Origin of the sequence: Pseudomonas sp. BMW13 (genome assembly GCF_013357275.1) — a bacterium.
GTDB classification, from domain to species: Bacteria; Pseudomonadota; Gammaproteobacteria; order Pseudomonadales; family Pseudomonadaceae; genus Aquipseudomonas; species Aquipseudomonas khazarica.
In genome coordinates, this window is sequence record NZ_SUKD01000018.1 from 1 (window position 1) to 114,177 (window position 114,177).

Here is a 114,177-nt window from a genome sequence, read left to right on the forward strand (position 1 = left end):
TGCTGATCAGCTTCCTGCTGGTGATCACCTACATCCCGGCCGTGTCCATGGCCCTGCCGAACTGGCTGGGCATGAGCTGAGCCCGATAGAACGCTGCTACTTCGGTACCTCGTGTACCCACTCCGCCCGGCCCTAGTGCCGGGCTTTTTTTGGCCTGCCATCGCCCGACACAGTCACCGCGATTACCACACGGCCTGCCTCCATCTCGCGTAAAGTCGCGACACTCCGACCAAGGAATCCCGAGCATGATCCGACGCAGCCTGAAATCCGTGGTGACCACCTGGCTCACCGGCCTGCTGGCGCTGCTGCCACTGGTCCTGACCATGGCCCTGCTGGCCTGGATCTTCAGCCTGCTCAACCGCCTGGTCGGCCCGTCGACCATGATCGGCCAGCTGTTCGCTGCCCTTGGCCAGCCCTTCTCCAGCAATGGCTACATGGCCTGGCTGCTCGGCAGCCTGGTCCTGCTGGCCAGCCTCTACCCGCTGGGACTGGCCGTACAACTGGGCCTGCGCCGCCCCCTGGCGTGGCTGTTCGACCACACGCTGCGCCGCACCCCGCTGATCGGCAACTTCTACAACCTGGCCGACCGCTTCGTCGGCCTGCTGGACAAGAGCAAGAACCCGGACATCACCACCATGGCGCCGGTCTGGTGCTTCTTCGGGGGTGACGGCGTGGCGGTACTCGCCCTGCGCCCCAGCTCGGAAACGGTGGAACTGGAAGGGCGTGCCTACTGCGCGATCCTCGTGCCGACCGCACCGATTCCGGTGGGCGGCGGCCTGCTCTACGTGCCTCAGGAGTGGGTTCGCCCGGCGGACATGGGCGTCGAGCAGCTGACCAGCATCTACGTCTCCATGGGCCTCACGCCACCCGGCAAGCGCACGACCGAGCCCGCCACGCCAGGCAGCCGCTAGACCAATGGCAGGCTGGTGGTGGACTTGATCTCCGACAGGGCGACGATGGAGTTCACCTCCTGGATGCCCGGCACCAGCGACAGCTTCTCGAAGAAGAAGCGCTCGTAAGCCTCGATGTCGCGCGTGACGATACGCAGCATGAAGTCCACCGCCCCCATCAGCACGTGGCACTCCAGCACCTCGGGAAACTCGCGCATGGCTTCGGCGAACTCGGTGAGGTTGGAGCGGCCATGGGCATTCAGCTTGACCTGGGCGAACACCTGGGTGTGCAGGCCGATCAGCTTGCGATCCAGCAGGGTCACCTGCTTGCGAATCACCCCCTCTTCCTTGAGGCGCTGAATACGACGCCAGCACGGCGACTGCGACAGGCCGATACGCTCGGCGATCTCGGCCGTGGACAGGCCGGCATCCTCTTGCAGCAGCGCGAGAATGCGCTGGTCGTAGGCATCCAGCTCGACGGACATAAAAATTCCCCAATCACTCAATACTGAGGAAACTCTATCCACATAACCGGCAAAATAACAGAAAACAAGGCAGAACTTTTGCCGCCGCAAGGGGGAAACTTAGGCAAAACCTGCCCCGAGTCGCCACCATGCCTGATACCACGCCGTTCCCCGCTGTCCACCATCGTCGCGATCCCTGGCAGGATCGCCCGGATGCCTGCGCCGAATACCAGCTGCGCACCGATGCGGAAGCCGATGTACTGTGCCGCCTGCTCGGCCTGTTCGCCCAGCTGCAGCTGCTGCCCGAGGCGCTGCAGGTCCAGCGCCAGCAGGACGATCTGCATATCAGCCTGCGCCTGCAAGGCCTCTCGGTGCATCGCGCGGGTGTCCTGGCGCAGAAGCTGCGGGGCCTGGTCTGCGTCTGGCAGGTGACCTGGCAGCATCTGGATCACAACCTGGTGACGGAGGTCGCCTGAAGCGGGCGCTCGATCACGCCAGGCCCTTCGCCCTTCTGCAGCTTTTCGGGCATCCTAGTTCGGCTAACCTTGTTCAGGTCGACCCCTAGGAGCCCTCATGTCCGCCTTCACTGCCACCGCCCCTGATCGCGTACTGGACCTTGGCGACCTGTTGCGCGAACTGGTCGCCCATGGCCGGGTCGACCAGGACGTGGCCGAGCAGTGCCTGGCGATCCGCCGCAGCTCGCTGAACAACAACCAGCACCCGCTGGAGTTCCTCGCCGCCCAGCAGGTCGACGACCTGACACGGCCGGGCAAGAAGCTCGACCTGGAAACCCTGACCGTGTGGCTGGCCAACTTCTCCGGGCAGCCCTATCTGCGCATCGACCCACTGAAGATCGACGTGCCGGCGATCACCCCGCTGATGTCCTACGCCTTCGCCCAACGCCACAAGATTCTTGCCGTGGCGGTGGACAGCGAAAGCGTCACCATCGCCAGCAGCCAGCCGCTGGTACACAGCTGGGAAGCCAACCTGGTGCACGTGCTCAAGCGCCCGATCAAGCGCGTGGTGGCCAACCCCGCCGACATCCAGCGCTTCACCACCGAGTTCTATCGCCTCGCCCGCTCGGTCAGTGGCGCCAATGCCACCGACCAGAAGGTCAGCGGCGTCGGCAACTTCGAACAGTTGCTCAGCCTCGGCGCCCAGGACCAGGAGCCGGACGCCAACGATGCGCACATCGTCAACATCGTCGACTGGCTGTTCCAGTACGCCTTCCAGCAGCGCGCCAGCGATATCCATATCGAGCCGCGCCGTGAACAGGGCACCGTGCGCTTTCGCATCGACGGCGTGCTGCACACCGTCTACCAGTTCCCCGCCCAGGTCACCATGGCGGTGGTCAGCCGCCTGAAGAACCTGGGGCGAATGAACATCGCCGAGAAACGCAAGCCGCAGGACGGCCGGGTGAAGACCAAGACCCCGGACGGCAACGAGGTGGAACTGCGCCTGTCGACCCTGCCCACCGCCTTCGGCGAGAAGATGGTGATGCGTATCTTCGACCCCGACGTGCTGCTGAAGAGCCCCGACCAGCTGGGCTTCTCGCCGGACGACCTGCGCCGCTGGGAGAGCATGACCTGCCAGCCCAACGGCATCATCCTGGTCACCGGCCCCACCGGTTCGGGCAAGACCACCACGCTGTACACCACGCTCAAGCAGCTGGCCACCGAAGAGGTGAACGTCTGCACCATCGAGGACCCGATCGAGATGATCGAGGGGGCCTTCAACCAGATGCAGGTGCAGCACAACATCGACCTGAGCTTCGCCAGCGGCGTGCGTGCCCTGATGCGTCAGGACCCGGACATCATCATGATCGGCGAGATCCGCGACCTGGAAACCGCCGAGATGGCCATCCAGGCCGCGCTCACCGGCCACCTGGTGCTCAGCACCCTGCACACCAACGACGCCCCCAGCGCCATTACCCGTCTGCTCGAACTGGGCGTGCCGCACTACCTGCTCAAGGCCACCGTGCTCGGCGTCATGGCCCAGCGCCTGGTGCGGACCCTGTGCCCGCACTGCAAGGCACCGGTGCAACTCGACGAAGACAGCTGGAGTGGCCTGACCAAGCCCTGGAGCTCGCCGCTGCCGAACCATGCGCAACGCGCCGTGGGCTGCCTGGAATGCCGCGAGACCGGCTACCGCGGGCGCGCCGGGGTGTACGAAATCATGCTGATCAACGATGCCATCCGCCCGCTGATCAATGCCGACACCGACCTCACCGCCCTGCGTCGCGCGGCGTTCAAGGACGGTATGCGCAGCCTGCGCCTGTCCGGCGCGCAGAAGGTCGCCGCCGGGCAGACCACGATCGAGGAAGTGCTGCGCGTGACGCCGCAGAGCGAGCAACGCTGAAGCCTCGAGCGCGCTCGCTGCACGCCCCGCGTCGTCACGTCGCACTGTGCGGCCGTTCACCTGGCAGCGCTTGCATGTCAGGTGCTGCCAGGCACTGAGAAGGGGTCGGCGGCAATCCCGCAGCGGCTATGCTTAGATGCGAAATAGGCGCAGCACACCTTGCCTGCGCCCGCACAAGGTATGCATGAGGGAGATCGCATCATGGAAATCGGTGGCGTCCTGCTACTGTTCGTCGGCCTGGCTGTGGCCATCGTCTACATGGGCTTCAAGGTGGTGCCGCAGGGCTCGGAATGGACGGTGGAACGCTTCGGTCGCTACACCACGACGCTGAAGCCCGGGCTCAACATCATCGTGCCGGTGATGGACCGCATCGGTCGCAAGCTGAACGTCATGGAGAGCGTGCTGGATATTCCGCCGCAGGAAGTGATCAGCTCCGACAACGCCATCGTGCAGATCGACGCCGTGTGCTTCTTCCAGGTGATCAACGCCGCCCAGGCGGCCTACGAGGTCAACCACCTGGAGCACGCCATCCGCAACCTGGTGATGACCAACATCCGCACCGTGCTGGGCTCGCTGGAGCTCGATGCCATGCTCAGCCAGCGTGACGCCATCAACGAGCGCCTGCTCAAGACCGTGGACGAGGCCACCGCTCCCTGGGGCATCAAGATCACCCGCATCGAGATCAAGGACATCAGCCCGCCCGCCGACCTGGTGGAGGCCATGGCCAGCCAGATGAAGGCCGAGCGCCTCAAGCGTGCGCAAATTCTCGAGGCCGAGGGCGCCCGCTCGGCCGCCATCCTCACTGCCGAAGGGCACAAGCAGGCGGAGATTCTTCGCGCCGAGGGCGAGCGCCAGGCCGCGTTCCTCGAAGCCGAAGCCCGTGAGCGGGCCGCGCAGGCCGAAGCCGAGGCGACCCGCGTGGTGTCCCAGGCCATCGCCGCCGGCAACGTCCAGGCGGTGAACTACTTCGTGGCCCAGAAGTATGTCGAGGCCCTGGGCCAGCTCGCCTCCGCCAACAACAGCAAGGTGGTGCTGATGCCGCTGGAGGCCAGCCAGGTGATCGGTGCCGTCGGCGGCATCGGCGAAATCGTCAAGGCCACCTTTGCCAGCGACGGCTCTGCAGAGAAGCGGAGCTGAGGCATGATCCAGTACCTGCAAAACCTGTCGTTCTGGGACTGGCTGGCCCTGGCTACCATCCTGCTGATCCTCGAAGTCTTCGGTGCCGGCGGCTACCTGCTGTGGATCGGCCTCGCGGCCGCCTGTGTCGGTGTGCTGACCTACCTGTTCCCGGCGCTACCGTGGGTCTGGCAGTTCTTTCTGTTCGGCCTGCTGGCCATTCTCACCGCAGTGGTCTGGTGGCGCCGCCAACGCAGCCCCCTGCCCCCCAGCGACCAGCCCGGCCTGAACCGGCGCGGCAGCGAGCTGCTCGGGCGGCGCTTCGCCCTGCACGAGGCGATCATCGACGGACGCGGCAAGATCAAGGCCGGCGACAGCCTGTGGCTGGTCAGCGGCCCCGACCTGCCAGCCGGCAGCCCGGTCAAGGTCGTGGCCCAGGAGGGTGTGGTCCTGAAAGTGGAACAGGACGCAGCCCGCGAGACCGTCCGCTAGCCAAGGCGGCCGGCCATCGCCACGACGGAACCTGTGGCTCCTGACACCACTCTGAACGAGTGTGCCTAATTCACAGGAGCTTCATCATGCGAGCAATAAGCCGGGCCGCCATGGCATTGAGCGCCTTCCTGATTGCCCAGAGCGCAGCCGCGGATGGCCTGCTGCGTGACATTCTGTCCTCGGGCGCGACCACCGCGTCGACCTACCTGACGTTCAAGGACCGCAAGCTGGTCGCTGCCGCGGAGGAGGATGCCAGCAGCTTCGTCGCCAGTGCCGGCGAGATTCGCGGCCCGCACCTGGAAGCCGCGCTGCAGCAGTTGCGCGCAGGCAACCCCGAGCTGCAGGACGCCGACGACATGGCGCTGGCCAGTGCCATCCTGGCGTCCTCGGCGGCTCCGCGCGACACCCGCACGGCCATTCCCGCCGAGTAACTCGCGCCCATAAAAAATGCCCGTATCCGGAAGATACGGGCATTTTCTTGAGCACAGCTCGGGACTACACAGCTGCAAGGCTTCCCGAGCGACTCAGACCTTACATCAGCGGCAGGGTGTAGCTGACGATCAGGCGGTTTTCATCGATGTCGTTCGCGAAGTTGGAGCGAACGGTGGCGTTACGCCAGCGAACACCCAGGTTCTTCAGCGCGCCTTCCTGGAAGACGTACATCAGCTCGGTGTTGCGCTCCCACTCACGACCTTCGGAAACGCCACGGCCGCGATCGACGTTGTCGCCGGTCAGGTAACGGGTCATGAAGGTCAGGCCCGGGATACCGATCGAGGCGAAGTTGAAGTCATAGCGCGCCTGGTAGGACTTCTCGTCCTTGTTGGCGAAATCGCTGATCTGCACGTAGTTGACCAGGAACGGGTCGGTACCGTTGATGTAGGCGAAACCGGTGTCGCCGCTCATCTTCTGGTAGCCCAGACCGAAGGCATGGCCGTCCAGCGAGTAGGTGACCATGGCGCCGAAGGCCTTGTTGTCCACGTTGCTGCGATTGCCGTCATCGGTCGAGCGGGCGAAGCGCACGTCGGTCTTCAGGCTCTGCTTGTCGCCCAGCGGCAGGACGTGCACGGCGCTGAAGGAGTGCTGCTTGTACAGCTCGTCCAGGTTGGAGTAGTAGTAGCCGGCCGTCAGGTCCTTGGTCAGCTTGTAGGTGCCGCCGACGAAGTCGAACGAATCGGTGGTGGCGCCACCAGAGGTGGTGATACCACGGCGACCGCCGCTGGTGATGGCGATGTCTTCGTAGTCACCGGAGTTACGGTGGTTGACCTCACGCACGTGAGCGGCTTCCAGCATCAGGCCGTCGATTTCCTGGGAGACCAGGTGACCGGCTTCGAATACCTGGGGCAGCAGACGGCCGTCGCTGGAGGCGATGGCGGCGTTCTTGAACTGCATCTGGCCAACGCGCAGGGTGCTGTTGGAGACCTTGACCTTGGCGGCTACAGCCAGGTCCGAGTAGTTGTCCTGCGAACCACCCGAGCGATCCGGAACCAGCAGACCGCTACCAGCGGTACCGTCACCGGAATCCAGCTTGAAGCCGAACATGCCGATCGCATCGGCACCGAAGCCTACGGTACCTTCGGTGAAACCGGAGTTCATGCGCAGAATGAAACCTTGGGCCCACTCGTCCTGCTTGGACTGGCTCGGGGCCGGAGTGTCGCTGTTGCCCTGACGGAAATCGCGGTTGAAGTAGAAGTTGCGCGCTTCCAGGCTGACCTTGGTATCGCCGACCAGATCGGCGAAGGCCACTTGGCTCAGGCCCAGGGTGCTGGCGGCTACGGCCAGTGCCAGGGAGGTCTTTCTCATTATGTTTCTCTCCAGTGTGTTTTGAGTTGACGCATCGTCCGACGCAGGCTTCGGCACGAAGAGGCAGGTCGGAACGAATAGGGCAGACGCAACCGCGAGCCAGGGTGCGACAACGACCTGGCTCGAGCGGGTACGTGAAAAATTCAGGTAGTACAGAACAACGGCGAACGCAGGACAGCGGCCGAACTGAGGCAGGCAGAATGGTGCATGGTTGGCTTCTCTCGTCGTTGTTATTTTGCGCCGACATCCCGCCGGCATCTCGCGGGGCCTACGCAGATAGCGTGCCAGATCGTGAAAACACCTCAGCAAGCTATCTAGAACAGTAGGTTACATTTTTTCTGCAGGTCAGTGACCATTTAGTCACAGGGCTCTACAGGCAAGTTTCCGCTCACCACGACTGCCTTTCAGGCGGAAAACCGCCAAGTCATCAACCGACCACGATCTGATTCTTGCCCTGGCGCTTGGCCAGGTACATGGCCGCGTCGGCACGCGCATAGAGCGCGTCAAGGCTGGCATCGGCCGCCAGCAGGCTGGTCAGCCCCTGGCTGACCGTGATGCGGAAGCTCGTCCCTTCGTGCTGGAAGCCGAGGCGTTGCACCTCGCGTTGCAAGCGTTCGGCCACCTGCAGTGCGACATCCGGCTCACAGCCCGGGAACAGCGCGGCGAACTCCTCACCGCCGATGCGCCCGAACAGGTCGCCACGCCGCAGCGCGTTGCTGCCACAGTGCGCCAGGCGCCGCAGGACATCGTCGCCGGTCTGATGGCCATAGTGGTCGTTGATCTTCTTGAAGTCGTCGAGATCGAGCAACAGAAAGGCCAGCGGGCTGCCGAACTTGCGGGCATGCTCGAACTCGCGGCGGGCACATTCGAAGAAATGCCGGCGGTTGCTGCTCTGGGTCAGTACGTCGGTGGTCGCCAGACGGTGCAGCTCGCCTTCCAGGCGCTTTTTCTCGGTGATGTCCTCGGCAATGCCGACGATCACCGGCCCCTGCTGCCTTCCCCAGGGACTGACGAAGCACTTGTCGCTGAGCCAGCGCAGCTGGCCATCGGCACGGATGATGCGGTACTCGCGGCTCTCCACGGCCCCGGTTTCCAGCACCTTGGCCAGGCTCTCGGCCGCATAGTCGACATCGTCCGGGTAGATGCTGTTGCGCCACTCGCCGTAATCCGCCAGCAGCAGGGCGGCCGAGCGGCCGAAGATGCGTTCATAGGCCGGGCTGACGTAGATCATCCGCTGCTCGTTCCAGTCGAACGCCCAGAGCACGGCATTGACGCTGCCGAGCAGGCTGCTGAACAGCTGCTCGCGCTCGCCCAGGCGCTCGACCTCGGCGCGGCTATGCAGCAGGGCCAAGGTCAATTCTTCCAATTCGGAAACAGCGTTGCCTTCAGCATCCATTACAGCAGCCATCCCTTCCCTCGCGTCGCATTGAAATGATCATAGTGCGAGTTCTTGGACAAAAACGAAGGCCCGCCGTTCGGCGGGCCTTCGTGTGTAACGAACGGCGCTCAGGCAGCCACGCCGGCCGGGCGCAGCGAGTAGGTCTTGAGCTGCTCGGCGAAGTCACGCAGCGACTGGATGCCACTGGCCTCGGCCTCGTGCACCCACTGCTTCATCGCCTCCAGCATGTCGTGGCCATTGCTGCTGGTCTTCACCCAGATCTGCTGCAGGGCCAGGCGCTTCTCGTAGATCACCTTGAGCGCCTGACTCTGCGCCAGCATGTCGGCAATGCGCGCGTGGTGCTGCTCTTCCAGCAGGCTCGGCTCACGCGAGAGCAGGCGCTTGGCGCGACGGAACAGGTGACGAACGGACTCGTCGGCCTTGGCCACCTCCTGCTTGACCAGCGGTGCGATGACCAGCTTGCGGTACTGCGCCATGATCTGGAAGCGGTTGTTGAGGATGGCCATGGCGGTGTCCATGTCCAGACTCCCCTTGCCCTCGACCCGGTGGGCGATGGGCGCAACGCGCTGCACCTTGGCCAGCCCGAACAGACTGAACAGCCGGATCCAGGCCCAGCCCATGTCGAACTCCCAGGCCTTGACCGACAGCTTGGCGCTGTTCGGGTAGGTGTGGTGGTTGTTGTGCAGCTCCTCGCCGCCGATCAGGATGCCCCAGGGCAGCAAATTGGTGGCGGCATCGCGGCATTCGAAGTTGCGGTAGCCGACCGCGTGGCCCAGACCATTGATCACGCCAGCAGCCCAGACCGGAATCCACATCATCTGCACCGCCCACACGGTCATGCCGAGCACGCCGAACAGGGCCAGGTCGATGATCGCCATCAGGGTCACGCCACCGATCGGGTAGCGGCTGTAGACATTGCGTTCGATCCAGTCGTCCGGGCAGTTCTTGCCGTAGATACGCAGGGTTTCCTGGTTCTTCGCCTCTTCCTGGTAAAGCTCGGCGCCCTTGCGCAGCACGGTGCCCAGCCCTTTGATGACCGGGCTGTGCGGGTCATCGTCGGTCTCGCACTTGGCGTGATGCTTGCGGTGAATCGCGGTCCACTCGCGAGTGTTCTGGCCCGTGGTCAGCCACAGCCAGAAACGGAAGAAATGCTTGAGCGCGGGGTGCAGCTCCAGTGCACGATGCGCCGAATAGCGGTGCAGATAGACCGTGACGCTGACGATGGTCACGTGCGTCATCAGCAGGGTCACAGCCACCAACTGCCAGACCGAAAGGTCGAGTAAACCGTTGTACCACATGGATGCTGTTGCCTCTTGATAGGGAAACACGGTTTGTCCTACAAGAACGAACCTGATCGCATTATCCCTGACCCAGGCCAGAAAACCAGTTGGTCTTTTAGATAAGAATGTTTCAGCCCTACCCCATCTATACTGCCCACCATTTGAAGGGAGCTTGGCCTGCACCCCATGCGTATCGACTTTGCCGCCCTGCGTCTGACCCTGGTCTACCTGCTGCTCGCGGGCGCCTGGGTTCTCCTGAGTGACCAGTTGCTGGCGGCACTGGGCCTGTCCGTGGCGCAGCAGGAGCGCCTGCAATCACTCAAGGGACTGTTCTTCGTCCTGCTGACCAGCGCCCTGCTCTACCTGGTGCTGTACCGCCACGCCCAGCGGCATCGCCGCGCACGGCTGGAGCTGGCGAGCAACGAGGAACGCCTGCGCCTGGCCCTCAATGCTACCCACGACGGCCTGTGGGACTGGGACGTGTCCAAGCGCCGGGTATTCTTCTCCGATGGCTACGCCGCGCTGCTCGGCCTGACGCCACAGGCCCTCGGCGATACCCGTGACGACTGGGCCGCGCGCCTGCACCCGGATGACCGTGAAGGTGCGATGCAGGCACTCAGTACCGAGTGGACCGATCAGCAGTACGAAAACATCTACCGCCTGCGGCATGCCGACGGCAGCTACCGCTGGATCCACTCGCGCGGCCGCTTGCTGCACGACGAGGATGGCCAGCCACAGCGCTTCATCGGCATTGCCAGTGATGTCACCCAGCAACGTGCCAACGATGACAGCCTGCGCCAGGCGGCTGCCGTGTTCGATGCCACTCAGGAGGGTGTGCTGGTCACCGACCCCGACCAGCGTATCGTCCATGTCAATCCGGCCTTCAGTCGCATCACCGGCTACAGCAGCGAGGAGATACTCGGGCAACGCCCCAATCTGCTCAATTCGGGGCACCACGACGCCAGCTTCTACCAGAGCATGTGGAACGCGCTGGAAAATCGCGGTGCCTGGAGCGGCGAAGTGTGGAACCGGCGCAAGAGCGGCGAGATCTATCCGCAGTGGCAGTGCATCCGCGTCATCCATGACGAACAGGGGCGCCTCAGTCACTACGTGGCGGTGTTCTCCGACATCAGCGCACTGAAGCGCTCGCAGCATGAGCTGGACTACCTGGCCCACCACGACCCGCTGAGCAACCTGCCCAACCGCCTGCTGTTCACCGAACGGGTCGCCCATGCACTGGAGCGCAGCAAGAGCGAAGGGTTGCGCGGCGCCGTGCTGCTGATCGACCTGGATCATTTCAAGCACATCAACGAGAGCCTCGGGCACAACGTCGGCGATGCCCTGCTGAAGGGAGTCGGCGAACGCCTGCTGCAGGATATTCCCAACGGCTGCACCCTGGCCCGCCTGGGGGGCGACGAGTTCGGCCTGCTCTCCGAGAACTGCTCCGCCGCGCCACAGGCTGCGGAGCTGGCACAACGCCTGCTGCGCTGCCTGGAAGCGCCCTTTCGTTTCGACGGGCATGAGCTGTATATCGGCGCCAGCATCGGTATCGGCCTGTTCCCGGGGGAAGCCGACAGCGTCGAGCAGATCATGCGCAATGCCGACTCGGCGTTGTTCAAGGCCAAGAGCAGCGGCCGCGAGGGCTATGCGTTCTATGTGCAGGAACTGACCGACTACGCGCGCCAGCGTGTCGAGCTGGCCAGCAGCCTGCGCCATGCCCTGGACAACCAGGAGCTGCGCGTTTACTACCAGCCCCTGCATGACCTGCGTGATGGTCACATGGTGGGCATGGAGGCACTGGTGCGCTGGCAGCACCCGCAGCGTGGCCTGGTGCCCCCGGCCGAGTTCATCCCGATGGCCGAAGAGAACGGCATGATCGCGGCCATCGACGCCTGGGTGCTGGAGCAGGCCTGCCGCCAGATGGTGAGCTGGAATGCCGAGGGCGGCTCGCTGCGTTTCGTCGCGGTGAACATCTCCAGCCGCCTGTTCAGCCGTGGCGAACTCGACCAGAAGGTGGCGCGGGTCCTGGCCGAAACCGGCCTTCCGGCTGGTCAGCTGGAACTGGAGGTGACCGAGAGCGCGATCATGGAAGACCCTGATGCGGCTCTGCGCTTCCTGACCCGCTTGCGTGCCCTGGGCGTACGCCTGGCCATCGACGACTTCGGCACCGGCTATAGTTCGCTTGCACGCCTGAAACGCCTGCCGGTGGACAAGCTGAAGATCGATCAGAGTTTCGTCCGCGGCCTGCCCGAAGATACCGACGATGCGGCCATCGCCCGCGCCGTCATCGCGCTTGGACACAGCCTGGGTCTGAAGGTACTGGCCGAAGGCATCGAAGCACCACGTCAGGTCGAGTTCCTCCGCGAGCTAGGCTGTGACTATGGTCAGGGTTACCACTACGGCAGACCGCTACCGGCACAGCGCCGGACAGGCGACCTTCCCGAAGGGCCCTCACCACACGACAGCCCATTCACGCCGAGGGATTGAGCATGCGGGTGCTGATACTGGAAGACGATCCATGGATCGCCGATCTGCTCAAGCAGATCGTCCAAAACCTGCACCCCAGCACACAGATCGAAAGCGTCACGCGGCTGGCCGATGCGCTCGACGCCTGGAAGCGTCAACCGGCCCAATTGGTCATCGCCGACTGGAATCTGCCCGACGGCCCCGGCACCAGCCTGCTCGAGGTCGCGCACCGCAGTGACGCCAGCGTCCCGCTGGTGATGATCACCGCGCGCTCCGACCGGGACAGCGTGCTGCTGGCACGCCGGCTGGGAATAAACGCCTTCATCAGCAAGCCCTTTCAGGTGCCCAAGGTACTCGAGACCCTGCGCCCGCTGCTGTCACCGCAGCACGACGAACCCGCTGACGCCGCAGTGCCTGCCACAGGTGGCTTCCTGCCGTTTCTCGCGGGCCTGCCCAACAGCGCTCTGGACCTGCCCCTGCACGATGCCCTGCTCCAGCAGTTGCACAAGCCCGACCAGGCAGCGCAGGCACTGCAGGAGTACTGGCAGAACGATCCGGCAGTGCATGCCCGGCTGATCGCTGCCGCCAACAGCGCCAGCTATAACGCCAGCGGGCAACCCTGCATCAGCCTCCCGGAAGCGCTGCGCCGGCTCGGGCCAGGTACGGTGCTCAGCCTGGTTCAGGGGCTCGCCCTACGCCCCGTGGCGGCCCTGCAGGACGAAGACCTCAAACGCCTGGGCGACGAGCAGTTCACCCAGGCCCGGTATCTGCGCCAGCGCATCGAGGAACTGTGCAAGAGCGCCAGGATCGACGCAGCGCCCATGAGCAGCGCTGCGTTGCTGCAACGCATGGGGGAGCTGGCGGTTCTGTACCAGGCACAGTGCTGGCGTCATGCCGGTCAGGCGCTGGATGACGAAACCCTGGGCAGCGCCCTGCAGCGCTGCAGCGGCGACCTGGCCAACCGGCTCAAGAGCCACTGGCGCCTGCCGACGCCGCTGCGCGAACTGATCGGCGCCTGCTACGCCCTGCCGCCCGGCAACAGCAAGCGCGACCCGGTGATCATGCGCCTGGCCTGCGCGGAGCTGCAGGGTGGCAGCGAACAGGAACTGGACCGCCTGTACCGGCTCGCCGGCATCGACAGGGGCGCGGCCAGGTGAGGACGAACCCGCGGCCGATCCGCTGGATCGTCATCGGTGGCAGCCTGTGCCTGGCGATCCTCTTCGCCCTGCTCGGCCGCCAGGCGATGGTCGAACGCGAGGCGCTGTGGCAACTGCAGATGAACAAGCAGGCGGAGGCGCTGCGACTGGCCCTGCACAGCTCGCAGAAAGGCCTGCACGAACGCGCCCAGCTGCTGGCCGAGGCGATGGCCGCCGATGCCTGGGTGGTGGAACTGGTCCGCCAGGCATACAGCCTCGGCGACGGCAGCCCGCAGCAACTGACCGACATCCGCAACCAGCTCTACACCCGCCTCGCACCGCGCTGGCGCAACCTGCAGCGCCAGCACAGTTTCCGCCTCTTCGTGCACCTGCCCCCGGGGGACAGGATTCTGCTGCGCGTGCATGACCCGCGGCACTTTGGCGACACCATCAGGCTCGTCCAGCCCCTGGTGGAAGACAGCCTGCGCGACGGCGACAGCGTGACCGGCGTCAGCTCCAACAACCTGGGCGACGTCAGCGTGCATGCCATGACCCCGCTGACCGTGGAGACCCAGGACGGGCCGAAGCAGATCGGCGTGATCGAAGTGGCCATGAGCGTGCTCGCCACGCCCAGGGAGTTCGACCAGGAACTGGGCGGCGGGGTCGCCCTGCTGCTGCGCTCGAGCCAGCTGACCCACCGCAGCGGTGAAGCCTTGCGTGGCCTGACCAACGACCCGCAGCAGTGGCAGGTAATCAGCGCCTCGCGCCCCCAGGCCATGCACTGGCAACGCAATGGCCTGCTGCCGACACCGAGCCAGGCCAACGGCCATGACCTGCAGGAAGACGAAGGCCGCCATTTCCTGCTGAGTGACTATCCGCTGGTCGACCTCACGGCCCGTTCCGGCGGGCCGCTGAATGCCTCCCTGCTGGCCTGGCGGGACGTGAGCCCGCTGTACGCGGTGCACGTTCGCGACAAGCACTGGCTGATCGGCAAATGGGTCCTGGCCTGGTTGAGCGCGGAGGTTCTGCTGCTGGTGCTGTTGCGCGCCACCCGCCACAGCACCCAGCGCCTGCTGCAACGCCAGCAACGCGCCCTGCATGCGCTCAACGAAATCTCCGCACTTTCCAGCCTGAGCAGCAAGGAGCAGCTGCGCGAGGCGCTGCGCACGGGAGCGGACTACTTCGGCATGCCGATCGGGGTCATCGGCCTCATCGAGGACGAACGCTATCGGGTGCTGGTGCAGGTCGCTCCTGGCGACGAACTGCAGGATGAACAGACCTTCGCCCTCGACGAGACCTACAGCAGCCTGGCCTATGCCCAGGACGAAGTGCTGAGCATCGAACACATGGCCTCCTCCCCCTACCGCGCACATGCCTGCTACGGCAAGTTCGCCCTGGAGAGCTACATCGGTATCGCCATTTGGGTCGATGGACGCCGCGCCGGCACCCTGGCCTTCTGCGACCACACGGTACTGGAGCGCGCCTTCAACGACAGCGAGCGCGAGTTCATGCGCCTGTTCGCCCGCTGGGTCGGCGCCACCCTGGAGCGCGACCAGCAGGAACAGGCGCGCCAGGCCCTGCTGGAGCGCCTGGCCAGCATCATCGAAGGCACCGACGTGGGCACCTGGGAATGGAACGTCCAGACCGGCGAGACCGTGTTCAACGAGCGCTGGGCGCAGATGTTCGGCTATCGCCTGGACGAGTTGCAGCCCACGCGGGTGGAAACCTGGCTGCGCCTCTGCCACCCGGATGACCGCGAGCCCAGCGAACGCCTGCTGCAACGTCATTTCGCCGGCGAGGTGGCGTACTACGACCGCCAGGTCCGCATGCAGCACCGGGACGGCCACTGGCTGTGGATACAGGTACGCGGGCGCCTCTCCAGACGCGATGCACAGGGCCGCCCCCTGCTGATGTACGGCACCCACACCGACGTCAGCGAGGCGCGCCAGCGCGAAGAGGCGGTCACCGAGGCCCGCGTCTTCCTGCAGACGCTGCTGGACTCGGCCACCGGGGTTTCGATCATCGCCACCGACCTCGACGGCCTGATCACCCTGTTCAACTCCGGCGCCGAGCGCTTGCTGGGCTACAGCAGCGCCGAGGCCGTCGGGCAGATGACCCCCGAACGCTTCCACCTCGCCGAAGAGCTCGAGGCACGGGCCGAGGAGCTGAGCCGCAGCAGCGGCGAACGCATCGAAGGCTTCGAGGTGTTCGTCCACAACGCGCGCGGCGGCGAGCCGGAAACCCGCCAGTGGACCTACGTGCACCAGGATGGCAGCCAGTACCGGGTCAACCTCACCACCAGCGTCATCCTCGATGCCAGCGGCCAGGCCATCGGTTTCCTCGGCGTGGCCAGCGACATCAGCGCGCTGCAGCAGGCCACACGCGCCCTGCAGCAGAGCGAGAGCCGCTTCCGTGGCCTGGTCGCCAACCTGCCTGGCGTGGTCTACCGCTGCGCCAACGACAGCAGCTGGAGCATGCGCTACATCAGCGACGAAGTGCTCAGCCTCACCGGCTACCCGTCCAGCGACTTCATCGACAACCGCGTGCGCAGCTTCTCCAGCGTCATCCACCCGGACGACCTGCCGATCACCTACCAGGCCGACCAAGCCATCGTCCTCAAGGAAACCTTCGAGCTGACCTACCGCCTGCGCCATGCCGACGGCCACAGTGTCTGGGTGCGCGAGAAGGGCCGCGGCGAGTACGACACGCACGGCCGGCTGCTCTGGGTCGATGGCTTCATCTGGGACATCAGCGAGCGCAAGGTCATCGAGGACCAGTTGCGCCTGAGCCAGCAGCGTTTTCGCAACGCCTTCAATACGGCGCCCCTGGGCATGGCCCTGGTCGCCCCGGATGGCCGCTGGCTGGAGGTCAACGACGAACTGTGCCGCATGTTCGGCTACAGCCGCGAAGAGCTGCTGAACAGCGATTTCATGGACCTCTCCCACCCCGACGACCTGGATGCCGACCTGCACAACCTCGAGGACCTGGTCGCCGGGCGGATCAGCGCCTACCAGATGGAAAAGCGCTACGTGGACAAGCAGGGCCGCGTGCTCTGGGGCCTGCTCAGCGTCTCCCTGGTCCGCGATGCGGAGGGCCAACCGGTGCACTTCGTCTCGCAGATCCAGGACTTCAGCGCGCGGGTCAGCGCCGAACGGGCCATTCGCGAGCGCGAGCACTACCTGAGCACCCTGCTCGACAACGTCATCGATGCCATCGTCACCATCGACGGCTCGGGCACGATCGAGACCTTCAACCACGCGGCCGAGCAGATGTTCGGCCACACCCAGGCCGACGTCGCCGGGCACAACGTCAGCATCCTGATGCCCGAACCCCACCGCAGCGCGCACGATGGCTATCTCCTGCACTACCTGAACACCGGCGAAGCGCGGGTGATCAATCAGACCCGCGAGCTCGAGGGCTTGCGCCAGAGTGGCGAGCGCTTCCCCCTGGAGCTGGCGGTCTCGCAGATCAGCCACCAGGGCCAGGTGCGCTTCATCGCGGTGATCCGCGATATCGCCGAACGCAAGCGCATCGAGCAGATGAAGAACGAGTTCGTCTCCACCGTGAGCCACGAACTGCGTACGCCATTGACGGCCATCGCCGGCTCGCTGGGCCTGATCAACGGCGGTGCGCTCGGCCCGGTGCCTGAGGCCATGGCAGCGATGCTGAGCATCGCGCAGGCCAACAGCCAACGCCTCAGCGAACTGATCAACGACCTGCTGGACATGGAGAAACTGGTCGCCGGCAAGATGCATTTCGACCTCAAGCCCTGGCCGCTGCGAGCGCTGCTGGAGCAGGCGCGGCTGCACAACCAGCCCTATGCCGACCAGTATCAGGTGCGCCTGCTCCTGCACGCGCAAGGCGATGCCACAGTGCGGGTCGATGCGCAGCGTCTGGGGCAGGTCATGGCCAACCTGCTGTCCAACGCCGCCAAGTTCTCGCCGCCCGGTGGCGAGGTGGACATCCGCCTGGAGGAGGTCGGCGACAGGCTGCGTGTCAGCGTCAGCGACCGGGGCCCCGGCATTCCCGCGGCCTTCCACTCGCGCATTTTCGCCAAGTTCTCCCAGGCCGACTCCGGCGACACCCGGCAGAAGGGCGGCACCGGTTTGGGCCTGGCGATCTGCAAGGAACTGATCGAGCGCATGCAGGGACGTATCGGCTTCGACTCGATACCCGGCCAGGGCGCCACCTTCTGGTTCGAACTGCCCCGTGCGGACCGCGCCGAAACATGAATCCATTCGCAGTGCTGGCCGAGATGGACCAAGCTGTACCACACTGCTGACAACAGCCAACCACCGGGTACCGCCGATGACCGAGCTCAAGCGCATCCTGCACGTCGAGGACGACCCCTCGATCCAGGCCGTGGCCAAGGTAGCCCTGGAAGCCGTAGGCGGCTTTCAGGTGCTGACCTGCGCCAGCGGCCAGGACGCCCTCGACCAGGTACAGGGCTTTGCGCCCGACTTCATCCTGCTGGACGTGATGATGCCCGGCATGGACGGTCCGAAGACGCTGGAGCTGCTCGGTCAACTGGTCAACACCGAGCAGATCCCGGTCGCCTTCATGACCGCCAAGGTGCAGCCCGATGAAGTTGCCCACTACCGCAGCCTGGGCGCCCATGGGGTGATCATCAAACCCTTCGACCCCATGCAGCTCGCGGCCCAGGTCCGGGACATCTGGAACCAGCGCCATGGATAAACACGAGGGCAGCGCCGTACCCCAGGCCTTGCAGCAGCACCTGCAACAGCTCAGCCAGCAGTTCAGCGAGCGCCTGCGCCAGGAGCTGCCGCACCTGGCGCAACTGGGCGGCCTGCTGCTGGAGGCCGACGACGTCGAGCGCAAGCGGGTGCTGCTGGAGCTGCGCCACCAGTTGCACCGCCTGGCCGGCAGCGCCGGCACCTTCGGTTTCACCCAGCTCGGCCAGCAGGCGCGTGAGCTGGAACAACATGCCGAACGCTGGATGGAACGCCAGTCGCGCCAGCAACAGGGGCTCAACGACTTCATCAGCGCCCTGCAGGCGCTCGGCGAACAGCCCATCAACGCCAGCGCCAGCAGCGAGACGAGCGAGAGCGGACGCAAGCCCCCCCGCCACGAGGATGGCAGCCGCACCATCTACATCCTCGAGGGTGAAGCGGCCATTGGCGAGAGCATGCGCCAGACGCTGAACAACTTCGGTTACCAGGCCGAGCACTTCAATTCCATCGCCGGCCTCGACGCGGCCCTGCAGCAGCAGACACCCGACGCCCTGATCATCGACGCCAAGCTGCCCGGCGAGGCCAGCTGCGGGCTGCACTACGCCAGCCAGTTGCGCGAGCGCCTGGAAGAGCCGCTGCCGCTGCTGGTGCTCACCGACCAGCAGGACGACTTCGCCACCCAGCTGCAGGCCGTTCGCGCCGGGGCCATGGGGCTGTTCAGCAAGCCCGTGGACATACCCCAGCTGGAAAGCCGCCTGGAGCGCTGTTTCTCCCAGCAGAGCGGCGAGCCGTACCGCGTGCTGATCGCCGACGACGACCAGGACCTGGCCAGCCGCTACAGCCTGGTGCTGCGCGATGCGGGCATGCTGGTGGAGATCCTCAGCGAACCAGCGCAGATCTTCGCCCACCTGCGCGACTTCAACCCGGAAGTGGTGCTGCTCGACGTCAACATGCCGGACTGCAGCGGCCCCGAGCTGGCGCAGATCATCCGCTGCAACGACGACTGGCTGCGCATTCCGATCATCTACCTGTCGGCGGAGACCGACATCAGCAAGCAGATGAACGCCCTGATCAAGGCCGGTGACGACTTCATCACCAAGCCCATTTCCGACAACGCGCTGGTCGCCACGGTGTTTTCCCGTGCCCAGCGTGCGCGCCTGCTGTCCATCGCCCTGGCCCGCGACAGCCTGACCGGCCTGCTCAAGCACGCGGATATCAAGGAGCAGGTGGCCATCGAACTGGAACGCTCGCTGCGCAGCGGCGACCGCACCAGCGTGGTGATGCTCGACATCGACCACTTCAAGCGGGTCAACGACGACCACGGCCACGCCGCCGGCGACAACGTCATCCGCGCATTGGCCAACCTGCTGCGCCAGCGGCTGCGGCGCATCGACAGCCTGGGACGCTACGGTGGCGAGGAGTTTCTCGCAGTGCTGCCCGACTGCTCGCCGGAGCAGGCGCGGCTGATCGTCGACGAGATTCGCCAGCGCTTCGCCGAACTGCGCTTCATCGCCGACGGCGGCGAGTTCTCCGTGACCCTGAGCGCCGGCATTGCCGGGACCGACGTCAACAGCGACGCCGAGCAACTGCGCGAGCGCGCGGACAAGGCGCTGTACGCCGCCAAGCATGGCGGGCGCAACCAGGTGCAGGTCGCCACGCCGGAAGAGCATCGCGGCTGAAGCCGCTCCTACAGGCGACGGCGCCTGGCGCAAGGCCTCGATCCGTAGGGTGGATGTCGCCCTTCACATCCACCAAAGGGATCAGCGCAACCGCAAATGGCGGACGTAATCGGCGCTGAACGCAGCGCAAATGCATCGCGGCTGAAGCCGCTCCTACGGGAGGCGGCGTCTGGCGCAAGGCCTCGATCCGTAGGGTGGATGTCGCTCTTCACATCCACCAAAGGGGTCAGCGCAACCACAAGTGGCGGGCGTAATCGGCTCCTGAGCGCAGCGCAAGTGCATCGCGGCTGAAGCCGCTCCTACAGGCGACGGCGCCTGGCGCAAGACCTCGATCCGTAGGGTGGATGTCGCTCTTCACATCCACCAAAGAGGTCAGCGCAACCGCAAACGGCGAACGTAATCGGCGCTGAACGCAGAGCAAGAGCATCGCGGACAACCCCTGCTGACGCTGCTCTACCGCAACACCACAGCATCGTGGGAGCGGCTTCAGCCGCGATTGAAGGCCAGGTGGACGCCGCGTTGCACATCCACCACAACGCCCCCGCGATCAGGCCTCGGCGCGCTGCATCAGCTTGCGCTGCCGCCACTCCATGAAGGTCTTCAGCAACAGGGTGAGCAGCGCCATGCACGCCAGCAGGCCCGCAGCGGTGAAGGCGGCGGCCGGCTTGTAGTCGTTGTTGAGCTGATCGACCAGCAACGGCAGGGTCAGGGTCTGGTTGATGATGGTGCCGGACACCACCGATACCGCGCCGAACTCGCCCACCGCACGGGCGTTGGTCACCACCACGCCGTACAGCAGCGCCCACTTGATCTTGGGCAGGCTGATGCGCCGGAAGATCTGCCAGCCGCTGGCGCCGAGGCACATGGCGGCGGTTTCCTCGTCCTGGCCCTGCGCCTGCATCACCGGAATCAGGATGCGCGCCACGTATGGCGCGGTGACGAACACCGTGACCATGACGATGCCCGGCCAGGCGAACATCAGCTGCATGCCGTTATCGTAGAACCAGCGCCCGATGAAGCTCTCCAGGCCGTACACCACCAGGTAGCAGAGGCCGGCGACCACCGGCGACACCGCATAGGGAATGTCGATCAGCGTGGTCAGCAGCTTGCGCCCACGAAAGTCGTAATGCGTCACGCACCAGGCCAGGCAGATGCCGAAGCACAGGTTCAGCGGCACGGTGATGGCGGCGACGAACAGGGTCAGGCCGATGGCATGCAGCATGTAGTCTTCGCCCAGGTTGCTCCACAGCAACTCCAGGCCACCCGCCAGCGCCTTGGTGAAGATCAGCGCCAGCGGCACCAGCAGGATCAACGCCACCACGGCCAGGCCGGACAGCACCAGCGCCCACTGGCGCCAATCTTGAGGTTTTTTCATCGACCTTGCCGTTGCCATGCGAACAGACGTCCCTGCACGACCTGCAGGATGAACAGAAGCGTCAGCGACGCCAGCAGGATCACCGAGGCGATGGCTGCGGCCGCCGGGTAGTTGAACTCCTGCAGACGGACGAAAATCATCAGCGAACTGACCTCCGTCTTGTAGGGGATATTACCGGCGATCATGATCACCGCACCGAACTCGCCGAGGCTGCGAATGAAGGCCTGCGAGCCGCCGGTGACCAGCGCCGGCGTCAGCGTCGGCAGCACCACATGGCGGAAGGTCTGCAGGCGGTTGGCACCCAGGGTGCGCGCGGCCTCTTCGTACTCCGCGCCCAGGTCCTGCAGCACCGGCTGCACGGTGCGCACGACGAAGGGAATGCTGGTGAAGACCATCGCCACGATGATCCCCGCATAGGCATAGGCCACCTTGAAACCGAGCCACTGGCCGATCCAGCCGTTGGGCACCAGCAGCGTGGCCAGGGTCAGGCCGGCCACCGACGTGGGCAGGGCGAACGGCAGGTCGATCAGCGCGTCGACGATGCGACGACCGGGAAAGTCGTAGCGGGTGATGATCCAGGCCAGCAGCAGCCCGATCACCAGCACCGCCAGGGTCGAGAAGAAGGCCGCGGAAATGGTCACCTTGTAGGTCTGCACCACGCGCGGGTCGCTGATCGCGAACCAGTACTGCGCCCAGGTCATGTCGCTGACATACAGGAGCAACGCCGACAGCGGCAGCAGGATGACCAGGGAGAGGTACAGCACGCTGACGCCAAAGCTCAGGCCGAAGCCCGGCAACAGCGGAGTCTGCAGGAAGAACAGCGTCGATCTACTCACGAAGAAGCTCGGCTCTACAAATGCAGTTGGCCGCCAAGAAGGCGGCCAACGAACCTGAAAATCGGCTGTCGAGGGCGAGTATCAACGGCCCTCAGCCAAGAGTTGGTCAAGAATACCACCGTTGTCGAAGTGCTTGGCGGTGATGTCATCCCAGCTGCCCAGCACATCGTTGGGGTTGATCAGGCGTACCGGGGCGAACTGGGCCTTGGTCGCCTCGACCACTTCCGGGTTGTGCACACGGTAGTTGTAGGTGGTCAGCAGTTGCTGGATGTCCTTGCTGTACTGGAAGTCGAGGAAGGCCTTGGCCTGCTCGCGGGTGCCGCGCTCGTCAGCCACCTTGTCGACGATGGCCACCGGGAACTCGGCCAGCACGCTGACTTCCGGCACCACGATCTGCAGGTTGGCGGACTTGAACTCGTCGCCCTTGGCGATGTTGATCACTTCCGACTCGAAGGTCAGCAGCACGTCGCCCTGGCCGTTCTGGGCGAAGGCCACGGTGGCACCACGACCGCCGGTGGGGAAGTTCTCGACGTTGTGCAGCAGCTTGCCGACGAAAGCCTTGATCTTCGCCTCGTCACCCTTGAATTTCTCGTTGGCGAACAGCCAGGCCGCCAGGTAGCTGTAGCGGGCGTTGCCGGAGGTCTTCGGGTTGGGGAACACCAGCTTGACGTCATCGCGGATCAGGTCGTCCCAGCCCTTGATGTTCTTCGGGTTGCCCTCGCGGACCAGGAATGCGGTGGTGCTGTAGTAGGGCGAGCTGTTGTTGGGGAACTGCTTGGCCCAGTCCTTGCGCAGCAGACCACGCTTGGCCAGGATGTCCACGTCGGTCACCTGGTTGAAGGTCACCACGTCGACCTTCTTGCCCTGGATGATGTCCTGCGCCTGACGCGAGGTCCCGGCGAAGGACTGGATGATCTTCACGTCCTTGCCGGACTGTTCCTTCCAGTACTCGACGAACCTGGGGTTGATCTCGCCGAACAGCTCGCGGGCAATGTCGTAGGAAGCGTTGTGGAATGGCGTATCGGCCGCGGCATGGCTCAGCGAGCCGGTCAGCAGGGTGGCGCTGGCCACGGTGGCCAGAACGATCTTCTTCAGCATCTAAGGCGTCCTTATCGAAAGAGGAACCTGCGGGCAGGCTATTTGATGGCGCGATTCTGCAGAAAAATCTTATAGCTGAAAAATATCTTTTAATTCTCGATTTATAACCAAAAGCATCAGCCAATAGCCGGCCTCCAGACCCGAGGCCGGCTGGGGCACCTCACAGTTTGGCGATGGACACCTCGGTGGATTTGACGAAGGCGATCACTTCGCTGCCGACCTGCAGCTCCAGTTCGCGCACGGAACGGGTGGTGATCACCGACGTGACGAGACCGGCAGCGGTCTGCACATCGATTTCCGAGAGCACGTCACCCAGGACGATCTCCTTGATGGTGCCCTTGAACTGGTTGCGCACATTGATGGCTTTGATGGTCATGTTTTTTTCTCCTGGGGTCGAAAATGAGCGGCAAGCGGCAAGCTCCGAGCCGCAAGTAAACGCGTGCTGTTCCTGCTTGAAGCTTGTGACTTGCCGCTGCTTCACTGCGCCCAGCGCAGTTGCGTGGGCAGGGGTGAAAGGGGCGGCGCCGGCACCGGCAACTCCGGTAGCGCCAGCACACGCTCGAGCACCTGTGCCTCCAGCGCCGCCAGCTGCGGCGAACCATGCGGACGCGGGCGGGCCAGTTGCACGTCGAGATCGAGGCCGATCCGGCCGTCCTCGATCAGGATCACCCGATCCGCCATCGCCACGGCCTCGGCGACGTCATGGGTCACCAGCAGCACGGTGAAGCCGTGCTGCTGCCACAGGCGCTCGATCAGGCGCTGCATCTCGATGCGGGTCAGTGCATCCAGCGCACCGAGCGGCTCGTCGAGCAGCAGCAGACGGGGACGATGGATCAGCGCCCGCGCCAGGGCTACGCGCTGCTTCTGCCCACCGGACAGCGCCGCCGGCCATTCATTGCCACGATCGGCCAGGCCGACCGCCGCCAGCGCCACCTCGGCCTGCTCGCGCCAGAGACCGGAGAGGCCCAGGCCGACGTTGTCGATCACCCGCTTCCAGGGCAGCAGACGCGCGTCCTGAAACATCAGGCGAACATCCTGGCGCAGCGCGTCGAGCGCGCCTCCGTCGGCCCGCAGCTGGCCACCGCCGGGCCGCTCCAGCCCCGCCAGCAGGCGCAGCAGCGTGCTCTTGCCACAGCCACTGCGGCCGACCACCGCAACGAACTGGCCAGCGGGAATCTGCAGGTCGATGTCCTTGAGTACCTGACGCCCGCTGAAGGATTTCTCGATCCGCTCGATGGCGAGGGCAATACCCTGGCGAATGGCATGCAGCACCGTCATTGGCCACCTGCCTTGGCCTGATAGGCCGGATGCCAGCTCAGCCACACGCGCTCGAGACCACGCGCCGCGACGTCGGCCAGCTTGCCGAGCACCGCATAGAGCAGGATCGCCAGCACCACCACATCGGTCTGCAGGAACTCGCGGGCATTCATCGCCAGGTAGCCGATGCCGCTATTGGCCGAGATGGTTTCCGCGACGATCAGCGTCAGCCACATGAAGCCGAGGGCGAAGCGCACACCGACCAGGATCGCCGGCAGCGCGCCAGGCAGGATCACCTGGCGGAACAGGGCGAAACCGGACAGGCCATAGCTGCGCGCCATTTCCACCAGCGCCGGGTCGACGTTGCGGATCCCGTGGTAGGTATTCAAATAGATGGGAAACAGCGTGCCCAGCGCGACCAGAAAGATCTTGGCCGCCTCGTCGATGCCGAACCAGAGGATCACCAGCGGAATCAGCGCCAGGTGCGGCACGTTGCGGATCATCTGCACCGAACTGTCGAGAAAGCGCTCGCCCCATTGCGACAGGCCGGTGACGAAGCCCAGCAGCAGGCCGATCGCACCGCCGATGAGGAAGCCGCTGGCCGCGCGCTGGCCGCTCACGGCCAGGTGGCGCCAGATCTCGCCGCTGACCAGCAGTTGCCAGCCGGCCTCCAGCACGGCACCAGGGGCCGGCAGGATGCGGCTGGATAACAGGCCGTTGCCGGCCGCCAGCTGCCAGGCCGCCAGCAGCGCCAGCGGCAGGGCCCAGGGCGCGGCGCGCAGGGCCAGTTTGTGAAGGGTCGTGTTGCTCATTTTCTGCCTCGATAACTTGTGTAGCCTCTGTATTCCCCGGATTGCATCCGGGCTACGGGATCAAAAAGCGCCCTCTCCCCAACCCTCTCCCATGAATGGGAGAGGGGGCTGATCGGCGCCGCTGGTTCGGCTGGAGCACGGCTCGGCTCCCCTCTCCCGCTTCGCCCGCTGAAGCGCCCTGAACGCTGCGAAGGGCTGGGACGCAAAGCGGGGGTTGGGAGAGAGGGTCGATGTACTCCGGATGCAATCCGGGAAAACCTGTGCCTGCGCCACCCTCAGCTCGCCGAAGCGGCCTTCGGCAGGATGTCGCTGGAGATCATTTCGCCGAACGGGCTGACGTAATCGCGGCTTTCCGGACGCTCTGGCCGGGCCACGTCCAGATGCGGAAAGAGCAGCTCGGCCACCCGGTACGACTCCTCCAGATGCGGGTAGCCGGAGAAGATGAAGGTGTCGATGCCCAGCGCGGCGTACTCCTTGACTCTTGCCGCGACGGTCGGACCATCGCCGACCAGGGCAGTGCCGGCGCCACCGCGCACCAGGCCGACCCCGGCCCAGAGATTGGGCGAGACCTCCAGGTTGTCGCGACTGCCACCATGCAGCGCGGCCATGCGCTGCTGGCCCACCGAGTCGAAGCGCGCCAGCGAGGCCTGGGCACGATCGATGGTGTCCTGCTCCAGATGGCTGATCAGGCGCTCCGCCGCCGCCCAGGCTTCTGCGCTGGTCTCGCGCACGATCACGTGCAGACGAATGCCGAAACGCACCTCGCGTCCGTGGGCAGCCGCCTTCGCACGCACCTGGGCGATCTTCTCGGCTACGGCCGCCGGCGGCTCGCCCCAGGTCAGGTACAGCTCGACCTGCTCGGCAGCCAGCTCCTGCGCGGCATCGGAAGAGCCGCCGAAGTACAGTGGCGGGCGCGGCTGCTGCAGCGGCGGGTAGAGCAACCTGGCGCCCGAGACCTGGATATGAGCGCCGTCGTAGTCGACGTTTTCGCCCTCCAGCACACGGCGCCAGATGCGGGTGAACTCGACAGCCGCCTGGTAGCGCTCGGCGTGCGACAGGTGCAGGCCGTCTCCAGCCAGCTCCTCCGGGTCGCCGCCGGTCACCAGGTTGAACAGCGCACGACCGTTCGACAGACGATCCAGGGTCGCCGCCTGCCGTGCCGCCACGGTGGGCGAGATGATCCCGGGGCGCAGCGCAACGAGAAATTTCAGCCGCTGCGTGAGCGGTATCAGGGATGCCGCCACCAGCCAGGAGTCCTCGCAGGAACGCCCGGTGGGAATCAGCACGCCGCCATAGCCGAGGCGATCGGCCGCCTGGGCAATCTGGCTGAGGTAGCCGTGATCGACGGCACGGGCACCTTCGGCGGTGCCCAGGTACTTGCCGTCACCATGGGTAGGCAGGAACCAGAAGATATCGAGGCTCATGCAATGGTCTCCTTCTTGGGAAGTCGTCGTAGCCCGGATGCAGTCCGGGGAAATCTGCGCTACCGCCCGGCTTGTATCCGGGCGGCGGGCCTAGCGGGCCTGGGCCACCTTGGCGGGTGGACTCCAGATCACCGACCCGATGTTCAGTGGCCTGGGAATCAGCTTCAGCTCGGTGAAGGTGTCGGCGATCTTCTGCTGCGCCTCGACCACCTGCGGCGTGATGAACCGCGCCCCATAGCCCTGGCGCTCGACGGCCTGGCGGGTAACTTCCGACGGCAGGCCGATCAGCGGCGCGACCTGCCGGGTCGCCTCCTCGGGGTTGTCCTGGACCCAGCCACCCACGCCGCGAATCTCCTCGACCAGGGCACTGAGTACCTGCGGGTGCTTTGTGGCGAAACCACGGGTCGCCAGGTAGAACTGGTGGTTGTCCACCAGGCCACTGCCATCGCGCAGCGCACGCGCCTGCAGTTGCTGTTCGGCGGCGGCCTGGAAGGGATCCCAGATCACCCAGGCGTCGACGCTGCCGCGCTCGAAGGCGGCCCGGGCATCGGCAGGGGGCAGGTACACCGGGGTGATGTCGTGGATGCTCAGGCCGGCCTCCTGCAGCGCACGCACCAGCAGGTAGTGCACGTTGGAGCCCTTGTTCAGGGCGACTTTCCTGCCCTTGAGGTCGGCCACCGTCACGATCGGCGAATCCTGCCGTACGAGAATCGCCTCGCTGTGCGGAGCCGGCGGCTCGAACGCGACGTAGAGCAGGTCGGCACCAGCGGCCTGGGCGAATACCGGCGGGGTTTCGCCCGTGGTGCCGAAGTCGATGGAGCCTACGTTCAGCCCTTCGAGCAGTTGCGGCCCGGCGGGAAACTCCGTCCATTGCACGCTGACGCCCTGCTCGGCCAGGCGTTTCTCCAGCGCACCACTGGACTTGAGCAGCACCAGGGTGCCGTACTTCTGGTAACCGATACGCAGCGTCTCGGCCTGTACATGGATGGCGCCGAAGGTCAGGGTCGCGGCAAACAGGGCGACCAGACTCCGACGCAAAGTGTTGGCGCCCATGGCGACCTCCTTTGCAGATTGAGTGTGGGCCTGCTTGCCCGTTGGCGGGCGAGTGAGGCGGGGTGTTGCGGGTGGTTCAGATGCTCCAGCGGGCGTTCACCAGCCGGTCGTTCAACAGGTTCGGGTCAAGCGGTTGCGGCCGTCGCGCCAGGGCTGCCTGCAGCTGATCCAGGGCCTCATCGAGGCGCTCGCGCAGTTCATCGGCGATCTGCGCCGGCCGGCCCGCTTCCGGGTAGGCGATCTGTCGGTCCACGGCGTACACGCCGCTGAGCATCTCCTGAGCCTTCAACGCCGCCAGCACCGGCTTGAGCGCGTAATCCACCGCCAGCAGATGCGCCGGGCTGCCGCCACTGGCCAGAGGCAGCACCACCTTGTTCGCCAGGGCACGCTCGGGCAGCAGGTCCAGCACCACCTTCAACGCCCCGCTGAACGACGCCTTGTACACCGGCGTGCCGACCACCAGGCCGTCGGCACTGGCCACCAGCGCCTGCAGATGCCGGGCAGACGGGCCGTCGAAGTGCGCATGCAACAGCTCCTCGGCGGGAAAGTCGCGCACCCGCAGCAACGTGACCTCGACCCGCTGCGCGTGCAGACGCTGGCGCACATGATCCAGCAGCACCTCGGTGCGCGAACGCGCCGCAGGGCTGCCGGAGAGCAACACGACGTGCATGCTCGGCCCTCAGCGATTCGGTTGCGGGGTCAGACGCAGATAGGGCTTCAGCGCAAGGTAACCTTTCGGGAAGCGCTGCCTGAGTTCGGCTTCGTCCTTCAGCGACGGCACGATCACCACCTCGTCACCGTCCTGCCAGTTGGCCGGAGTGGCCACCTTATAGGTGTCGGTCAGCTGCAGCGAATCGACCACCCGCAGGATCTCGTTGAAGTTGCGCCCGGTGCTGGCCGGGTAGGTGATGGTCAGGCGCACCTTCTTGTCCGGGTCGATCACGAACAGCGAGCGCACCGTCAGGGTGTCGCTGGCGTTCGGGTGAATCAGGTCATAGAGGTCGGAGACCCTGCGGTCGGCATCGGCGATGATCGGGAAGTTGACGGCGGTGTGCTGCGTCTCGTTGATGTCGTCGATCCACTTCAGGTGCGAGTCAACCGGGTCGACCGACAGGGCGATGGCCTTGACGCCGCGCTTGGCGAATTCGTCCTCGAGCCTGGCCGTGAAGCCCAGCTCGGTGGTGCACACCGGGGTGAAGTCGGCCGGGTGGGAAAAGAGGATGCCCCAGCTGTCACCCAGCCACTGATGGAAGCGGATACGGCCTGCGCTGGAATCCTGCTCGAAGTCGGGGGCGATATCGCCCAGGCGAATGCTCATGCTGATGCTCCTTGGTAGCGGCGTGCTGTGGCGCTCACTATTGCCCAGGAACAAACCAAAACAAAAAGAATAAATAATGATTTATTTATTCTTTTATGGAATTTAAAAAGGCCCTCGCCGATCACCGGTCGATCCGTGTGACAGCGCAACGCAGCGCGGCTTTGTATCATCGCCGATACATTACCGACACGTTCCGGATACGCCGATCACCGAGACTCTCACGGGGCGTTGGCGCCCCGGTATCTTCCGTTGCCGATGGAGCCGTCCCTGGTGCATGACACGACCCAGACCGAAGCCACACCCCGTACCACGCGCGTGCTGCTCGTCGACGACAACGAAGAGCTGCGCGAGCTGCTTGGCGGCTACCTGACGCGCTTCAACATCACCAGCGAGGCGGTTGGCAATGGCGCGGCCATGCGCCTGGCCCTGGCCGGGGGGCACTTCGACGCGGTGATTCTCGACCTGATGCTGCCCGGCGAAGATGGCCTGAGCCTGTGCCGCGAGCTGCGCGCCACGTCCGATATCCCGATCCTCATGCTCACCGCCCGCTGCGAACCGGCCGACCGCATCATCGGCCTGGAGCTGGGTGCCGACGACTACATGGCCAAGCCGTTCGAACCGCGCGAACTGGTGGCGCGCATCCAGAGCATCCTGCGCCGGGTGCGCGATGGGCGTGACACACCACGGGACGAACCACCGTCGCAACTGCGCTTCGCCGACTGGACGCTGCACAGCGTGCTACGCCAGCTGCAGGCGCCGAACGGGCTGGTGGTGCCCCTGTCGAACGCCGAATTCCGCCTGCTCTGGGCCTTCCTCGAGCGCCCGAGGCGGGTGCTCAGCCGTGAGCAATTGCTCGACGCCGCCCGTGGCCGTGCCATCGAGGCCTTCGACCGCAGCATCGACCTGCTGGTCTCACGGCTGCGCCAGAAGCTCGGCGACGACTCGCGCAACCCCAACCTGATCAAGACCGTGCGCGGCGAAGGCTACCTGCTCGACGTTGCCGAGATCCGCTGATGGCGCGCCCCGACAGCCTGTTCGCACGCCTGCTCGGCGTGTTCCTGATCGCCATCGTGCTGGCCCATGCACTGGCCTTCGCCTGGTTCGGCCGTTACGGCGCGCCCCCGCCACCGCCGCCTCCGCCGCACATGGCGCTGGACGGCCTGCCGCCGCCCGAGGCCGGCCCTCCCCCGCCACGACTCGATGGCCCGCTGATCGTCTTCGGCTTTCAGCTGATCACCCTGCTGCTCGCGGCCTGGTACTGCGCGCGCCTGCTCAGCCGGCCGATCCGCCACCTGGCCGAGGCAGCCGAACAGCTGGCCGACGACCTCGACAGCCCTCCGCTGCCACTGGCCGGGCCTCGCGAGACACGCCAGGCCGCCCAAGCCTTCAACCAGATGCAGCAGCGCATTCGCGGTCAGGTGCAGCAGCGCACGCGCATGCTGGCAGCGGTGTCGCACGATCTGCGCACGCCGCTGGCCCGCCTGAAACTGCGCCTGGAACAGATCCCCGATGCGCAGGTGCGCGAGCGCATGGCCCTGGACCTGGCCGAGATGACCGAGATGCTCGATGCCACGCTCGGCTACCTGCGCCAGCTGCACAACGCCGAGCAAGCGCAGAACCTGGATATCCAGGCGCTGGTCGAAGCGCTGGCCGAAGACGCCTGCGAACGCGGCGAGGATGTCGGCGTCCGGGGCCAGTGCGCGCCCCTGCAGGCGCGCCCGGTGGCACTGCGCTCGTGCATCAACAACCTGGTGGAGAATGCCCTGCGCTACGCCGAGCATGCCGAGATCGAACTGCGCGACGGCGCCGAGTGGGTCGAGGTACGCGTCATCGACTACGGCCCGGGCATCGCGCCGGCCTTGCGGGAAAGCGTGTTCGAGGCGTTCTACCGCGTGGAAGGCTCGCGCAATCGCAACTCCGGCGGCGTGGGCCTGGGGCTGACCATCGCCCGCGAGGCGGCACAACGCCAGGGCGGCGACATCCACCTGGAAGAAACCCCCGGCGGCGGCCTGACGGCCATACTGCGCCTGCCACGCGCGCTCACGTGTCCTGCCTGATACAAAGTCCACACACCCCGTACATAAGCGCCCCTGAACCTGCCATGGCTGAAGAAGCCTCTTCAGCCAGCCAACCATGGGAGCAACGCTCATGATCAGTGGTGTCAGCAGTTACTCGGGCTACGCCTACAGCTCGACTTACGCCAGCACCCAGCGCAGCACCGCCAGCAGCGGAAGCTGCGCCGGAGGCCCGGCCAACATGCAGGAGAAGCTGTTCAGCCTGCTCGACAGCGACGGTGACGGCAGCGTCGCCAAGGAAGAACTGAGCAGCATGCTCAGCGCCGCACAGGAAAACGACAGCAGCCTGAGCATCGACATCGACGAGCTGTTCAGCCAACTCGATGGCAATGGCGATGGCAGCCTCGACAGCGACGAGATCGCCGCACTCGCACCGCCGCCTCCGCCGCCACCGGGCGGGCCCAACCCCGAGGACATGTTCGCCCAGCTCGACGCCAACGGTGACGGCCTCATCGATGCCGACGAACTCGCGGCACTGGCCAACGACGGCGCAGTGGACACCAGTGCCCTGCTCGCCGAGCTGGACAGCGACGGTGACGGCGGCCTCGACCTGGACGAGCTGAGCGCACTCGCGCCACCCCCTCCGCCGTCTGGCGGCCCGTCATTCGAACTGGCGCAGGGTAGCGAAGGCGACGACGCGACGCTGGACGGCCTGCTCGAGGCCGTCGCCCAGCGCCCACCCAGGCCCGAGCTCGAACCACAGGTCTCGGAGATGATCGGCAAGCTGCTGCAGCACTACCAGAGCAGCCAGAACGACGCCGGCAGCCTGGGTAGCCAGCTCAGCCTCAGCGCCTGAGCGCGAGCCGCCGCTGGCCTCACTGGCGGCGGCGTCCAGCGCCGCTCAATCGCCCCTCAGGCGGTAGCCCACGCCCGCCTCGGTGATCAGGTAGCGGGGCGCGGCCGGATCGTCACCCAGCTTCTGTCGCAGATGACCGACCACCACGCGCAGGTAGTGGCTGTCACCGACGTGGCTCGGCCCCCAGATGTCGCGCAGCAGCTGCTGCTGCGTCACCACGCGCCCGAGGTGCTGGCCAAGCAGGGCGAGCACCGCATACTCCTTGGGCGTCAGGGCGACTTCGCCGCCCTCCACGCTGACCCGTCGATAGGCCAGGTCGATGTTCAGCCCGCCACAGACGATGTTCGCCGGCAGCGCTTCGCGTACCTGCCCCTGGCGCAGCAGCACGCGCACACGGGCCAGGAACTCCTGAATACCGAAGGGCTTGCTCACGTAGTCGTTGGCGCCGCCGTCCAGCGCCAGCACCTTCTCGCCCTCGCTGGCGCGCACCGACAGCACCAGCACCGGCACCTGGCTCCATTCACGCAGCCGGCGCAGGACCTGCTGGCCGTCGAGATCGGGCAAACCAAGGTCGAGCACCACCACATCCGGGCTCTGCAAGGCCGCCTGGGCCAGACCGTCTTCGCCGTTCGCGGCCTCCAGCACCCGATAGCCCTGAGCACTGAGGGCGATGCGCAGAAACTTGCGAATCTGCGCCTCATCGTCGATCAGCAGAATGCTCGGTCCCTGGCTCATCACTCTTCCTCGGTGGCTTGTGGTTGCGCGGTCAATGGCAGGTGCAGGGTGAGGCTGGCACCACGGCCATCCAGCCCGTCGCCGACGCTGACGCGGCCACCGTGGGCACCGACCATGCCCTGGCAGATGGCCAGGCCCAGCCCCGTGCCCTGGCCACCACGGTCCCCGCGCGCGGCGGTGTAGAACATGTCGAAGATCTTCACCCGCTCCGCCTCGGGAATGCCAGGCCCCTGATCGGCGACGACGAAACGCAACGCCTGTTCATCGAACTCCAGCGACACACGCAGACGCCCATCCGGCGGCGAGAAACGCGCAGCGTTCTCCAGCACGTTGACCAGCGCCTGCTCGATCAGCGCCGCATGCACGTACAGCAGCGGCGGCTCTGCCGGCAGCACACACTGCACCCGCAGCGGGGCAAGCACCGTGCGCAGGCGCTGCAGGGCGCTGGCGACGATGTCGCTGGGCGCCACCCAGTCACGCGCCAGCTTGAGCCCGCCATGGCCCAGGCGGGTCATGTCGAGCAGGTTCTGGATATAGCGGTCGAGCCGTTCGGCCTCATCACGGGTGCCTTCCAGCAGCTCGTGGCGATCCGCTGCGGGGATCGCGTCGCCCAGTGCCAGCAGGGCGTCGATGGAACCGCGCATGGCCGTCAGCGGCGTACGCAGGTCGTGCGACACCGAGGCCAGCAAGGCACTGCGCAACTCTTCGGTCTGTCCATGCAGGCGCGCGGCTTCCAGCTCCTCGGCCAACTGCGCGCGCGCCAGGGCCTGTGCCAGCGGCTGAGCGAGCGCGGCGACCAGCCGGCGGCGCGTGTCCGTCAGCGGCGTGCCAGCGGCTGTCCGCAGGCCGAGCAGCAGCAAGGCGCCCTCCTCCCCGCACAGCGGCCACCACCACCAGCGGCTGCCCGGCAAGGTGTCGGTGCCGAGACCAGCGGGCTGCTCATGCTGCCAGGCCCAGTCCGCGGCGGCGCGCTCGGCGTCGGACAGCTCGATGCGCAGGCCACCCTCGTGCTGCCACGGCCCCTGCGCCATGCGCGACAGCAGCGTCAGTTGCACCTCCGCCCAGCCGCCCAGTTGCTGCTCGGCCACCGCCAGCACGGCCTGGCGGTCAGCGGCGACGGTCAGCTTGCGCGACAGCTCCAGCAGTGCCGTGGTTTCACCCTGCATGTGGCGCAGTGCCTGCACCTGGCGCCGCTGACGGCTGGCCAGGTTACCGGTCAGGCCGGCCATGAGCAGGAAGAACAGCAGCGTCAGCACGTCCTCCTGACGCTGGATGTGCAGGGTCAGGGTCGGCGGGATGAAGAGGAAGTTGTAGACCAGAAACGACAGCCCCGAACACAGCAGCGCCGGCCCCAGGCTGCTGCGTACGGCCACCAGCAGCACGGCGGCGAGAAACACCAGCGAGATGTTCGGCAACTCCAGTATCCGCGCCAGCCCGAGGGCGATCAGCGTGGCACCGGCGGTCGCCAGCAGCGCCAGCAGATAGTCGCGCCAGCGCGGCGCCGGTTGCCGGCCACGCCCGGCGTGCGGCTGCCCCGCCTCGGCATCCAGCACGCTCACTTCCAGTCCGGCCCCCGCCGCCAGCAGGCGCTCGCCGACACCACGGCCGAACCAGCGCCGTCGCAGGCGCCGTGCACTGCTGCCAACCAGAATCAGGCTGGCACGCCGCTCGCGGGCATGCTCGAGCAGCGTGCGCGCCACCGACTCGCCGTGCAGGATCACCACCTCGCCCCCCAGGCGCTCGGCCAGGCTCAAGGCCGCCTGCACCCGCCCACGCTGCACGTCGTCCATGGCCTGGCGGCTGTTGACGTGCACCACCGACCAGGGCAGATGACGCCGCTCGGCCACCCGGCAGGCGTGACGCACCAGGCGCTCGGCCTCGCCATCGCCGTCCACCCCCACCAGCAAGCGCCCAAGCACGCTGGGCGCGGCCTGGCCAAGCTGGCGGTAGCGCCGGTCGAGATCGGCATCGACCCGTGCGGCAGCGGTCTGCATGGCCAGCTCACGCAGCGCGGTCAGGTTGGTCGGAGAGAAGAACGCGTCGATGGCTGCCCGCGCCTGTTCGGGCATGTACACCTTGCCGTCGCGCAGGCGCTCCAGCAGCTCGCGCGGCGGCAGGTCGATCAACTGGATCTCGTCGGCTTCCTGCAGCACCCAGTCCGGTACGGTTTCACGCACCTGCACCCCGGTGATGTCGCGGATGCGGTCGTTGAGGCTCTCCAGGTGCTGGACGTTGACCGTGGTGTAGACGTCGATGCCGGCCGTGAGCAGCTCCTGCACGTCCTGCCAGCGCTTGGCGTGACGACTGCCAGGGGCGTTGCTGTGCGCCAGCTCGTCGACCAGTGCCAGCCTCGGCGGATCGAGCAGCAGACCGTCGAGGTCCATCTCGCAGATTTCCAGGCCACGGTAGGGCAGGCGCCGTGGCGGCTGTTGCGGCAAGCCCAGCAGCAGGGCCTCGGTGTCGCTGCGACCATGGCTTTCGACCACCCCCGCACGCAGCGGCACGCCCATGCGCAGCTGCGCATGGGCGGCCTGCAGCATGGCGTAGGTCTTGCCCACGCCGGGCGCAGCACCGAGAAATACCTTGAGCCGCCCACGGCCTTCGCGGGGCAGGTCGGCAAGCAGCGCTTCGGCGCGCAGGCTGTCAGTCATGGCGGGATCATCAGCGGGCGTTGAGGGGCGGATTGTCGATCAGCGCCAGGTTCAGGGCCAGCACATTGACCACCGCAGGGCCAAACAGCGGGCGTTCGGTGTGCGCCTCGATCAGCTGCGACAGCACCTCTGGCGCCAGGTTGCGCGCCTGCGCGATGCGTGGCAACTGCCAGGCAGCGGCCGCGGGTGACAGATGCGGGTCGAGGCCGCTGGCCGAGGTGGTCACCAGTTGCATCGGCACCGGCGCCTGAGCGTCGTGGCCGGCGCTGAGCCGTGCGACGCGCTCGTACAGGCGCGGATTGCTCGCCGCCAGGTTGCTGGCGGCGCTGGCCACGGTGGCGTAATCACCCGCCGAGGGGCGTGGCTGGAACCACTGATCGCCGTCGAAGGCCTGGGCGATCAGGCGGCTGCCACGCACCTGCCCCGTTTCGTCTCGCACCAGGCTGCCGGCAGCCTGGTCGGGGAATGCCAGGTGCGCCATGGCCGTGACCGCAAGCGGGTAGGCGACGCCGGTCAGCAGGGTCATCAGCGCCAGGGTGGCGACGGCAGGGCGAATATGTTCGAGCATGATGGTTCTCCAGAAGGTCGCCCCGGATCAGCTCCGGGGCAGGTCGAGCGCGGACTACACCCAGCCCAGCGCCACCAGCAGCAGGTCAAGCAGCTTGATGCCGGCGAAGGGGGCGAGCAGGCCGCCGAGGCCGTAGATCAGCAGGTTGCGCCGCAGCAGCTGGCCGGCATCCAGGGCCCGGATGCGCACACCGCGCAGCGCCAGCGGGATCAATCCGACGATGATCAGGGCGTTGAACACGATGGCCGAGAGAATCGCGCTTTGCGGGCTGTGCAGCTGCATCAGGTCGAGTGCGCCGAGCTGTGGATAGATACCGGCGAACAGCGCCGGCAGGATGGCGAAGTACTTCGCCACATCGTTGGCCAGCGAGAAGGTGGTCAACGCACCGCGCGTCACCAGCAGCTCCTTGCCGACCTGCACCACGTCGATCAACTTGGTCGGGTCGCTGTCCAGATCCACCAGGTTGGCGGCCTCGCGGGCGGCCTGAGTCCCATCGTTCATGGCCAGTCCGACATCGGCCTGGGCCAGAGCCGGTGCATCGTTGGCACCATCGCCGCACATCGCCACCAGCTTGCCCTCGGCCTGCTCGGCGCGGATGCGCGCCAGCTTCTTCTGCGGCGTCGCCTCGGCGATCACGTCGTCTACCCCCGCCTCGGCGGCGATGGCCGCAGCGGTCAGCGGGTTGTCACCCGTCACCATGACGGTGCGGATACCCATGGCGCGCAGCTCGGCGAAGCGCTCACGGATACCCGGCTTGACCACGTCCTTGAGGTGAATGGCGCCGAGCAGTCGCCCGCCAGCGGCCACCAGCAGCGGTGTACCGCCGCTCTTGGCAATCTTCTCCACCTCGCTCGCCAGTGCCGCCGGCATGCCGTCACGCCCCAGCCCGAGGTAGGCCAGCACGGCGTCCACCGCGCCCTTGCGATAGGCCAGGCCATCCACGTCGACACCCGACAGGCGTGTCTCGGCGCTGAAGGCGATCAGCCTCATGCCATCAGGAGCGGGCAACGCCAGCGGCTGCAGCGACGCCAGGTACTCGACGATCGACTTGCCCTCCGGGGTGTCATCGCCCTGCGACGCCAGCAGCGCCGCCCTGGCCAGCTCCGCCGCAGCGACCCCGGGCGCCTGGAGCAGCGCGCTGCAGCGGCGGTTGCCGAAGGTGATGGTGCCGGTCTTGTCCAGCAACAGGGTATGCACGTCACCGGCCGCCTCGACCGCGCGCCCCGACTTGGCGATGACGTTCAGGCGTACCAGGCGATCCATGCCGGCGATACCGATGGCCGAGAGCAGGCCACCGATGGTGGTGGGGATCAGCGTCACCAGCAGGGCGGCGAGATAGATCAGCGGCAGGTTGCCGTCGGCGAAGCGGGCGAAGGGCTGCAGGGTGGCTACCACCAGCAGGAAGATCAGAGTCAGGCCGATCAGCAGGATATCCAGCGCGACTTCGTTGGGCGTCTTCTGCCGGCGCGCGCCCTCGACCAGCGCGATCATGCGGTCGAGCGTGGACTCGCCAGGATTGGCGGTGATCCTCACCAGCAGCCAGTCCGACACCAGGCGGGTATTGCCGGTGACTGCCGAGCGGTCCCCGCCGGACTCCCGGATCACCGGCGCTGACTCACCGGTGATGGCCGCCTCGTTGACCGCCGCAATCCCTTCGATCACCTCGCCATCGCCCGGTATCAGCTCGCCGGCCTCGACCCGCACCACATCGCCCGTACGCAGGCTGGCGGCGGCGACCGAGTGGAACTGCGCACCGACCCGCTTGCGCGCCATCAGTCCCTGGCCGGCGGATTTGAGGCTGTCGGCACGCGCCTTGCCACGGCCCTCGGCCAGCGCTTCGGCGAAGTTGGCGAACAGCACGGTGAACCACAGCCACAGGGCGATCTGCACGCCCAGGGCAGTGCTTACCTGGCCATCCCCGGGCTGAGCGGCTGGCACGAAACACAGCACGCTGGTGACCAGCGCCGTCAGCTCGACCACCAGCATCACCGGTGAACGCACCAGCTGGCGCGGGTCGAGCTTGACGAAGGCCTGCCTGAGGGCCGGGCGCCACAGCGCACCGAGGTGGGTCTGCACCTGGCCGCTGGACGGGTTGGCGCTGCATTGCGCCGATACATGGACATTCATCACGGGCGCTCCTTCACAGTGCCAGGTATTCGGCCAGCGGGCCCAGGGCCAACGCCGGCATGAAAGTCAGGCCACCCACCAGGAGGATGGTCAGAGTCAGCAACACGACGAACAGCGGGCCGTGGGTGGGGAAGCTGTTCCGCCCCAGCGGGGCCGTGCGCTTGGCCGCCAGGCTGCCAGCGATCGCCAGCACCGGCAGGATGTAGCCGAAGCGCCCGAGCAGCATGGCCAGGCCGAGCATGAGGTCGTGGTAGGGGGTGTCGGCGCTGAAGCCGGCGAAGGCCGATCCGTTGTTGCCGGTGGCCGAGCCATAGGCATACAGCGCCTGGGTGAAACCGTGCGGGCCGGGGTTGCCGATGGAGGCCGCAGGTCCGGCGAAGCTCACCGCCAGGGCAACGCAGACCAGCACGCCGAGCGGCATCACCATCAGCGTGGCGACCAGCAGGCGCACCTCGCGCGCCTCCAGCCGCTTGCCCAGGTAGGCCGGTGTGCGACCGATCATCAGGCCGGCGAGGAACACCGCGATCAGCACGAACAGCAGCATGCCGTAGAGACCGGCGCCGATGCCGCCGAAGATGATCTCGCCGAGCACCATGTTGAACAGCGGCACCAGCCCGCCAAGCGCGCTGAAACTGTCGTGCATGGCGTTCACCGAGCCATTGGAGGCCGCCGTGGTGGTGGTGGCCCAGAGCGCCGAAGCGAAGCTGCCGAAGCGGGCTTCCTTGCCCTCCAGTGAGCCCACCTGCTCGACGGGCAGCCCCGCCAGCAGCGGATTCGGCTGCAGCTCCGCCCAGGCACAGAGGCCCAGCCCCATGGCGAACAGCAACAGCATGCTGGCCAGGATCGCCCGGCTCTGACGCAGGTCCCGCACGTAGTGACCGAAGGCGAACACCAGCGCTGCCGGGACCAGCAGGATCGACGCCAGCTCCAGCAGATTGCTCAGCGCCGTGGGGTTCTCGAAGGGGTGCGCCGAGTTGACCCCGAAGAATCCGCCGCCGTTGGTGCCCAGCTGCTTGATGGCAATCTGGCTGGCCGCCGGCCCCATCGGCAGGGTCTGCTCGCTGCCCTGCAGGGTGGTCGCCGCCACGTAGTCGCTGAAGGTCTGCGGTACGCCCTGCCACACCAGCAACAGCGCCAGCAGCAGACACAGCGGCAGCAGGCCGTAGAGCACGGCGCGGGTCAGGTCGACCCAGAAGTTGCCCAGGCGGTCGCTGGACTGCCGCATCAGCCCCCGGCACAGCACCACCAGCACCGCCAGCCCCACCGCCGGGCTGACGAAGTTCTGCACCCCCAGGCCAAGCATCTGACTGAAATAGCTGAGCTGTGCCTCACCGCTGTAGGCCTGCCAGTTGGTGTTGGTGACGAAGCTCACCGCCGTGTTGAAGGCCAGCGGCAGGCTCATCCCGGCCACCTGCTGCGGATTGAGCGGCAAGGCGCCCTGCAACAGCAGGATGCCGGTCAGCACCAGCAGGCAGACCAGCGTGAAGGCCAGCAGTGCCAGGCTGTAGCCGCGCCAGCCCTGCTCCTGCTGCGGGTCGATGCCGGCGACACGGTAACAGGCGCGCTCCAGGGGTTGCAGCAGAGGGCTCAGCCAGGTGCGCTGGCCTTCCATCACACGATAGAAGTAGCGCCCCAGAAACGGCGCCGGTGCCAGCACCAGCAGGGAAAAAGCTGCCAGCAGCAGCCAGTCGTTGTCGTGCATGGCCACCTCCTCAGCCGCGCCCGGCGGTGAGCAGAGCCACCAGCAGGTAGGCGAAGAGGCCGATCACCAGGATCAGCGACACACCATCGATTGCGTTCATGTTCAAAGCTCCACGATGCGGGACGTCCGCTCGCGAGCATTGTCGGAAGGCCGGCCGTAAAGATTCGATTGGCGGGCGGCTGGCGGGGCGTAAAGAAAGCGTATCGATGCAGCGGCGCCGGGCCTGTGGCGGCGCGCCGGCTCAAGCGCCGCGCAATCCGTCAGGCATTGGCAAGCCCGCCACTCAGGCCAGCAACTGCACCGCCAGCCCCAGCAGCGCACAGGCCAGCAGCGTCTCGATCACGCCGCGCCGCAAGCCCAGCAGCGCCACGCCCGCGCCCAGCGTGATCGCTGCCGACAGCCAGTCGAAGGTCCCACCGAAGCCCTCTGGCCAGAGCACGTGATAGGCGAAGAACAGCGCCAGATTGACGATGACCCCGACCACCGCAGCGGTGATGCCGGTCAGCGGCGCGGTGAACTGCAAGCGGCCGTGGGTCGACTCCACCAGCGGCCCGCCGGCGAGGATGAACAGGAACGACGGCAGAAAGGTGAACCAGGTGACCAATGCAGCCGCCAGAGCACCACTGGCGAAGGCCGAGTCGCCCGCGAACAGCGGCTGGCCATAGGCACCGACGAAGGCCACGAAGGCCACGACCATGATCAGCGGCCCCGGCGTGGTCTCGCCGAGCGCCAGGCCGTCGATCATCTGCCTGGGCGTCAGCCAGCCATACTGCTCGATGGCGCCCTGATACACATAGGGCAGCACCGCGTAGGCGCCGCCAAAGGTCAGCAGCGCCGCCTTGGTGAAGAACCAGCCCATCTGCGTCAGCGTGCCCTGCCAACCGAACGCCAGGGTCAGCAGGCCCATCGGCAGCAACCACAACAACGCGCCCAGCAGCAGGATCAGCCCCAGGCGAGTGGGCCGGAAACGCGTATGCGCCAGGCGTGTGTCGTCATCGATCAGCGCCGCCACGCGGGCGGGGCCAACCTCGCCATGCGCAGCCGCGCCGGTGAAATGCTGCGGCGCCAGGCGCCCGCCGAGGTAGCCGATCAGCGCGGCAGCCAACACGATCAGGGGAAAGGGCAGCTGCAACGCGAAGATCGCGACGAAGGCCGCCAGCGCGATGCCCCACAGCCAGGCGTTTCTCAGCATCCGCCCGCCGATGCGCCAGGCCGCCTGCGCCACGATGGCTGTCACCGCCGGCTTGAGGCCATAGAAGAGCCCCGCCACCAGGGGCACGTCGCCATAGGCCAGATAGACCCAGGACAGGCCGATCAGGATCAGCAGCGATGGCAGCACGAACAGCACACCGGCGATCACCCCGCCCCAGCTGCGGTGCATCAGCCAGCCGATATAGGTGGCCAGCTGCTGCGCCTCCGGCCCGGGCAACAGCATGCAGTAGTTCAGCGCATGCAGAAATCGTCGCTCGGACAGCCAGCGGCGCTTCTCCACCAGCTCCTGATGCATGATCGAGATCTGCCCGGCCGGCCCGCCGAAGCTGATCAGCCCCAGTTTCAGCCAGAAACGCAACGCCTGCAGCAGGCTGACCGGGGCAGGACGCTCTGGCGAATCGGACATTGGGCAGGCTCCAGCACGACGAAAACCGACCGCCCACTATAGCCGCGAAACATGACAGCGAAGCGACAGCGCACGAAAAACGACCAGCCTCCCGCAGCCCTTGTACCACCTGGCCTGGAACGCTTTTCCCGCATCTTATCCACAGCGCTTTCCCCAGATTCTGTGCATGAGCCGGGCGCCTGCGGCCCGCCCCTGCCCCGCTGTGGGAAACTCAACGCAAGTCATTGATTGATCGAACGATGCGACCTGTCGATGACGCCAACAAGACGTCACTGGGCAAAAACTGAACGGCTCCGGGCAGGCCGCGGGAATGCTAGGCAGGAAGGGCTTTTGCAAAGGTTATCCACAGGACTGCCAACAGAATCTGTGAAGCAATCGGGAGGCGTCAGCCGTTGTACAGATAGACCACCAGGCGCTTCTCGGGGCTGACGACGATCAGGCCGATCCGACCATAGGCGTAATAGCTGCCCGGGCTGTTGATAAGGCTGTCGACATCGCGTATCAGCGCGGCGGCCACCTCGATGCAGAAGCCGTAACGACAGAGGTAATCGAGGCTGCTCAGCGACTGCTGGCGACTGTCCACAGGCCAGTGCCGCTCGTCCGCGGCGATCGGCGTTTCTTTCCAGTCGCTGTAGGAGCCGCGCCAGCGCCGCCCTGCAGTGGCGCTGTTGCCCGGCATGTTCTCGAAGAACCCCAGCCCCGTGCCGGCGAGCGCCGCGGTGGCTGCGGGCAGGCGATAGACGAGAATCCCGGTCTCGTTGCCGCCTGGGCCGAATCCCCAGGACTCCTCCATGGCATAGACAATGGAGGTGACCTGCAGCGCGTCGGGCACCAGGCTCAGGCGGTGCTCGTTGAGCGTGTGCAGATAGGCCAGGCGGATCGCCAAGGCACAGGCGAAGGTGCCGAGGACCAGCGTTGCGTAGATGAGCAGCTTGCGAGCGGTGGACATGCGCCGTTTCGTCCCTGAAGGTCAGTCGTCCTGCCAGCCCGGGGAGCAGGCTGGCCCGCCCTACTCTACACAGGCCGGGACCACAGACAATGGGGACAACGGTCAACCGGCCCGCACACAGGGAAACGCCCGACAGACAGCTCGGTAATGCTGTTCATCTGAGGTGCACACGTTTGGCTCCCCTCTCCCATTCATGGGAGAGGGGCTGGGGGAGAGGGGACTATGTGCGTCCGACTACCTCTCCTGAGAACAGCATTACGACAGGTCGGGCGTTTTCCTCAGCGTGCCGGCCCCGGTTCAGTTGCCGGCGGCCTTCAGCAGCGGGTTGCCATTGGCGCCGGCACCGCCGTTGGTCTTGTAGGCGTCGAGCAGTTTGCCGGCCTTGCTCCACTCGAACACGGTCGACTCGTTCTTGTTGTACGCCCCCGGTATCGCGGTGATCAGGCTGTAGTCGTACTTCCACACTTCCTTGCCGCTCAGCTCGGACTTGGAGTTAGGGTGACCGACCTGCTTGACGACCTCATCCTGGGTGGCACCGGAACTTTTCAGCTGCTGCAGCGTTTCCGGGGCGATGTACACGCCGGTCTCGTAGTCCAGCGGCGTACGAACGTTGCAGCCTGCCAGCAGGGTCAGAGAGAGGGCCGCCGCGGCGATGAGGGTTGTCTTGTTCATGCTGAATGTCCTTGTTTTGATCCGTCCATACCGCCCACGGGGCCTCGGCGCTGCGCGCGAGCAGCCACGCAAGGGCGGTAAGCAAGGAGCATAAGGACGGGCAGGTGGCCCAGCCATAACACAGATGACCTAATGGCCTTGTGCTGGCTGTACCGCCCCGGACCAGGATCGCGTCAGCGACCGAACGCTGTCAGGCCACCTTGCTCGGCGACGCATCCTCGAAACGGTCGACCTTGCGCAGGCTCTTGAAGCCGAGCATCCAGCCGCCGGTCACCAGCAGGGTGCAGGCGCAACCGAGCAACGCCGCCGGCACCACGCCGAACCAGGCGGCACTGGTACCGGCGCGGAATTCGCCCAGCTCGTTGGACGAACCGATGAACAGCATGTTCACCGCGTTGACCCGGCCACGCATGGCGTCCGGTGTGGAGAACTGCACCAGCGAGGAACGAATGTACATGCTCACCATGTCCGCACCGCCGGCCACCATCAGCGCGGCGAAGGACAGCCAGAACAGGCTGGACAGGGCGAACACCAGGTTGGCCAGGCCGAACAGCGCCACCGCGCCGAACATCACCAGGCCGACATGACGGTTGAAGGGTCTCATGCTCAGGTACAGGCCCACGGTCACCTCGCCGATGGCCATGGCGCTGCGCAGCAGGCCCAGGCCCGTGGGGCCGACCTCCAGCACCTCCTGGGCGTAGATCGGCAGCAACGCCACCACGCCACCGAGCAGCACGGCGAACAGGTCCAGCGAGATGGTGCCGAGAATGATCGGCCGCGTGCGGATGAAGTGGATGCCCGCAGTGAAGCGCGCCCAGGCGGTCGACTCCAGCGCCTGCATCTTCTCCGCATAGCGCACCGGCACCAGCGGCAGCAGCGCCGTACCAACGAGGAAACACAGCAGGCACACCGAGTAGGTCAGGCCACCGCCGCCGATGGCGTACAGGCCACCGCCGAGCACCGGGCCGGAGATGGTCGCGCCGCGCATGATCATGCTGTTGGCCGCGATGGCCGCCGCCAGGCGCTCGCGCGGCACGATCTGCGGCAACAGGCTCGACAGCGCCGGCCCGGTGAAGGCACGGCCACAGCCGTAGAGCACCAGCACGGCGTAGTACCAGCTGACCGGCGCCTCGCTCAGTGACAGCCAGAGCAGCGCCCCCGCGCACAGCGCCTCCACCAGCCAGCTGAGCATGAGGATCAGCTTGCGGTCGTAACGGTCGATCAGGTCGCCCGCCGGCATCAGCAGCACCAGCATGGGGATGAACTGGGCCAGGCCGACATAGGCCAGCGACAGGGGATCGCGCGTCAGGTCATAGACCTGCCAGGCCACCACGATGGCCTGGATCTGCACGGCGAAGACCACCACGATGCGCGCGACGAGAAAGGGCAGGAAACCGGGAAGCCGGTAAACGGAAACTGGGGCAGCGGACACGGAGGAAACCTCGAGGCATGACCGGCCGGTGCCGGTCGAGGTGAGCCGGCCAATCTACGGCAAAGCCCTGCCATGGGGCAAACCGGTGAACAGGTTGTTGCGCTGGTTGCTCCACAGGCAGATGGCAACCGAAATATTTTGGGCCGGATCGACGAATCTTGTGCAGTCGCGGCTGAAGCCCCTCCCACGCTCCGTGCGGTTGCGGGCGGTATGGTTCAGACCACAAACCCGTAGGAGGCGCTTTAGCGGCGAGCTGTTTCATCGCGGCTGAAGCCGCTCCTTGGGAATAGCGTGCAAGCGCAGAGGCAGACGACTTTGGTAGCCTTGTCCGAACGTTTTTACGGAAGCCTCGCCATGCCGCTCACCCTCGACGAACTCGCCCAGATCAGCGCCCTGACCCTGAGCCACTATCAGGACAGCGCCGAGGATTTCCGCGCGGGCACCCGCGACCACGACGTCAGCCAGAACATCGCCGCCCTGCTGCGCCATATCGAGGCGCCGAGGCCCTGGCGCATCCTCGATCTCGGCTGCGGCCCCGGCCGCGACCTGCGCACCTTCAGCGCGCTCGGGCATCAGGCCGTCGGCCTGGATGGCTGCGCCGAATTCGTCGAGATGGCGCGCACCGACAGCGGCTGCGAGGTGTGGCAGCAGAACTTCCTCGCCCTGGACCTGCCCGAGGCGCAATTCGACGGTATCTTCGCCAACGCCAGCCTGTTCCATGTGCCGGACCAGGAGCTGCCGCGCGTGCTCGGCCAACTGCATGCGGCGCTGAAAACCGGCGGCGTGCTGTTCAGCTCCAACCCGCGCGGCGACAACCAGGAAGGCTGGAACGGCCCGCGCTACGGCAGCTACCACGACCTGGAGCGCTGGCGTGCGCGGCTCGTCGCTGCCGGCTTCGCCGAGCTGGAGCACTACTACCGTCCAGACGGCCTGCCGCGTGAGCAACAACCCTGGCTGGCCAGCGTCTGGCGTGCCCGCTGAACACAGGCCGGCCGCGACTCACAATGGGGCAGGGATTCGCGCCGTGCATTCTTTTGGGCTGCGCGCGCCACCCGCAACGCGCCTGAGCGCAGCGCCCGAGGCCCGGAACAGAGCGGCCTGGCGCATCTCGACAGGGATTGGCACAGCCACTGCATGACTCCGTACAAGCCCGGCCACCCGGGCAACCCACTCGGTCAACGGCGATCGAACAGCCAACGCAGGCAATTGGGTAGCGACGTGCCATAGAGCGGCACGCGACAGAACAGGCAAAGGCGCCTGGAACCGCAAGGTTTCAGGCGCTTTTTTTTGCCGCACGAAAACCTGATGAGCTTTCGCCGGGAACCACCATGAACAGCACAGAACGCCCCAGCAACAAGCAACGCCTGGTCATCATCGGCAACGGCATGGTCGGCCACCACTGCGTCGAGCAACTGCTCGCGGCCGGCGCGCTGGAACACTACCGGATCGACGTGTTCGGCGAGGAGGCGCAGCGCGCCTACGACCGCGTGCACCTCTCCGAATACTTCAGCGGGCGCGATGCCGAATCCCTGGCGATGAGCGCCGCCGAACTGTACGCACGCCCCGGCCTGTACCTGCACCTGGCTGCGCCGGTACTGGAGATCGACCGCGCCGCCTGCGAGGTGATCACCGCCAAGGGGCGCTTCACCTACGACAAGCTGGTGCTGGCCACCGGCTCCTACCCCTTCGTGCCGCCCATCGAAGGCGCCGAGGGCGATGCGCGCCTGGTCTACCGCACCCTCGACGATCTCGACGCCATCCGCGCCGCCGCCCAGGGCAAACGCCGCGGCGTGGTGGTCGGCGGCGGCCTGCTCGGTCTGGAGGCAGCCAACGCGCTGAAATCGCTGGGCCTGGAAGCGCACGTGGTGGAATTCGCCCCGCGCCTGATGCCGGTGCAACTCGACGACTTCGGCGGCGCCGCGCTCAGGCAGCGCATCGAGGACCTCGGCGTCGGCGTGCACCTGGGCAAGGCCACGCAGTCGATCAGCGCCGGCAGCGACTACCGCTACCGGATGAACTTCGCCGGCGATGAGGCCCTGGAGACCGACCTGATCGTCTTCTCCGCCGGTATCCGCCCGCAGGACGCCCTGGCCCGCGCCTGCGCGCTGGAACTCGGCCCGCGCGGCGGCGTGGCGATCGATGACCAGTGCCTGAGCAGCGACCCGAACATCTACGCCATCGGCGAGTGCGCGGCCTGGAATGGCGGCATCTTCGGCCTGGTCGCGCCCGGCTACCAGATGGCCCGCGCCGTCGCTGCCCGGCTCTGCGGCGCCGAGGCGCAGCCGTTCCTCGGCGCCGACATGTCGACCAAGCTCAAGCTGCTCGGCGTCGATGTCGGCTCCATCGGCGACGCCCACGGCGCAACGGCCGGCGCGCGCAGCTACCGCTACATCGACGAGGCCAGCGCCAGCTACCGTCGCCTGGTGGTCTCCGCCGACGGCTGCCAGGTGCTCGGCGCCGTGCTGGTCGGCGACAACAGCTACTACGACACCCTGCTGCAGTACGCGCAGAACGGCATCAGGCTGCCGGACGACCCGGCCAGCCTGATCATGCCCGCCGGTGGCGGCGCCCCGGCGCTCGGCGCCGACGCCCTGCCGGACAGCGCCACCATCTGCTCCTGCCACAACGTCAGCAAGGGCTCGGTGTGCGCCGCCATCGACGCCGGCTGCTGCGATGTCGCCGGGGTCAAGGCCAGCACAAAAGCAGCCACCGGCTGTGGCGGCTGCGCGGCGCTGCTCAAGCAGGTGGTCGAGCACGAGCTGAGCGCCCGTGGCGTGGCCGTCGACACGAGCCTCTGCGAGCACTTCGCCCACACCCGCCAGGAGCTCTATCACTTCGTCCGCGTCGAGGGCATCGAGACGTTCGAGGACTTGCTGGCCAGGCATGGCAAGGGCCACCTCGGCTGCGACATCTGCAAGCCGGCGGTGGGCTCGATCCTCGCCTCCTGCTGGAACCGGCCGATCACCGAGCCGGCGCTGATTCCGCTGCAGGACACCAACGACACCTTCATGGCCAACATGCAGAAGAACGGCACCTACTCGGTGGTGCCGCGCATCCCCGGCGGCGAGATCACCCCCGAGGGGCTGATCGCCATCGGCGCGGTGGCGAAGAAATACGACCTCTACACCAAGATCACCGGCGGCCAGCGCATCGACCTGTTCGGCGCCCAGCTGCACGAGCTGCCGGACATCTGGGGCGAACTGATCGCTGCCGGTTTCGAGACCGGCCACGCCTACGGCAAGTCGCTGCGCACGGTGAAGAGTTGCGTCGGCAGCACCTGGTGCCGCTACGGCGTGCAGGACAGCGTGGCCATGGCCCTGCATCTGGAGAATCGCTACAAGGGCCTGCGCTCGCCGCACAAGATCAAGTTCGCGGTCAGCGGCTGCACCCGCGAGTGCGCCGAGGCGCAGAGCAAGGACATCGGCGTGATCGCCACCGAGAACGGCTGGAACCTGTACGTCTGCGGCAACGGCGGCATGCGCCCACGGCATGCCGAACTGTTCGCCACCGACCTGGACGACGACAGCCTGGTACGCCTCATCGACCGCGTGCTGATGTTCTACATCCGCACCGCCGACAAGCTGCAGCGCACCTCGGTGTGGCGCGAATCGCTGGAAGGCGGTCTGGACTACCTCAAGCAAGTGATTCTGGAAGACAGCCTGGGCCTCGCCGCCGAACTGGAAGCGCAGATGCAGCTGGTGGTCGAGCGCTACGAGTGCGAATGGGCGGGCGCGCTGAAGGACGAGGAGAAGCTCAAGCGCTTCCGCACCTTCGTCAACGAAAAGGGCGGCGACCCCGACATCCGCTTCGTCCGCGAACGCGGCCAGCGCCGTCCGGCGCGCGCCCATGAACTGGAACTGATCCCCGTCACCGAGGAGGCCGTCTGATGAGCCCGTCCAACACCGCACGCGATCCGCACGCCGACTGGCGCCCCCTGTGCCGCACCGCCGACCTGGTGGCCGGCTCCGGCATCGTCGCCCTGGCCGGTGGCCAGCAGGTGGCGCTGTTCTACCTGCCGGACAGCGAGCCGCAGGTATTCGCCATCGGCAACCGCGACCCGAAATCCGGCGCCAACGTCATCGGCCGCGGCCTGGTCGGTCACCTGGGAGGCGATCTGGTGATCGCCTCGCCGCTGTACAAGCAGCACTTTCGCCTGCGCGACGGTGCCTGCCTGGAGTACCCCGAGCAGCACCTGCCGGTCTGGCCCGTGCGCCTGTGTGGCGAGCGGGTGGAAATCAGCCTGGGCTGAGCCCCTGTCCCCTTCTTCAACAGCTAACGAGAGAGCGCAAACATGTCCTATCTGGTTCCGACAGAATTCGTCACCAAGATGGTGGATGCCGGTGAGTCGAAGATCTTCATGTCGACCCGCGACACCCTGATCCGCGCCTTCATGGCGGGCGCCATCCTGGCCCTGGCGGCGGTGTTCGCCATCACCGTGGGCGTGCAGACCGGCTCGCCGCTGGTGGGCGCCATGCTCTTCCCGGTCGGCTTCGTGATGCTCTACCTGATGGGCTTCGACCTGCTCACCGGCGTGTTCATGCTCACCCCGCTGGCCCTGCTCGACCGCCGCCCCGGCGTCACCCCGAGCGGCGTGCTGCGCAACTGGGGCCTGGTGTTCGTCGGCAACTTCGCCGGCGCGCTGACCGTGGCCTTCATGATGGCGTTCGTCTTCACCTACGGCTTCTCCACCGGCCCGGGCGCCATCGGCGAGAAGATCTCGCACATCGGCGAGGCGCGCACCCTGGGCTACGCCGAATACGGCCTGGCCGGCTGGGCGACCATCTTCCTGCGCGGCATGCTGTGCAACTGGATGGTGTCGATGGGCGTGGTCGGGGCGATGATCTCCACCACCGTGAGCGGCAAGACCATCGCCATGTGGATGCCGATCATGCTGTTCTTCTTCATGGGCTTCGAGCACTCGGTGGTGAACATGTTCCTGTTCCCCTCGGCGATGATCATGGGCGGCGACTTCTCGGTGATGGATTACATGATCTGGAACGAGATCCCCACCGCACTGGGCAACCTGGTCGGCGGCCTGGCCTTCACCGGCCTGACCCTCTACACCACCCACGTCAGAACCGCGCCCAAGCGCACCACCTACAACTGAGCCGTGCCGATGAGCCTGGCCGACGCCTCGCCGCGCAGCCGCCAGCCAGGGCGGCTGCGCGTCAGCGTCGGCCAGCATTCGGACAGGGGCAAGAAGCCACGCAACCAGGACTTCCATGGCCTGTGCGTGCCGCAGGCGACCCAGCTCGACAGCAAGGGCATCGCCGTCGCCCTGGCCGATGGCATCAGCAGCAGCGAGGTCAGCCACATCGCCAGCGAGACGGCGGTGGCGGCCTTTCTCAGCGACTACTACAGCACCAGCGACGCCTGGTCGGTGAAGACCTCGGCGCTGCGCGTGCTCGCCGCCACCAATGCCTGGCTGCACGCGCAGAGCCGGCGCAGCCTGCACCGTTATGACCTGGATCGCGGCTACGTCTGCACCTTCAGCGCGCTGTTGCTGAAGTCGACCAGCGCGCACCTGTTCCACATCGGCGACGCGCGCATCTACCGCCTGCGCGGCGACGTGCTGGAACCGCTGACCCAGGAACATCGCCTGCACCTCGACGCCGACAGGAGCTACCTCAGCCGCGCGCTGGGCATGCAGGCGCATCTGGAAATCGACTATCAGGCCCTGCCGCTGGAGGTCGGCGACCTGTTCCTGCTGGCCACCGACGGCGTGCATGCCTTCCTCGACGACCGCAGCCTGCGCGCCTGCCTCGCCGGCAGCGCCGACGACCTGCAGCACACCGCGCAACGGATCGTCGAGCGGGCGCTGGCCGGCGGCAGCGACGACAACCTGACCGTGCAGCTGCTGCGCATCGAGCAGTTGCCCGAAGGCGAGCCCGGCGAGTTGCAACGGCAGCTGGACGAGTTGCCCTGCCCTCCCGTGCTGGAGGCACCGTGCGACTTCGACGGCTACCGCATCCTGCGCCGGCTGCACGCCAGCGCGCGCAGCCACCTGTACCTGGCGCGCGACCCGGCCAGCGGCGCCACGCTGGTGCTCAAGACCCCCTCCCAGGATCTGCAGCAGGACACGCAGTACCTGCAGCGCCTGCTGCTGGAGGAATGGATCGCCAGGCGCATCGACAGCCCCCACGTGCTCAAGGCCCATGTGCCATCGCGCCCGCGCCACTACCTGTACAGCAGCAGCGAATTCATCGACGGCCAGACGCTCGCGCAGTGGCTGCTCGACCACCCGCAGCCGCCCCTGCAGGCGGTGCGTGACATCGTCGAACAGATCGCACGCGGCCTGCGCGCCTTTCACCGCCTGGAAATGCTGCACCAGGACCTGCGTCCGGCCAACCTGATGATCGACGCCGAGGGTACGGTGAAGATCATCGACTTCGGCGCGACGCACGTGGCCGGGCTGCAGGAGAGCGACGCGCGGGAGACGCTTCGGCAGGCGCTCGGCACGGCACAGTACAGCGCACCGGAATACTGGCTGGGACAGCCGGCCAGCGTCGGCTCGGAGGTGTTCTCGCTGGCGGTGATCACCTACCAGATGCTCAGCGGCCGGCTGCCCTACGGCGCGGCCATGGCGCGGGCCCGGAGCCGGGCGGCGCAGATGCGCCTGCGCTACCAGCCAGTGGGGCGCCAGGCGGACCTGCCACCGTGGCTGGACGACGTGCTGCGCAAGGGTTGCCACCCGGACCCGAACCAGCGCTACCGGGACCCGGACGAATTCGCCCACGCCCTGCACCATCCCGGCCAGGCGCTGCTCGCGCGCAGGCATCGGCCCCTGCTGGAGCGCGACCCGCTGCTGTTCTGGCAACTGCTCAGCCTGCTGCTGGCACTGTCCTTGCTAACCGCACTGCTGCACTAGGCGCGCCGTGCCTTGCTGGCAAAACGCCCGGCAGACGGGCAGAATTTCCCGCTGCCCGTTCCTGAACGGCCTGCCCTACGGTCGCACCCGACCCACATGGCACCCCGCAGGCCTGTCCCTGCGCCGTTATTTCCTGCGCAGGTATCGCTTCGATGTCACCGATCGACCTCAACTCCGACATGATGTATCGCCTGCTGGTGCAAAGCGTGGTGGATTACGCCATCTACCTGCTCAGCCCCGAGGGCGTGGTGACCAACTGGAATGCCGGTGCCCAGCGGGCCAAGGGCTACCGGGCGGCGGAAATCGTCGGCCAGCATTTCTCGGTGTTCTACAGCGCGCAGGAGCGTGACGCCGGCGTGCCGCAACGCGGCCTGCAGCAGGCCCGCGACACTGGGCGTTTCGAAGCCACCGGCTGGCGCCTGCGCAAGGACGGATCGTCGTTCTGGGCGCATGTGATCATCGATGCCGTGCGCGACGATGAGGGCCAGCTCATCGGCTTCGCCAAGATCACCCGGGACTGCACCGAGCAGCAGCGCCTGCAGAACGAACAGCGCGAGCAGGAGCGGCGTTTCCGCCTGCTGGTGCAGGGCGTCAAGGACTACGCCATCTACATGCTCGACCCGCAGGGCCATGTGCAGAACTGGAACGCCGGTGCGCAACGGGCCAAGGGCTACAGTGCCGGCGAAATCGTCGGGCAGCACTTCTCGCTGTTCTACACGCCGGAAGATCGCAGCACGGGCCTGCCGCAGCGGGGCCTGGAGACCGCCCACCGCGAGGGTCGCTTCGAGGCCGAGGGCATCCGCCTGCGCAAGGACGGTTCAGCGTTCTGGGCCCACGTGATCATCGATGCGGTGCGCGACGACGAGGGCCAGCTCATCGGCTTCGCCAAGATCACCCGCGACATCACCGAGCGCCGCCAGCACGAACAGGAACTGCTCAAGGCCAAGGAACTGGCGGAAAGCTACAGCGAGGAGATGAGCAACCTGTCGCGCTTTCTCGACTCGGTGATCGGCAACATTCCCGCCAGCCTGATCGTCAGGAACCCGCAATCCGGGGAAATCCTGCTGGCCAACCCACAGGCCGAGCGCCTGTTCGGCTGCAGCGCCCAGGCCATGGTCGGCCAGCATCCACAGGCCTGCCTGGCAGCGGGCATCGCCCGCTATATCGAAGAGCAGACCGAACAGGGCATCCGCGCCAAGACCGGCTACCTGCGTGAGCAGTCCCTGGAGACCCCGCTGGGCCTGCGCACGCTGCGTACCCGCGTGGCCCTGAGCAACGGCGGGGCCAACCAGGCCAGCTACGTGCTGATGATCGCCGAGGACGTCACCGACGAACTGGCCGCGCACGCGCAGATTCATCACATGGCGCACCACGATGCACTGACCGGGCTGGCCAACCGCACGCTGTTCGCCGAGCGTCTGCAGGAAGCCCTCGCCGAGAGCGCGGTCGAGCGCTCGCTGGTCGGCGTACTGTGCCTGGACCTGGACAACTTCAAGAACATCAACGACGCGCTCGGCCATGCCTTCGGCGACCGCTTGCTGCGCGCGCTGGCGAGCCGCCTGAAAGGCACGCTGCGCGACCAGGACACCCTGGCCCGCCTCGGCGGCGACGAGTTCGCCATCGTCCTGCGCAACCTGGATTGCCCCGAGAGTGCCCATCGCACCGCGCAGCGCCTGATCGACGTGGTGGCGCCGAGCTTCATGATCGACGACCACAGTTTCAGCGTCGGCCTGAGCGTGGGCGTGGCCATTGCACCGAACGACCACCAGAGCGCCGAGCAGCTGCTGCGCTACGCCGACCTGGCGCTGTACGAAGCCAAGCGCAACGGGCGCAATCGCTTCGAATACTTCCAGCCCGAACTGGATGCCGCCGCGCGCCGCCGCCGCACCATGGAGATGGACCTGCGCACCGCCCTGCACCTGGGCCAGTTGCAGCTGCACTACCAGCCGATCATCGACCAGCAGCACGGGCAGATCTCCGGCTACGAGGCGCTGATGCGCTGGCATCACCCACTCAATGGCCTGGTGATGCCCATGGACTTCATTCCGCTGGCCGAGGAAACCGGGCTGATTCACGAGGTGGGCGCACGTGCGCTCAATCTCGCCTGCCAGGAAGCGGCCAGCTGGAATACCGAGCAGACCGTGGCGGTCAACCTGTCACCCGTGCAGTTCAGGAACCCCGAGCTGGTCAGGATCGTCGCCCTGGCCCTGCAGGACTCGGCCCTGGAGCCTCGCCGCCTGGAGCTGGAGATCACCGAATCGGTGCTGCTCGACAACAGCGACGGCAATATCGAGACGCTCAAGCGCCTCAAGGCCCTAGGGGTGAACATCGCCCTCGACGACTTCGGCACCGGCTACTCCTCGCTGAGTTACCTGCGCTCGTTCGCCTTCGACCGGATCAAGATCGACAAGTCGTTCATCAACGACATGGTCGACAGCCCCGAGGCGATGTCGATCGTGCGCGCCATCACCGGCATGAGCAGCAGCCTGCAGATCAAGACCACCGCCGAGGGCGTGGAAACCGAAGAACAGCTCAGGCAGTTGCAAGCCCAGGGCTGCTCGCACTTCCAGGGTTTCCTGTTCGGCCATCCGCAGCCGGCCAACGAGCGCAAGCGGCAGTGAACGCGGGCTGGCGCTGACGCCCGCCCGCAACCCCGTTCAGCCGCGCAGGATCATCTCCGCAGCGCGTTCGCCGATCATGATGCACGGCGCGTTGGTGTTGCCGCTGATCAGCGTCGGCATGATCGAGGCATCGGCCACGCGCAGGTTGCTCAGGCCGCGCACCCTGAGCTGCGGCGAGACCACGGCGGCCTCGTCCGTGCCCATCTTGCAGGTGCCCACCGGGTGGAACACCGTGGCGGCGTTCTCGCGCAGGTGCGCCAGCAGCTGTTCGTCACTCTGTACCTGGGCGCCGGGCAGCATCTCCTTGCCACGAATGGCGTCGAACTCCGGCTGGGCGAGGATGCTGCGCGCCAGCTTGACCCCCTCCACCAGCACCCGCGCGTCGGCCTCGTCGCTGAGGAAGTTGAAGTCGATGCTCAGGCTGCGGCCCTCGCCCAGGCGCACCTCGCCGACGCTTTTCGGGCGCAGCACGCAGGTGTGGATGGCGTAGCCATGGCCCCACTCGAACAGGCGCCCGCGATGGCTGCGATAACCCGGCACGAAGTGCATCTGCACGTCCGGCAGGTCACCCGCCAGCGGCGTGCGGGCGAAGCCGCCGGCCTCGACGTAGTTGGTGGTCAGCCAGCCCATCCTGCGCGCCAGGTACTGGAACGGCGAGGCCAGCACCTTGGGCAGCGAGCCGATGGAGAAGCCCAGCGACAGCGGGCTCTTCGAGCGCACGGTGAGCGTGCCGTCGATATGGTCCTGGAGGTTCTTGCCGACTCCGGGCAGGTCGACCTTGCTGGCCACGCCCGCCGTCTCCAGCTCGGCCCTGGGGCCGATGCCGGATTTCAGCAGGATGTGCGGCGAGCCCAGCGCACCGGCGCAGAGGATGGTCTCGCGGCTGCACTGCAAGGTGCGCCACTGGCCCTTCTCGCGCAGTTCCAGGCCGCTGACGCGCTCGCCGTCGAGCAGCAGGCGCTCCACCTCGCAGCCGGTCAGCACGGTGAGGTTGCTGCGCTGGCGTACCGGGGCGACGAAGGCGCGGTAGCTGGACAGACGCCTGGCGTCCTTCTGGGTGACGTTGTACAGGCCGACCCCCTCCAGGCTGCCGCCGTTGAAATCGTCGTTGCGGCGCAGGCCGATATGGCTGGCGGCGCTGATGTAACGCTCGGACAACGGGTTGGGGTCGCGCGGCTTGTCCACCAGCAGTTCGCCCAGCGTGCCGTGGTAATGCAGGGACTGGCCGAGGCGGTTGCCCTCGGATTTCTTGAAGTACGGCAGCACGTCGCGCCAGCCCCAGCCGGGGCAGCCGGCGGCTTCCCAACGGTCGTAGTCGCTGGCGTCGCCACGGATGTAGATCATGCTGTTCATCGCACTGGAGCCGCCGAGGGCCTTGCCACGCGGGGTGTGCAGACGACGCCCGGCGAGGTGGCGCTGCGGCGCGGAGAAGTAGTTCCAGCTGAACACGCGGCTCTTGTACAGGGTGATGGTGCCAGCCGGCACCTGCACCCGTGGGCTGGCGTCGCTGCCGCCGGCCTCGATCAGACAGACGCGCACGGCCGGGTCCGCGCTCAGGCGGTTGGCCAGCACGCAGCCGGCCGAACCGGCCCCGACGATCAGGTAGTCGAAGCTGTCCGCCATCTCAGTGCACCTCTTCCATGTCGTCGTGCAGCAGACCGAGGATGTGCCGCTTCATGCGGATGAACTCGGGCTCCATCACCACGTCGAGGTTGCGCGGACGCTCGATCGGCACGTCGAGGATTTCCTTGATCCGCCCCGGACGCGCGCCCATCACGTAGATACGGTCGGCGAGCAGGATGGCTTCATCGATGTCGTGGGTGACGAACACCACGGTCTTCTTGCTGTTGCCCCAGACCTGCAGCAGCAGCTGCTGCATCTGCAGGCGGGTCTGGCTGTCGAGGGCGCCGAAGGGTTCGTCCATCAGCAGGATCTGCGGGTCGTTGGCCAATGCCCGGGCGATGGCCACGCGCTGCATCATGCCGCCGGAGAGCTGCTTGGGAAAATGCTCGGCGAACTTGTCCAGGCCGACTTCCTGCAGGTAGAACTCGACGATGGTGCGCATCTCGGTGGCCGGCAGCCCCCGGCGCTTGAGGCCGAACTCGATGTTCTGGCGCACCGTGAGCCAGGGGAACAGGGTGTAGCCCTGGAACACCATGCCACGGTCGGCACCGGGGCCATCGACCTTGCGCCCGCCGACGTAGATATCGCCCTCGGTCGGTTCGTTGAGGCCGGCGGTGAGGTACAGCAGGCTCGACTTGCCGCAGCCGGAGGGGCCGACGATGACCGCGAACTGCTGGTCCGGCACCTCGAAGGAGACCCGCTCCAGCGCGGTGAAGGTGTCCCCCGCAGGCGACTGGTAGCGCAGGCTGACGTTGTCCACCTTGAGCCGTGCGGCGACGTCGGCGTACTGACTGAGCGCCGGCATGATGTAGGGTTTCTTGGCTATTGCGCCCATGCGGCAATCCTCAGTCGAAGCAGACGGAACAGTTGATCGGTGATCAGCCCGAGCAGGCCGATGATGGCGATGGCGAGGAAGATCACATCCACCTGGAAGCCACGCATGGCCTTGAGGCTGATGTAACCGAGGCCGCTGGAGGCGGCGACCAGTTCGGCCACCACCAGGTAGGTCCAGGCCCAGCCCATGGTCACGCGCAGCGTGTCGAGGATGCCGGGCAGGGAAGCCGGCGCCAGCACGTGCAGCACCACGTCACGGCGGCTGGCGCCGAGGGTGTAGCTGGCGTTGAGCAGGTCCCGCGAGACGCCCTTGGAGACGTCGGCGATCATCACCAGTTGCTGGAAGAACACGCCGAAGATGATCACCGAGACGCGCTGTTCCAGGCCGATACCGATCCACAGGATGAACAGCGGCACGAAGCTGGTCACCGGCAGGTAGCGGATGAAGTTGACCAGCGGCTCGAGAAACGCCTGGACGATGCGGAAGCTGCCCATCAGCAGGCCCAGCGGCACCGCCACCAGGGAAGACACGACGAAGCCGATCAGCACCACTTCCAGGCTGGCCAGCACATGCTTGCTCAGGGTGCCGTCGGCGGCCAGGCGCACGCCAGCGGCGACCACGTCGCCGGGGGTCGGCAGAAACATCGACGGCACCACGCCGCCATAGGACAGGACGGCCCACAGGCCAAGCACCAGCAGCCAGCACAGGCCACTGACGCCGAGCACCAGACGGCCCGGCAGATCGACTTTCGGGGTCAGGCAGCGCTGCACCCAGGATTTTTGCGTGGCCATGAACCACCTCGTGTTGCGGGTATTGAAGAAGCTGAGCGCACAGTCGGCCCCTCTGCCGCTGGGGCGGGCACCGTGGGGGCGCTTCAGCGGCGACGCTCGCGGCTGAAGCCCCTCCCACAGGGCCCCTTCTGCGCAGAAGGGTTACGGCGTGACGAACGAGGTATCCACCAGATCCTCGTAGCTCACCGCGTAAGGCTTGCCCTGCAGGCTGCTCCAGGTTTCGTTGGCCAGCTTGATGATCTCGGCGATGTCACCGGCCTTGCCGGGAGTACCGAGCAGCTTCTCGCTCATGGCCTGGTCGTAGAACTTCACGCCCTTGGCCGCTTCGGCCAGGTCCTTGGGATCGGACAGGTAGCCGCCAACGCCCTTGGCCATGATCTCGTGGGCCTTCTCCGGGTTGCTCCGGGTGAACTCGACCGCCTTGTACAGGCCGGCGACCAGCGCCTTGACGTCTTCCGGCTGCTTCTCGATGACGTCGCAGTCCAGTGCCACCACGTCGACGATCACGCCGGGCGTCTCGCCGCTGTCGACCAGCACCTTGCCGCTGCCCTTCTGCTTGACCATGGTCAGGTTCGGCTCCCAGGTCACCGCGGCGGGCACGTGACCGGCGATGAAGGCCGAGGCGGCGTCGTCGGCCGTCATGTTCTGCACCTCGATGTCGCTCATGCTCATGCCGGCCTTCTTCAGCAGGTAGCTCAGCCAGAACTGCGACACCGAACCCTCGTTGACCGCCACTGCCTTGCCCTTGAGGCCCTGCATGTCGGCGATGCCCTCCTGCACCACGATGCCGTCGCCGCCGTGGGATTCGTCCAGCGCGGCCACGGCCTTGAAGCAGAAGTCCTTGGAGCGGTACTTGAGGATCTCGTCGATGGTCGAGGCCGAGCCGGACAGCTTGCCCGAGGCCTGAGCGGCCATGTACATCGAGGCTTCCTCGATGGTGGTCAGCTGCAGGTCGAGGCCGGCGTCCTTGAAGTAGCCCAGGTCACGGGCCAGGTACAGGGTGCCGTAGCCGACCCAGGTGGTGTGGCCGATGGACAGGGTGCCGGCCTGGGCGCTGGTGGCCATGCCGGCAGCCAGTGCGGTGCAGGCGAAGGTACGGACGAAACGGTGGCGCAAGGATGATTTCATGAAGCACTCCCACAGCCTGTTGGCTCGTTATTGGTTTACGTGGGGCAGGATTGGCCAGGGGCCGAATTGCATGTGCATGGGGCCAGCCTCGTCGGGCCGATCCTGGTTCTTGCCGCCCTCTGCGGGGCGGTTCCGGGTGATGCCTGTCGCTTTGTTCGCTTTCGCAGGAGCGGCTGGGCGGCATTCCGCCCAGCCGCTCCTACGGGTACATCTCGCCTGTTACAGCAGGTTCAGCTCGCGCCCGGTGCGATCCACCGCGCGCCGGGTCTTCTCCACCAGCTCGTCCAGCTCGGCGTGGGTGGCCACCAGGGCCGGCGCCATGATCATGCGACCGAGGGTGGAGCGGATGATCAGGCCCTCGTCGAAGCCGACAGTGCGGCAGTGCCAGGCGATGTCGTTCTCGTTGGCGAAACGCTTGCGCGTGGCCCTGTCTTCGGCGAACTGCAGCGCGGCGACCAGGCCGGTGCCCTGGACGTCGCCGATCAGCGGGTGATCCGCGAAGGTCTCGCGCAGCAGCTTCTGCAGGTAGGGGCCGGTGTCGGCCTTCACCCGCTCGACGATGCGTTCGTCACGCAGCGCGGTGAGGTTGGCGATCGCCACGGCCGCCGCCACCGGATGGCCGGCATAGGTCAGGCCATGGGCGAACACGCCGCCTTCCTGCACCAGGGCATCGGCGATGCGCTTGCCCAGCACCAGGCCTCCCATGGGGATGTAGCCGGAGGTCAGGCCCTTGGCGATGGTCAGGGTGTCCGGCTCGAAGCCGAAGTGCTGGTGGGCGAACCATTCGCCGGTGCGGCCGAAGCCACCGATCACCTCGTCGGCGCACAGCAGCACGTCGTACTGGCGGCAGATGCGCTGCACCTCGGCCCAGTAGCTGGGCGGCGGGAAGATCATGCCGCCGGCGCCCTGGAACGGCTCGGCGACGAAGGCCGCGACGTTCTCGGCACCCAGCTCGAGAATCTTCGCTTCCAGCTCGCGCGCCGCCTTGAGCCCGAAGGCCTCCTCGCTCAGCTCGCCGCCCTCGGCGAAGTAGTAGGGCTCACCGATGTGGGCGAAGCCCGGCAGCATGCCGCCCATTTCATGCATGAAGCCCATGCCGCCGAGCGCGGTGCTGCCCAGGGTGGAGCCGTGATAGCCGTTCCAGCGGCCGATCATGATTGTCTTGCTCGGCTTGCCGACCACCTGCCAGTAGCGGCGCACGGTGCGGATCAGCACCTCGTTGGCCTCGGAGCCGGAGTTGGTGTAGATGGCGTGGCTGTAGTGCGCCGGCAACAGGCTGAAGAGCAGCTCGGACAGCTCCACCACGCGCGGATGCGTGGTGTGGAAGAACAGATTGTAGTACGGCAGCTCCTCCAGCTGACGGCTGGCTGCGGCATTCAGGTCGGCACGGCCATAGCCCAGCGCGGTGCACCACAGCCCGGACATGCCGTCCAGATAGCGCTTGCCGTCGCTGTCCCAGAGGTTGAGGCCCTGGCCCTTGGCGATGACCAGCGCACCCTCCTCGTTGAGCGCTTTCTGATCGAGAAAGGCGTGGATATGGTGCGCCGCATCCAGCGCCTGATATTCCTGAGTCGTGTGCTTCGGGGCAGTCATCGCAAGGCTCCTGGGTTATCCGGTCATCAGCTCAGCGGAGCTGGAACCATGTCGTTTTAAGTTGCGTGTACTTGTCGAACGAATGCAGCGACAGGTCGCGGCCGAAGCCGGACTGCCGGCCACCGCCAAAGGGCGTGGTGACGTCCAGCGCATCGACGGTGTTGACCGAGACGGTGCCAGCCTTGAGGCGGCGGGCAACGCGATGGGCGCGGTTGAGGTCGTCGCTCCACAGCGAGGCGGCCAGGCCGTAGACGCTGTCGTTGGCCAGGGCCACGGCCTCGTCCTCGCTGTCGAACGGCAGCACCGCCAGCACCGGGCCGAAGACTTCCTCGCGGGCCAGGCGACTGTTCGGCGCCACGCCGGTGAAGATGGTCGGCTCGACGAAGTTGTCCGAGCCGCCGATCGTCAGTTGCCGGCCGCCGGCGACGAGGCGCGCCCCCTCGGCCCGGGCGCCGGCGATGAAGTCCATGATCCGCGCCGTCTGCCGCGTCTCGACGATGGCGCCGGCACGGCTGGCCGGATCCAGCGGATCGCCGGGCAGCCAGTCGCGCGCCCGAGCCTGCAGGCGTTCGACGAACTGGTCGTGGATCGAGCGCTGCACCAGCAGGCGCGAGTTGGCCGAGCACACTTCGCCCTGGTTGAAGAAGATGCCGAAGGCCGCCTTCTCGGCGGCCAGGTCGAGGTCCTGGCAATCGGCGAACAGCAGATTGGCGCTCTTGCCGCCGCACTCCAGCCACACCTGCTTGAGGTTGGACTGCGCCGAGTAAGCCATGAAGTATTTACCCACCTCGGTGGAGCCGGTGAAGGCCAGGCAGTCGACGTCCATGTGCAGGCCAAGGGCCTTGCCGGCAGCCTCGCCGAGCCCCGGCACCACGTTCAGCACGCCTTCCGGCAGGCCGGCCTCAAGCGCCAGTTCGGCCAGGCGCAAGGCGGAGAATGGCGACTGCTCGGCAGGCTTGAGCACCACCGAGTTGCCGGCCGCCAGCGCCGGGGCGAGCTTCCAGGCGGCCATGTCCAGCGGGAAGTTCCACGGCACCACGGCGGCGACCACGCCCAGCGCCTCGCGCGTGATGGTGGCCAGCACGTTGGCCGCGCTGGGAGCGACTTCGTCGTAGCGCTTGTCGAGGCTTTCCGCGTACCAGCGGAACACGCCGGCGGCGCCGGGCACGTCGATGTTCCAGGCGTCCATCACCGGCTTGCCCATGTTCAGCGAGTCGAGCAGCGCCAGCTCATCGCGATTGGCCAGGATCAGCTCGGCCAGGCGCAGCAGCACCTGCTTGCGCTCGGCCGGCGTGCGTTGCGACCAGACACCCGCTTCGAACGCCTGGCGGGCACTGCGCACGGCCAGATCGACCTCGGCTTCAGCACAGGCGGCGACCTGCGCCAGCACCTGGCCGCTGGCCGGGTTGACCGCCGCGAAGGTGGCGCCGGACTGCGCCGCCACACGGCGCCCACCGATGATGGCCTGTTCGATGAAGCCTTGCTGCCGAGCGCGTTGCTGCCAGTCGCTGAGTTCGTACACCGCAGTCCCCTTAACCGTCTGGTGGTTGCGGAACTGATGGTGGCGCAAGCCCGAAGATAGGAAAAATATTAAAAATGTCGCCGGGACATACGAAAAAGCTCGTCACGCCAGCACCAAAGCAGTGCAGCTCGCCAGCTCCTTGTGCACGCATCGCCAACGCCCCCGTGACGCCGCGACATGCCTGCCGGCGCCGCGCCATGACGGGATTGGCGGGCGCACTCTTTCAGCGCATGCTCATCGGCACGGCGGCCCGTTCGCGGTAGTCGAATTCGCCCCGCTGCGCGCCCAGGCCTGCCCGGCGAGCCGATCGCGGCAGCGCCCTGGCGATCACCCCGGGCGTGTACGGCTTTTGCAGGCAGTCGTGCAGACGCCGCTGGCCAGCAAAAATATGGCCACTGGCAAAGAAGATGCTCACCTGCACGGCACCCGAGTGCGGGTATGGTGAACGTCGCAACGAACATCATCAGAGGTTTGCGTGGCTGCCTACACCTTGCGTCAACTCAAGTACTTCGTCACCACCGTCGAATGCGGCAGCGTCGCCGAGGCGTCACGCAAGCTGTACATCGCGCAGCCGTCGATCTCCACGGCGATCAAGGGCCTGGAAGAAAGCTTCGGTGTGCAGCTGTTCATCCGTCACCACGCCCAGGGGGTCTCGCTCACCCCGGGCGGGGCGCGCTTCTACCGCAAGGCGCAGGAACTGCTGCGCATGGCCCGTGAGTTCGAGCAGAACGCCCTGGCCGACAACGACGTGGTGGCCGGGCAGATCGACATCGGCTGTTTCGAGACGGTCGCGCCGCTGTACCTGCCACGCCTGATCGCCGGCTTTCGCCAGCGCTACCCGGGCGTGGAGATTCGCCTGCATGACGGCGAGCAGCATGAACTGGTGCAGGGCCTGACAGCCGGCCGCTTCGACCTGGCGATCTTCTACGAGCATGACCTCGACGGCACCATCGAGACCGAACCGCTGATGCCGCCGCAGCGCCCCTACGCGCTGCTGCCCGAGGGCCACCGCTTCGCCGCCCAGGCCCAGGTGTCGCTGCGCGACCTGGCGCTCGACCCGATGATCCTGCTCGACGTGCTGCCGAGCCGGAACTACTTCGTCAGCATCTTCGAGGAGCTGGGCCTGTCGCCCAACATCCTGTTCAGCTCGCCCTCGATCGAGATGGTGCGCGGCATGGTCGGCCAGGGCTTCGGTTTCTCCGTGCTGGTCACGCGCCCGCACTGCAACACCACCTACGACGGCAAGCAGGTGGCCTGCGTGAACATCGCCGAGGACGTCACCGGCTCCGGCCTGGTGGCCGCCTGGCTCAAGCGCGCCCAGCTGACCAAGCCGGCCCGGCTGTTCGTCGATTACTGCAAGGAAGAGCTGGGCGAGGCGGCACCGCTCTGAACGAGTTCCCGGATTGCATCCGGGCTACAGGCAGCGCTGCTCATATCGCCTGGATGCAGTCCGGGGCCGTCGCCTAGTCGAACACAGGACGGAAGAAGCTGCGCTCGTAGCTGAGGATGCAGCGCGTGTCCTCGGCGTAGCGGAAGGCGGCCTGGCAGTCGGCGTCGGCCAGCGAATCCTGGCGATAGCGCTCGTATTCGGCCAGGCTGGGGAAGCTGAACAGCGCCAGGGCCACGTTGTTGGCGCCTTCCGATGGCAGGAAGTAGCCGTGGTGCGTACCGCCGAACTTCTCCACCAGGGGAATCCACAGCTTGGCGTAATGCTCGAATTCCTCGAGCTTGTACGCATCGACGATGTAACGCTGGTAGCAGGTGACCATGGGTCGTCCTTGTCGCAGGTTGAAACGGGACCGGCGATGGAAGCACAAGGGCCGCCGCTCACGCCATCCTTCGGCTCAGTGAATCTCGATGGGCGTGCCGTTCGCCACGCGCAGCCAGATCTCGCGCATCTCGTCGTTGCTCACGGCGATGCAGCCATCGGTCCAGTCCCAGAGATGGTGCAGCGGACCCAGCCAGCCCCAGCCATTGGGCAGGCCATGGATCATGATATTGCCGCCTGGCGCCTCGTCGCGCGCCGCAGCCGCGGCCTCGTCCCGGGCATTGGGGTAGGAGATGTGCAGGCTCAGGTAGGCCATCGACCTGGGGTTGCGCCAGTCGATCAGGTAGCGCCCCTCGGGGGTACGCTCATCCCCCTCGCGCTGCTTGTGCCCGGCATCGCCGGCCGCACCGAGGGCGATGCGGTACTCGCCCAGCACCTGGCCGTCGCGCCACAGCTGCATGCGCCGCTGCGCCTTGTCCACGGTGATCAGGTCCGCCTGTTCGGCCGCCACCGGCGCGGGCTCCGGGCCGCCCGCCAGGCGCCCCATGATCTTGGTGTAACCCAGTGGCAGCGCCACCAGCAGCGCCATTCCCAGTAGCCATCCACGCTTCACCAGCGGCCTCCTGCCATTCCCTCGGTGTCTTCGCGCGCCACCTTAGCAGAAGGCAGGCGCAGCACCGTGCGCGGCCTCGCAAATGCAGTGCAGCGTGACGGGGCTAGCCCGTCACCAGCGCGCGCAGGCGCTCGCCGTCGATGGCCCGGCAGATGCCCTCGGGCTTCTGCATCGGGGCGTCCTCTGCAGCCAGCATGGCGTTGAGCACCGCCTCGTCGGTGGCCTGCACGGCGGCCAGGTAGAGGGCGTCGCAGCATTCGTCGCTGAGGTAGTCGAGGCTCTGGCGGATGACCGAGACCTGCGGCAAGGGCCGTGGATTGGCCACGCTGAAGGCGAGGAAGATGTCGCCAGAGTTGTTGCCACCGGGCGTGCCGCCCTGGGCGATGCCGAGACCGGCGCGTTGCGCCAGGCGCTTGAGCTGGTGCGGCAGCAAGGGGGCATCGGTGGCGAGGATGACGATGATCGAACCGCGCTCACGCTCCAGCCCTTGCGGCAGCTCATCCTCCAGGCGCTCGCCGACTGCCACGCCGCACACCTTGAGCCAGGCGCGCTGGCCGTGGTTGGCCTGTACCAGGGCACCGAGGGTGTAGGTCTGGCCGTCGATCTCGATCCGCCGCGAGGCGCTGCCGGTGCCGCCTTTGTAGCCGTAGCAGATCATGCCGTTGCCACCGCCGACGTTGCCCTCGGCGATCGGCCCGCCAGCGGCGGCGTCCAGCGCGGCCAGGGCATCGGCCTCGCTGACGTGCTGACCGTTGATGTCGTTGATCACCCCGTCGTAGGTCTCGGCCACCACCGGCATGGCCCACAGGTGCTCGCGTTGCCAGGCCGCCGCGTAGTGGTCGATGGTCCAGCGCGTGGCGGCGTGGTGGACGATGCCGACGCTGTGCGAGTTGGTGATGCACAGCGGGCCGACGAAATAGCCGCCATGCTCGATCCAGTGCGTGCCGGTCATCTCGCCGTTGCCATTGAGCGCATGGAAGCCCGCCCACACCGGCTGCGGCTCGGCTTCGCGACCACGCGGCAGGATGGCGGTGACGCCGGTCTGGATACGCCGGCCGTTGGCCGCCACACCGTTGAGCGTACGGTAACCCACCAGTACGCCTGGCACGTCGGTGATGGCGTTGTGCGGCCCGCTGATACCGGGCAGCGGCAGGCCGAGGTCACGGGCACGAGGTTTAGCCATGGGAGTCATCCTGAGAAGTGGCGGGCTTGCGGTTGCGCAGGTACAGGCCGACCGCCGCGATCAGCAGCGAGGCGAGCAGCAACAGGGTGGCGATGGCGTTGATCTCCGGCTTGATGCCGCGACGGATCATGCCGTAGATGAACACCGGCAAGGTGGTCGAATCGACGCCGGCGATGAAGTAGGTGATCACCAGATCGTCCATCGAGATGATGAACGCCAGCAACGCACCACCGATCACCCCGGGCAGGATCTGCGGCAGGGTCACGCGGCGGAACGTGGTCCAGGGCGAGGCCCCCAGGTCGGCAGAAGCCTCCTCCAGGCGCGTGTCCATGCCCGCCAGCCGCGCGCTGACGATGAGGAACACGTAGCTGATCAGGAAGGTGCAGTGGCCGATGATGATCGAGCCCTTGCCCAGCGGCATGCCGACTCCGACGAAGAAGATCAGCAGGGCGATGCCGAGCACGATGTCGGGCATCAGCATCGGCATGAACAGCAGCACTCGGTAGAACGTCCGCAGGCGGAAGCGATAGCGCGCCAGCGCCAAGGCGGTGAGCGTCCCGACCAGCGTGGAGATCGCCGTGGTGCTCAGCGCGACCACCAGGCTGGTGCGTAGCGCGGCCAGCAGCTGGTCGGTGGACTCGATATACAGCGCGTTCTCGCTGAGGCTGGTGGACAGCCCCAGCAGCGAGCGATACCAGTCCAGGCTGAAGCCGTCCCAGATCATCATGTTGATCGGGTTGCCGTTGAACGAGTAGGCGACGATCAGGCCGATCGGCAGGTACAGGAAGACGAAGAACGCCAGGCTGTAGCCGCCCAGCAGACGGCGCCCGAGGCGGGCGATCAGTGCGTTCATCGGCTGGCCTCCTGCGCAGCGTTGCGCCCCTGGGCCAGCACGTAGAGCAGCAGACAGACCAGCACCGCCGCCATCAGCAGCATCGCCAGGGCGGCACCGAACGGCCAGTTGCGCGCGGCGAGGAACTGTTGCTCGACCAGGCTGCCGATCATCAGCACGCGCGCGCCACCGAGCAGCGACGGCACGATGAAGTTACCCAGGCTGGGGATGAAGACGATGATCGAACCGGCGGCGATGCCCGGCAGGGTCAGCGGGAAGATCACCTTCCAGAAGCTCTGCCAGCGGCTCGCACCGAGGTCCGCCGACGCCTCCAGCAGGCGCTTGTCGAGTTTCTCCACGCTGGCATACACCGGCATGAACATGAACGGGATGAAGATGTAGGTCATGCCGATCAGCACCGCCGTCTCGGTGTAGATCAGCTCCAGCGGGTTATGGATGCCCAGCGCCAGCAGCGTGGTGTTGATGAAGCCGCTGGGACGCAGGATCAGCAGCCAGGCGTAGAGGCGCACGATTAGGCTGGTGAAGAACGGCAGGGTGATCAGGAACAGGCAGAAGTTGCGCATCCGCTCTGGCTGCCGCGCCACCCAGAAGGCCGCCGGGTAGCACAGCGCCAGGGTCGCCAGCACGGTGAACGCGGCCAGCTTGAACGAGCGCAGGATGATCTCCAGGTAGACCGGATCGAACTCCTCGTTGCTGCCGTCGGCCCAGCCCAGCACGCGACCGAAGTTGTCGGGATAGAAGCTCCACTCCACGCCGCCGTACAGCCCCGGCTCGAGCAGGCTGTAGAGGGCCATGATGGCCAGCGGGGTCAGGAAGAACACCCCGATGATCGCCGTCACCGGGCTCAGCAGCCCCAGCAGGCGCAAGCGCTCGCGCAACGGCATCAGGCACCTCCCGCGATCAGGTGCGCGGCCTCCAGGCCGTACCACAGCTGCACGCTGTCACCCGTGCGCAGGCGTTGCAGTTGCGGCTGCGCGACATCGCGCAACACGGCCTTGATCTGCCGCCCATGGGCGGTGCGCAGCAGCAGTTCGAAATCCTTGCCGATGAACAGCAGTTGCTCCAGGCGGCCCTCCACGGCGGCGAAGCCCTCGCCAGGACAGTGCAGGGAAAACTGCTCGGGGCGCAGCATGAGCTGGACGTACTGGCCAACGCACAGCGCCGGGTGACGCGCATGCAGCAAATCGCCCTGGCTATCGAGCAGGTAGGCGACGCCAGCATCGATGGCGCTGACGTGCGCGTCGAACAGGTTGCTCTCGCCAATGAAACCGGCGACGAAGGCGTTGGCCGGACGGTGGTAGATCTCCGCCGGCGCACCGATCTGCTGGATATGCCCGCCATTGAGCACGACGATGCGGTCGCTCATGGTCAGCGCTTCCTCCTGGTCGTGGGTGACGAAGACGAAGGCGATGCCCAGCTCGTGCTGCAGGTTCTTCAGCTCGCGCTGCATGGCCTGGCGCAGCTGGCGGTCGAGGGCGGACAGCGGCTCGTCGAGCAGCAACAGCGCCGGCCGGTCGACGATGGCGCGGGCCAGCGCCACGCGCTGCTGCTGACCACCGGAAAGCTGGCCCGGCTTGCGCCGCTCCATGCCGGCGAGGCCTACCAGCTCCAGCGCCTCGCCGACACGCTGGCGCTTCTCGGCCTTGCCCACGCCGCGCACGTCCAGCGCGTAGCCGACGTTGTCGCCGATGCTCATGTGCGGAAACAGTGCGTAGCTCTGGAACACCGTGTGCACCGGGCGTCTGTAGGGCGGCACGCTGTTCATCGGCTGCCCCTGGATCAGCAGCTCACCACCGTCCAGCTGCTCGAAGCCGCTGATGGTTCGCAGCAGGGTGGTCTTGCCGCAGCCCGATGGCCCCAGCAGGGTGACGAACTCGTTGCTGCCCACGGCCAGATCGAGACCGTCGAGGGCACGCACCAGATGCCCTTCCGGTGCACGGTAGTGTTTCACCGCGCCACGGATCTCGACCACCGGCGCAGTTTGGGTGAAAGCGGTCATGGAGGACTCCACTGATATCGGAGTGATCGCGGCTGAAGCCCTCCCACAGGGAACCTGCAATCCGTGGGAGGGCTTCAGCCGCGAGCTGGCGGCACGGGCCGGCTCAGTTGGCGGTACGCACGCGTGTCCAGACCCGGTCGTACTGTTTCAGGCCCTTGCCCAGGTCGCCGAAGATCTGCAGCTTGGCCATCACCTCGGCCGGCGGGTTGACCTGCGGGTTGTCACGCAGCTCGGCCGGCAGCAGCTTGAGCGCTTCCCGGTTCGGCGTGCCGTTCATCTGCTGCGCGGTGTTCAGCGCGGCGATTTCCGGTTGCAGCAGGAAGCTCATGAAGCGCTTGGCAGCCGCCTTGTTCGGCGCACTCTTGAGCACGCAGACGTCTTCCTGGTACATGGTCGCGCCTTCCTTGGGGATGACGTAGGCGAGGTTCTGCGGGTCCTGCTTCACGTACATCATGGCGCCGACGAAGTAGTGCGCGGCAGCGGCGTCGCCGGACTGCACCATCGGCACGCTGTCGTAGGTGAAGGCGGAGACCAGCGGCTTGCGCTCGATCAGCCAGTCAGCGGCCTGCTTGAGCTCCGCGGCGTTGGTGGTGTTGACCGACTTGCCGTCCTTGATCAGGCCGACGCCGAGGGTCTCGCGCATGTCGTCGAGCAGGATCACCTTCTTGCCGGCCTGAGCCTCGGCAAAGAAGTCGTCCCAGCTCTCGATCGGCTTGGACACCTTGTTCTTGTTGTAGAAGATGCCCACCGTGCCCCAGGCGTAAGGCATGCAGTACTCACCCTTGGGATCGGACTTGGCACGCAGAAAGGCAGGGTCGATATTGGCGAAGGCCGGGTCCTGATTGATGTCGGTCTTTTCCAGCAGATCGAGCACGGCCATGGTGTCGTGCATGTGTACCGAGGGAAAGACGATGTCATAGCCCTTGGCACCGGCCTGCAACTTGGCCAGCATCTCTTCGTTGCTGCCATAGGTATCGAGTGACACCTTGATGCCGGTTTCGGCGGAAAACCGAGTCAGTACCTCGGGGTTGATGTAGTCGCCCCAGTTGTAGAGGTGCAGTTCCTCGGCAGCCAGGGCGGTAGCGCTCGTGCCACCGAGGGCGACACACAGGGTGAGATGACGCAGCTTGAGCATGTTCCTGTTCTCCACTGTTCTGGTCGCGTCAGGGCGCGACATTTGCTTGTTGCGGCAGGAATTCGCGAGCGTCGACAACGAGGCGGAAAGACTTCTGCTGGCTTCCTCACCCGAACGGCGGTCAATCGACAGCTCTTTTGCGTTACGGATGCAGGGTAGAATATATTTCTTCCAAAGATCAACACTCTGACATTTAAATGTCAGAAGAATTTGGCATGGCAAAGGAAACGGACATGCTCGATGGCAAGATGCAACACCTGGAAGGCAAGCTGACGCCGGCCGAGCGCACCCTCTGGGCCTATATCCAGGCCAACCTGGAGACGCTGGCGTTCGAGAACGGCGCCAGCCTCGCGAGCAAGAGCGGCGTCAGCCCCAACACCGTCAGCCGCTTCCTGCGCCGGCTCGGCTACAAGGGCCTGAAGAGCCTGAAGGACGAACTCCGCGACGAAGTCCGCGTGCAGTCATTGCTCAACCCGACGCTGATCGAACGGGTCGAGCAGCCGGAAGATCTGGTCACCCACCTGAACGAGGAGATCGAAGCGCTGCGAGCCTTCGCCGAGCAACTCGGCAGCCAGCACTGGCGCGATATCGTGGCGCGTGTCAGCGAGGCCGAGCGCGTATTCGTCTGCGGCTTCCAGACCATTCGCGGGCTGGCCGAGGACTTCGCCAATCGCCTGGCCCTGGTGCGTTCCGGGGTGGAGTTTCTCGACCTCTACAGCGGCGTGCTGGGGCAATGGCTGGACAGCCACAACCAGCGTTGCTGCGTGATCCTGGTGGACATCGCGCCCTATGCCGACGCGGGTATCGCCTTCGCCAACAACTGCCTGCGCCAGGGCACCGACCTGGTGGTGTTCACCGACGAATATGGTATCGCCCGCCACATCGAAACGCCCTACATCGTCACCATGAAAACCAAGACCGGGTTGATTCTCGAATCCACCGGCGGCCTGACCAGCGCGCTGAACGTGCTGCTGCACTGCGTCGCCACCCAGCACAAGGATCAGCTCAAGGAGCGTCTCGGCGCCTACCGGGAGCGGGTCGAGAGCCTCAAGCTGTATCGCAGCTAGGCAAGGTTGCGCCAGCCAGGGCCTGGCTGGCCAGCTCGCTCAGGCGGACGGCGCAGCCGCCGAGAATCCTGTCGAAGGAGCAGGCTTTCCCGCTGGCGAAGCCGACTGCTGCATCCAGCTCGCCAACCGCGCCAGCATCGCGTCGCAACGGGCCAGCTGCTCGAGGCTGACGAATTCGTCCGGCTTGTGCCCCTGCTCCATGCTGCCGGGGCCGCAGACCACGGTGGCCACGCCGGCCTCGTCGAACAGGCCGCCCTCGGTGCCGAAGGCGACGGTGGTGAAATCCTCGCGTTCGGCGATCAGCGCCAGCAGACGCGCGGCGTCGCTGGCCGCATCGGTCAGCAGGCCGGGATAACTCGACAGCTCGCTGAAGCGGATGTCGCTGTCCGCGCTCACCGCCCGCATGCGCGGCAGCAGTTCACGCTCGGCGTAGGCACGCAGCTCACTGGCGACCTGCTGCGGATCATCGGCCGGCAAGGCGCGCATCTCGAAGTCGAAACGGCACTCGGCGGGCACGATGTTCAGGGCCCGGCCGCCCTGGATCACACCGGCCTGCAGCGTGGAGTAAGGCGGGTCGAAGCGCGGGTCATGGTGCTCGGGCGCCGCCAGGCGCGTGCCGATCTCGCCCAGCTGGCCGATCAGCCGGGCCGCGTACTCGATGGCGTTCACCCCTTGCGGCGCGTAGGCCGAATGGCAGGCGGCGCCGTGCACCTCGCAGCGCATCGCCAGCTTGCCCTTGTGCCCGAGCACCGGGCGCATCTCGGTGGGCTCGCCGATCAGGCAGATGGCCGGGCGCTCGTGGCTGCCGCGCAGACGCTCGACCAGGCTGCGCACGCCGAGGCAACCGACCTCCTCGTCATAGGAAATGGCGATATGCAGCGGCAGCCGCAGCGGCTGGCGCAGAAAGCCCGGCACGGCCGCCAGCACGCAGGCGATGAAGCCTTTCATGTCCGTCGTACCTCGCCCGTACAGGCGTCCGTCGCGCTCGCTCATGGCGAAGGCCGGCACCGTCCAGTGCTGCCCGTCTATCGGCACCACGTCACTGTGGCCGGACAGCATCACGCCCCCCGCGCCACTCGGACCGATGCGCGCATAGAGGTTGGCTTTGCTGCGTTCGGCGTTGAACAGCAACTCGCTGGAGACTCCGTAGCCCGCCAGGTAATCACGCACGTAGTCGATCAGCGCGAGGTTGGATTCGCGGCTGGTGGTGTCGAAGGCGATCAGGTCGGCGAGCAGGTCGCGGCTGGCAGGCATGGGGCAGTTACCGGTACGTGGGTGAATGGACAAGGCGGCGCATGCGCAGGGTGGATGGCGCTGTATCCCGCCACCCGCACGGAGCCACGCGGTGAACGAACAACGCGTCGTCCGCCCTCCTCGCTCGCATGCGGGCGGTGGGCGTGGTGTGTGGTTGTGGGAGGCGCTTCAGCGGCGACACAGGGCACGCCTGGTCGCGGCCAAAGCCCTGCCCGGGATCGGTGACGCAGGTGTGCAGCCGTATCCAGCCCCCTGGCGCGCGGTGGACGAGCAACGCGGCGTCCACCCTACTCGTCGCCCGGCACGCCGTAGCTGGGCGCGGCGGTCGGGTCGAGCGCGCGGGTGATGTAGTCGTGCAACTGCGGCGCGTAGGCGCGCCAGAGCCGGTCCAGCTCCGCGATGGGGTCCTGGTCGGCCCAGTCCACGCGCAGGTCGACCACCGGCCAAACTAAATCACCCACCACCGACAGCGCCGCCGAGTGCACCGGCCCGGCCTCGCCGCCGGCCGCCATGGCCGCGTGCATCGCCGCCAGCAGGCGATCCGGCAGGCCGCCGTCGGCCTGTTCGAAGGCCTCGACCATGGCCTCGATCACCGCCGTGCTCGCCAACAGGTTGCCGGCCGCCACGCACTGCTCGCCCGCCCGCGCATGGTGGATGCCGAGGGCTTCGCGACCGGAGAAGTGCGCGCTGGCACCATGGCTGTCGATCACCGTCACCTGGCGATACTGGCCATAGCCGTTGCTGCCCAGCGCCTTGTCCAGCGCCGCCTGGGGATCGAGCCCGCTTTCCAGCAGGTCGAGGATCTGCGGACCGAGTGCCGGCAGGGTGATGTTCTGCGTCGACACCGCGCCGACCCCGGCACGCAGCCAGGGGCAACGCGCGCCGACGGCAATGCTGGAGGAGCTGATGGCAATGCCGAGGTGGCCGGTCTCCGGGCAGCGCCCGACGATGGAAAAAGTCATGTGCGCACTCCTCAGGCCTGCGTGCTGGGCCAGTCGTCCGGGATCACCGCGATCACGTCGATCTCCATCAGCCACTGCGGCTGGCCGAGGGCCGAGACCACCAGCCCGGTGGAGATCGGGAACACGCCCTTGAGCCACTTGCCGACTTCGCGGTAGACCGGCTCGCGGTAGCGCGGATCGATGATGTAGGTGGTGGTCTTGACGATGTGCGAGAGGTCGCTGCCGGCCTCTGCAAGCAATTGCCTGACGTTCTTCATCGCCTGCTCGGCCTGCGCCGCCGGGTCGCCCAGGCCGACCAGGTTGCCCTCGAAGTCGGTGCCGACCTGACCGCGCACGTACACGGTGTTGCCGGCGCGCACGGCCTGGCACAGGTCATTGTCCAGGGACTGGTTGGGGTAGGTGTCCTTGGTGTTGAACATGCGGATGCGGGTATGCGTGGGCATCAGCGAACTCCTGTCAGGCTGGCGGGTACCGGGCTGCCGGCGGCGTCGGTTGCACGCTGCGCGGCATCGCGGTAGGCGCTGTACTTGCGCTGGGTGGCGATGTGATCGGCGACATGCTTGGCGTCATGCCACACGCCCCAGATGAAGGTGGAGCCCCGCCGCGACAGCCACGGCAGGCCGACGAAGTACACGCCCGGTTCGCTGGAGACGCCACGCTGGTGCTGCGGCTTGCCGCTGCCGTCGAAGGCATTGACCTGCAGCCAGCTGAAGTCCACGGCGAAGCCGGTGGCCCAGATGATCGTGCCGATACCGGCCGCGGCCAGATCGAGCTGCCGCAACGGCTGGCTGACGCAGGCCGGCTCGGGGAAGCGCCGGCGGGCCTCGGGTTCTTCCGGCAGATCGAGTCCGTTGCGGGCGATATAGGCGTCGGCGGCATCGAGCAGCGACAGGTAGTTCTCGTCGCCACGGGCCAGGTTCTCCGCCAGGTCATCGGCGAACTGCGCCACGCCCTGCTCGAAGGCGCGGGTCAGCCCGACCAGGGTGATGCCCTGCCCGGCCAGCTCGCGAAAGTCGATGGTGCGGCCGCCATGGGCGCCGCTGACGGCGATGGTCACATGCTCCTTGCCCGGCTGCACGCTTTCCAGGTCCCACAGGCCGAGCACGCCCAGCCACCAGACGAAGTCGCGGCCACGGTAGCTGCGCGGCGGACGATCATGCGCGCCCACGGAGAGGTAGACCTGACGCCCGGCGCGGTTCAGCTCATCGGCGATCTGCACACCGGAAGAGCCGGCGCCGATCACCAGCACGCCGCCTTCGGGCAGTTGCTGCGGGTTGCGGTAGTGCGCCGAGTGAATTTGCAGCAGCGCCTCGCTCTGCGGCGCGATGGCCGGAATGACCGGACGCTGGAACGGGCCGGTCGCGGCCACGACACGGTTGGCGCGGATCACGCCCTCCGAGGTTTCCACGGTGAAGCCGGGACGCTCGGCGTTGCGCCGCACCTGCTTCACCTCGACGCCGGTGCGGATCGGCGCGTCGATCATCCTGGCGTAGGCCTCGAAGTAATCGGCAACCTGATCCTTGTGGGCGAAGGCGTCCGGGTCGAGACCGGGAAATTCCATGCCCGGGAAGCGGTCATGCCACACCGGCCCGTTGGTCACCAGCGAATCCCAGCGCACCGTGCGCCAGGCTTCGGCGATGCGGTTCTTCTCCAGCACCAGGTGCGGCACGCCGAGGCGGCCCAGGTGCTCGCTCATGGCCACCCCGGCCTGGCCGGCGCCGACCACCAGGGTGTCGATCTCCTGCGGCAGGCAAGCCCGACCTGCGGGGGTGGAAAAGGGGGTCTGCTTCAGCTCGGTCATGGGTACCTGCCCTGATTCTGCTCGTGACTGTTGCGCCGTGGCGGCTCGTTGCGGGCATTCTGTTCAGAGCGGGGCATTCGCGAAATTATGTTTTTTGTAGTCGCTGGCAAGGTAAAAACTGCCTGCATCCCCATTGGGTGCAAGCCCCGTCGTCATGCACGAAGAACGTGCACGGGAACGGCGCACGGATACGCTATATACAAATAGATATAACGCTGTAGGATGGCCGCACCCGGCCTGCCCCCGGCGCCCCATCAACGCCCGTACACGACAAGGAATTCTCATGCTCAAGCCCCTCAAGCACAGCCTGCTCGTTCTTGGCCTGGTCTTCGCCGGCAGCACGCTGGCCGATGAGGTGAAGGTGGCCGTGGCCGCCAACTTCACCGCGCCGATGCAGGCCATCGCCCCCGGATTCGAGAAAGCCACCGGGCACAAGCTGGTCGCGGCCTTCGGCGCCACGGGCCAGTTCTACGCACAGATTCGCAATGGCGCACCGTTCGAGGTGTTCCTCGCCGCCGACGACAGCACCCCGGGCAAGCTGGAGAGCGAGGGCCTGACGGTCGAGGGCTCGCGTTTCACCTACGCCGTCGGTGGCCTGGTGCTGTGGTCGGCCGCTGCCGACTATCTGGACGGCAGCGCCGCGGCGCTCAAGGCCGGGCAGTTCAAGCACCTGTCCATCGCCAACCCGAAGGCCGCTCCCTACGGCCTGGCCGCCACCCAGGTGCTGGACAAGCTGGGACTGAGCGAGGCGCTCAGGGGCAAGCTGGTCGAAGGCCAGAACATCACCCAGGCGCACCAGTTCGTCTCCAGCGGCAACGCCGAGCTGGGCTTCGTCGCCCTGTCGCAGGTGTACAAGGACGGCAAGATCAGCAGCGGCTCGGCGTGGATCGTGCCGGGTGACATGTACGAGCCGATCAAGCAGGATGCGGTGATCCTCAAGCCGGGCGCGAACAACCCTGCCGCCAGTGCCCTGGTCGACTACCTGAAAGGCCCGGAGGCGGCCAGGATCATCGAATCCTTCGGCTACACCCTGTAATGCCCGTGGCCGGAGCGCATCCGGCCAGGTTCGTCTTTCGGAATGAGCATGCCGCTGTCAACCAACGACCTCGACGCCATCCTGCTGACCCTGAAGCTGGCTTCGCTGACCACGCTGCTGCTGCTGATCATCGGCACGCCCATCGCCCTGTGGCTGACGCGCACCGAGTCCTGGCTGAAACGCCCGGTCGGTGCGCTGGTGGCCTTGCCGCTGGTGCTGCCGCCGACGGTGATCGGCTTCTACCTGCTGGTGAGCATGGGGCCCAACGGTTTCTTCGGGCAACTGACGCAGAGCCTCGGCCTGGGCACCCTCACCTTCAGCTTCACCGGCCTGGTGATCGGCTCGGTGTTCTATTCGCTGCCCTTCGTCGTGCAGCCGTTGCAGAACGCCTTCGAAGCCATCGGCCGCGCACCGCTGGAGGCGGCCGCGACGCTGCGCGCCAATCCCTGGGATGCCTTCTTCAGCGTGGTGCTGCCCCTGGCGCGCCCCGGTTTCGTCACCGCCGCGATACTCGCCTTCGCCCATACCGTCGGTGAGTTCGGCGTGGTGCTGATGATCGGCGGCAACATTCCCGGCAAGACCCAGGTGGTCTCGGTGCAGATATACAACCACGTGGAAACCATGAACTACGCCCAGGCACACTGGCTGGCCGGCGGCATGGTGGCCTTCTCCTTCATCGTGCTGCTGGCGCTGTACAGCGGGCGCAGCGGCAAGACGAGGGCGCTGTGATGCTGGCTTCGCTATTCGGCAAACGCGGCGCCGAGACGCCGATCATCGATGACGGGCGCATTCGCGCGCGCTTTCTGGTGCAACACCCCGGCTTTCGCCTGGACGTCGACCTCGACCTGCCCAGCCGTGGCGTCAGCGCCCTGTTCGGTCATTCCGGTTCGGGCAAGACCAGCTGCCTGCGCTGCTTCGCCGGGCTCGACCGCCCCCGTGAAGGCTACCTGCAGGTGGCCGGCGAACGCTGGCAGGACAGTGCCAGCGGGGACTTCCTGCCGGCCCACCGGCGCGCCATCGGCTACGTGTTCCAGGATGCCAACCTGTTCCCCCACCTCAGCGTGCGCGGCAACCTGGAGTTCGGCCAGCGGCGCATCGCCGCCCGCGAACGCAAGGTCGCCCTGGACCAGGCGCTGGAGCTGCTCGGCATCGGTCATCTGCTCGAACGCCTGCCGTCGGCCCTGTCCGGCGGCGAGCGGCAGCGCGTCGGCATCGCCCGCGCCCTGGTCACCAGCCCGCGCCTGCTGCTGATGGACGAACCCCTGGCGTCGCTCGATCTCAAGCGCAAGCAGGAGGTGCTGCCCTACCTCGAACGCCTGCACGAAGAACTGGATATCCCGGTGATCTACGTCAGCCACGCCCCGGATGAAGTGGCGCGCCTGGCCGACCATCTGGTGCTGCTCGAGGACGGCCAGGTACGCGCCAGCGGCCCGCTCAAGGAGTTGTTGCTGCGCACCGACCTGCCCTTCGCCAGCGACGACGACGCCGAGGCGGTGATCGACGGGCAGGCCAGCGCCTACGACGCACGCTACGGCCTGGTCGAACTCTGCCTGCCCGGCAGCGAGGCCCGCCTGCGCCTGCCGCACACGGGGCTGCAGGCCCAGCAACGCGTACGGGTGAAGATCAAGGCGCGCGATGTCAGCCTCAGCCTGCAACGCGCCGAGGGCAGCAGCCTGCTCAACCTGCTGCCGGTCACGGTGGACAGCTGGCAGGTGCTGGATGCGCAGGTGCTGCTGACCCTGCGCCTGGGCGAACAACGCCTGCTGGCGCGGATCACCCGCTACTCCTTCGATCAGCTGGGCATCCATGCCGGCCAGGCGATCTGGGCGCAGATCAAGTCGGTGTCGCTGCTCGCGCCCTGAGGCCATCGGCCGGCTCGCACTTGCATCCGCTTCGACTAGGCTTAAACAGCCTCCGTCAGAAAGGACTCGCACATGAACATCCGGCAGAAAATGCTGGCCAGTGGCGGCCTCAGCGTGGCCATCGCCGCCGGCCTGGGTGCGCTGGGCTTCTGGGGGCAGACACAACTCAGTGCAGCCCTGTCGCAGAACGAGCTGAGCGTGAGCGCGCTGCGCAACCACCTGGAAGGCGACATGATGCACGACGCCCTGCGCGCCGACGTGCTCGCCGCCTTCAACGTCGAAGCCGGTGACAGCGCCGCCGCCGAGCAAGTACGCCAGGACCTGGGCGAGCACGCCGACTGGTTCAAGAACACCCTTGCCGCCAACGCCAAGCTGCCACTGCCGAACGATATCCAACAGGCCATCAGCCAATCGCAGCCGGCGCTCAACGCCTACATCAGCGAAGCCGAACAGATCACCGAGCTGGCCCTGCACGACACCCAGGCCGCACGCGAGAGAATGCCCAGCTTCATGCAGCGCTTCAGCGAACTGGAGGACAAGAACGAAGCCCTCAGCAACCTGATAGAAAAACAGGTCGCTGCCGCCCACCAGAGTGGCCAGACGGCCGTGGAGCGGGCCTCGGCACTGCTGATCTGCGGGCTGTTGCTGGTGACCCTGCTGCTCGGCTTGATCACCTGGAACCTGATGCGCAGCGTGCTGAAGCCGTTGCAACAGGCCGTCAACGCCGCCCATGCCATCGCCAGCGGCGACCTGCGCCAGCGCATCGAGATCAGCAACCAGGACGAGGCAGGTCAGCTCTTGCAGGCACTGGCCGAAATGCAGGGCAACCTCAGCCAGATGATCAAAGGGATCAGCCAGTACAGCGAGCAGCTGCAGCAGACCGCCCGCAACCTCGCCGACACCGCGCAGGGCATCCTCCAGGACTCCAACCAGCAGGCCGACAACGCCACCAGCATGGCCACCGCCATGGAGCAGATGATCCACAACATCACCCAGGTCGCAGGCCATGCCAACGATGCCCAGGGCATCTCGGCGCAGTCCGGGAACCTGGCCGACACGGGCGGCCAGGTGATTCTCGGCGTGGTCGACGGCATGAATCGCATCGCCGAGGCCGTGACCTCCTCGTCCCAGACCATCACCGAGCTGGGGCGCTCTTCCGAGGAAATCCATTCGATCATCCAGGTGATCAAGAGCATCGCCGAGCAGACCAACCTGCTCGCGCTCAACGCGGCGATCGAGGCGGCACGCGCCGGCGAGGCGGGCCGCGGCTTCGCCGTGGTCGCCGATGAAGTGCGCAGCCTGGCAGCCCGCACCGCGCAGTCGACGCAGGAAATCACGGAGATGATCGAGCGCATCCGCAGCAACACCAGCCTGGCCGTCGACAGCATGCAGACCGGCGTGAACCGGGTGAACGACGGCGTCGCCCTGGCGCACCAGGCGGGCACCTCGATCAGTGAAATCCGCGACGGCACGCAGCGCGCAGCCCAGGTAGTCGGCGAGATATCCCACACCATCGGCGAACAGAGCAGCGCCAGCAACGAAGTTGCCAGGAGGGTCGAGGAGATCGCCGAAATGGCCCGTCACAACACCTTGGCGGTCAACGAGCTGGCACGCTCGGCGCAGCAACTGGAGCAGGTGGCTCAGGACATGCGCACGGCCGTGATGCAGTTTCACACCTGACACCGGCGCAACCCGCTGCCGGCGCGGTGACGAATCCCCCGGACGGGCTCACGGCAGCGTGCCGCGTCCGTTCAGCCGGTCTGGCCCATGACCAGCTGCAGGTGTTCGGGGGCGATCTCGCTGGCGCCGGCCAGCAGCAACGCGAAGTGAATGACGTTCTCCAGCTCGCGGGTATTGCCCGGCCAGCGATGCGCCTCCAGCACGGCCTGGGCCTGCTCGCCGAGTGCGGGAATCGCCAGGCCCAGGCGCAGGGCATGGATGCCGAGAAAATATTCGGCCAGCGGCAGGATGTCGCCGACCCGCTCGCGCAGCGCGGGGAAATGCAGCTGGCCGTCGCACAGATACGCGTACAGGCCTTCCTCGAAGGTACCGGCCGCCACCGCACGGGCCAGGTCGATGCTGCTCGCGGCCAGCAGGCGCACGTCCACCGGCGTCGCCTGGCTGGCACCGACGCGGTACACCTCGCGGGTCTCCAGCGCCGCCAGCAGCTTGCGCTGCAACGCGCGCGGCAGGTCGGCGATCTCGTCCAGATAGAGGGTGCCGCCATGGGCCGAACCGAACCAGCCGGCCCGGCTGCCGGCAACACCGGCATGGGCACCGCCGACGTGGCCGAACAGTTCGGCCTCACCCCACTGCGGGCTGATCGTCGCGGCGCTCAGGGCCACGAACAGGCCGCCGCGCTCGCTGTGCCGGTGGATATAGCGAGCCAGCAGTTCCTTGCCGGTGCCGGTCTCGCCACGGATCAGCAGCGGCTGATGCCCCGGCGCCAGGGCGTCAGCCCGCTCGCGCAGCTGACGCGAACGCGGGTCGACGAACACCAGCGCCTTGGCCCGGATGCTCAGGGGGTTCTGCGGCGCATCGGCGAAGGTCAGCGGCGGCGCATTCAACGTGGGCGGCATGGCCAGGACTCCAGTACGGGGCGGCTCACCCGAGAAGAAAAAGGAAGCGGGCGGCTGCCTGGCCCGGCCCCGCCCCGAAAACTCAGGCGCGCCGGCGTTGCTGCTGCTCGATGCGGTTCTGCAGGCGATAGAGATGAGCGAAGCCCTGCTCCCAGTGGTGATGCCCGGATTTCACGTTGATATGCCCCACCCCGCTGAGCACCACTGCGTCGCTGCCCCAGTGACGCGCCATCTCGACGGCGCGTGCGGCGCTGGCGGCAGGATCGTTGTCGGAGCCGATCAGCTGACTGGGAAACGGCAGCAGGTCACGCGGCAGCGGCGCGAAGTTCTGCAGCGGCTCAGGGCAGCCTGGGCGCTCCACGTCCGCCGGCGCCACCAGCAGCGCACCGCGCACCCGGCGCAGCAGCTCGAGCGGCGCCTGCTGCGCCCAGTGGGCGACGGTCACGCAGCCCAGGCTGTGGGCGATGAGGATCGCGGGGCGTGGATCGGCGGCCACCGCCCGATTCAGTTCGGCGACCCAGTCGGCGCGCTGCGGGCTGGCCCAGTCCTGCTGCTCGACCCGCGTACTGTTCGGCAGGCTGCGCTGCCAGTGGCTCTGCCAGTGCTCGGCGGACGAGCCCTGCCAGCCTGGCAGGATCAGATAACGGATTGCTTCGCTGCGCATGGTCGGCGCCTCCTGAGTCGAATGGCCCCAGTCTAGGCAGAAGCTTGCAAGCACAAAAAGAATAAGAATTCATTTGCTTATGCAAAAAAACACCAAGCAAACATCACTGTCGAATATTCTTTTTAGATCTATAAATGTTCTTAAACATTATTTTTAAGAATATTAGCGCCTCCCTACTATCCGCTCCACGCCAACGGCGGTCGCCGTCCACCGTCATGGCGCCCATCCACAAGGAGCCTGGAAATGACTGCGACGCTGAGACCCCTCGAAGGCCAGGATGACGCCAGCATCCTGCGCGAGATCCAGACCGCCCTGCAGGGCCTGAAATTCGGCGCGGTGGAAATCACCGTGCACAACGGCCAGGTCGTGCAGATCGAGCGCAAGGAAAAGATCCGCCTGCAACAACCGAACACCAAGAACTGACCCATGATGCAGCCCGACCGGACCACCGGAGGGCTACCGCCAACACCCGCACCCAATCCGTGAGGAGCTGCACCATGTCCATTCGCCGTTTCGCCCTGGCCACGCTGGCCAGCAGCCTGATCGCCGGCCCGGCCGCCGCCGCGCCGCTGCTCAACGTGTCCTACGACCCGACCCGCGAGCTGTACGTCGAGTACAACGCCGCCTTCAACGAATTCTGGCAGGCCCAGGGCAACCCGGCCGTGACTATCCAGCAGTCCCACGGAGGCTCGGGCAAGCAGGCCCGCGCGGTGATCGACGGCCTGCGCGCCGACGTGGTGACCCTGGCGCTGTCCGGCGATATCGACGCGATCAACCACAACCAGACGCTGATCGAGCCGAACTGGCAGGCACGCCTGCCGGACAACAGCACGCCCTACACCTCGACCATCGTGTTCCTGGTGCGCAAGGGCAACCCGAAGCAGATCAGCGACTGGGACGACCTGGTCAAGGACGGCGTCGAAGTCATCACGCCGAACCCGAAGACCTCCGGCGGCGCGCGCTGGAACTTCCTCGCCGCCTGGGCCTACGCCCGCCAGCAATACGGCAGTGAAGAGCAGGCGCTGGCGTTCGTCACCGAGCTGTACCGTCACGCCCCGGTGCTGGATACCGGCGCCCGTGGCGCCACCATCAGCTTCGTCCAGCGTGGCCTGGGCGACGTGCTGCTGGCCTGGGAAAACGAAGCCTACCTGTCGCTGGCCGAGGAAGGCGGCGACCAGCTGGAGATCGTCACCCCGTCGCTGTCGATCCTCGCCGAACCACCGGTGGCCGTGGTCGATGCCAACGTCGACCGCAAGGGCACCCGCGCCATCGCCGAAGCCTATCTGCAACACCTGTACAGCGAGGAAGGCCAGCGCATCGCGGCGAAGAACTTCTACCGTCCGCGCAACGAAAAGGTGGCGGCCGAGTTCAAGGAGCAGTTCAAGGATCTGCACCTGGTCACCATCGACAAGGACTTCGGTGGCTGGAAACAGGCGCAGCCGAAGTACTTCGACGATGGCGGCGTGTTCGACGACATCTTCCAGAAGATCAACCAGTGATCCGAGCTCCCCGGCGTGCCAGCGGATAGCCGGTGGCACGCCGGGGCGAGGACCTGCACAAAAGGACTGACCATGTCTCGTCGAACCTCCCCGGTCATACCCGGCTTCGGGTTGACGCTGGGCTACAGCATCAGCTACCTGGCGTTGATCGTGCTGATCCCGCTGGGGGCGATGCTGCTCTTCTCGCTGCAGCTCAGCGCCGAACAGTGGTGGCGCCTGCTCGGCAACCGCCAGCTGCAGTTCTCGCTGCAGCTGTCGTTCGGCACCGCCCTGGCCGCCGCCCTGCTCAACGGCATTCTCGGCACCATCATCGCCTGGGTGCTGGTGCGCTACAGCTTCCCCGGCCGGCGCATCATCGACGCCATGGTCGACATGCCCTTCGCCCTGCCCACCGCCGTGGCCGGCATCGCCCTGACCGCGCTGTACGCGCCCAACGGTCTGATCGGCTCGCTGCTGCCCGTGAAGATCGCCTACACCCCGCTGGGCATCACCCTGGCGCTGGTGTTCGTCACCCTGCCGTTCGTGGTACGCACCCTGCAGCCGGTGCTGGCGGACATCCCCAGGGAGGTCGAGGAGGCCGCCGCCTGCCTCGGCGCCAGGCCACTGCAGGTGTTCCGTCACGTGCTGCTGCCGAGCCTGCTGCCGGCCTGGCTGACCGGCTTCGCCCTGGCCTTCGCCCGTGGCGTCGGCGAGTACGGCTCGGTGGTGTTCATCGCCGGCAACATCCCGCTGCAGACCGAGATCCTGCCGCTGCTGATCGTCGCCAAGCTGGATCAGTACGACTATCCCGGCGCCACCGCCATCGGCGTGATGATGCTGCTGGTGTCATTCATCCTCCTGCTGCTGATCAACCTGCTGCAGCGCCGCATCCAGCCGCCTATCTGAGGAGCCGTCATGAGCCTTGCAACCCTTGGCCGGCAAGCCGCTGCGCGCCCCGCCAGTCGCTCGCCCGGCGCCATCGCGCTGATCGTCATCGCCTGGACGGTATTCGCCGTCATTCTCCTGTTGCCGCTGTACATGGTGCTGACCCAGGGCCTGAGTCGCGGTCTGGCGTTCTTCTGGGAGGCGATCCGCGAGCCGGATGCCATCGCCGCCCTGCAACTGACCCTGCTGGCCACTGCCATCTCGGTGCCGCTGAACCTGGTGTTCGGCGTCGCGGCCGCCTGGGCGGTGAGCAAGTTCGAGTTTCGCGGCAAGAGCCTGCTGGTCACCCTGATCGACATGCCGTTCTCGGTGTCACCAGTGGTCGCCGGCCTGATCTACGTGCTGCTGTTCGGCTCGCAGAGCCTCTTCGCGCCGTACCTGGACACGCACGACCTGCAGATCGTCTACGCCGTGCCGGGCATCGTCCTGGCCACCCTGTTCGTCACCTTTCCCTTCGTCGCCCGCGAGCTGATCCCGCTGATGGAGCAGCAGGGCAGCACCGAGGAAGAGGCTGCGCGCCTGCTCGGCGCCAGTGGCTGGCAGATGTTCTGGCATGTCACGCTGCCTAACGTAAAATGGGCGCTTATCTACGGCGTGGTCCTGTGTACCGCCCGTGCGATGGGCGAATTCGGTGCGGTATCGGTGGTCTCCGGGCATATCCGCGGTTACACCAACACCCTGCCGCTGCACATCGAGATTCTCTACAACGAGTACAACATCGTCGCCGCCTTCAGCGTCGCGATCCTGCTGCTCGTGATGGCCCTGGTGGTGCTGCTGCTTCGCCAGTGGAGCGAGGCGCGCCTGAGCCGCCAGCTACAGGCCAACCGAGAAGACTGACTGCCGTCACGCCGCCAGGAGCGGCATGGCCCACGGAACAACCAGGAACATCAGCCATGAGTATCGAAGTCAAAGGCGTCAACAAACGGTTCGGCCAGTTCACGGCGCTGAACGACATCAACCTGAACATCCAGAGCGGCGAGCTGGTGGCCCTGCTCGGCCCGTCCGGTTGCGGCAAGACCACCCTGCTGCGCATCATCGCCGGCCTGGAAACCCCGGACAGCGGCAGCATCGGCTTCCACGGCGAGGACGTGTCCGACCACGACGTGCGTGATCGCAACGTCGGCTTCGTGTTCCAGCACTACGCCCTGTTCCGCCACATGACGGTGTTCGACAACGTCGCCTTCGGCCTGCGCATGAAGCCCAAGGGCGAGCGCCCGAGCGAGGCGAAGATCGCCGAGAAAGTGCATGAACTGCTCAATCTGGTGCAGCTCGACTGGCTCGGCGACCGCTATCCGGAGCAGCTCTCCGGTGGCCAGCGCCAGCGCATCGCCCTGGCCCGCGCACTGGCGGTGGAGCCCAAGGTGCTGCTGCTCGACGAACCCTTCGGCGCCCTCGATGCCAAGGTGCGCAAGGAGCTGCGCCGCTGGCTGGCGCGCCTGCACGAGGAAGTGCACCTGACCAGCGTGTTCGTCACCCATGACCAGGAAGAGGCGATGGAAGTGGCCGACCGCATCGTGGTGATGAACAAGGGCGTGATCGAACAGATCGGCTCGCCTGCGGAGGTCTACGAGTACCCGGCCAGCGATTTCGTCTACCACTTCCTCGGCGATGCCAACCGCCTGTACGTGGGCAGCGATCACCATGTGCTGTTCCGCCCGCACGAAGTGGATCTGTGCAGCGAACCGGCCGCCGATCACCAGGCCGGTGAAGTGCGCGACATCCGCCTGCTCGGCGCCATCACCCGCATCACCCTCAAGGTGGAAGGCCAGGACGAGCTGATCGAGGCCGAGGTGGCCAAGGACCACGCCAGCCTGGACAACCTCGCGCGCGGCACCACGCTGTACTTCAAGCCCAAGGGTGGCAAGCCGGTCAGCGCCCAGGCCTGAGCGCCGCGAACGGTTCCAGCGCCTACTCCAGGGCGATCGCCATGATCGCCCTGCGCCCCCCTGGCGAGACCTGCAGCGCACGCGAGCCCTGGCTGCGCCGCAGCCAGCCTTCAGCCTCGCACAGCGCCAGCAACGCAGCGCCCAGCGCCCCGCCCAGATGCGGCTTGCGCTCGCTCCAGTCGGGGCAGGCGCAGAGCCGCTGACGGCGCTGCCGTTGCACCTGAGGCCAGTCGATGCCCAATGCCTGCAGGCGCTGCTCACCCGTCGCGGTGATGGCCAGCGTGCCGTCCTGCTGCGCCAGCCAGCCGGCCGCACACATGCGCGCGAAGACCCCCACCGCCAGCTCACCGGCCAGGTGGTCATAGCAGGTGCGCGCCTCACGCATCGCCTGCGGCGTACCCCGCGACGCCGGCACAGGACGCGACTGGCGCGGCTGTGCGGCGAGCGCCGCACTGGCCAGCGCCTCCACCAGCTGCCCCACTTCCGGACCGGCCAGGCGGTAATAGCGATTGCGCCCATGGCGCTGCTGCACCAGCAGGCCGCCCTCGACCAGCTTGGCCAGGTGCGCGCTGGTCGAGGATGGCGACAACCCGGCCAGCAGCGCCAACTCGCCGGCAGGGCGTGCGCTGCCGTCCATCAGCGCCCAGACCATGCTGGCGCGCCCGGCATCGGCGAGCAGCGCGGCGATCGAACTGAAACCCGGTGCGTATTCCATAATTCACCTCATGACGAAACATGGCGTGCACGACACGTGAATACTGGCAGGCAACGTCAACCAGAGCCAGCCAGGGAGAAACCCGATGCTCGCCGTGATCTTCGAAGTACAGGCCAAACCAGGCCAGCAGCAGGACTATCTCGACCTCGCCGCCGGGCTGCGCCCGCTGCTCGCCAGACAACCCGGCTTCATCTCCATCGAACGTTTCCAGAGCCTCAGCGAACCGGGCAAGATCCTCTCGCTGTCGTTCTGGCGGGACGCCGCCTCGGTCGAAGCCTGGCGCCAGCACCAGGAGCACCGCGAGGCGCAGACGGCGGGGCGCGAAAGCGTCTTCGCCGACTATCGCCTGCGCGTGGCCCAGGTGCTGCGCGACTACGGCCTGCACGAGCGCGAGCAGGCCCCCGCCGACAGCCAGGCCATGCACCACAGGGGAGCCGCACGATGACCGAGTACCTGCCACTGATCCTCGCCACCTTCCTGCTCGCCGGCATGGTCAAGGGCGTGGTCGGCCTCGGCCTGCCTACCATCGCCGTAGGCCTGCTCGGCCTGCTGATGGCGCCCTTGCAGGCCGCCGCGCTGCTGATCATCCCCTCGATGGTGAGCAACATCTGGCAGCTGTGCGACGGCCGCAGCCCGCTGCCGATGCTGCGCCGCCTATGGCCCATGCTGCTGGGTATCGTCGCCGGCACGCTGCTGGTCGCCGCGGCACTGCACAGCCTCGACCTGCCCGGCGCCAGCCGCTGGCTCGGCGCGGCACTGGTGCTCTATGCCGTGCTCGGCCTGGCCAGGGTGCAGGTGCGCGTCGCCGCGCGATACGAGTCCTGGCTGGCGCCACTGATCGGCGCCGTCACCGGGGCGATCACCGCCGTCACCGGCGTCTTCGTCATCCCTGCGGTGCCCTACCTGCAGGCCATCGGCCTGGAAAAGGACGACCTGATCCAGGCCCTCGGGCTTTCGTTCAGCGTCTCCACCCTGGCCCTGGCGGCGGCGCTCGGGCACAGCGGCGAACTGTTGCAGCCCGCGGTGCTGGGCCTTTCGGCCCTGGCCCTGCTGCCCGCCCTGCTGGGCATGGCCGCCGGCCAGTGGCTGCGCAAGCGCATCAGCGCCGAGCGCTTCAAACGCTGGTTCTTCATCGGCCTGCTGCTGCTCGGCAGCGAACTGGCCCTGCGCGGCTTCTGAGCGCAAGCGTCAGATGGCGGCCGCCTGCGAGTGGCGGAGGCCAAACCACTGCAGCTCGGCCAGCAGCGCCACCGCCAGCGCCTGGGCGATGACGAAGGCGTAGCCGAACAGGTTCGGCGACAGCCAGCCGATCAGCAGCACCAGCAGGCTGTCGATCACCCACAGGGCATTGACCGCGATGACCGCCCAGACGACCTGGCGGCTGATCTGCTGGCGGTTGGACAACCACACCAGCAGCGCGGCGAATGGCAACAGGGCGCTGCCGGCGACCAGCAACAGCAGACGCGGCAGTTCGAGGAAGGCGCCCAGCCAGCCGGCCGCCAGGACCAGCAGCAGGCCGGTGACGCCGCTGAGCAGGCCGTCGAGCAACAGCGCATCACGCAGCATGGGGTTGGGTTGCAGTACGTTCATGGCAAGTTCTCCACAGGGAGCACCGGGGTGGTGCCTGGCCTACAGACTTCGCCGAAACGCACGGGCCGTCGATTACCTATCAGGTAATGGCCGACATGACCTGGCTGGACTATCGTGCTGGCCATGACTACGAACTCCCAGACCGCCGGCGCCCTGTTGCGCCAATGGCGCCAGCGGCGCCGCCTGAGCCAGCTCGACCTCGCCTGCGAGGCGGAGATATCCACCCGCCACCTGAGCTTCGTCGAGACCGGCCGCGCACAACCCAGCCGCGACATGCTGCTGCACCTGGCCGAGCAGCTGGAGATTCCCCTGCGCGAGCGCAACCGCCTGCTCAGCGCCGCGGGGTTCGCCCCGCTGTACAGCCAGCACGACCTCGCCGACCCGGCGCTGGAGCCGGCGCGCCAGGCCATCGACCAGTTGCTCAAGGCCCATGAACCCTATCCCGCCCTGGCCATCGACCGGCAGTGGAACCTGCTCGCGGCCAACGCCTCGGTCGGCCCCTTTCTCGTCGGCGTGGCAGACGACCTGCTCGGCCCGCCGCTCAACGTGCTGCGCCTGTCCCTGCACCCCGAGGGGCTGGCCCCGCGCATCGTCAACCTGGCGCAGTGGCGCGCGCACCTGTTGCTGCGCCTGCACCGCGATGCCGAGATCAGCGGCGACCCGCAGCTCCTGGCCCTGCACGAGGAACTGCTGACCTACCCGGCGCCGGAGGATGAGGGCGAAGCCTCTGCAGAGACGGTCCTGATGCCGGTGCAACTGCGCACCGAAGCCGGCGTGCTGAGCATGATCAGCACCACCACCGTGTTCGGCACACCGAACGACGTGACCCTGGCCGAGCTGGCCCTGGAAACCTTCTTCCCGGCCGACGCCTTCAGTGCCGAGTACCTGCGCAACCTGGCAAAAGCCCCCGAACGGTAGCGATTTCCGACGAAATCACTCTTTCGGGTCATGCTCGCTCCGGCATGACGCAGTAGTCTTGACGCTGTGTCATTGACGCCGCCCCGCTCAAAACAATAACAAGGAGCACCCGGATGCGCTGTAAAGCACTGCTACGCCATGCCTTTCTCTGGTCGCTGGGCCTCTTCGTCGGGCTCTCGCCCATGGCCTTCGCAGAGGCCGTCAGTCCGCAGGAACAGATCCAGATTCACGCCTGCCGCGCGACCAGCAGCCTGATGCTGTTACGTGGCGAGGGCTTCCAGAAAGTCCATCGACAGCGCCTGGAGGCCGACCTGGCCGCTCTGGCCGGCGCCATGCAGAGCCTGCCGCAGGGCAGCAGCGCGCTCACCAGCGCCCACCACGCCCTCGTTACCCAACTGCGCAACGGTGTTTCCTATGGCCCCGGTGACGAGAACGTGCCCTGGCGCTTCCCGGAGGACCTCAGTCGCGCCTTGCGTGATTTTCTCGCGGCGGCCAGGGGGCTGCCGGGGGCGCCAGGGCAGAGCGAACTGGCGGCGAAGGTCGAGTACCTGGGGGTGCAATACCTCGCCCGCTCCTACCTGGGCACCTTCGAGATCGCCCGCGAGCACCCCGACACCTACCTGGGCCAGGACGAACGCCTGCTGCTGCCGGCCATCGACCAGGAACTGCAGGCTCTGGATGCCAAGGCGGACCCGCAGGTGAACAAGCTGCAGACCCGCTGGGGCTATCTGCGCGCCGCGCTGGCCGACATGAACAGCCAGAGCAACACGCTGGAGAGCGTGTCCGGCCGCCCCTTCGCACCGATCACCGTGGACCGCCACGCGCGCTCGCTGACCGCGCAGTGGATGGCGATGTTCTAGCCCAGCCGTGCCGGGTAGCCGCAGAAGCCGGCTCGTCGGCGCATGCGCCCGTCAGCCGGGCGACTCAGGCCAGGGCCTTCTTCTCGCGAATGCAGGTCGGCCCGGCGATTTCCACCACCGCGTGCTCGACCTCCTTGCGCAGGCCAAGCAGGAAGGCCAGCTCGGCCACCACGAACAGCGGGCCGACCATCAGCCCCATGACGTCATCGACGAACGCCGGCTTGCGCCCTTCGTAATAGTGGCCGACGAACTGGATGACCCAGCCGACCACGAACAGGCCGAGCCCCGCCGACAGCCACAGCGCCGTGCCGGCCACCGCCAGCCCGGCAGCAGCCCACAGGCACAGCGCCAGCAGCAGGCTCATGACCAGACCGAAGCGGGTATCCAGGCGCAGGTAGAACAGCGCGGCGGCCAGCGCCACCAGGGTGGCAGGCGCCAGCCACAGGCCGAACAGCTCGAAACCCGGGCGCGAGAGCAGCACGGCGACCGCCAGCACGATCATCGGGATGCCGATGAAATGGCTGGCGATGTTGCGTCGGTCGCGGTGGTAGGCGGCATACTGGGCCAGGTGATCGACGAGGGTTTTCATTGTTATCGTCCTCAACAGGGGAACAGGCCCCGCCATGATCACCTCGCGCCGGCGCATCGCTCTGTCGCCTAGCCGACAATGACATCGACGGCCACAGCGCCCTACAGGAGCCGACATGCCCGACCCTCGCACCTACGCCAGCCTGCTCAACCAGGGCCACTGGTTCGCCGCGCTGCCTGCGGCGCTGAGCCAGACCCTGCTGGAGATGGCCAGGGTGCAGCGCCTGGATGCCGGCCAGCGGCTGTTTCGCCGTGGCGACAGACCCAGCGGCCTGTACGCGGTGGTCGAGGGCGCGGTGCGCGTCGGCGCCATCGGCGAGAACGGCAAGGAAGCCCTGCTGACCCTGGTCGAGCCGCCGTACTGGTTCGGCGAGATCTCCCTGTTCGACGGCCTGCCGCGCACCCACGATGCCTTCGCCGAAAGCGCCAGCACCCTGCTGTTGCTGCCCCAGGCCGAGCTACTCGCCCTGCTCGAACGCCAGCCGCAGCACTGGCGCGATTTCGCCCTGCTGATGAGCCACAAGCTGCGCCTGGCCTTCATCGCCCTGGAAGACATGAGCCTGCTGCCGGCCGCGCCACGCCTGGCCAGGCGCCTGCTGCTGATCGCCGAAAACTACGGCGAGAGCGAGCCGCGCCGGGTGCTGCACCTGGCCCAGGAACAACTGGCGCTGATGCTCTCGCTGTCGCGCCAGACCACCAACCAGATCCTCAAGGAGCTGGAGGCTCAGGGCGTCGTGCGTCTGACCTACGGCGAGATCGAGATTCTCGACGTCGAGCACCTGCGCCAGCTGGCCTCCTGAACCGCTGGCGCCCTGCCACTGTCCAAGCCCTGTCTCTCATCCTGCAGGAAGCCTCATGCCCGACAACCTCCACACGCCACTGCCCGCGGTGCTGGCCGGCCCGCTGCTGCGCCGCCTGGAGCCCGGCCGCCTGGTACTGTGGCTGGTGGCCAGTCGCGAGCTGAGCCTGCAACTCTGGCTGCACCCCGACGGCGAGGAGCCGCGCACCCTGGCCCTCGACGCGCATTGCCAGCAGCTGCCGCTGGGCCGGCATGCGGTCCTGCATCTGCTCGACGTGCCCCTCGAGCGCGCCCTGCCCCAGGATGTGCGCGTCGCCTATGACCTGCAGATCATCGCGGCTGACGGGACGCGCGGCATGGCCGACTGGGCGGCGCACCTGCTCCACGACGGCGCCGAGCACGCCGATTTCGTCCTGCGTGCACGGCTCGACCAACTGCTCCACGGCTCCTGCCGCAAGCCGCACCATGCCGCCGACGATGGCCTGCTCTGCGCCGACTGCCTGCTGGCCGAGCCGCACGACGCCACGCAGCGCCCGGCCCTGCTGCTGATGAGCGGCGACCAGGTGTACGTGGATGACGTCGCCGGGCCGATGCTGTGCGCCATCCACCAGTTGATCGCCCGCCTCGGCCTGTTCGACGAGCAGCTCGAAGGCGCGGTGGTCGAAGACAGCCAGGCGCTCTACGCCGATCCGGTGGGCTACTACCGGCGGGCCGAGCTGCTGCCCGAGATCACCAGCAACCAGACCCTGCGCGACAAGTTCTTCGGCGGCGTGAAGAAGCCGATCTTCACCAGCAGCAGCGCCGACAACCACCTGGTGACCTTCGCCGAGATGATCGCCATGTACCTGCTGGTCTGGTCGCCCGTGCCCTGGACGCTGATCGAGGAAACGCCCCCGCCACTGGACGAGCAACGCCAGCAGCGCTACGCCGACGAACGTCAGCGCATCGCGGCATTCCGCCAGGGGCTCGGCCAGGCCGCCCGCGTGCTGGCCCACCTGCCGACGCTGATGATCTTCGACGACCATGACGTCACCGACGACTGGAACCTGTCCGCGCGCTGGGAACAAACCGCCTACGGCCATCCGTTCTCCCGGCGCATCATCGGCAACGCCCTGCTCGCCTACCTGCTGTGCCAGGGCTGGGGCAACGACCCGCAGGCGTTCGCCGAGCCGCTGCGGGCCTGCCGCGACCTGCTCCTGCAACGCCAGGCGAACGACCAGCTGCAGGCCAAGGCGCAGGACGCGCTGATCGGGCAACTGCTGGAGTTCCAGCACTGGCACTACGTGCTGCCGACCACCCCGGCGCTGCTGGTGCTCGACACCCGCACGCGGCGCTGGCGCAGCGAAGGTCATCTGTCGAAGCCCTCCGGGCTGATGGACTGGGAAGCGCTGTGCGACTTCCAGCAGGCGCTGCTCGATCACCCCAGTTGCATCATCGTCTCCGCCGCGCCGATGTTCGGCGTCAAGCTGATCGAAGGCATCCAGAAGCTGTTCACCTACGCCGGCCATCCACTGCTGGTCGATGCCGAGAACTGGATGGCCCATCGCGGTGCAGCCAGCGTGATGATGAACATCTTCCGCCACTCGCGCACGCCTGGGGACTTCGTCATCCTGTCCGGCGACGTGCACTACTCCTTCGTCTACCGGGTGAGCATCCGCCTGCGCCGCAACAGTCCCACCATCTGGCAGATCACCAGCAGCGGCATCAAGAACGAATTCCCGCACAGGCTGCTGGACTGGTTCGACCGCCTCAACCGCTGGCTCTATGCCCCCTGGTCGCCACTCAACTGGCTGACCAAGCGCCGGCGCATGCGCGTCACCCCGCTGATCCCCGACCGCAGCCGCTCGGGCGAGCGGCTGTGGAACGGCGCCGGCCTCGGCCAGGTGTTCTTCGACACGCAGGGCCGTCCCGAACGCATCCTGCACCTCAATGCCGACGGCTCGAAACCGGTGACCTTCGTCGCCGAGCGCGACGAAGGTCCGGCAACGGTGGCGCAGCTCAGCTCTGCGCGTCGAACTGCAGCTCCGGAGGACGGCGGCGAAAGCCTCCGGTGAGCCAGGTCAGGTACAGGCCACCGAGCACCAGCCAGCTGCAGCCGAGCATGATCGCCAGGCGATCCAGGCTGACCATCAGCCATAGTGTCGCCAGCAGACCGAGCAACGGGCACAGCAGGTAGCGCAGCACCTGCAGCGGCCCCCGCGCCTGCGGCTGGCGGGCGAAGTGGACGATCACCGAGAGGTTGACCAGGCTGAAGGCGAGAAAGGCGCCGAAGTTGATGAAGGAGGTCGAGGTGGTGACGTCCAGCTTCAGCGCCAGCAGGGCCACGACCGCGCACACCAGGATGGCGCCCACCGGAGTGCCGAAACGCGGGCTCAGGGTGCCCAGCAAGGCCCGCGGCAGCACGCCGTCACGGCCCATGGCGAACATCAGGCGCGAGGCGCTGGCCTGGGCCGACAGGCCCGAGGTGAACTGGCCGACGATCAGACCGATCAGGAACACCGACACGAACAGGTCGCCACCGATGTTGCGGGCGATCTCGTAGGCCGCCGCATCGCTGCTCTCGAACAGCGTCGAGGGATGCGCCAGCTGCACGCAGTAGGCGGTGACCACGAAGATCAGGCCACCGATCAGGGTGATCAGCAGGATGGCCCGCGGAATGGTGCGCTGCGGTTCGTGGGTCTCCTCGGTCAGGGTGCTGACCGCATCGAAGCCGAGGAAGGAGTAACAGGCGACCGCCGCGCCAGCCATGACCAGCGACAGGTTCATGCCCTCGCCCAGGAACGGCTCCAGCGACCACAGCGGCTTGCTCGCATCACCCAGCACGTAGTGCACGCACAGCGCGACGAAGGCCAGCAGGACGAGGAACTGCACCAGCATCAGCACGCCGTTGATGCCCTTGGCCAGGCGCAGGCCGACCACGTTGATCAGGCTGGTCAGCACAATGAAGGTCAGCACCCACAGCGCCTGTGGCAAGCCGGGGAAGGCCGAGTGCAGGTAGGCCGCACCGATCAGCCAGATGGCCATGGGCAGGAACAGGTAATCGAGCAGCACCGCCCAGCCGGCGATGAACCCCAGGTGATCGTTGATGCTGCGCCGCACGTAGCTGTAGGCCGAACCGGCCACCGGGAACAACCCGGCCATGCGGGCGTAGCTGAGTGCTGTGAAGACCATCGCCAGCGAGGCGGCGACATAGGCCGCGGGCACCGCACCACGGGTGATCTCGGCGAGGATGCCAAAGGTGCCGAGGACGATGATCGGTGTCATGTAGGCGATGCCGAACAGCACCACCGCTCCCAGTGAAAGGGATCGTTGCAGACGAGCCATTGCTTGCTACTCCCGTTTTTTTTGAAATTGTTATGGCAGAGCCGAAGTCGGCGAAAGAAAGGCGCGGCGAGGCCGCACGGGCGCTTCTGCGGCGCCCGTTCAAGGGAAATCAGGGAATCAGCAGCTCACGCAGGCCGCTGTCATGCTCGACACGCTGGCCAGGCAGCGGCATGCGTCGCTCGTCCAGGTAGCGATAGTCGCGACGGGCCTCGGCCAGGCGCTGCATGTCCAGTTCGATGACCTGCCGGCAGGGTTCGCGCCCCGCCTCCAGCAGCAGGCCGCCGCCGGGCTCGACCACCGCGCTGCCGCCGGCGAACACCAGGTTGCCGTCACCCTCGCCGACGCGGTTGACCATCACCGCGTAGGCCTGGTTCTCCATCGCCCGCGCCATGATCGCAGTGCGATGGGTCGGTCCGTAGGGGTCCATGTTGCCGTTGGTGACGATCAGCAACTCGGCGCCCAGCTCACCCAGGGCCCGGGCGCTTTCCGGAAACTCGATGTCGAAGCACACCAGCAGGCCGACGCGCACACCGTCGAGCAGCGCCGTGGCGTAGCGGTCGCCCGGGGTGAACACGCCCCGATCGGAGGCCCACAGATGGGTCTTGCGGTAAGTGAGGACGGTATCGTCGCCGTCGATCAGCAGCGTGGTGTTGTAGAACACGCCGTTGTCGTTCTCGGCAATGCCGATGGCCACGGCCACCCCCCGCTCGGCGGCGGCACGACGGATCGCCCGCAGGCTCGGGCCATCGAGTGGCTCGGCCAGGGCGGCGACGTTCTCCGCCGTGGGGAAGCCGGTCAGGTAGGTTTCCGGAAAGACCAGCAGGCGGGTTCCGGCCGCGCAGCCGGCGATGGCGTGCAACGCGGCAGCGAGGTTGTGGGCGGTATCGCCATCACGGCCAGCGAGCTGGACGAGTTCGACTTGCATGACAGGGCTCCGATTCTTGTTGTTGCACGACGCGTGGTGGCTACCCAGAATGCCGGCAGCCATCCGCCAGGGTTCGAGTATGGAGACAGGGGTGCCCGGGCGAAATCACGCATGCGGGGTAACCCCCCGGGGGTAGAGGCATGACCATGACCTTGCACGACATCGCCTTCCATCGCAGCGTCGCCGAGCTGATCGACGCGCTGCCGGGCCCTCACTTCTGGCGTGCCCTGCAGCGCACCCTGGGCCAGTACGTGGCGCACGACAGCTGGGTGGCGCTGGTCTTCAGCGAGGGCCGCCCGCAGGTGCTGGCCGAGTGCAGCGGCGATGATGGCGAGCCCGACCTGCTGTTCCAGGACTACCTGCGCGGCCTCTACCTGCTCGACCCCTTCTACATCGCCAGCCGCGAAGGCCGCCGCGACGGCCTGGTGCGCCTGGGCGAGGTGGCGCCGGAGTGCTTCGAGCAGACCGATTATTACCAGCGCTACTTCCGCCTCAACGTGGTCGCCGACGAAGTGCAGATCAACCTGGCCCTGCCGGGCGAACGCACCCTGTGCCTGTCACTGGGCTCACGCCAGGTCTTCCGTCCCGAGCAGATCGCCCTGCTCGGCCTGGTGCAGCCCTGGGTCACGGCGCTGATGCGCCAGCGCCTGGCCTTCGAGCCGGAGCCCGGCGAACCGAGCGCGCCCCCGCCCTGGCAGGAACGCCTGGAGCAGATGGCGCGGCACGTGGAGACCGCCCTGACCGGCCGCGAGCTGGAAGTGGTGCGGCTGATGCTCAGCGGCCACTCCAGCAAGGAAGTGGCGCGCAAGCTGGCGATCTCGGCGGAGACCGTGAAGGTGCACCGCAAGCATGTCTACAGCAAGCTGGGGATCAAGTCGCAGTCGGAGCTGTTCGCCCTGTTCCTCCAGGCGCAGGGCGGCTGACGTCCCAGTCCCGGACCGCGCATGGGCGACGGGGTCACGGGCTGGCCTCCGGTTCCGCCTGCTCTTCACGCCGGTACGCCCAGCGATACAAGGCCGGCAACACCAGCAGCGTCAATGCGGTGGACGACAGGATGCCGCCAATCACCACGGTCGCCAGCGGTCGCTGCACTTCGGCACCGGTGCCGGTGGCCAGGGCCATCGGCACGAAGCCCAGCGACGCCACCAGGGCCGTCATCAGCACCGGGCGCAGGCGCTGCAAGGCCCCTTCGGTGACGGCTCGCTGCAGGCCCATGCCTTCCTCACGCAAGTTGCGGATGAAGGAAATCATCACCAGGCCGTTGAGCACCGCCACCCCCGACAGGGCGATGAAGCCGACCCCGGCGGAGATCGACAGGGGAATGTCTCGCAGCCACAACGCCATGACACCCCCGGTCAGGGCGAAGGGGATGCCGGTGAACACCAGCAGGCCATCGCGCAGATTGTTGAACATCATGAACAGCAGCATGAAGACCAGCAGCAGGGCGACCGGCACCACCACCTGCAGGCGCCTGGCGGCGGACTGCAACTGTTCGAACTGCCCGCCCCAGTTGGTCCAGTAGCCGGCGGGCAGCTTCACGTCGCGGCGAATCTTCGCTTCGGCTTCCTCCACGAAGGAGCCGATATCACGCCCACGCACGTTGGCGCTGACCACCACCAGACGCTTGCCATTCTCGCGGCTGACCTGGTTGGGGCCGGGCGCCAGCTCCAGCCGGGCCACTTCCGCCAGGGCGATGAAGCCGACGCCGGTGGCGGCCCCGGCAGCCGGCACGGGGATCAGCAGACGCGACAGGCCGTCGATGTCGGTGCGCAGGTCTTCCGGCAGGCGCACCACCAGATCGAAGCGGCGGTCGCCCTCGAACAGCGTGCCCGCCCGGCGGCCACCCACGGCAACGGCGACGGTGTCCTGGATGTCACCGACGTTCAGGCCATAGCGCGCCGCCTTGTCGCGGTCGATGGCCACGGTCAGCACCGGCAGGCCACTGGTCTGCTCGGCCTTCACCTCGGATGCTCCCGCGATGCTGCCCAGGGCCTGCGCCACGTCGGCAGCCATGCGGTTGAGCACGTCCCTGTCGTCACCGAAGATCTTCACCGCGACGTCGCTGCGCACGCCGGAAATCAGCTCGTTGAAACGCAGCTGGATCGGTTGCGACAGCTCGTAGTTGCTGCCCGGCACCAACTCGGCGGCGGCCTGCAGTTCGGCGATCAGGGTTTCCCGCGACTTGTCCGGGTCAGGCCACTGCTCACGCGGCTTGAGCATCACGTAGCTGTCGGAAATGTTCGGCGGCATCGGGTCGGACGCGATCTCGGCCGTGCCGGTGCGGGCGAAGACGCGCTGCACCTCCGGCACCTGGGCCAGCAGGGTCTGTTCCAGGCGCATCTGCATCTCCACCGACTGGGTCAGGCTGGTGCCGGGCACGCGCAGCGCCTGCAGGGCGAAGTCACCCTCGCTCAGGCTGGGGACGAACTCGCTGCCCATGCGCGAGGCCAGGAAGCCGGAGAACAGCACCAGCACCAGGGCGGCGCCGAAGGCCTGCAGGCGATAGCGCATGACCCACTGCAGCACCGGCTCGTAGGCACGCCGGGCGATGCGCATCAGCGCGTTTTCCTCCTCCTTCACCTTGCCGGTGACGAACAGGGCGATCGCCGCCGGGACGAAGGTCACCGAGAGAATCATGGCGCCGAACAGCGCAGTGACCACGGTGAAGGCCATGGGGTGGAACATTTTGCCCTCGACCCCGGTCAGGGCGAAGATCGGCAGGTACACCACCATGATGATCAGCTGGCCGAAGATCAGCGCGCGGCGCGCCTCCCTGGAGGCGGCGAACACTTCGTGCAGGCGCTCGCTGCGGGTCAGCTCGCGACCGTGCTTGTGCTGCGCGTGGGCCAGGCGGCGAATGGCGTTCTCGACGATCACCACCGCACCGTCGACGATGATGCCGAAGTCCAGTGCCCCGAGGCTCATCAGGTTGGCACTGACCTTGTTGCCGAACATGCCGGTGAAGGTGAACAGCATCGACAGCGGAATCACCATGGCCGTGATCAGGGCGGCACGGATGTTACCGAGGAACAGGAAGAGGATGACGATCACCAGGATCGCGCCCTCGATCAGGTTCTTCTTCACCGTGGCGATGGCCTTGTCCACCAGGTTGGTGCGGTCATAGACCGTCACCGCCACCACCCCTTCGGGCAGCGAGCGGTTGATCTCCTCCAGCCGCGCGGCCACGGCCTGGGATACGCTGCGGCTGTTCTCGCCGATCAGCATGAACACCGTGCCCAGCACCACCTCGCGGCCGTTCTCGGTGGCGGCGCCGGAACGCAGCTCACGCCCGAGCATCACCTGCGCCACGTGACTGACGCGAATCGGCGTGCCATCGACGTTGGCCACCACGATGTTGGCGATATCCTCCAGCGTGCCCAGCTGGCCGGGGGCCCGCACCAGCAGCTGCTCGCCGTTGCGCTCGATGTAGCCGGCGCCGACGTTGGCATTGTTGCGTTCCAGCGCCAGCAGCAGTTCGCCCAGCGTCAGCTTGTAGGCGGCCAGGCGCTTGGGATCGGGGGCGATCTGGAACTCCTTGGCGAAGCCACCGATGCTGTTGATCTCGGCCACGCCAGGCACCGTGCGCAGTTGCGGCTTGATGATCCAGTCCTGGATCACCCGCAGATCGGTCGGCGTATAGGGCGTGCCGTCCTCCTTGAGGGCGCCCTCCTCGGCCTCGACCGTCCACAGGAAGATCTCGCCCAGGCCCGTGGAAATCGGCCCCATGGAGGCCTCCACACCCTCGGGCAACTGCTCCTTGGCAGCCTGCAGGCGCTCGTTGACCAACTGCCGGGCGAAGTAGAGGTCGGTGCCGTCCTCGAAGATCACCGTCACCTGCGACAGCCCCGAGCGCGACAGCGAGCGGGTCTGCTTCAGGTGCGGCAGGCCGGCCATGGCCGTCTCGATGGGAAAGGTGATGCGCTGCTCGGTTTCCAGCGGCGAGAAACCATCGGCAGCGGTGCTGATCTGCACCTGCACGTTGGTGATGTCGGGAACGGCGTCGATCGGCAGCTTCTGATAGCTGGCCACACCCACCCCGGCCATCGCCAGCACGGCCAGCAGCACCAGAAAGCGCTGCTCGATGGCGAATTGAATGATGCGCTCAAACATGAGGAATACTCGTCGGTGAGGGTCAGTGCGCGTGCTCGGCGCTGGCTTTGCCCAGTTCGGACTTGAGAATGAAGCTGCCGGCAGCCGCCACCCGCTCCCCGGCCTTCAGCCCCTCGCGCACCTCCACGAAGCCGTCGCTGCGGCTCCCCAGCGTCACTGCACGAACGTCGAAACCCTCGTCGGTGCGCACGAAGACACTGCTCTGCTGCTCGACCTCCTGCACGGCCGAAAGCGGGATCACCGCCCTGGCCGCATGGCGTTCGGTGGCCAGGGCGACGGAGACGAACAGGCCGGGGCGCCATACGCCATCGGCGTTGTCCAGGGTGATACGGCCCGTGGCCGTGCGCGTCTGCTCACCCAGCAGGCGGCTGACATAGGCGACCTTGGCGGTCGTCTCGCGCCCCAGTTCGGGAGCGATGACGCGCACGTCCTGGCCGACCCTGACCTGCTCCAGGTCGCGCGGAGACACGCTGAAAGTGACCCACACGCGGTTCAGATCGGCCACGGTGAAGGCCGCACTGCTGTCGCCCACGACCTCGCCCGGCACCAGGTGCTTTTCCACCACCACACCGGCAAAGGGGGCACGCAGCTCGTAGCGACTGCCGTCACCGGCATCGCCCTGGGGATCGAGGGTCCTGCCCTTCTGCCGGGCGTTGGCCAGGGCGATCTGCGCCTCCTGCAGCGCCTGCCTGGCCTGCAGGTAATCCTGTTCGGCGGAGATGCCGTCCTGCCAGAGCTGGCGCTCACGCTCGAAGGTGGTGCGCGCCAGCTCGAGGCGCCGTGAGGCCGCCGCCAGTTCGCTGCGCAACTCGGAAACCTGCTGGCTGACGATCACCGCCAGCGCCTCGCCAGCCGCCACCTTCTGCCCCAGGCCGACCAGCACCCGCTCGACCACCCCGGCACTGGGCGGGACCACGTGCGCCGTGCGCTCCTCATCGAAATTCACTTCGCCAGGAAGCGAGATATAGGTGCTCATGCTGCGTGCCTGCGCTTCGGCGAGCTCGATACCGGCAGCGGCGATCTGCACGTCGCTGAGCAGCAGCCCCCCCTCCTCGGCATGCCCCTCAGCCGACTCATCGCCTTGCGCATGACCATCGCCGTCCTCGCCATGCTCCTCGCCCGCACTCGCGGCCTGCGCCGCGCCGAGCGGATTGACCCCGGTCGCGTAGCCCTTGTCGCTTTCCGCCAGTCGATGACCCATGTCCGCAGCGAACTGCCCACCGTTGTAGAACAGCGCCCCACCCACAAAACCCACGGCCATGGCGGCCGTGATGGCAACACCGAGTTTCTTCTGCATGAACAACCCCAAACAGTGATCAGCGCCGGCATCGCACCGGCCTTGGTGACAAGGATTCAGTACCCATCCGTACCGGCGGAGAGATCGCCATAGATGCGTTCGAGGCGGACCCAGGCGGCCAGCGCTTCGTCGAGCGCCAGCAGGTAGCGCGAGCGAACGTCGATCAGGGTGCGCTGGGCATCGAGCACATCGATGAAGGCGAACTTGCCCATCTGGAACCCCCGCGTGGTGCTCTCCAGCGCCTGGTCGGCGGCGCCCAGCAAGCCGTCCTCGAAACTGCGAATCGCCCCCTGCGCCGTGCGCCATTGCTGGTGAGCCTGCTGCACCTCGCTGCGCAGGCGCAGCTGCGCCGCATTGCGCAGGTCGCGCGCCTGCTCGGCGCGCCGCGAGGCGGCCAGCACGTTGCCCTGATTGCGGTCGAACAACGGCAGCGGCATGGACAGCCCGAGCAGATTCACCCGCTCGCGATCCTCACGGCTGTACTGGCTGCCGAGGCTGACCCTGATATCGGCAATGCGCCGACTCTTCTCCACCGCGATGGCGGCCTCCTGGCGCTCGATCTCGATCTGCGCCAGACGCATCGGCGCGGCACTGTCCAGACGGCGCAACAGCTCCGTCACACCCGGTAGCGCGGGCAGGCTGGCGGCATCGCCGCTCAGCTCCAGCTCATCCGCGCTGGCCTGCGGGCCGATGACCGCCAGTAGCTGGCTCATGGCATTGCGCCGTTGATCGCGGGCACGCGCGGTTTCCAGGCGCACCTCGTCGAACTGCAGGCGGGCCCGTGCGACCTCCAGCGGGGACGCCTTGCCCGCCTTGACTCGCGCCTCGACCACCGCGACGCCACGCTCACTCAGCGCTTGTGCCTGTTCGGCCAGGGTCTGACGCATCGTCGCCAGCAACGTCCCCTGAAATGCCGCCACCACCTCGGCACGCAGTTCGTTGCGCAGTTGCTCCTGGCCTATCGAGGCGCTGTCGATACCGCGCTCGGCCAGCTCGATACGGGCACCGCGCTTGCCCCCCAGTTCGATCGGCTGGCTGATCTGTACCGTGGTGGTCCGCGTCGCACTGCGCGTGTCCTCCACCTCCCAGGACAACTCCGGGTTGGGCAGCACCCCGGCCTGCCTGCGCTCGCCCTCGGCAATGCCGGCGTTGCGTTCACCGGCCAGCAGCGACGGGTTGCCTTGCAGGGCTCGCTCCCACGCCTGGCTCAGCGTGATCGCTGTCGACGCACTGGCCTGGCCCAGGGGGAACACGAAAGCAGCGGCCAGGACCCATACTTCAGCAACTTTCGAATATCGCCTCGACAAGTTCTTTCCTCCACACCGATATAAATCCGCAGACATGCGTGTACGTCTCGGCAAACTTCATTCGGTGCAGAATTTAGGCAGCCCCACCTATCGACGGAGTGACTGCGAAATTACAAATCCGTAATACTCGGCCACAGGATAATGCCCTGTATTAACATGCACCCCGCACATAACAGAGCACTCGGCAAGTTACAAATAGACATATATGAACTTCGCGAAACCACACGCGAAAACAGGCCTATAAGTTCATGTAACGCCTTGAAACAAAGGGCCTTCCTTGACCCTGTAGCCACTTCAAGGTTCATCATTTCGCGCCCGAACATAACGCATCGATATCGCCATCCTCGACAACAACCGCGACTCGAAAAACTCCATATCCATCTCACCAAGGTTATCCAGCGTATGCGAATCCTGATCGTTGAGGACGAGCTTAAAACTGCCGACTATCTCCACCAGGGCCTGAGCGAAAGTGGTTATATCGTCGATATTGCAACCAACGGTGTCGACGGCCTGCATATGGCAGCGCAGTCTGCCTACGAGTTGGTCATACTCGATGTCGACCTGCCGGAAATCGACGGCTGGGGGGTACTCGCCAGTATCCGCCGCAACAGCCGCACCCCGGTGATGATGCTGACCGCACGCGGCCGGCTGGCCGACAAGCTGAAAGGCTTCGACTCCGGCGCCGACGACTATCTGGTCAAGCCATTCGAGTTTCCCGAACTGCTGGCCAGGGTCCGCTCGCTCCTGCGGCGTGGCGAACAACCGAGCGTGCCTGACGTCCTCAAGGTCGACGACCTCGAACTGGACCCGGCCCGTCATCGCGCCTACCGCAGCGAACAGCGCATCGACCTGACCACCAAGGAGTTCGCCCTGCTGCACCTGCTGATGCGCCGCAGCGGTGAGGTGCTCTCGCGCACCCAGATCATTTCCCTGGTCTGGGACATGAATTTCGATTGCGACACCAATGTCGTGGAAGTCTCGATCCGGCGCCTGCGTGCGAAGATCGACGACCCCTTCGAGAACAAGCTCATCCACACCTTGCGCGGTGTCGGCTATGTGCTGGAGGCCCGTTCATGAGGCCCGCCCGGCTGTCGGGCCAGCTCAGCCTTTCCGTCGCCCTGCTGGGTTTGCTGCTGGTTGCGCTGCTCAGTGCCCTGGCCTACTTCTCGCTGAGCCGACAACTCGACGGCATCGCGACACAGAACCTCGAGGACAAGCTGCAGCAGGTTCGCCATGCCACCCGCGAAGTCGCCTTGCGTCCCGAAGTGGGCGACCAGATCCACAACATCAGGGACCTGATCAAGGGCCACGACAACCTCTCGCTCATCCTGTATGACGATGGCCCTGAGCCGCGTGTCCTGTTGCGCGAGGGCAACCTGGCGGACCTGCCACCGCTGTCGAAGAGTTCGAGCGAGGCCGTGCGTTTCGAGCGCTGGCAGGACGCCCTGGGCAATGAACGGATGACGGCCTCGCAGCTGATGGTACGCAAGGATGGGACACGCATCCGAGCCGTGCTCACCCTCGACCGCGCCAGCGATCAGGCACTGCTGCGCGCCTACATCGAATCCACGCTGATCGCCCTGCCTCTCGTGCTGCTGCTGATCGCCGCAGGCGCCGGATGGATAGCCCATCGCGGTCTCAGCTCGCTGCATCAGTTCCGCAGGATCGCCGAACGCATATCGACTCAGGACCTGAGCCACCGCCTGCCGCTGGAGAATCTGCCCCGCGAGCTTCGTGAACTGGCCAGTGGCATCAACTTCATGCTCCATCGCCTGGACAGCGGCGTGCAGCAGCTCTCGCAGTTCTCCGATGACCTGGCCCACGAGCTGCGCACCCCCATCACCAACCTCATCGGCAAGGCGCAGGTAACGCTGTCGCGAGAGCGGCCGCCCGAGCAGTACAAGCTGGTACTGGAGAACTGCACCGAGGAGCTCGGCCGGGTCACGCGTATCGTGTCGGACATGCTGTTCCTGGCCCATGTCAGCCATCCCGCCGCGCTGATTCCTTTCGAAGAGATCGCCCTGCACGAAGAAGCCCGAAAGGTCGCGGAACTCTTCGCCCTCATGGCCGAAGAGAAGCGCATCCTGCTCGACGTCGCCGGCCAGGCAACGATCGAGGGTGACCGCCTGATGGTGCAACGGGCCATCTCCAACCTGCTGTCCAATGCCATTCGCCACAGCCCGGAAGGGGCGACGGTGAACATGAGGATCAGCGCAGGGCCCTCGGAGGTGACGCTGGCGGTGAGCAACCCGGGTCCCGGCATCCCGCCCGAGCACCTGCCCAGGCTGTTCGAGCGTTTCTACCGGGTCGACCGCGGACGCTCGCGTGCCGACGGCGGCACCGGTCTGGGCCTGGCCATCGTGCGTTCGATCATGAGCCTGCATCAGGGCCAGGTTAACGTCAGCAGCATCGTGCACGAGAGCACCGTCTTCACCCTCTACTTCCCCACTGTGGCTCGCCCCGGAGGCACCGCTAACGGCAGGCGCGGCCCAGGGACAGGCTGCACGCGTACGCGCAAGCCCCGGAAGAACCTGGCACAGCCGGACTGATTCGATGCGTGAAGACGCCCGCCTGATGAGCGCCATAAAAAAGCGCCCCGAAGGGGCGCCAAGAACCATCTCTCAACCAAAGGAGCGGGAGCTACCAAGAGATGGGGACTGAAGAGGGGAAACGACGTGCGTTCAGTCACGCACTGCGTCGTTGTCTCCACTCTGAACAGACGATGATGGCTGCTGCCCGGCGGCTCGATCGCCATGGATGCGCTGCTGGTTTTCACGGAACTGCTTGAGCGCATCGAGCGAGCGTTGCGAACCATCCTCCGCCGAGGCGAGCAGGCTGCTTGCACTCAGGAGAACGACGAACAGGAACTGGGTGAACACTTTCATGGGAACCTCGGACTGACTGAGCAAACGTGGAAACGAACGCTTCGAAGACAGCCCCATGTTAGGTAGGCGCACCTAACGGGAGCATGAGGCCCGCATTACAATCCTGACAGTTAGGAGCGGCAGCGCCGCTCCTGTTCGGTGTTACAGCACCTGCAGCGGATACTCGACGATGACACGCACCTCATCGAGGTCGCTTTCATACGCGGTGGCACGGGTATTCATCTGCCGCACACGCACCGAGAGGTCCTTGAGCGAGCCGTCGAGGAACACGTACTTGACCTCGATATTGCGCTCCCAGCGCTTCTGGTCGGTCAGCGGGTTGCCGGCGTCATCCCTGCGCATGTACGTGCTGTTGGCGTTGGAGTAGTCCGCGTCACGCCCCAGCGCGTAGCGCGCCATGAAGCTCAGCCCGGGTATGCCGAAGTCCGCCATGTCCAGGTCGTAGCGCAGCATCCAGGAACGCTCCTTCGGCGAGTTGAAATCGCTGTACTGCAGGGAGTTGTCCAGGAAGATGGAGTCGGACTGGCGCAGATAGTCGAAATCATCGTCGCCATTGTTGCGCTGGTGAGAGAGGGCGACGCGGTGGGCGCCGTAGCGCACGCCGATGCTGCCGCTGTAGATGTTGTTGCTCAGTTCGCCCAGGCGTTTCTTGCCTTCGTCCGTCGCGTTGTAATAGTTCAGCCCACCGAACAACGCCAGGTCGTCGGAGAGCGGATAGGTCCACCACATCCCGGCGTAATACTGATCCCAGACATCTTTCAGGCGGCTGCCGTAGAGGCTGAAGCCCAGGTTGTCGCTGACGGCATAGTCGCCACCGAAGTAGCCGACCCAGGGCGAGTCCACCTGCCCGGCGTAGAAGGTCGCGAACTCACCACGCGAGGTACTTTCCTGTGGCTGACTCATGGCGTGCAGGCGGCCGCCCTGCAGGGTCAGCCCGTCCACGCTCTCGTTGACCAGGGTGACCCCCTTGAAGCTCTGCGGCAGCAAACGCGAATCGCCGTAGTGCACGACAGGCGTGGTCGGAAACACATCACCGGCCTTGACCACGGTGTCGGCAAAGCGGGCTTTGACCGCCGCGCCCACTTTGGAATACGCATCCTCGGCCCGGTCATCGCTGTCGACCGGCAGCATGTCGACGCTACCACCCGGACCATAACGGCCGTCGCCGGTATCCAGTTTCAGGCCCAGCCCTGCGTGGAGGTCGACACCGAAGCCGACGGTACCCTGGGTGAAGCCGGATTCGAAGTTGGCGAGAATGCCGTGCGCCCAGGCCTCGGTGTAACTGCTGCGCTCACCGTTGGGCAGCACCCTGGCCTCCCCCTTGCGGAAGTCCCGGTTGAAGTAGAAGTTGCGGTTGAGGATCTTCAGGCTGCTTCCCTCGACGAAACCGTCGCTGGCCTGTGTCTCGGACGCCTGCGTCATCGTGCCTGGACCGAATGCCAGTGCGGAGATGATCGCCAGGGTTAAAGGGCTTTTGTTCATACATGGCTCCTGATGCTTACCGGCAGTTTTGGGGTTGTCATAGGCCGACTCTTCTTGTGGTTATGGCCCTCACATCCTTGCAACCTGCGGATAACTCGGAGATGAGCGCCGCATTACAATTTCGTAATCGAAGAACTCGACGCCCCCTGCACGGTCCGCTCGCACGCCGGCACGGCAAGTCGTCGTGCGGCATCACTCATCGTCTGCAGCAAACCAGTCGCGGCGCTCCGCAAAGGCGTTGTGGATCAGCGCCAGCAGGCTCATGACGTCCTCGCGCTGCGCCGAGAGCGGTGCGCAGGCCAGCCAGATCGACTGCCTCATCGGGCGGGCAAAGAGGCCGGACAGCAACTGCAGGTTCGCGTCGATGTGCGAGGTGTAGTGCGGCATCAGGCCAATACAGGCGGCGTGCCGGATCAGCTCCATCGTCCATTGCTGGGAGTGCGCCCGTGTCACCGCACTGCCACGCGCGTCCACCAGGGCATTCCACGGCGCGAACACTGCCGATGCCGACGTATCCGGGCGCTGCACCAGCATGTAGTCGTGCAGATCACACAGGCGCGCGGGTAGCCGTCGCTCACGGGCGTAGCGCTTGCCGATACAGGCCTGGAACTCGACGCTGGCCAGGCGCTGGGGCCGCGTCATGGCAAAACCGGGATCAGGCCGGGCCTGGTCGGGATCGGCCAGCCAGATCATGACCTCGCTCTGCAGCAGCGGCCCCTGGTCCTGGCGGAGCAGCTCCAGGCGCACGCCGGCATGCCTGCGCAGAAAGGCCACCAGATGCCGACCCAGCACATCGTCGAGCACCCATTCCGGCAGCGCCAGGCGCAGCTCGGGCCGTTCGGCGAAACCGACTTCGGGGCGCAGGTCTCGATGCCGGGATGCCAGTTCCGCCTGCAACGCCAGGCCGCGTGACGTCAGTGCGAGTGCGCGGTCCTGATAGACGAAGAGCGCTTCCCCCAGACTGGTTTCGAGCCGCCGCAACTGCTTGCGCAACACCGTGGGGTGCATGTTCAGGCTGCGTGCCGCCTGCTTGAAACTGGCGCAGCGCGCGGTTGCCAGAAAGCTCCTGGCCACGAGTCGCTCGATCTCAGCCATGGCGACCGCCAGGCATGTGGCTCCGGACTCGATTCTGCATGTGCGCACTGGCAAGACGTGATGACATGGCCGGCAGCCTACCGAGCACCGCCTTTCGCCAGGCTTGCCGCAAGATTACTTATCTGTAATCCGGGTTCTGCAGCGTCGCTCACGGCGCCAGCGACTGGGTGCCACACGGCCGCTTTCACCTGATCGCCATCGAAGTGAAATCACCCCCCGGCATGCCCGTAAAAGCGCCGGTGCCCAGCATTTCCGGGGTGCGCGCCCGCAACGGGCGAGCGTCATCGAATCGTCACCGAATTGCCCGCCAAGCGTCATCCGCCCCGCAAAGCATCCCGTCGCCAACCCCTGACATTCGGCGACAAGGAGCCATGCATGTTGATCAAACCCACGCCATTTTCCCTCCTCGCACTCGGCATCCTGCTGAGTCTTCCTGCCATCCCGGCACACGCCGGGACGGTCACCACCGACGGCGCCGATATCGTCATCAGGACCAAAGGCGGGCTGGAGGTGGCCACCACCGACAAAGCCTTCAGCTTCAAGCTGGGCGGCCGCTTGCAGGCCGATTATTCGATGTTCGACGGTTACTACACGCGCAATGGCAACTCGGCCGATGCGGGCTATTTCCGACGCGCCTACCTGGAACTGGGCGGCACCGCCTACAGGGACTGGAAGTACCAGATCAACTATGACCTGTCGCGCAACACCGGCAACGACAGTGCCGGTTACTTCGACGAGGCCAGCGTCACCTATACAGGCTTCAGCCCGCTGTACATCAAGGCCGGTCGCTTCTACACCGACTTCGGCCTGGAGAAGGCCACCAGCTCGAAATGGACGACCGCGCTGGAACGCAACCTGTCCTACGAGCTGGCCGACTGGATAAACGACAACTCCGGCCTGGGACTACAGGCGACCCGCGTCATCGCCGGTTCCGCATACCTTTCCGGCAGCGTCTTCAGCGAGAACAACAACGACAGCGATGGTGACAGCGTCAAACGCTACAACGCCCGCGCGGTGTTCGCGCCCCTCAACCAACCCGGCAATGTCCTGCATGTCGGCCTGCAGTACGCCTATCGCGACCTCGGCGGCAGCGCCGTGGACACACGCATTCGTCCACGCGCGGGAATGCGCGGTGTCAGCACCAACGGCGGCAGCAGCGCCGGTGACAACGGCAACCGCGTGGTCTTCGGTGGCGCCACTGCCAGCGCCGATCTCTGGGACGACGACGCGGTATGGGGCGTGGAGGGTGCCTGGGCCCTGGATGCCTTCTCGGTCCAGGGCGAGTATCTGCGCCGCACCCTCAAGGCCGACCAGGCGAGCAACGACGTCGAAGCGGACGGCTACTACGTCCAGGTCGCCTACACCCTCACCGGCGAGCCGCGTCTCTACCGACTCGATGGCGCCAGGTTCGACACCATCAAGGCGGACGACAAGGCACTGGGGGCCTGGGAGCTGTTCTACCGTTTCGACTCGATCAGGGTGGAGGATGACAACATCACCAGCAGCACGACCACACGCCAGGTCGGTGACGCTCGCGCCAGGACCCATACACTTGGCGTCAACTGGTATGCCAACGAGGCCGTGAAGATCAGCGCCAACTACGTCACGGCGAGTACCGACAACGCCAGCAACACGGTCGGCGATGACACCGGCGATGGCGTCGTCATGCGCCTGCAGTACGTCTTCTGAGTGTGCCGCCGGCAGGTGCCAAGCCCCTGCCGGCGTCGGCTTTCGCGATTGTAATCCTGGCGCAATGCCTGGGTAAGCGACGGGGCGCTAGTGTCCGGCTCGACACCATCAGCCACAGGCCCAGCCATGAAAATCCTCAACCACCTCTTGCCTCTCGCCCTTCTGCTGGTCGCCAGCAACGCCCTTGCGCAGTCCTTTCCAAAGGACAAGGTCAGGCAGATCGAACAGAACAGCATCGAAGTCGCCCAGCGATACGCCGAGCGCACGGGCAAGCCGATGCCGCAAATCCAGGACTACCGCTACAGCATGAAACTGGACATCGCCAAGGTCGTTTACCAGAGCCCGAGAATCGAATACTGCGGAGTCATCCCACAGATCATGGTCTTCGAAGACAGCAACGAAGAACTGCGCAGTATCCGCTACCGCAGCCTGGGCGAATGCCGCAGCCAGCGCTGAAACGCCACCGGCGCATGCCCGTGCCCAAGATCACGGCTCCTGATGATCGGCCGGACGCATCGCGCAGCGCACTGCCGACGCGCTCCTGGCCAGGTCGCTCAAGGCTCCGTCATGGGACGGTCGTTGGCGGCCAGTTCGCTCAGCAGCCCCGGGCCAAGAACCTGGGGCAACACCTCTGGCGCCGCCTGGCCTGGCACGTACCACAGGTACAGCGGCACACCCGAGCGGCCGTGTTTTTCGAGAAAGGCGGTAATCGTGGCGTCACCGCGCGTCCAGTCACCGCGCATCACCTGCACGCCATGTGCGTCGAAAGCGCGCTGCGTTTGCGGGCGGTTGATCGCGACCTGCTCGTTGACCTTGCAGGTCACGCACCAGTCCGCCGTGAAGTACACGAAGACGGCATGCTCGCCCTGGCGCAGGCTGCTCAGGCGCGCCTCGTCGAAAGGCTGGTAGGCCTGTGCTGCGCGCTGGGCCTGAGGGCTGCTGTCCTGACTCAGACCGATGCTCAGCGCCAGGACGGCCGCCAGCACCGCAGGTATCCAGCTGTTTGACTTGAACGCCCGCTGGCGCAGGCCCGCGACCCACAGACCGAGCCCCAGCAGCAGCGTGCAGCCGATCACCGTGATCAGGGCATTGCTGCCGACCTGCTGAGCGAGTACCCAGAGCAACGCCAGCGCCGTGAGGAACATGGGAACGGCCAGGACGTGGCGCAGGGTTTCCATCCAGGGGCCGGGCCGCGGCAGACGCTGACGCAGCGCCGGCACGAAGCCCAGCAGCAGGAACGGCAGGGCGATCCCCAGGCCCAGACCGGCGAACACCAGCATGGCCGCCCCGCTGGGCAGCACCAGTGCCGCGCCCAGCGCAGCCGCCATGAACGGCCCCGTACAGGGCGTGGCGACGAAGGCCGCCAGCGCGCCGGTCCAGAATGCGCCGGCATGGCCTTCACGGTTGACCAGAGCACTGCCCACATTGATCGACGAGAGTTCGAACAGCCCGGCGAAGTTGAGTGCGATGGCCGTGCTCAGCAACAGCAGCACCAGAACCACGCGCGGGTCCTGAAGCTGGAAGGCCCAGCCGAGTTGCGAGCCACCAGAGCGCAGCGCGAGCAACAGCGCACCCAGCAGGACACAGACCGCCACCACCCCGGCCGTGTACGCCAGCGCCTCGCGCCGGGCGGCCCCGTCACTGCCGTTGGCTCGTGCGATGCTCAATGCCTTGAGGCTGAGGATGGGGAATACGCAGGGCATCAGGTTGAGCAGCAGGCCGCCAAGCAGCGCACCGGCCAGCGCAACCAGGGTCATCACCAGCGTATTGCCGGGCTGAACCTCGCTGCGGCTGACCTTCACGTCCAGGCCCAGGCCATTGCCCAGCGACAGCAGGGCATCGAAGTGCTCTGGCACCTGCTGGCCCGGCCGGGTTTCGATGATCAGGTGATCGTCGCTGCGCTCCACCCGTTGCTCGGCTGCGTTGTCGAGTGCGCCTGGGGTGGCCGAGAACAGGTGAGGCGCGTCGATTGCCATGCCCGCAGGCAGCGGAATGCTGACACGCACGAGCCCCTCCGCGACAGCGAACCGGGCGGAGCTGCCGAGCGGCCTGGGCAAGGCCTGACGCCAGTTGGCGAAGGTATCGCTCAGCGCCGGGTCGTTGCGGCCGTCACCGACCGTCAGGCGCGTCTCCAGGCTCGCCTGTTCCGGCACGCACGCGTCGTATCGGCAGGCCAGGTACTTCATATCCAGGCGAATCGCCAACGACTCACCGCTGGCCAGGCCGTCCGCGACATGCAGCGGTATCAGCACGGCATAGGGGTGCTCGTAGACATGGTTCATCAGGCCATCGATCAGCAACGTCTGCGGCACCGGATAGACCGGCTCGCCGACGCTGACGCCCTCGGGCAGATACCAGGTCAGCTGCGGCGCCAGGCCGACATCGCCGGGCTGCTTCCAGTAGCCATGCCAGTCGGCCTGGGGATCCATGACCAGCGCCAGTGTCGTCTGCCCGCCTGCCGCAGGCGTCGGACTCTCGGCCAGCAGCGACGAGGTGATGAGCACCTCACCACGTCCCGGCAAGTTCTGGGCCCAGGCAAGCGGGGCCATGAGGGCACCGAACAGCAGTGCCATGATTAACCGTCGAAGCATGATGACCTTGAGAGCGGAGGGCTGGATGGCGGCGGGCACCCCGCCGCCAGGGAGATCAACGGGCGCTGATGCTGTCGAGCGCTTCGGCCAGGTGCGTATCCTGCGGCTTCAGCACCTGGGCCACACGCCCCTGCGCATCGAGCAGCACGACACTGGGGATGTCGCGCACACCGAAGGCACGGAACAGTGCGTCGCCCTCGTCCAGCGCCAGGGGCAGCTGCGTGTTGGTGCTGGCCTTGTAGTCCTGCAGGTCCTGCTTCGACGTCCAGAGCCCGGACGAGATGCCGAACCATTCCACGCCACTCTGCGCCGCCAGGCGGTCGACATCCTGGCGTACCCGCAGGCACGCCTGGGAGGTCTGCGGCCGGCTCTCGGCCAGGTAGGACTCGCACCAGGGCGCGAAGAACACCAGTGCCCGCGGCTTGCCGCTGGCCTGGCCGAGAGAGACGGCAGCGCCTTCGAGCATCGCCAGTTGCACACCCTCGACCTGATCACCGACGTTGAAGCGACGGCCGGCGTCGGCCTGCTCGTTCGGCGATGCCGCCACCGTCGCGGTGCCCGCATCCAGCACCCGCTGCAAGGCCGCGTGCAGCTGCGCATCGTCCAGGTGGCCGACATGCGCGATCCGTCCGTCCCGACCGATCAGCACGTGCTGCGGCGTGACCCGCAGGTTGAACGCGGCGGCCAGGCTGCCGTCATCGACGACGATGGGCATGCTCAGGCCCAGCGCCTGCCGGTAGGCACGGACCGATTCGATGTCGTCACTGAAGCCGGTGTTCACCGCGATGACCTGGATATCGTCACCCAGGGTCTGCTGCACCTCTTCGAAGCCGGGCATCTGCTGCCGGCAAGGCACGCACCAGGTGGCCCAGAACTTGAGGTAGACCGGCTTCTTGCCGTAGAGCTGCGCCAGGTCGATGCGCTCACCATCGATGGTCTGCAGGACTGCCGCCGGCGCCGGCTTGCCGATCAGCTCGGCCCCTGCATGCTGCGCACGTCGCTCGCCTTCATCGATGCTTTCTTCCGCGTGAACACCCTGACAGGCAACGGCGAACAGCGCCACGCCAGCCAGGTATTTGAGTCGAGTTGCAAGTGTCATCAGGGGCACCGTGGATCTCCTTAAAGTCTGAACCGAGTAATGCGATGGCGTGATCCTCACCTGCTGACGGTGCAAAAAAAAGAGCCAAGAATTACCTTTTCGGCTGTACCATCACCGGGCAAGCCAACGCCAACCCGGCCCATCCGCTCCCAGCACCGGACAGGGCCACCGCGCTTGCGTACAGCCGGGCTGGATGGTCGATCGCCCATGGACATTCCTTCCACGCCTTGCCCCTGCACCGACCTGCTGACGCCCTCGATCGAGGGGGTGCCGGGTGGATAACGTGCGCATCGAGCTCAACCGCCACGCCGGCCAGTCGCTGATCGAACAGATACGCCTCAGCATTGGCAGCGCCATCCGCGAAGGGCAGCTGTATGCCGGCGCCCGCATGCCCTCCTGGCGCGACCTGGCAGCGCAACTGGGGGTGGCGCGCGGCACCGTGCGGGCGGCCTACGAGCGCCTGATCGACGAGCAGTTGCTGGTCGCACGCGGAGCGGCAGGCACCTATGTCTGCGAGCACCCGCCGAGCAGCCGAACGCTCGTTGCCCCAGCAACGCCGCGAGGTCCGTTGCCGGCGTTCCTCATGCATCCGTTCGGTCATCCACCGCTGCCCTTCCAGGTGGGGGTTCCGGCGCAAGATGCCTTTCCCTATACCCAGTGGAGTCGCGCCAGCATCAGCGCCGCACGGCACGCGGCGCACAGCCCGACCAACTACCCCGATCCCCGTGGCGAGCAGGCCCTGCGCACGGAAATCGCCGCCTACCTGGCGGTCGCTCGCGGCCTGGTCTGTTCGCCTGAACAGATCCTGGTGACCAGTGGCCATGCCGGGGCCATGGGCCTGGCACTGCTCGGACTGCCGTTGCGCAACCGGCAAGCCTGGTTCGAGGAACCGGGCTACCCACTGGCGCGTCTCGCGCTGTCGACGACGGGTGTGCAGGTGGTGCCCGTCGACGTCGACGAGCAGGGTCTGGTCGTCGAGCAGGGGATTGCCAGGGCGCCCCTGGCAGCCCTGGCCGTGGTGACGGCTGGGCAGCAGGCCCCCCTGGGCATGACCCTGTCGCTGGCGCGACGCCATGCGTTGCTGGAATGGGCATCGCGCAGCGACAGCTGGATCATCGAGGACGACTACCTCAGCGAGCTGCAACTGGCGGGCAAGGCCGCTCCGGCACTGGCCTCGCTGGACCATGCCGGGCGCGTGATCCACATCGGCACCTTCAGCAAGACGATCAGCCCGGCACTGCGCCTGGGCTTCATGGTCGTACCACCGGCCCTGGTCAACCACTTCATGGATAGCGCCGCCGTGCTGGCACCGGCACCGGCCATGGCCACGCAGATGACCATCACGGCATTCATGAAGGGCGGACACTACCTGCGTCACCTGCGACGCATGAAGCGCCTGTACGCCTCCCGCCTGGGACTGCTGCGCGCGGCGCTGGGTCAGGAACATGCCCAGGACGCCATGGCCGGGCTGGCGCTGTTGCTGCCGCTCGACAACGGCGAGGATGATCAGCGGATCGCCCGCCTGGCCCTGACCCAGGGCATGGCGCCAGCGCCCCTGAGCGTCTGGTACGCCAAGGCCGAAGGCGCCAGGTCCGGGCTGCTGCTGGGCATTCCCAACATCCTGGAGTCCGACGTCGAACGGGCCTGCCAGCAGTTGTTGCGCCTCATCGGCGCTGTTCGCCGCTGAATGGCACCTAGGACTCTGGCCGCCCTCAGCGCAGCTTCTCCAGCATCTGGTAGTACCACATGCCGGCCGCCAGCATCGGGTTGCCGAGCTGGTCACCCAGCGGCACCTTGATGTGCTTGCAGGCGGCGAAAGTGTCGTACTGCTCCAGGTCGCCGGTAATCGCCTTGGCCATGATCTCGCCCATGATGTGGGTGGTCGCCACGCCGTGACCGGAGTAGCCCTGGCAGTACCAGACATTGGACGACAGCTTGCCCAGCTGCGGGATGCGGTTCATCACGATGCCCATGGCGCAGCTCCACTGGAAGTCGATCTGCACGCCCTTGAGTTGCGGGAAGGTGCGCTCGATGCACGGGCGCAGTTCCCCGGCGATGTCCCGTGAATCACGCCCGGAATAGTTGGCACCACCGCCAAACAGCAGGCGGCCGTCGCCGGTCAGGCGGTAGTAGTCGAGCACGAAACGGCAGTCGTAGACCGCCAGGTCCTGCGGGTTGATCTCTTTCGCCAGCTCGCCCAGCGGCGCGGTGGTGACGATGCCACCCATGGCCGGGAAGATCATGCCCTTGAGCTTGCGCCGCTCCAGCTTGTGGTAGACGTCGCCAGCCAGCAGCACCTGCTTGGCTTCGATGCGCCCGCCCGTGGTGACCACCGCCGGACGCGGGCCATGGACGATATCCAGCACTTCGGAATGCTCGAAGATCAGCGCGCCCAGGCTCGCCGCCGCCTGCGCTTCGCCGAGGCACAGGTTGAGCGGGTGCAGGTGCATGTTGCGGGTGTTCTTGATCGCCCCGCAGTACAGGTCGCTGCCCAGCTGGGCACGCACCTCGGCGCCGTCGAGCAGGCTCACCTCGCCGGCCATGCCGCGCCGCAGCGCCTCGTCGTAG

General features: G+C 66.6%; 100 protein-coding genes and 2 pseudogenes (1 of these 102 only partly in view). 44 read left to right on the top strand and 58 right to left on the bottom strand.

All coding sequences use genetic code 11. The features are described 5' to 3' along the window. Nucleotides 1-245: 245 nt before the first annotated feature. On the top strand, nt 246-911 hold the full coding sequence (locus tag E4487_RS14065; RefSeq protein WP_037057488.1) for a DUF502 domain-containing protein: 666 nt from the start codon (nt 246-248) through the stop codon (nt 909-911). Here the strand turns inward: E4487_RS14065 and E4487_RS14070 are convergent. After that, nucleotides 908-1,375, bottom strand: a complete 468-nt coding sequence (locus E4487_RS14070) for an Lrp/AsnC family transcriptional regulator (protein WP_134678320.1) — start codon at nt 1,373-1,375, stop codon at nt 908-910. The two genes, E4487_RS14065 and E4487_RS14070, sit on opposite strands and share 4 nt — an antisense overlap. A gap of 128 nt (nt 1,376-1,503) precedes the next feature. On the opposite strand from E4487_RS14070, the gene E4487_RS14075 reads away from it, so the two are divergent. The 5 genes from E4487_RS14075 to E4487_RS14095 all read left to right on the top strand — a co-directional run bounded on the left by E4487_RS14075 (nt 1,504) and on the right by E4487_RS14095 (nt 5,751). Further along, complete coding sequence (locus E4487_RS14075) at nt 1,504-1,830, top strand: hypothetical protein (protein WP_257229430.1); 327 nt, start codon at nt 1,504-1,506, stop codon at nt 1,828-1,830. 97 nt (nt 1,831-1,927) lie between these two features. After that, complete coding sequence (locus tag E4487_RS14080) at nt 1,928-3,712, top strand: GspE/PulE family protein (RefSeq protein ID WP_175253664.1); 1,785 nt, start codon at nt 1,928-1,930, stop codon at nt 3,710-3,712. A 201-nt stretch (nt 3,713-3,913) separates the two neighbouring features. Next, the gene (locus E4487_RS14085; RefSeq protein WP_037057477.1) at nt 3,914-4,849 is read left to right on the top strand and encodes an SPFH domain-containing protein; all 936 of its coding nucleotides are present in this window, start codon (nt 3,914-3,916) and stop codon (nt 4,847-4,849) included. A gap of 3 nt (nt 4,850-4,852) precedes the next feature. Continuing rightward, nucleotides 4,853-5,320, top strand: a complete 468-nt coding sequence (locus tag E4487_RS14090) for an NfeD family protein (protein WP_175253665.1) — start codon at nt 4,853-4,855, stop codon at nt 5,318-5,320. Between the two features lie 86 nt (nt 5,321-5,406). Further along, nucleotides 5,407-5,751, top strand: coding sequence for a DUF2388 domain-containing protein (locus tag E4487_RS14095; protein WP_037051397.1), 345 nt, complete (start codon nt 5,407-5,409; stop codon nt 5,749-5,751). Between the two features lie 100 nt (nt 5,752-5,851). Here E4487_RS14095 and E4487_RS14100 read toward each other — a convergent pair whose 3' ends face one another. The 3 genes from E4487_RS14100 to desA form a co-directional block, all read right to left on the bottom strand. Beyond that, nucleotides 5,852-7,120, bottom strand: coding sequence for an OprD family porin (locus tag E4487_RS14100; protein WP_175253666.1), 1,269 nt, complete (start codon nt 7,118-7,120; stop codon nt 5,852-5,854). A gap of 427 nt (nt 7,121-7,547) precedes the next feature. Further along, complete coding sequence (locus E4487_RS14105; RefSeq protein WP_175253667.1) at nt 7,548-8,516, bottom strand: sensor domain-containing diguanylate cyclase; 969 nt, start codon at nt 8,514-8,516, stop codon at nt 7,548-7,550. A gap of 110 nt (nt 8,517-8,626) precedes the next feature. After that, nucleotides 8,627-9,817: a delta-9 fatty acid desaturase DesA gene (gene desA / locus E4487_RS14110; protein WP_037051392.1), complete on the bottom strand. Its 1,191-nt coding sequence runs from the start codon at nt 9,815-9,817 to the stop codon at nt 8,627-8,629. Between the two features lie 168 nt (nt 9,818-9,985). Between desA and dibA the strand changes: the two genes are divergently transcribed. From dibA to E4487_RS14135, 5 genes are all read left to right on the top strand, one after another. Continuing rightward, nucleotides 9,986-12,286 (top strand): phosphodiesterase DibA, encoded by a 2,301-nt coding sequence (gene dibA, locus E4487_RS14115; RefSeq protein WP_175253668.1) that lies wholly within the window; start codon nt 9,986-9,988, stop codon nt 12,284-12,286. A 2-nt stretch (nt 12,287-12,288) separates the two neighbouring features. Next, nucleotides 12,289-13,422: an HDOD domain-containing protein gene (locus E4487_RS14120; RefSeq protein WP_175253669.1), complete on the top strand. Its 1,134-nt coding sequence runs from the start codon at nt 12,289-12,291 to the stop codon at nt 13,420-13,422. Next, the gene (locus tag E4487_RS14125; RefSeq protein ID WP_175253670.1) at nt 13,419-17,633 is read left to right on the top strand and encodes a PAS domain S-box protein; all 4,215 of its coding nucleotides are present in this window, start codon (nt 13,419-13,421) and stop codon (nt 17,631-17,633) included. The genes E4487_RS14120 and E4487_RS14125 overlap by 4 nt, the downstream gene beginning before the upstream one ends. Before the next feature lie 76 nt (nt 17,634-17,709). Then, on the top strand, nt 17,710-18,096 hold the full coding sequence (locus E4487_RS14130; RefSeq protein ID WP_037051390.1) for a response regulator: 387 nt from the start codon (nt 17,710-17,712) through the stop codon (nt 18,094-18,096). Next, on the top strand, nt 18,089-19,771 hold the full coding sequence (locus E4487_RS14135; RefSeq protein ID WP_037051389.1) for a diguanylate cyclase domain-containing protein: 1,683 nt from the start codon (nt 18,089-18,091) through the stop codon (nt 19,769-19,771). The genes E4487_RS14130 and E4487_RS14135 overlap by 8 nt, the downstream gene beginning before the upstream one ends. Nucleotides 19,772-20,318: 547 nt before the next feature. On the opposite strand, the gene cysW (E4487_RS14140) is transcribed toward E4487_RS14135, so the two are convergent. The 10 genes from cysW (E4487_RS14140) to E4487_RS14185 form a co-directional block, all read right to left on the bottom strand. Beyond that, nucleotides 20,319-21,146, bottom strand: a complete 828-nt coding sequence (cysW, locus tag E4487_RS14140; protein WP_037051388.1) for a sulfate ABC transporter permease subunit CysW — start codon at nt 21,144-21,146, stop codon at nt 20,319-20,321. Further along, a complete protein-coding gene (gene cysT, locus E4487_RS14145; RefSeq protein WP_037051386.1) occupies nt 21,143-21,982 on the bottom strand; it encodes a sulfate ABC transporter permease subunit CysT in 840 nt (279 codons plus the stop codon). Before cysT (E4487_RS14145) ends, cysW (E4487_RS14140) begins: the two co-directional genes overlap by 4 nt. Nucleotides 21,983-22,063: 81 nt before the next feature. Then, on the bottom strand, nt 22,064-23,080 hold the full coding sequence (cysP, locus tag E4487_RS14150) for a thiosulfate ABC transporter substrate-binding protein CysP (protein WP_175253671.1): 1,017 nt from the start codon (nt 23,078-23,080) through the stop codon (nt 22,064-22,066). 160 nt (nt 23,081-23,240) lie between these two features. Continuing rightward, entirely contained in the window at nt 23,241-23,456 is a 216-nt protein-coding gene (locus tag E4487_RS14155) for a molybdopterin-binding protein (RefSeq protein ID WP_037051381.1), read from the bottom strand. Nucleotides 23,457-23,557: 101 nt separating this feature from the next. Further along, complete coding sequence (gene ssuB / locus E4487_RS14160; protein WP_175253672.1) at nt 23,558-24,358, bottom strand: aliphatic sulfonates ABC transporter ATP-binding protein; 801 nt, start codon at nt 24,356-24,358, stop codon at nt 23,558-23,560. Beyond that, the gene (ssuC, locus tag E4487_RS14165) at nt 24,355-25,149 is read right to left on the bottom strand and encodes an aliphatic sulfonate ABC transporter permease SsuC (RefSeq protein WP_134678309.1); all 795 of its coding nucleotides are present in this window, start codon (nt 25,147-25,149) and stop codon (nt 24,355-24,357) included. The genes ssuB and ssuC overlap by 4 nt, the downstream gene beginning before the upstream one ends. A 275-nt stretch (nt 25,150-25,424) precedes the next feature. Continuing rightward, nucleotides 25,425-26,573, bottom strand: a complete 1,149-nt coding sequence (ssuD, locus tag E4487_RS14170) for an FMNH2-dependent alkanesulfonate monooxygenase (protein WP_175253673.1) — start codon at nt 26,571-26,573, stop codon at nt 25,425-25,427. 90 nt (nt 26,574-26,663) lie between these two features. Continuing rightward, complete coding sequence (locus E4487_RS14175; RefSeq protein WP_175253674.1) at nt 26,664-27,626, bottom strand: sulfonate ABC transporter substrate-binding protein; 963 nt, start codon at nt 27,624-27,626, stop codon at nt 26,664-26,666. Between the two features lie 76 nt (nt 27,627-27,702). After that, nucleotides 27,703-28,296: an NADPH-dependent FMN reductase gene (gene ssuE, locus E4487_RS14180; protein WP_037051368.1), complete on the bottom strand. Its 594-nt coding sequence runs from the start codon at nt 28,294-28,296 to the stop codon at nt 27,703-27,705. A gap of 9 nt (nt 28,297-28,305) precedes the next feature. Next, nucleotides 28,306-28,944: a peroxiredoxin gene (locus E4487_RS14185; protein ID WP_037051366.1), complete on the bottom strand. Its 639-nt coding sequence runs from the start codon at nt 28,942-28,944 to the stop codon at nt 28,306-28,308. A gap of 255 nt (nt 28,945-29,199) precedes the next feature. On the opposite strand from E4487_RS14185, the gene E4487_RS14190 reads away from it, so the two are divergent. From E4487_RS14190 to xopAW, 3 genes are all read left to right on the top strand, one after another. Continuing rightward, a complete protein-coding gene (locus E4487_RS14190) occupies nt 29,200-29,958 on the top strand; it encodes a response regulator (protein ID WP_175253675.1) in 759 nt (252 codons plus the stop codon). Then, nucleotides 29,955-31,001 carry an ATP-binding protein gene (locus E4487_RS14195; protein ID WP_175253743.1) on the top strand — a complete coding sequence of 349 codons (1,047 nt, stop codon included), beginning with the start codon at nt 29,955-29,957 and terminating at the stop codon, nt 30,999-31,001. The genes E4487_RS14190 and E4487_RS14195 overlap by 4 nt, the downstream gene beginning before the upstream one ends. Nucleotides 31,002-31,092: 91 nt before the next feature. Next, nucleotides 31,093-31,815: a XopAW family type III secretion system calcium-binding effector gene (gene xopAW / locus E4487_RS14200; protein ID WP_175253676.1), complete on the top strand. Its 723-nt coding sequence runs from the start codon at nt 31,093-31,095 to the stop codon at nt 31,813-31,815. A 45-nt stretch (nt 31,816-31,860) separates the two neighbouring features. Here xopAW and E4487_RS14205 read toward each other — a convergent pair whose 3' ends face one another. The 10 genes from E4487_RS14205 to E4487_RS14250 form a co-directional block, all read right to left on the bottom strand. Further along, on the bottom strand, nt 31,861-32,550 hold the full coding sequence (locus E4487_RS14205; RefSeq protein ID WP_150606974.1) for a response regulator: 690 nt from the start codon (nt 32,548-32,550) through the stop codon (nt 31,861-31,863). After that, entirely contained in the window at nt 32,550-35,201 is a 2,652-nt protein-coding gene (locus tag E4487_RS14210; RefSeq protein ID WP_175253677.1) for a sensor histidine kinase KdpD, read from the bottom strand. Before E4487_RS14210 ends, E4487_RS14205 begins: the two co-directional genes overlap by 1 nt. A 10-nt stretch (nt 35,202-35,211) precedes the next feature. Beyond that, a complete protein-coding gene (gene kdpC, locus E4487_RS14215; RefSeq protein WP_175253678.1) occupies nt 35,212-35,769 on the bottom strand; it encodes a potassium-transporting ATPase subunit KdpC in 558 nt (185 codons plus the stop codon). 54 nt (nt 35,770-35,823) lie between these two features. Beyond that, nucleotides 35,824-37,896 (bottom strand): potassium-transporting ATPase subunit KdpB, encoded by a 2,073-nt coding sequence (kdpB, locus tag E4487_RS14220; protein WP_175253679.1) that lies wholly within the window; start codon nt 37,894-37,896, stop codon nt 35,824-35,826. A 13-nt stretch (nt 37,897-37,909) separates the two neighbouring features. Next, entirely contained in the window at nt 37,910-39,598 is a 1,689-nt protein-coding gene (gene kdpA / locus E4487_RS14225) for a potassium-transporting ATPase subunit KdpA (RefSeq protein WP_175253680.1), read from the bottom strand. 10 nt (nt 39,599-39,608) lie between these two features. Then, complete coding sequence (locus tag E4487_RS14230) at nt 39,609-39,698, bottom strand: potassium ABC transporter ATPase (RefSeq protein ID WP_037051350.1); 90 nt, start codon at nt 39,696-39,698, stop codon at nt 39,609-39,611. A gap of 183 nt (nt 39,699-39,881) precedes the next feature. Continuing rightward, nucleotides 39,882-41,216, bottom strand: coding sequence for a chromate efflux transporter (chrA, locus tag E4487_RS14235; RefSeq protein ID WP_175253681.1), 1,335 nt, complete (start codon nt 41,214-41,216; stop codon nt 39,882-39,884). 385 nt (nt 41,217-41,601) lie between these two features. Then, nucleotides 41,602-42,165 (bottom strand): hypothetical protein, encoded by a 564-nt coding sequence (locus tag E4487_RS14240; RefSeq protein WP_175253682.1) that lies wholly within the window; start codon nt 42,163-42,165, stop codon nt 41,602-41,604. Between the two features lie 297 nt (nt 42,166-42,462). After that, a complete protein-coding gene (locus E4487_RS14245) occupies nt 42,463-42,837 on the bottom strand; it encodes a hypothetical protein (RefSeq protein ID WP_037051342.1) in 375 nt (124 codons plus the stop codon). 190 nt (nt 42,838-43,027) lie between these two features. After that, a complete protein-coding gene (locus tag E4487_RS14250; protein WP_037051339.1) occupies nt 43,028-44,269 on the bottom strand; it encodes an MFS transporter in 1,242 nt (413 codons plus the stop codon). Between the two features lie 354 nt (nt 44,270-44,623). Between E4487_RS14250 and E4487_RS14255 the strand changes: the two genes are divergently transcribed. From E4487_RS14255 to E4487_RS14280, 6 genes are all read left to right on the top strand, one after another. Further along, entirely contained in the window at nt 44,624-45,250 is a 627-nt protein-coding gene (locus E4487_RS14255; protein WP_175253683.1) for a bifunctional 2-polyprenyl-6-hydroxyphenol methylase/3-demethylubiquinol 3-O-methyltransferase UbiG, read from the top strand. A gap of 347 nt (nt 45,251-45,597) precedes the next feature. Then, the gene (gene nirB, locus E4487_RS14260) at nt 45,598-48,156 is read left to right on the top strand and encodes a nitrite reductase large subunit NirB (RefSeq protein ID WP_175253684.1); all 2,559 of its coding nucleotides are present in this window, start codon (nt 45,598-45,600) and stop codon (nt 48,154-48,156) included. Next, on the top strand, nt 48,156-48,518 hold the full coding sequence (nirD, locus tag E4487_RS14265) for a nitrite reductase small subunit NirD (protein ID WP_037051332.1): 363 nt from the start codon (nt 48,156-48,158) through the stop codon (nt 48,516-48,518). The genes nirB and nirD overlap by 1 nt, the downstream gene beginning before the upstream one ends. Nucleotides 48,519-48,560: 42 nt before the next feature. After that, entirely contained in the window at nt 48,561-49,376 is an 816-nt protein-coding gene (locus tag E4487_RS14270; RefSeq protein WP_037051328.1) for a formate/nitrite transporter family protein, read from the top strand. Nucleotides 49,377-49,385: 9 nt separating this feature from the next. Continuing rightward, nucleotides 49,386-51,137, top strand: coding sequence for a bifunctional protein-serine/threonine kinase/phosphatase (locus E4487_RS14275; protein ID WP_175253685.1), 1,752 nt, complete (start codon nt 49,386-49,388; stop codon nt 51,135-51,137). Nucleotides 51,138-51,289: 152 nt separating this feature from the next. After that, nucleotides 51,290-53,758, top strand: coding sequence for an EAL domain-containing protein (locus tag E4487_RS14280; RefSeq protein ID WP_257229431.1), 2,469 nt, complete (start codon nt 51,290-51,292; stop codon nt 53,756-53,758). A 36-nt stretch (nt 53,759-53,794) separates the two neighbouring features. On the opposite strand, the gene E4487_RS14285 is transcribed toward E4487_RS14280, so the two are convergent. The 7 genes from E4487_RS14285 to E4487_RS14315 all read right to left on the bottom strand — a co-directional run bounded on the left by E4487_RS14285 (nt 53,795) and on the right by E4487_RS14315 (nt 61,665). Continuing rightward, nucleotides 53,795-55,381 carry a GMC family oxidoreductase gene (locus E4487_RS14285; RefSeq protein WP_175253686.1) on the bottom strand — a complete coding sequence of 529 codons (1,587 nt, stop codon included), beginning with the start codon at nt 55,379-55,381 and terminating at the stop codon, nt 53,795-53,797. 1 nt (nt 55,382) lies between these two features. Then, nucleotides 55,383-56,216, bottom strand: coding sequence for an ABC transporter ATP-binding protein (locus E4487_RS14290; protein WP_175253687.1), 834 nt, complete (start codon nt 56,214-56,216; stop codon nt 55,383-55,385). Then, the gene (locus E4487_RS14295; protein WP_037051317.1) at nt 56,204-57,007 is read right to left on the bottom strand and encodes an ABC transporter permease; all 804 of its coding nucleotides are present in this window, start codon (nt 57,005-57,007) and stop codon (nt 56,204-56,206) included. The genes E4487_RS14290 and E4487_RS14295 overlap by 13 nt, the downstream gene beginning before the upstream one ends. Before the next feature lie 141 nt (nt 57,008-57,148). Continuing rightward, nucleotides 57,149-58,135 carry an ABC transporter substrate-binding protein gene (locus E4487_RS14300; protein WP_175253688.1) on the bottom strand — a complete coding sequence of 329 codons (987 nt, stop codon included), beginning with the start codon at nt 58,133-58,135 and terminating at the stop codon, nt 57,149-57,151. 219 nt (nt 58,136-58,354) lie between these two features. Beyond that, nucleotides 58,355-59,728: an aspartate aminotransferase family protein gene (locus E4487_RS14305; protein WP_134677670.1), complete on the bottom strand. Its 1,374-nt coding sequence runs from the start codon at nt 59,726-59,728 to the stop codon at nt 58,355-58,357. Between the two features lie 31 nt (nt 59,729-59,759). Beyond that, a complete protein-coding gene (locus E4487_RS14310; RefSeq protein WP_175253689.1) occupies nt 59,760-61,250 on the bottom strand; it encodes an aldehyde dehydrogenase in 1,491 nt (496 codons plus the stop codon). Between the two features lie 223 nt (nt 61,251-61,473). Beyond that, complete coding sequence (locus tag E4487_RS14315; protein WP_175253690.1) at nt 61,474-61,665, bottom strand: hypothetical protein; 192 nt, start codon at nt 61,663-61,665, stop codon at nt 61,474-61,476. A gap of 60 nt (nt 61,666-61,725) precedes the next feature. Between E4487_RS14315 and E4487_RS14320 the strand changes: the two genes are divergently transcribed. Further along, a complete protein-coding gene (locus tag E4487_RS14320; protein WP_175253691.1) occupies nt 61,726-62,640 on the top strand; it encodes a LysR family transcriptional regulator in 915 nt (304 codons plus the stop codon). 73 nt (nt 62,641-62,713) lie between these two features. Here E4487_RS14320 and E4487_RS14325 read toward each other — a convergent pair whose 3' ends face one another. The 7 genes from E4487_RS14325 to E4487_RS14355 form a co-directional block, all read right to left on the bottom strand. Continuing rightward, on the bottom strand, nt 62,714-63,019 hold the full coding sequence (locus E4487_RS14325; RefSeq protein ID WP_175253692.1) for an NIPSNAP family protein: 306 nt from the start codon (nt 63,017-63,019) through the stop codon (nt 62,714-62,716). 75 nt (nt 63,020-63,094) lie between these two features. Beyond that, entirely contained in the window at nt 63,095-63,631 is a 537-nt protein-coding gene (locus E4487_RS14330; RefSeq protein ID WP_244230036.1) for a murein L,D-transpeptidase family protein, read from the bottom strand. Between the two features lie 103 nt (nt 63,632-63,734). Then, entirely contained in the window at nt 63,735-64,814 is a 1,080-nt protein-coding gene (locus E4487_RS14335) for a P1 family peptidase (RefSeq protein ID WP_175253693.1), read from the bottom strand. Then, entirely contained in the window at nt 64,807-65,667 is an 861-nt protein-coding gene (locus E4487_RS14340; protein ID WP_037051294.1) for an ABC transporter permease, read from the bottom strand. The genes E4487_RS14335 and E4487_RS14340 overlap by 8 nt, the downstream gene beginning before the upstream one ends. Beyond that, the gene (locus E4487_RS14345) at nt 65,664-66,551 is read right to left on the bottom strand and encodes an ABC transporter permease (RefSeq protein ID WP_037051291.1); all 888 of its coding nucleotides are present in this window, start codon (nt 66,549-66,551) and stop codon (nt 65,664-65,666) included. The genes E4487_RS14340 and E4487_RS14345 overlap by 4 nt, the downstream gene beginning before the upstream one ends. Beyond that, nucleotides 66,551-67,666 (bottom strand): ABC transporter ATP-binding protein, encoded by a 1,116-nt coding sequence (locus E4487_RS14350; RefSeq protein ID WP_175253694.1) that lies wholly within the window; start codon nt 67,664-67,666, stop codon nt 66,551-66,553. The genes E4487_RS14345 and E4487_RS14350 overlap by 1 nt, the downstream gene beginning before the upstream one ends. A 103-nt stretch (nt 67,667-67,769) precedes the next feature. Continuing rightward, entirely contained in the window at nt 67,770-68,801 is a 1,032-nt protein-coding gene (locus E4487_RS14355; protein ID WP_175253695.1) for a spermidine/putrescine ABC transporter substrate-binding protein, read from the bottom strand. A 215-nt stretch (nt 68,802-69,016) separates the two neighbouring features. Between E4487_RS14355 and E4487_RS14360 the strand changes: the two genes are divergently transcribed. After that, nucleotides 69,017-69,868 (top strand): MurR/RpiR family transcriptional regulator, encoded by an 852-nt coding sequence (locus tag E4487_RS14360; protein ID WP_230622793.1) that lies wholly within the window; start codon nt 69,017-69,019, stop codon nt 69,866-69,868. Between the two features lie 105 nt (nt 69,869-69,973). Here the strand turns inward: E4487_RS14360 and argE are convergent. The 4 genes and pseudogenes from argE to E4487_RS14380 all read right to left on the bottom strand — a co-directional run. Further along, nucleotides 69,974-71,122, bottom strand: a pseudogene (gene argE / locus E4487_RS14365) (acetylornithine deacetylase); the annotation flags it as partial. Nucleotides 71,123-71,409: 287 nt separating this feature from the next. Then, nucleotides 71,410-72,084: a DUF1028 domain-containing protein gene (locus E4487_RS14370; protein ID WP_175253697.1), complete on the bottom strand. Its 675-nt coding sequence runs from the start codon at nt 72,082-72,084 to the stop codon at nt 71,410-71,412. 11 nt (nt 72,085-72,095) lie between these two features. Continuing rightward, a complete protein-coding gene (locus E4487_RS14375) occupies nt 72,096-72,527 on the bottom strand; it encodes a RidA family protein (RefSeq protein ID WP_037051284.1) in 432 nt (143 codons plus the stop codon). After that, nucleotides 72,527-73,885: an NAD(P)/FAD-dependent oxidoreductase gene (locus E4487_RS14380; protein ID WP_175253698.1), complete on the bottom strand. Its 1,359-nt coding sequence runs from the start codon at nt 73,883-73,885 to the stop codon at nt 72,527-72,529. Before E4487_RS14380 ends, E4487_RS14375 begins: the two co-directional genes overlap by 1 nt. A gap of 283 nt (nt 73,886-74,168) precedes the next feature. On the opposite strand from E4487_RS14380, the gene modA reads away from it, so the two are divergent. From modA to E4487_RS24895, 5 genes and pseudogenes are all read left to right on the top strand, one after another. Continuing rightward, nucleotides 74,169-74,921, top strand: coding sequence for a molybdate ABC transporter substrate-binding protein (gene modA, locus E4487_RS14385; protein ID WP_175253699.1), 753 nt, complete (start codon nt 74,169-74,171; stop codon nt 74,919-74,921). A 48-nt stretch (nt 74,922-74,969) separates the two neighbouring features. Beyond that, on the top strand, nt 74,970-75,650 hold the full coding sequence (modB, locus tag E4487_RS14390; protein WP_037051416.1) for a molybdate ABC transporter permease subunit: 681 nt from the start codon (nt 74,970-74,972) through the stop codon (nt 75,648-75,650). Next, complete coding sequence (gene modC, locus E4487_RS14395) at nt 75,650-76,783, top strand: molybdenum ABC transporter ATP-binding protein (RefSeq protein WP_175253700.1); 1,134 nt, start codon at nt 75,650-75,652, stop codon at nt 76,781-76,783. Before modB ends, modC begins: the two co-directional genes overlap by 1 nt. Before the next feature lie 684 nt (nt 76,784-77,467). Next, nucleotides 77,468-77,605, top strand: a pseudogene (locus tag E4487_RS24890) (HAMP domain-containing protein); the annotation flags it as partial. A gap of 144 nt (nt 77,606-77,749) precedes the next feature. Continuing rightward, nucleotides 77,750-78,463, top strand: coding sequence for a methyl-accepting chemotaxis protein (locus E4487_RS24895; RefSeq protein WP_373921533.1), 714 nt, complete (start codon nt 77,750-77,752; stop codon nt 78,461-78,463). 71 nt (nt 78,464-78,534) lie between these two features. On the opposite strand, the gene E4487_RS14405 is transcribed toward E4487_RS24895, so the two are convergent. Next, complete coding sequence (locus E4487_RS14405) at nt 78,535-79,362, bottom strand: sigma 54-interacting transcriptional regulator (protein ID WP_175253702.1); 828 nt, start codon at nt 79,360-79,362, stop codon at nt 78,535-78,537. Between the two features lie 82 nt (nt 79,363-79,444). Next, on the bottom strand, nt 79,445-80,026 hold the full coding sequence (locus E4487_RS14410; RefSeq protein ID WP_037051273.1) for an alpha/beta hydrolase: 582 nt from the start codon (nt 80,024-80,026) through the stop codon (nt 79,445-79,447). 243 nt (nt 80,027-80,269) lie between these two features. On the opposite strand from E4487_RS14410, the gene oscA reads away from it, so the two are divergent. The 5 genes from oscA to E4487_RS14435 all read left to right on the top strand — a co-directional run bounded on the left by oscA (nt 80,270) and on the right by E4487_RS14435 (nt 84,335). Then, nucleotides 80,270-80,449: a sulfur starvation response protein OscA gene (gene oscA / locus E4487_RS14415; RefSeq protein ID WP_175253703.1), complete on the top strand. Its 180-nt coding sequence runs from the start codon at nt 80,270-80,272 to the stop codon at nt 80,447-80,449. A 74-nt stretch (nt 80,450-80,523) separates the two neighbouring features. Continuing rightward, nucleotides 80,524-81,525: a sulfate ABC transporter substrate-binding protein gene (locus E4487_RS14420; protein WP_175253704.1), complete on the top strand. Its 1,002-nt coding sequence runs from the start codon at nt 80,524-80,526 to the stop codon at nt 81,523-81,525. Between the two features lie 72 nt (nt 81,526-81,597). After that, nucleotides 81,598-82,410, top strand: a complete 813-nt coding sequence (gene cysT, locus E4487_RS14425; protein ID WP_175253705.1) for a sulfate ABC transporter permease subunit CysT — start codon at nt 81,598-81,600, stop codon at nt 82,408-82,410. Nucleotides 82,411-82,419: 9 nt separating this feature from the next. Continuing rightward, nucleotides 82,420-83,286 carry a sulfate ABC transporter permease subunit CysW gene (gene cysW, locus E4487_RS14430; RefSeq protein WP_175253706.1) on the top strand — a complete coding sequence of 289 codons (867 nt, stop codon included), beginning with the start codon at nt 82,420-82,422 and terminating at the stop codon, nt 83,284-83,286. 56 nt (nt 83,287-83,342) lie between these two features. Beyond that, a complete protein-coding gene (locus tag E4487_RS14435) occupies nt 83,343-84,335 on the top strand; it encodes a sulfate/molybdate ABC transporter ATP-binding protein (protein ID WP_047587121.1) in 993 nt (330 codons plus the stop codon). A gap of 22 nt (nt 84,336-84,357) precedes the next feature. Here E4487_RS14435 and E4487_RS14440 read toward each other — a convergent pair whose 3' ends face one another. Beyond that, complete coding sequence (locus E4487_RS14440) at nt 84,358-85,050, bottom strand: helix-turn-helix transcriptional regulator (RefSeq protein ID WP_134677656.1); 693 nt, start codon at nt 85,048-85,050, stop codon at nt 84,358-84,360. Between the two features lie 85 nt (nt 85,051-85,135). Here E4487_RS14440 and E4487_RS14445 point away from each other — a divergent pair, with 85 nt between their 5' ends. Together E4487_RS14445 and E4487_RS14450 are read left to right on the top strand one after the other, a co-directional pair. Further along, nucleotides 85,136-85,495 (top strand): antibiotic biosynthesis monooxygenase, encoded by a 360-nt coding sequence (locus tag E4487_RS14445; RefSeq protein ID WP_175253707.1) that lies wholly within the window; start codon nt 85,136-85,138, stop codon nt 85,493-85,495. Beyond that, a complete protein-coding gene (locus tag E4487_RS14450; protein ID WP_175253708.1) occupies nt 85,492-86,229 on the top strand; it encodes a sulfite exporter TauE/SafE family protein in 738 nt (245 codons plus the stop codon). Before E4487_RS14445 ends, E4487_RS14450 begins: the two co-directional genes overlap by 4 nt. A gap of 9 nt (nt 86,230-86,238) precedes the next feature. Here E4487_RS14450 and E4487_RS14455 read toward each other — a convergent pair whose 3' ends face one another. Further along, nucleotides 86,239-86,640 (bottom strand): hypothetical protein, encoded by a 402-nt coding sequence (locus E4487_RS14455; RefSeq protein ID WP_037051248.1) that lies wholly within the window; start codon nt 86,638-86,640, stop codon nt 86,239-86,241. A 123-nt stretch (nt 86,641-86,763) separates the two neighbouring features. Between E4487_RS14455 and E4487_RS14460 the strand changes: the two genes are divergently transcribed. After that, complete coding sequence (locus E4487_RS14460) at nt 86,764-87,558, top strand: helix-turn-helix domain-containing protein (protein ID WP_152489925.1); 795 nt, start codon at nt 86,764-86,766, stop codon at nt 87,556-87,558. A 113-nt stretch (nt 87,559-87,671) separates the two neighbouring features. Continuing rightward, a complete protein-coding gene (locus E4487_RS14465) occupies nt 87,672-88,418 on the top strand; it encodes a hypothetical protein (RefSeq protein ID WP_175253709.1) in 747 nt (248 codons plus the stop codon). 64 nt (nt 88,419-88,482) lie between these two features. Here E4487_RS14465 and E4487_RS14470 read toward each other — a convergent pair whose 3' ends face one another. Further along, nucleotides 88,483-89,007, bottom strand: coding sequence for a DUF962 domain-containing protein (locus E4487_RS14470; RefSeq protein ID WP_134677651.1), 525 nt, complete (start codon nt 89,005-89,007; stop codon nt 88,483-88,485). A gap of 115 nt (nt 89,008-89,122) precedes the next feature. Between E4487_RS14470 and E4487_RS14475 the strand changes: the two genes are divergently transcribed. Further along, complete coding sequence (locus E4487_RS14475; protein WP_037051245.1) at nt 89,123-89,806, top strand: Crp/Fnr family transcriptional regulator; 684 nt, start codon at nt 89,123-89,125, stop codon at nt 89,804-89,806. 55 nt (nt 89,807-89,861) lie between these two features. After that, entirely contained in the window at nt 89,862-91,859 is a 1,998-nt protein-coding gene (locus tag E4487_RS14480; protein ID WP_175253710.1) for an alkaline phosphatase family protein, read from the top strand. Here E4487_RS14480 and E4487_RS14485 read toward each other — a convergent pair. Together E4487_RS14485 and E4487_RS14490 are read right to left on the bottom strand one after the other, a co-directional pair. Further along, the gene (locus E4487_RS14485; RefSeq protein ID WP_175253711.1) at nt 91,804-93,129 is read right to left on the bottom strand and encodes an APC family permease; all 1,326 of its coding nucleotides are present in this window, start codon (nt 93,127-93,129) and stop codon (nt 91,804-91,806) included. The genes E4487_RS14480 and E4487_RS14485 overlap by 56 nt on opposite strands. A 109-nt stretch (nt 93,130-93,238) precedes the next feature. Further along, nucleotides 93,239-94,054, bottom strand: coding sequence for a carbon-nitrogen hydrolase family protein (locus tag E4487_RS14490; RefSeq protein WP_175253712.1), 816 nt, complete (start codon nt 94,052-94,054; stop codon nt 93,239-93,241). Nucleotides 94,055-94,194: 140 nt separating this feature from the next. Between E4487_RS14490 and E4487_RS14495 the strand changes: the two genes are divergently transcribed. Continuing rightward, the gene (locus tag E4487_RS14495) at nt 94,195-94,977 is read left to right on the top strand and encodes a helix-turn-helix transcriptional regulator (RefSeq protein ID WP_175253713.1); all 783 of its coding nucleotides are present in this window, start codon (nt 94,195-94,197) and stop codon (nt 94,975-94,977) included. A gap of 34 nt (nt 94,978-95,011) precedes the next feature. Here the strand turns inward: E4487_RS14495 and E4487_RS14500 are convergent, their stop codons facing one another. Genes E4487_RS14500 through E4487_RS14510 form a run of 3 tightly spaced genes read right to left on the bottom strand, consistent with a single transcriptional unit; the run spans nt 95,012 to nt 100,714 of the window. Further along, on the bottom strand, nt 95,012-98,164 hold the full coding sequence (locus tag E4487_RS14500) for a CusA/CzcA family heavy metal efflux RND transporter (protein ID WP_150607034.1): 3,153 nt from the start codon (nt 98,162-98,164) through the stop codon (nt 95,012-95,014). A gap of 22 nt (nt 98,165-98,186) precedes the next feature. Next, nucleotides 98,187-99,461 (bottom strand): efflux RND transporter periplasmic adaptor subunit, encoded by a 1,275-nt coding sequence (locus tag E4487_RS14505; protein WP_175253714.1) that lies wholly within the window; start codon nt 99,459-99,461, stop codon nt 98,187-98,189. Nucleotides 99,462-99,517: 56 nt separating this feature from the next. Next, complete coding sequence (locus E4487_RS14510) at nt 99,518-100,714, bottom strand: TolC family protein (protein WP_373921531.1); 1,197 nt, start codon at nt 100,712-100,714, stop codon at nt 99,518-99,520. 456 nt (nt 100,715-101,170) lie between these two features. On the opposite strand from E4487_RS14510, the gene E4487_RS14515 reads away from it, so the two are divergent. After that, nucleotides 101,171-101,845 (top strand): heavy metal response regulator transcription factor, encoded by a 675-nt coding sequence (locus E4487_RS14515; RefSeq protein ID WP_037051233.1) that lies wholly within the window; start codon nt 101,171-101,173, stop codon nt 101,843-101,845. Then, a complete protein-coding gene (locus tag E4487_RS14520; protein WP_175253716.1) occupies nt 101,842-103,317 on the top strand; it encodes a heavy metal sensor histidine kinase in 1,476 nt (491 codons plus the stop codon). Before E4487_RS14515 ends, E4487_RS14520 begins: the two co-directional genes overlap by 4 nt. 132 nt (nt 103,318-103,449) lie before the next feature. Here the strand turns inward: E4487_RS14520 and E4487_RS14525 are convergent, their stop codons facing one another. The 3 genes from E4487_RS14525 to E4487_RS14535 form a co-directional block, all read right to left on the bottom strand. Then, entirely contained in the window at nt 103,450-103,653 is a 204-nt protein-coding gene (locus tag E4487_RS14525; RefSeq protein WP_172979191.1) for a hypothetical protein, read from the bottom strand. A 141-nt stretch (nt 103,654-103,794) separates the two neighbouring features. After that, on the bottom strand, nt 103,795-105,075 hold the full coding sequence (locus E4487_RS14530) for an OprD family porin (protein WP_257229435.1): 1,281 nt from the start codon (nt 105,073-105,075) through the stop codon (nt 103,795-103,797). Nucleotides 105,076-105,327: 252 nt separating this feature from the next. Then, nucleotides 105,328-106,230 carry a LysR family transcriptional regulator gene (locus E4487_RS14535; RefSeq protein WP_175253718.1) on the bottom strand — a complete coding sequence of 301 codons (903 nt, stop codon included), beginning with the start codon at nt 106,228-106,230 and terminating at the stop codon, nt 105,328-105,330. A gap of 375 nt (nt 106,231-106,605) precedes the next feature. Between E4487_RS14535 and E4487_RS14540 the strand changes: the two genes are divergently transcribed. Both E4487_RS14540 and E4487_RS14545 read left to right on the top strand, forming a co-directional pair. Then, nucleotides 106,606-107,919 carry an OprO/OprP family phosphate-selective porin gene (locus E4487_RS14540; RefSeq protein ID WP_175253719.1) on the top strand — a complete coding sequence of 438 codons (1,314 nt, stop codon included), beginning with the start codon at nt 106,606-106,608 and terminating at the stop codon, nt 107,917-107,919. A gap of 126 nt (nt 107,920-108,045) precedes the next feature. Continuing rightward, complete coding sequence (locus tag E4487_RS14545) at nt 108,046-108,375, top strand: DUF2790 domain-containing protein (protein ID WP_134677642.1); 330 nt, start codon at nt 108,046-108,048, stop codon at nt 108,373-108,375. Between the two features lie 98 nt (nt 108,376-108,473). On the opposite strand, the gene E4487_RS14550 is transcribed toward E4487_RS14545, so the two are convergent. Both E4487_RS14550 and E4487_RS14555 read right to left on the bottom strand, forming a co-directional pair. After that, nucleotides 108,474-110,492: a protein-disulfide reductase DsbD gene (locus E4487_RS14550; protein WP_257229433.1), complete on the bottom strand. Its 2,019-nt coding sequence runs from the start codon at nt 110,490-110,492 to the stop codon at nt 108,474-108,476. A gap of 73 nt (nt 110,493-110,565) precedes the next feature. Further along, nucleotides 110,566-111,609, bottom strand: coding sequence for a TlpA disulfide reductase family protein (locus tag E4487_RS14555; protein ID WP_134677640.1), 1,044 nt, complete (start codon nt 111,607-111,609; stop codon nt 110,566-110,568). A 274-nt stretch (nt 111,610-111,883) separates the two neighbouring features. Here E4487_RS14555 and E4487_RS14560 point away from each other — a divergent pair, with 274 nt between their 5' ends. Further along, complete coding sequence (locus tag E4487_RS14560) at nt 111,884-113,296, top strand: PLP-dependent aminotransferase family protein (protein ID WP_175253721.1); 1,413 nt, start codon at nt 111,884-111,886, stop codon at nt 113,294-113,296. Nucleotides 113,297-113,321: 25 nt separating this feature from the next. Here E4487_RS14560 and E4487_RS14565 read toward each other — a convergent pair whose 3' ends face one another. Further along, nucleotides 113,322-114,177, bottom strand: the 3' portion of a protein-coding gene (locus E4487_RS14565) for an FAD-binding oxidoreductase (RefSeq protein ID WP_218952956.1). It continues 458 nt past the right edge of the window; the window shows 856 of its 1,314 coding nt (coding positions 459-1,314); its start codon lies off the right edge, out of view — the gene reads right to left on this strand; its stop codon occupies nt 113,322-113,324.

Excerpts from the sequence above, each read along its gene's own strand:
- E4487_RS14065 (WP_037057488.1), top strand. The coding sequence starts at position 246 with ATGATCCGACGCAGCCTGAAATCCGTGGTGACCACCTGGCTCACCGGC.
- E4487_RS14070 (WP_134678320.1), bottom strand. The coding sequence starts at position 1,375 with ATGTCCGTCGAGCTGGATGCCTACGACCAGCGCATTCTCGCGCTGCTG.
- E4487_RS14075 (WP_257229430.1), top strand. The coding sequence starts at position 1,504 with ATGCCTGATACCACGCCGTTCCCCGCTGTCCACCATCGTCGCGATCCC.
- E4487_RS14080 (WP_175253664.1), top strand. The coding sequence starts at position 1,928 with ATGTCCGCCTTCACTGCCACCGCCCCTGATCGCGTACTGGACCTTGGC.
- E4487_RS14085 (WP_037057477.1), top strand. The coding sequence starts at position 3,914 with ATGGAAATCGGTGGCGTCCTGCTACTGTTCGTCGGCCTGGCTGTGGCC.
- E4487_RS14090 (WP_175253665.1), top strand. The coding sequence starts at position 4,853 with ATGATCCAGTACCTGCAAAACCTGTCGTTCTGGGACTGGCTGGCCCTG.
- E4487_RS14095 (WP_037051397.1), top strand. The coding sequence starts at position 5,407 with ATGCGAGCAATAAGCCGGGCCGCCATGGCATTGAGCGCCTTCCTGATT.
- E4487_RS14100 (WP_175253666.1), bottom strand. The coding sequence starts at position 7,120 with ATGAGAAAGACCTCCCTGGCACTGGCCGTAGCCGCCAGCACCCTGGGC.
- E4487_RS14105 (WP_175253667.1), bottom strand. The coding sequence starts at position 8,516 with ATGGATGCTGAAGGCAACGCTGTTTCCGAATTGGAAGAATTGACCTTG.
- desA (WP_037051392.1), bottom strand. The coding sequence starts at position 9,817 with ATGTGGTACAACGGTTTACTCGACCTTTCGGTCTGGCAGTTGGTGGCT.
- dibA (WP_175253668.1), top strand. The coding sequence starts at position 9,986 with ATGCGTATCGACTTTGCCGCCCTGCGTCTGACCCTGGTCTACCTGCTG.
- E4487_RS14120 (WP_175253669.1), top strand. The coding sequence starts at position 12,289 with ATGCGGGTGCTGATACTGGAAGACGATCCATGGATCGCCGATCTGCTC.
- E4487_RS14130 (WP_037051390.1), top strand. The coding sequence starts at position 17,710 with ATGACCGAGCTCAAGCGCATCCTGCACGTCGAGGACGACCCCTCGATC.
- E4487_RS14135 (WP_037051389.1), top strand. The coding sequence starts at position 18,089 with ATGGATAAACACGAGGGCAGCGCCGTACCCCAGGCCTTGCAGCAGCAC.
- cysW (WP_037051388.1), bottom strand. The coding sequence starts at position 21,146 with ATGAAAAAACCTCAAGATTGGCGCCAGTGGGCGCTGGTGCTGTCCGGC.
- cysP (WP_175253671.1), bottom strand. The coding sequence starts at position 23,080 with ATGCTGAAGAAGATCGTTCTGGCCACCGTGGCCAGCGCCACCCTGCTG.
- E4487_RS14155 (WP_037051381.1), bottom strand. The coding sequence starts at position 23,456 with ATGACCATCAAAGCCATCAATGTGCGCAACCAGTTCAAGGGCACCATC.
- ssuB (WP_175253672.1), bottom strand. The coding sequence starts at position 24,358 with ATGACGGTGCTGCATGCCATTCGCCAGGGTATTGCCCTCGCCATCGAG.
- ssuC (WP_134678309.1), bottom strand. The coding sequence starts at position 25,149 with ATGAGCAACACGACCCTTCACAAACTGGCCCTGCGCGCCGCGCCCTGG.
- ssuD (WP_175253673.1), bottom strand. The coding sequence starts at position 26,573 with ATGAGCCTCGATATCTTCTGGTTCCTGCCTACCCATGGTGACGGCAAG.
- E4487_RS14175 (WP_175253674.1), bottom strand. The coding sequence starts at position 27,626 with ATGGGCGCCAACACTTTGCGTCGGAGTCTGGTCGCCCTGTTTGCCGCG.
- ssuE (WP_037051368.1), bottom strand. The coding sequence starts at position 28,296 with ATGCACGTCGTGTTGCTCTCCGGCAGCCCTGCGGCGCGTTCGCGCACC.
- E4487_RS14185 (WP_037051366.1), bottom strand. The coding sequence starts at position 28,944 with ATGAGCATTCGCCTGGGCGATATCGCCCCCGACTTCGAGCAGGATTCC.
- E4487_RS14190 (WP_175253675.1), top strand. The coding sequence starts at position 29,200 with ATGGAGCCGTCCCTGGTGCATGACACGACCCAGACCGAAGCCACACCC.
- xopAW (WP_175253676.1), top strand. The coding sequence starts at position 31,093 with ATGATCAGTGGTGTCAGCAGTTACTCGGGCTACGCCTACAGCTCGACT.
- E4487_RS14205 (WP_150606974.1), bottom strand. The coding sequence starts at position 32,550 with ATGAGCCAGGGACCGAGCATTCTGCTGATCGACGATGAGGCGCAGATT.
- E4487_RS14210 (WP_175253677.1), bottom strand. The coding sequence starts at position 35,201 with ATGACTGACAGCCTGCGCGCCGAAGCGCTGCTTGCCGACCTGCCCCGC.
- kdpC (WP_175253678.1), bottom strand. The coding sequence starts at position 35,769 with ATGCTCGAACATATTCGCCCTGCCGTCGCCACCCTGGCGCTGATGACC.
- kdpB (WP_175253679.1), bottom strand. The coding sequence starts at position 37,896 with ATGAATGTCCATGTATCGGCGCAATGCAGCGCCAACCCGTCCAGCGGC.
- kdpA (WP_175253680.1), bottom strand. The coding sequence starts at position 39,598 with ATGCACGACAACGACTGGCTGCTGCTGGCAGCTTTTTCCCTGCTGGTG.
- E4487_RS14230 (WP_037051350.1), bottom strand. The coding sequence starts at position 39,698 with ATGAACGCAATCGATGGTGTGTCGCTGATCCTGGTGATCGGCCTCTTC.
- chrA (WP_175253681.1), bottom strand. The coding sequence starts at position 41,216 with ATGTCCGATTCGCCAGAGCGTCCTGCCCCGGTCAGCCTGCTGCAGGCG.
- E4487_RS14240 (WP_175253682.1), bottom strand. The coding sequence starts at position 42,165 with ATGTCCACCGCTCGCAAGCTGCTCATCTACGCAACGCTGGTCCTCGGC.
- E4487_RS14245 (WP_037051342.1), bottom strand. The coding sequence starts at position 42,837 with ATGAACAAGACAACCCTCATCGCCGCGGCGGCCCTCTCTCTGACCCTG.
- E4487_RS14255 (WP_175253683.1), top strand. The coding sequence starts at position 44,624 with ATGCCGCTCACCCTCGACGAACTCGCCCAGATCAGCGCCCTGACCCTG.
- nirB (WP_175253684.1), top strand. The coding sequence starts at position 45,598 with ATGAACAGCACAGAACGCCCCAGCAACAAGCAACGCCTGGTCATCATC.
- nirD (WP_037051332.1), top strand. The coding sequence starts at position 48,156 with ATGAGCCCGTCCAACACCGCACGCGATCCGCACGCCGACTGGCGCCCC.
- E4487_RS14270 (WP_037051328.1), top strand. The coding sequence starts at position 48,561 with ATGTCCTATCTGGTTCCGACAGAATTCGTCACCAAGATGGTGGATGCC.
- E4487_RS14275 (WP_175253685.1), top strand. The coding sequence starts at position 49,386 with ATGAGCCTGGCCGACGCCTCGCCGCGCAGCCGCCAGCCAGGGCGGCTG.
- E4487_RS14280 (WP_257229431.1), top strand. The coding sequence starts at position 51,290 with ATGTCACCGATCGACCTCAACTCCGACATGATGTATCGCCTGCTGGTG.
- E4487_RS14285 (WP_175253686.1), bottom strand. The coding sequence starts at position 55,381 with ATGGCGGACAGCTTCGACTACCTGATCGTCGGGGCCGGTTCGGCCGGC.
- E4487_RS14290 (WP_175253687.1), bottom strand. The coding sequence starts at position 56,216 with ATGGGCGCAATAGCCAAGAAACCCTACATCATGCCGGCGCTCAGTCAG.
- E4487_RS14295 (WP_037051317.1), bottom strand. The coding sequence starts at position 57,007 with ATGGCCACGCAAAAATCCTGGGTGCAGCGCTGCCTGACCCCGAAAGTC.
- E4487_RS14300 (WP_175253688.1), bottom strand. The coding sequence starts at position 58,135 with ATGAAATCATCCTTGCGCCACCGTTTCGTCCGTACCTTCGCCTGCACC.
- E4487_RS14305 (WP_134677670.1), bottom strand. The coding sequence starts at position 59,728 with ATGACTGCCCCGAAGCACACGACTCAGGAATATCAGGCGCTGGATGCG.
- E4487_RS14325 (WP_175253692.1), bottom strand. The coding sequence starts at position 63,019 with ATGGTCACCTGCTACCAGCGTTACATCGTCGATGCGTACAAGCTCGAG.
- E4487_RS14335 (WP_175253693.1), bottom strand. The coding sequence starts at position 64,814 with ATGGCTAAACCTCGTGCCCGTGACCTCGGCCTGCCGCTGCCCGGTATC.
- E4487_RS14340 (WP_037051294.1), bottom strand. The coding sequence starts at position 65,667 with ATGAACGCACTGATCGCCCGCCTCGGGCGCCGTCTGCTGGGCGGCTAC.
- E4487_RS14345 (WP_037051291.1), bottom strand. The coding sequence starts at position 66,551 with ATGCCGTTGCGCGAGCGCTTGCGCCTGCTGGGGCTGCTGAGCCCGGTG.
- E4487_RS14350 (WP_175253694.1), bottom strand. The coding sequence starts at position 67,666 with ATGACCGCTTTCACCCAAACTGCGCCGGTGGTCGAGATCCGTGGCGCG.
- E4487_RS14355 (WP_175253695.1), bottom strand. The coding sequence starts at position 68,801 with ATGCTCAAGCTGCGTCATCTCACCCTGTGTGTCGCCCTCGGTGGCACG.
- E4487_RS14360 (WP_230622793.1), top strand. The coding sequence starts at position 69,017 with ATGGCAAAGGAAACGGACATGCTCGATGGCAAGATGCAACACCTGGAA.
- E4487_RS14370 (WP_175253697.1), bottom strand. The coding sequence starts at position 72,084 with ATGACTTTTTCCATCGTCGGGCGCTGCCCGGAGACCGGCCACCTCGGC.
- E4487_RS14375 (WP_037051284.1), bottom strand. The coding sequence starts at position 72,527 with ATGCCCACGCATACCCGCATCCGCATGTTCAACACCAAGGACACCTAC.
- E4487_RS14380 (WP_175253698.1), bottom strand. The coding sequence starts at position 73,885 with ATGACCGAGCTGAAGCAGACCCCCTTTTCCACCCCCGCAGGTCGGGCT.
- modA (WP_175253699.1), top strand. The coding sequence starts at position 74,169 with ATGCTCAAGCCCCTCAAGCACAGCCTGCTCGTTCTTGGCCTGGTCTTC.
- modB (WP_037051416.1), top strand. The coding sequence starts at position 74,970 with ATGCCGCTGTCAACCAACGACCTCGACGCCATCCTGCTGACCCTGAAG.
- modC (WP_175253700.1), top strand. The coding sequence starts at position 75,650 with ATGCTGGCTTCGCTATTCGGCAAACGCGGCGCCGAGACGCCGATCATC.
- E4487_RS24895 (WP_373921533.1), top strand. The coding sequence starts at position 77,750 with ATGGAGCAGATGATCCACAACATCACCCAGGTCGCAGGCCATGCCAAC.
- E4487_RS14405 (WP_175253702.1), bottom strand. The coding sequence starts at position 79,362 with ATGCCGCCCACGTTGAATGCGCCGCCGCTGACCTTCGCCGATGCGCCG.
- E4487_RS14410 (WP_037051273.1), bottom strand. The coding sequence starts at position 80,026 with ATGCGCAGCGAAGCAATCCGTTATCTGATCCTGCCAGGCTGGCAGGGC.
- oscA (WP_175253703.1), top strand. The coding sequence starts at position 80,270 with ATGACTGCGACGCTGAGACCCCTCGAAGGCCAGGATGACGCCAGCATC.
- E4487_RS14420 (WP_175253704.1), top strand. The coding sequence starts at position 80,524 with ATGTCCATTCGCCGTTTCGCCCTGGCCACGCTGGCCAGCAGCCTGATC.
- cysT (WP_175253705.1), top strand. The coding sequence starts at position 81,598 with ATGTCTCGTCGAACCTCCCCGGTCATACCCGGCTTCGGGTTGACGCTG.
- cysW (WP_175253706.1), top strand. The coding sequence starts at position 82,420 with ATGAGCCTTGCAACCCTTGGCCGGCAAGCCGCTGCGCGCCCCGCCAGT.
- E4487_RS14435 (WP_047587121.1), top strand. The coding sequence starts at position 83,343 with ATGAGTATCGAAGTCAAAGGCGTCAACAAACGGTTCGGCCAGTTCACG.
- E4487_RS14440 (WP_134677656.1), bottom strand. The coding sequence starts at position 85,050 with ATGGAATACGCACCGGGTTTCAGTTCGATCGCCGCGCTGCTCGCCGAT.
- E4487_RS14445 (WP_175253707.1), top strand. The coding sequence starts at position 85,136 with ATGCTCGCCGTGATCTTCGAAGTACAGGCCAAACCAGGCCAGCAGCAG.
- E4487_RS14450 (WP_175253708.1), top strand. The coding sequence starts at position 85,492 with ATGACCGAGTACCTGCCACTGATCCTCGCCACCTTCCTGCTCGCCGGC.
- E4487_RS14455 (WP_037051248.1), bottom strand. The coding sequence starts at position 86,640 with ATGAACGTACTGCAACCCAACCCCATGCTGCGTGATGCGCTGTTGCTC.
- E4487_RS14460 (WP_152489925.1), top strand. The coding sequence starts at position 86,764 with ATGACTACGAACTCCCAGACCGCCGGCGCCCTGTTGCGCCAATGGCGC.
- E4487_RS14465 (WP_175253709.1), top strand. The coding sequence starts at position 87,672 with ATGCGCTGTAAAGCACTGCTACGCCATGCCTTTCTCTGGTCGCTGGGC.
- E4487_RS14470 (WP_134677651.1), bottom strand. The coding sequence starts at position 89,007 with ATGAAAACCCTCGTCGATCACCTGGCCCAGTATGCCGCCTACCACCGC.
- E4487_RS14475 (WP_037051245.1), top strand. The coding sequence starts at position 89,123 with ATGCCCGACCCTCGCACCTACGCCAGCCTGCTCAACCAGGGCCACTGG.
- E4487_RS14480 (WP_175253710.1), top strand. The coding sequence starts at position 89,862 with ATGCCCGACAACCTCCACACGCCACTGCCCGCGGTGCTGGCCGGCCCG.
- E4487_RS14485 (WP_175253711.1), bottom strand. The coding sequence starts at position 93,129 with ATGGCTCGTCTGCAACGATCCCTTTCACTGGGAGCGGTGGTGCTGTTC.
- E4487_RS14490 (WP_175253712.1), bottom strand. The coding sequence starts at position 94,054 with ATGCAAGTCGAACTCGTCCAGCTCGCTGGCCGTGATGGCGATACCGCC.
- E4487_RS14495 (WP_175253713.1), top strand. The coding sequence starts at position 94,195 with ATGACCATGACCTTGCACGACATCGCCTTCCATCGCAGCGTCGCCGAG.
- E4487_RS14500 (WP_150607034.1), bottom strand. The coding sequence starts at position 98,164 with ATGTTTGAGCGCATCATTCAATTCGCCATCGAGCAGCGCTTTCTGGTG.
- E4487_RS14505 (WP_175253714.1), bottom strand. The coding sequence starts at position 99,461 with ATGCAGAAGAAACTCGGTGTTGCCATCACGGCCGCCATGGCCGTGGGT.
- E4487_RS14515 (WP_037051233.1), top strand. The coding sequence starts at position 101,171 with ATGCGAATCCTGATCGTTGAGGACGAGCTTAAAACTGCCGACTATCTC.
- E4487_RS14520 (WP_175253716.1), top strand. The coding sequence starts at position 101,842 with ATGAGGCCCGCCCGGCTGTCGGGCCAGCTCAGCCTTTCCGTCGCCCTG.
- E4487_RS14525 (WP_172979191.1), bottom strand. The coding sequence starts at position 103,653 with ATGAAAGTGTTCACCCAGTTCCTGTTCGTCGTTCTCCTGAGTGCAAGC.
- E4487_RS14530 (WP_257229435.1), bottom strand. The coding sequence starts at position 105,075 with ATGACGCAGGCGTCCGAGACACAGGCCAGCGACGGTTTCGTCGAGGGA.
- E4487_RS14535 (WP_175253718.1), bottom strand. The coding sequence starts at position 106,230 with ATGGCTGAGATCGAGCGACTCGTGGCCAGGAGCTTTCTGGCAACCGCG.
- E4487_RS14540 (WP_175253719.1), top strand. The coding sequence starts at position 106,606 with ATGTTGATCAAACCCACGCCATTTTCCCTCCTCGCACTCGGCATCCTG.
- E4487_RS14545 (WP_134677642.1), top strand. The coding sequence starts at position 108,046 with ATGAAAATCCTCAACCACCTCTTGCCTCTCGCCCTTCTGCTGGTCGCC.
- E4487_RS14550 (WP_257229433.1), bottom strand. The coding sequence starts at position 110,492 with ATGGCACTGCTGTTCGGTGCCCTCATGGCCCCGCTTGCCTGGGCCCAG.
- E4487_RS14555 (WP_134677640.1), bottom strand. The coding sequence starts at position 111,609 with ATGACACTTGCAACTCGACTCAAATACCTGGCTGGCGTGGCGCTGTTC.